This is a genomic window from Kitasatospora sp. NPDC048239, from assembly GCF_043202015.1.
Taxonomy (GTDB): domain Bacteria; phylum Actinomycetota; class Actinomycetes; order Streptomycetales; family Streptomycetaceae; genus Kitasatospora.
This window is the reverse complement of record NZ_JBICZP010000023.1, coordinates 1-82,607: the sequence shown is the minus strand read 5'-3', so window position 1 is coordinate 82,607 and position 82,607 is coordinate 1. Positions and strand designations below refer to the sequence as shown.

Here is an 82,607-nt window from a genome sequence, read left to right as displayed (position 1 = left end):
CTCTCCCGCGGCCTCGCCGAGGCCATGGGCGGCAGCCTGGAGGTCGAGGACACCCCCGGCGGCGGCACCACCATGCTGCTCACCCTGCCCGCCGCACAGCCGGGCGGAACACCCGCATGAGCCGGCCGGCCACCGCCACGAACCAGGGCCTCCGGGGCTGCCGCCGCCCGCGGCTCAGCCGCCGCCGGAGCTCCCCGACTGCCGCGGCAGCGCCAGCGCCACCGTGTCGGCGAACTCCCGTACCGCACTGGTCCGGCTGACGATCCGTCCGCTGTGCACCACCAGCCGGCTGTGCCCGCCCGAGAGCGCCCCCGCCAGGCTGTCCCCGCGCACCGCCAGCAGCTCCGCCGGGAACCCGGCGTCCACCCGGACCGGCGGCAGACCCAGCACCGCCCGCGCCTGGTTCGCCACCGCGTCGTACGCCGCCTCCGGGTCCAGCACCCCGCCGGACGCCAGCAGGTACGCGGCCTCCAGCGGATCCGCCCGCCCGACCGGGTTGGCCCCGTCGCGCAGCGACCCGCTGCCCGCCGCCAGCGGCACCCGGGCCGTCGCCAGCTCGCGCAGCAGCCCCGGCCGCAGCCCCGCCGCGCGGCCCTCCAGGCCGGTGCAGCAGCCGTTCTGCGGCAGGCAGACCACCCGCACCCCGCTGCTGGCCAGCACGCCCGAGCCGCCCGGCGCCAGCGCCCCGCACGGGCCCAGGGCCACCCGGGGCCGCAGCGGCGCCAGCGCGCTCGCCAACCGGGCCAGCTGCGCCGAGTCGGCGGCCGTGGTGTGCAGGTCGACCGGGCAGTCCGCCTCCCGGGCGGCCTCCAGCAGCAGCTGGACGTACCCCGCCGGGTCGGGGTCCAGCTCCGGGCAGCCGCCGGCGGCGGTGGCCCCCAGCTTGAGCGCGTCGCGCAGCTGTGCCCGGCCGTCCGCGCCGGCCAGGCCGGTGAGCAGCCGGGGCATGGCGACCGCCTGCAGCTCGGCCAGCCCGCGCAGCGCCTGCCGGGCGGTCAGCACGGCCTCCAGTCGGCGCAGTCCGTGCACGTCGCCGATCCGTACGTGGGTGCGCTGGGCGGTGGCGCCGTAGCCGAGCGAGGTGAGCGCGGCCTCGGTGACCCGCCGGGTGAGGTCGGCGGCGGTCTCCGGGGGCGGGGCGGCCAGCGCGGCGGAGAAGGCGACGTCGTAGTGGGCGTGCGCCTCGGCGGGGGCCGGCAGCAGCAGGTAGCCGCCGAGGTCGATCCGGGCGCCGGTGGTGGTGGTGGGCGCGCCGGGCAGGGCGGGCATCGGGCCGAGGCTGCCGGCGGTGCCGACGGCCTGGATGCGGTCGCCGCTGATCCGGACGTCGACCACCCGGCCGTCGGCGAGCCGGGCGCCGGTGAGCAGCAGGACGGGGCCGTGGCCGAGCGGGTTGGCGGCCGGGCCCGGGCCGGGGTGCGGTCCGTCGGAGGGTGCGCTGTCCATCGCCCGGCTCCTTCTGCCCGTGGCCAGGTCGGCCGCTGGTCGGACCGGTCCCGGCCTGTCCGGATCCCGGTCCGGCCTGGTCCCGGCCTGTCACGATCGATGAGCGTCGAGCCTATGGCGCCCGGGCACGGGCTGCCGGGAGGCGGGCAAAAGTCGTATCGGGTCGGGCCGTGCCCGGTGCGGGCCGGTCGAACGCCGGGCCTTGGATCGCTCGTCCGTGCGGCCCGCCGACCTGCGGTCTTCCCGGCGGGATACGGATTTCACCTCTGGGCGCGGAACGTGTAATCTCTTCCTCGTTCGCCCCTATAGCTCAGTCGGTAGAGCGTCTCCATGGTAAGGAGAAGGTCTGCGGTTCGATTCCGCATGGGGGCTCTGGTGAGAAGGAGTCAGCTTCGGCTGTGCTCCGGATCACTGTGGCGGTGTAGCTCAGTTGGTAGAGCAAGCGGCTCATAATCGCTGTGTCACCGGTTCAAGTCCGGTCACCGCTACCCCGCGTAGTCGGTCGGGAGATCGCACTCCCGGTCGGCTACTCTTGTTGTGTTCTTATTCATTGTCCAAGGAAGGCACTCCCGTGGCTGCCACCGACGTCCGCCCGAAGATCACGCTGGCCTGCGTGGAGTGCAAGGAGCGGAACTACATCACCAAGAAGAACCGGCGTAATGACCCGGACCGTCTTGAGATGAAGAAGCACTGCCCCCGCTGCAACTCGCACACCGCGCACCGCGAGACCCGCTGACCCCTTTCAGGTGTCACCGGGCCTGTGTGAAAACAGGTCTCTGACTCCGGGCCGCATCCCTCTTGGGGTGCGGCCCGGAGTTTTTTGCTACCCATCGTTGGCACCACCGGACAGTTCGAGGAGTTGCCCGTGGCACTCGACCCCTCCTTCATCGGGCGGACGTACCCGCCCACCGAGCCGTACGAGGTCGGCCGGGAGAAGATCCGTGAGTTCGCCGTCGCCGTGGGCGACGCCAACCCGGCGTACAGCGACCCCGAGGCGGCCAAGGCGCTCGGCCACCCGGATGTGATCGCCCCGCCGACCTTCCCGTTCGTCCTCACCTACCGGGCCGCCGGCCAGGTCGTCGCCGACCCGCAGCTGGGCTTGGACTACACCCGGGTGGTGCACGGCGACCAGAAGTTCGTCTACACCCGCCCGGTGCGGGCCGGCGACCGGCTCTCGGTCGAGGTGACCATCGACAACATCAAGTCGCTCGCGGGCAACGACGTGCTCACCGTCCGTGGCGAGGTCACGGACGAGAGCGGCGAGCACGTGGTGACGTCGGTCATGACCCTGGTGGCCCGGGCCGCCGACGAGGCGGGGGAGTAACGCGATGGCGATCAGCTATGACGAGGTCGCGGTCGGCACCGAGCTGCCGGCGCAGTCCTTCCCGGTGACACGCGCCACGCTGGTGCAGTACGCGGGCGCCTCCGGTGACTTCAACCCGATCCACTGGAACGAGCGGTTCGCCCTGGAGGTGGGCCTGCCGGACGTCATCGCGCACGGCATGTTCACCATGGCCGAGGCGATCCGGGTCGTCACCGACTGGGTCGGCGACCCGGCCGCGGTGGTCGAGTACGGCGTGCGCTTCACCCGCCCGGTGCCGGTGCCCAACGACGGCGTCGGCTCCGTGATCGAGGTCACCGCCAAGGTCGCCAAGCTGCTGGACGACCGCCGGGTGCAGGTCGACCTGCTGGCGACCTACGGCGGCCAGAAGGTGCTGGGCATGTCCCGCGCCGTCGTCCGGCTGGCCTGAGCCCCCGGGGGAAGGGGTTTCCTCCGCGCAACCCTTTCCCCCGTACGCTGGGGGCGTGCTGGTAGAACTCGACGCCCCCCTCGCCCCGCTGACCACCCTCAGGCTCGGCGGCCCGGCCCGGCGGCTGGTGACCGCGACCACCGACGACGAGGTGGTCGCCGCCGTCCGCGAGGCCGATGCGGCCGGCGAGCCGCTGCTGGTCCTCGGCGGCGGTTCCAACCTGGTGATCGGCGACGCCGGCTACCCCGGCACGGTGCTGCGGATCGCCACCACCGGCTTCACGCTGGACGGCACCGCGCTGGAGCTGGCCGCCGGCGAGGTCTGGGCCGACGCGGTGACCAGGACGGTGCTGGAGCACGGCCTGGCCGGCATCGAGTTCCTGGCCGGCATCCCCGGCTCGGCCGGCGCCACGCCCGTCCAGAACGTCGGCGCGTACGGCCAGGAGGTGGCGCAGTCCATCACCGAGGTGGTCGCCTACGACCGCCGGGCCGGCGAGGTGGTCACCCTCTCCAACGCCGCGTGCGAGTTCTCCTACCGGCACAGCCGCTTCAAGGCCGACCCGGACCGCTACGTCGTCCTCCGGGTCCGCTTCGGCCTGCAGGACAACGGCGGGCTCTCCACCCCGGTCGCCTACGCCGAGACGGCCCGCCACCTGGGCGTCGAGCAGGGCGAGGCGGTCGACCTGCGCGAGGCCCACGCGGCGGTGCTGCGGCTGCGCTCGGGCAAGGGCATGGTGCTCGACCCGGCGGACCACGACACCTGGTCGGCGGGCTCCTTCTTCACCAACCCGGTGCTGACCGGCGAGCAGTACGCCGCCTTCCTGGCGCTGGCGGCCGAGCGCGAGCTCACCGCCCCGGCCTACCCCGCGCCGGACGGCCGCACCAAGACCTCGGCGGCCTGGCTGATCGACAAGGCCGGCTTCGGCAAGGGCTACGGCAGCGGCCCGGCCACCCTCTCCACCAAGCACACGCTGGCCCTGACCAACCGCGGCGCGGCCACCGCCGAGGATCTGCTGGCTCTCGCCCGGGAGATCCGCGACGGCGTCCGGGCGGCCTTCGGCGTCGAGCTGGTCAACGAACCGGTGATGGTCGGCGTCAAACTCTAGGCCGGACGGGCCCTCATGCCCTGGGGCCGTCCACCAGCCAGGCGTCGATGTCCGCCAGCAGCTCCTTGCGCACGCTGTCCGGGGCGCGCGAGCCGCGCACCGACTGGCGGGCCAGCTCGGCGAGCTCCGCGTCGTCGAAGCCGAGCACGTCCCGGGCCAGGTCGTACTGGTCGGCCAGCCGGGTGCCGAACAGCAGCGGGTCGTCGGCGCCCAGCGCCATCGGCACCCCGGCGTCGAACAGCCGGCGCAGCGGGACGTCCTCGGGGCGCTCGTAGACCCCCAGCGAGACGTTGGAGGACGGGCAGACCTCGCAGGTGACCTGGCGGTCCGCCAGCCTCTGCATCAGCCGGGGGTCCTCGGCGGCCCGGACGCCGTGGCCGATCCGGCCGGCCCCCAGGTCGTCCAGGCAGTCCCGGACGGACTCCGGCCCGGCCAGCTCGCCGCCGTGCGGGGCGGCCAGCAGTCCGCCGCTGCGGGCGATGTCGAAGGCCCGGTCGAAGTCCCGGGCGAGGCCGCGCCGCTCGTCGTTGGAGAGGCCGAAGCCGACCACGCCGTGGTCGGCGTACCGGACGGCCAGGCGGGCCAGCGTGCGGGCGTCCATCGGGGATTTCATCCGGTTGGCCGCGACCAGCACCCGGATTCCCACGCCGGTGGCCTCGGAGGCCTGCTCCACGGCGTCCAGGATCAGCTCCAGGGCGGGGATCAGACCGCCGAGCCGGGGCGCGTACGAGGTCGGGTCGACCTGGATCTCCAGCCAGCGCGAGCCGTCCCGCCGCTCGTCCTTGGCGGTCTCCAGCACCAGCCGGCGGATGTCCTGCTCGTCGCGCAGCACCGAGCGGGCGGTGTCGTACAGCCGTTGGAAGCGGAACCAGCCGCGCTCGTCGGTCGCCCGCAGGCTGGGCGGCTCGGCGGAGCTGAGCGCCTCCGGCAGCCGTACGCGGTGTTTGTCGGCCAGTTCCAGCAGGGTGGTCGGGCGCATCGACCCGGTGAAGTGCAGATGGAGGTGGGCCTTGGGGAGGTCCCTGACGTCTCGTGGCTGTGACAGGCGTTCCATTCGCCGATACTGCCGCATCCGGCCCCGGTACGGGAACCGCCCCCTCCACGTCCCTCGAAGGGGTGAAGGGGGCGGCTCTCGTCACAGGTTGACGAGGACGGGACCCGAGGTCAGTCGCGGGCCTCGCCGAGCAGCTTCTGCATCCGGCCGACGCCCTCGGCCAGGTCGGCGTCGCCCAGCGCGTAGGACAGCCGCAGGTAGCCCGGGGTGCCGAAGGCCTCGCCGGGGACGACCGCGACCTCGGCCTCGTCCAGGATCAGGGCGGCAAGCTCGCCGGAGGTCTGCGGGCGCCTGCCGCGGATCTCCTTGCCCAGCAGGGCCTTGACGGACGGGTAGACGTAGAACGCGCCCTCGGGCTCGGGGCACAGGACGCCCTCGATCTCGTTGAGCATCCGCACGATCGTCCTGCGGCGCCGGTCGAAGGCGGTGCGCATCTCGTGCACGGCGGACAGGTCGCCGCTGACCGCGGCGATCGCGGCGCGCTGGGCGACGTTGGAGACGTTCGAGGTGGCGTGCGACTGCAGGTTGGTCGCGGCCTTGATGACGTCCTTGGGGCCGATCACCCAGCCCACCCGCCAGCCGGTCATCGCGTAGGTCTTGGCGACGCCGTTGACCACGATGGTCTTGTCCGCGAGGCCGGGCAGCAGGGCCGGCAGCGAGGTGAAGGTCGCGTCGCCGTAGACCAGGTGCTCGTAGATCTCGTCGGTGAGCACCCAGAGGCCGTGCTCCAGCGCCCACTCGCCGATCGCCCGGGCCTCGGCCTCGGTGTAGACCGCGCCGGTCGGGTTGGACGGCGAGACGAACAGCACCACCTTGGTGTTCCCGGTGCGGGCGGCCTCCAGCTGCTCGACCGAGACCTTGTAGCCGGTGGTCTCGTCGGACACGACCTCCACCGGCACACCGCCGGCCAGCTGGACCGACTCCGGGTAGGTGGTCCAGTACGGCGCCGGGATGATGACCTCGTCGCCCGGGTCGAGGATCGCCGCGAACGCCTCGTAGATCGCCTGCTTGCCGCCGTTGGTCACCAGCACCTGCGAGGCGTCCACCTCGTAGCCGGAGTCGCGCAGCGTCTTGGCGACGATCGCGGCCTTCAGCTCGGGCAGGCCGCCGGCCGGGGTGTAGCGGTGGTTCTTCGGGTCGCGGCAGGCCTCGACGGCCGCCTCGACGATGTAGTCCGGCGTGGGGAAGTCCGGCTCGCCGGCGCCGAAGCCGATGACCGGTCGGCCGGCCGCCTTGAGGGCCTTGGCCTTGGCATCGACCGCGAGGGTCGCCGACTCGGCGATGGCGCCGATCCGGGCGGAGACGCGGCGGTCGGCGGGGCGGACGGAACTGTCGGGCTGCGGGGTGGAAGCGCTCATGCCTGCATCGTCGCAGAACCGGGACGGACCGGGCATGGCGGTTTCACCATATGTTCGCGCCGGTCCACATGGCGGCCCCGGAAGAAAGAGGTTCGACCAAACACCCCTGGACCACGTACACTCACTGCTCGAAGGCCACCGAGAAGCCAAAACTTCCACTGCCTGTACATACAGCGGTGGGGGATGCGGTAGGTTGGTGGTCGCTACTGGAGCCGCAAGGCACCGTAGGGCAATAGCTCAATTGGTAGAGCACCGGTCTCCAAAACCGGCGGTTGGGGGTTCAAGTCCCTCTTGCCCTGCTGCTTGATCCGTATTCAGCCCGTTCGCTCCACAGAGCGAGCGGGCTTGATGCGGAGAGGGCACCGATCAGCACCGCTTTCGCCGGCCGCTCGTACCCTCTCGGGTACGCAGGTGACGCTCGGCAGGACCCGGATTCAGGTGAGGACGAGTGACGGAGACCACGGGCTCCACCGCAACGCCTGAGAGCGGCAACCCCGAGGGGGCCGACGGCGCTGCCGAGACGACGCCCGCCGAGGGCGAGTCGCAGTCGCGTCGCGACCGCAAGCGGGCCAACCGGTCCGGCGACAAGAAGTCCGGCAAGCGGGCCAAGATGGGCGCTTTCGCCCGGCTCGCGCTGTTCTACCGCCAGATCATCGCCGAGCTGCGCAAGGTCGTCTGGCCCTCCCGCAACGAGCTGGTCAACTACACGACCGTCGTCGTCGTGTTCGTCGTGGTCGTGATGGCCTTCGTGGCCGGCCTCGACTACGGGTTCTCCAAGCTGAGCCTCTGGATCTTCGGCTGACCGAACCGCACCACCTGTGAAACAGCTTCCCGACCCGGGCCGATTCTTCGGCCCGGGTCGAGCTGTCGGCGCCGAACGTACGAGGCCGCTACCGTTGACTCGGTACTGTTGAAGTCTCCGAGTCGTTTCCTGACGCGCCCGCGAGAGCGGGGCTGTGCCGGAGCGGCCCGGAGCGCGCCACCTTCACCATCTCCAGGAAAGAAGCAGCCACCGTGTCTGAGTCCCCCCTGTACGACGCCGACGAGACCGTCCGCGAGGCGGATGTCGCCGCCGAGCTGGACGCGGCCGAGCTGGCTGACGAAGCCGAGTCGGCCGAGCAGATCGTGGACGCCGCGGACAGCGAAGAGGACGAGGTCGAGGCGTACGACGAGGCCGAGGCCGGCGAGCCGGCCGAGGAGGCCGCGCTGCACGTGGAGTCCGACGAGGAGCTCGCCGTCGAGGAGGCCGCCGCAGAGGAGGCCGCCGACGAGGAGACCGCTGAGGAGGCCGAGGCCGAGGAGGCCGTCGAGGTCGACCCGGTCGCCAAGTTCCGCGAGGACCTCCGGTTCATGCCGGGCGAGTGGTACGTGATCCACACCTACGCCGGCTACGAGAACCGGGTGAAGCAGAACCTGGAGCAGCGCGCCGTCTCGCTGAACGTCGAGGAGTACATCTTCCAGGCCGAGGTGCCGCAGGAGGAGGTCGTCCAGATCAAGAACGGCGACCGCAAGACCATCCGCCAGAACAAGCTCCCCGGCTACGTCCTGGTGCGCATGGACCTCACCCCGGAGTCCTGGGGCGTCGTGCGCAACACCCCCGGCGTCACCGGCTTCGTCGGCAACGCCTACGACCCGTACCCGCTGACCCTGGACGAGGTCGTCAAGATGCTGGCCCCCGACGTGGAGCGCCAGGCGGCCAAGGAGGCGGGCAAGCCCTCCCCGGTCAAGCCCAGCGAGATCCAGGTCCTCGACTTCGAGGTCGGCGACTCGGTCACCGTCACCGACGGCCCGTTCGCCACCCTGCAGGCGACCATCAACGAGATCAACCCGGACTCGAAGAAGGTCAAGGGCCTGGTCGAGATCTTCGGCCGGGAGACCCCGGTCGAGCTCTCCTTCGACCAGATCCAGAAGAACTAGTACAGAGCTTCGGATTCGGGGCGGGGCCACGGCCCCGCCCCGAATCCGTTTTGGTCCAGCGGCGCATCCGCGTTAGCCTGGTCCGATGTGTGTGCGGCGGCCGGGTGTCGCCCTGACCGCGCACGCACCAGCAATCACCTCTCGGAAGGACCCGGAGAGAAATGCCTCCCAAGAAGAAGAAGGTCACGGGGCTTATCAAGCTCCAGATCAACGCCGGTGCGGCCAACCCGGCGCCGCCGGTCGGCCCCGCGCTGGGTCAGCACGGCGTCAACATCATGGAGTTCTGCAAGGCCTACAACGCTGCGACCGAGTCGCAGCGCGGCATGATCGTGCCGGTGGAGATCACGGTCTACGACGACCGCTCCTTCACCTTCATTACGAAGACGCCGCCGGCCGCGCGCCTCATCCTGAAGGCTGCCGGTGTCGACAAGGGCTCCGCCGAGCCGCACAAGACCAAGGTCGCGAAGCTCACCAGCGCCCAGGTCCGTGACATCGCCACGGTGAAGATGCCCGACCTGAACGCCAACGACCTGGACGCGGCGGAGAAGATCATCGCCGGCACCGCCCGGTCGATGGGCATCACCGTCGAGGGCTGATCTACCCGTCGGTAGAACCCTTCTCGTCCCTGTGGTAGGGCCAGCGCGGCCCGTGCATACCACAACTCCATTCACCATTCAGGAGCAGCAGTGAAGCGCAGCAAGGCTCTGAAGGCCGCGGACGCTCAGGTCGACCGCGACCGCCTCTACGCCCCCCTCGAGGCCATCCGCCTCGCCAAGGCGACCAGCACCAGCAAGTTCGACGGCACCGTCGAGGTCGCCATGCGTCTGGGCGTCGACCCGCGCAAGGCCGACCAGATGGTCCGCAGCACCGTGATCCTCCCGCACGGCACCGGTAAGACCGCCCGGGTCCTGGTCTTCGCGACCGGCGACCGTGCCGAGGCCGCGCGTGCTGCGGGCGCCGACATCGTCGGCTCCGACGAGCTCATCGACGAGGTCGCCAAGGGCCGCCTCGACTTCGACGCCGTCGTCGCCACCCCGGACCTCATGGGCAAGGTCGGCCGCCTCGGCCGCGTGCTCGGTCCCCGTGGCCTGATGCCGAACCCGAAGACCGGCACCGTGACCCCGGACGTGGCCAAGGCCGTGAACGAGATCAAGGGCGGCAAGATCGAGTTCCGCGTCGACAAGCACTCGAACCTGCACTTCATCATCGGTAAGGTCTCCTTCACCGACGAGCAGCTGGTCGAGAACTACGCCGCCGCGCTGGACGAGGTGCTCCGCGCCAAGCCGTCCGCCGCCAAGGGCCGCTACATCAAGAAGACCGCGGTCTCCACCACCATCGGCCCCGGTGTCCTGGTGGACCCGAACCGCACCCGCAACCTCCTGGTCGAGGAGGACCCGGCCGCCGTCTGAGCCCTCCGCTCCGACCGGTAGCCGCGTCCTGGGCGCAGCAGCAGTCCGTACGACGGGCCCGTACCCCCTCCGGGGGGTGCGGGCCCGCCGCCGTTTCCGGATCGAGACCGGGCGGGGGAGGAACTGTTGTACGGCTCGTCGTACGCTCGCCCGGTCCGATCATCCGTTCGGAACATGCCCGCAGCCCGACCGCCGGAGTGTGCCGTGCCGTCCGCCTCTCGTCCCGCCGTCTCGGGGGCGGCCCTGCTCCTGCTCGCCGGCGCCCTCACCGCGTGCAGCCTGCTGGCCGTCTCGGGGGACCGCACCCCGGAGGGCGCCCCCGCGACCGTCCGGCCGCCCAGGCAGGTGCTGCTGTCGGCCTCCCAGAACCTCGACGACATCGGCGGCGCACGCGTCCAGGTGGTCGAGGAGGGCCCGGCCGGACGGCGCTCCGCCACCGGGAGCCTGGTCTGGGGAGCCCGGGACACGGCCGAGCTGACCATCAGCGACGAGCGGGGCACCGGCCGGCTGCGGGCCGCGGACGGCACGCTCGACCTCGCCTACGACGGCGCGCCGCCGAAGCGGGCGGAGCGGGCCGAGGCCGAGTCGCTGGACCCGCGCGGCGGCGGCGCCGGGTACGCCGGCGGGTGGCTGAGCGGACTGGTCTCCAACCCGGGCGGCCGGGTGCACGCGATGGCCCTGGCCGGGCGGCTCAACTCGCTCGGCGGCGAGGAGCTCGCGGGGACCACGGTGGCGCACTACCGGGCCAGTGCGCCGGTCGCCGAGTTCTTCGAGGCCGACCAGGGCTTCACCCCCGAGCGGCTCTCCGCCGTGCTGGCCTACTACCGGGAGCGCGGGGTCACGGCGATCGGCTACGACTTCTGGGTCGCGCCGGGGGACCGCCTGCTGCGACTGCGGGCCACGGCCCAGGGCACCGGCGGAACCGTGGTCACCACGACGGACGTCTCCGAGCCCGAGGCGGAGACGGAGACGCCGGCCGCGGCGGGGTGATCGGACCGGGGACGAACCGGTGCCGGTCCGCCGGGGCCATCCGTTAGAGTCCGCCGGGGATTGTCCGGGGTTCAGCTCACAACGGGGGGATTTCTCATGGGCGCTGTGCGTCTGGTCTCGGTGGCCGTCACGGCCGCCGTCCTGATGGCCGGTCTGTCGGCCTGCAGCAGTGGCGGCAAGGCCGAGCCGAAGGCCGCAGGGGACGCGGTCGGGGGGAAGGTGCTCGATCTGGACCCGAAGGCGGCCCTGGCCGCCTCGGCGCTGGTGATGCAGAAGGCCGGCAACGGCAGCGTCCGGATCGTCGCGCAGCAGGACACCGCGGCGGGGACGTCCGAGTGGCAGCACGCGAAGACCTCCTCCGACCTGACCGGCCAGGCCAAGGGCGGCACCAAGGCGCGGATCATCGGGGACGACGTCTTCCTCGGCGGCGGCCCGGAGGTGACGGCCGCGCTGGGCGGCAGGCACTGGGCCAGGGGCGAGGCCAAGGACCCGCTGGTGGGCCCGATGGCGGGGATGTTCCTGACCATGGCGCAGATGATCAACCCGGTCCTCCAGCTGACGGCGGCCGCCCAGGCAGGCAAGCCCGAGAAGGTCGGCTCGGAGACGGTCGCAGGGGTGCAGACCACGCACTACCGCGTCGTCGAGGAGACGGCCAAGCTGGCCGAGGGGCTGGCCGCGCTCGGGGCCGATCAGCGCGCGAGCGTCCAGAAGGCCCTGGAGGCCTACGGCAAGACGCTGACCGTCGACCTCTGGATCAACGCCAAGCAGGAGCTCGTCCAGCTCAAGGAGTACGGCGACAAGGCCGGCGAGCAGGCGGGCGTCACCGTCACCTACTCGGGCCTCGGTGCCGCACCGAAGATCGAGGCCCCCGCCGCGGGCGACATCGCCGGTGCGGCGGACTTCACCAAGATCATTCTCAACGGTAAGGGCTAGCCGCCGATCGGCCCGGCGCGGTGGAGCCCGGCGACACCGCAGGGCCGGCCGAGGGGGGTGCCACCGGCCGACCCCGGTCCGGGTGGCATGGTGGCTCGGAGCAGGGTCGCCGTCGGTGGCGGCCGGGAGAAGGGGAGCGGGACATGGCGGTGCGGCAGCGGCTGGCGGCCACGGTGGCCACCGTGCTGCTGGCGAGCGGCCTGACGGCCTGCGGCGGGGGCGGCTCCGAGCCGCCGGCGCCGTCCGGCACGCCGTCCCCGACCAGCGCCTCCCCGACCGGCCCGGCCAAGCCCACCGACCGGTCGCCGCACGGCGTCCTGCTCTCCTCCCAGATCGCCATGCAGACCGCCCGCCGGGCCAAGGTGAGCTACCGGCTGGGCGCGGACGCCGGCGGCGGGCCGCTGTTCTGGCTGCCCAAGACGGCCCTCCAGGTCCACCGCTCCACCCCGGCCGAGGCCGAGCAGCTGATCGTCGTGGACACCGTGGCCTACCAGGGCGGCGACGCCGCCACCGCAGCCCGGCAGGGCGGCCGGCACTGGGAGCGGTTCTCCGGCGCGCCCGGCCAGGACGGCCACCGGGAGATCCCGTACGCCGGCCTGATCGACCTGCTCAACCCGATGGCGGCGCTGGCCGCCGCCACCGCCGACGGGGTGGACGCGCAGTACGTCGGCGAGGAGAAGTTCGACGACTCGGCGGTCGAGCACTACCGGGTCACCACCACCGCCGAGCGGTACGCGGCCGCCCAGTCCCAGCTGAGCCAGGCCCGCCGGGACGGACTGCGCACCGCGCTCGCCCCCGGCGGCTCGGTGTCGCTCACCCTGGACCTCTGGCTGAACGACCGGGACCAGCTGGTCAAGCTGCAGCGCACCGGGACGGGGGACAGCGGCCGCCAGGACGACTCGGTGGTCTACTCCGAGTTCGCCGGGAGCCTCTCGGTGCAGGCGCCGGCCGAGGCCGACACCGTGGACGCGGGCACCCGCAGCACCTCCCCGCTGGCCCGCTGAGCGCCCTGCGGGCCGTCTGCCTCGGGCGATTTGCCCCGGACGGCCCGCTCCGGCTACTGTTACCGAAGCCAAAGACCGCTGGTTGTCGCCGTGCGCCCGCAAGGGTGTCGGGGACCGAAGGATCTGCGACTCGTCGCAGGCAGCCCGCGCAGGAGTGTTTGGAGCTTGGACTTCCGGGTCCGCGTTTGTTCGCGGGCCTGTCGAGGTCGTACTGAGCCCCGTGCGCCTGCGCACCGGGGCTCATCTGCTTTTCCGCAGGAGCTTTCCTTCCGTACGGCCGGCCGGTCCGAGGCGCAGATGGTCGACTTTTGCGGTCGGCCCGATTTCGACATCACGGAAGGAGGCGTACGCCTATGGCAAGGCCCGACAAGGCTGCCGCCGTCGCCGAGATCACGGACAAGTTCCGTGCCTCGAACGCGGCCGTGCTGACCGAGTACCGCGGTCTGACGGTGAAGCAGGTTAAGACCCTGCGCCGCTCGCTGGGTGACAACGCCCAGTACGCCGTGGTGAAGAACACGCTGACCAAGATTGCGGCCAACGAGGCCGGGATCACGGAGCTCGACGACCTGTTCGCGGGTCCGACGGCTGTCGCCTTCGTCACCGGTGACCCGGTGGAGTCGGCGAAGGCTCTGCGTGACTTCGCCAAGGAGAACCCCGCTCTGATCATCAAGGGCGGTGTCCTTGATGGCAAGGCGCTGTCCGCCGATGACATCAAGAAGCTCGCGGACCTCGAGTCCCGCGAGGTGCTGCTCGCCAAGCTGGCCGGCGCCATGAAGGGCAAGCAGTCCCAGGCTGCCGCGCTCTTCCAGGCCCTGCCCTCGAAGCTCGTCCGCACCGTGGACGCGCTTCGCGACAAGGTCGAGCAGGGCGGTGCCGGTACGCCGGCTCCCGCCGCCGAGGACGCTGCCGCCGAGTAATTCGGCCAGGCTCACGCCTCGCTGCGGGCCCGTGCCCGCCCAACCCGTACATACGGCACCACCTGCCGATTTAGTGGAAGGACGCCATCATGGCGAAGCTGTCCCAGGACGAGCTGCTCGCGCAGTTCGAGGAGCTCACCCTCATCGAGCTCGCTGCCTTCGTGAAGGCCTTCGAGGAGAAGTTCGACGTCACCGCGGCCGCCCCGGTCGCCGTGGCCGGCATCGCCGGCCCGGGCGCCGTTGCCGAGGCCGTTGAGGAGCAGGACGAGTTCGACGTCATCCTCGACGGTGCCGGCGACAAGAAGATCCAGGTCATCAAGGAGGTGCGCACCCTGACCTCCCTCGGCCTGAAGGAGGCCAAGGACCTCGTTGACACCGCTGGTGCCAAGGTCCTGGAGAAGGTTGCCAAGGACGTTGCCGAGAAGGCCAAGGCCGCCCTCGAGGGTGCCGGCGCCAAGGTCACCGTCAAGTGACTTTCCCCCGGCCCTAGTGGCCGGGAGGCATTTCCCGACCCCCTCTGAGGGGGTCTGAGGCCGGGCCGATCACCCTTGCGGGTGGTCGGCCCGGTCTTTTTGCGTACCTGGCCCCAGAGGGGCGCGCAGACCCGCCACCACCGGTGTGGCCGAGAGGGCACTCGGCACTGTCGGTGCGGGCGGGTATGGTGATCGCTGTCATCGAGAGTGGCCCCCACCACGGCTTCTGTAACGCCCGGGGCCTCTCGGCCGATAGACAGGTCGAGGCCCGCGCCGGAGGCGGGCCCTTGACGAACCAGGCGAGGCGCGCGATTCTCAAGGCGCGAGTCCGCCCGGTTGGTTTGCTTCTGGATGCATAACCAGTGGCTCCGGCGGGAAGTGACTCCACGTGAGTTGTGGGGGCCCGGCATCGTCCGGGCGAGTGCAGTACCCGGTGGGCGTACGCGTCCGCCGGCTACCGGGAGGAGTCTCCGATTCGGTTTCCGAATCAGAGCTGGACAGCAGTGTGCCGTTTGGCTACACTGTCCCTTTGCGCTGCCTGTTAGCTGCTCCGTGACTCGTCGCCCGGAGCGTGCACTGCCCTGACCTGGGAGTTCTCCCTCGGCAAGGCCCGGCCGGTACGCGCGTAGTGAGCTCCGAGCCCTCGGAAGGACCCCCCTCTTGGCCGCGCCGCGCAACGCCTCGAACAATTCCGCCGCATCCACCGCCCCGCTCCGCGTCTCGTTCGCGAAGATCAAGGAGCCCCTTGAGGTCCCGAACCTCCTGGCCCTGCAGACCGAGAGCTTTGACTGGCTGCTCGGCAACGCGGCCTGGAAGTCCCGGGTCGAGGCGGCCCTGGAGAGTGGTCAGGACGTCCCCACGAAGTCCGGTCTGGAGGAGATCTTCGAGGAGATCTCCCCGATCGAGGACTTCAGCGGGTCGATGTCGCTGACCTTCCGCGACCACCGTTTCGAGCCGCCGAAGAACTCCATTGACGAGTGCAAGGACCGCGACTTCACGTTCGCGGCCCCGCTCTTCGTCACGGCCGAGTTCACCAACAACGAGACCGGTGAGATCAAGTCTCAGACGGTCTTCATGGGCGACTTCCCGCTCATGACCCACAAGGGCACGTTCGTGATCAACGGCACCGAGCGTGTCGTCGTGTCGCAGCTCGTCCGCTCCCCGGGTGTGTACTTCGACTCCACCCTGGACAAGGTGTCCGACAAGGACATCTACTCCTGCAAGGTCATCCCCTCGCGTGGTGCCTGGCTGGAGATGGAGATCGACAAGCGCGACATGGTCGGCGTCCGCATCGACCGCAAGCGCAAGCAGTCCGTCACCGTGCTGCTCAAGGCTCTCGGCTGGACCAACGAGATGATTCTCGAGGAGTTCGGCGAGTACGAGTCGATGCGCGCGACCCTGGAGAAGGACCACACCCAGGGCCAGGACGACGCGCTGCTCGACATCTACCGCAAGCTGCGCCCCGGCGAGCCGCCGACCCGTGAGGCCGCGCAGACCCTGCTCGAGAACCTCTACTTCAACCCGAAGCGCTACGACCTCGCGAAGGTCGGCCGCTACAAGGTCAACCGCAAGCTGGGCAACGCCGAGTCGCTGGACTCCGGCGTGCTCACCGAGCCCGACATCATCGGTGCGATCAAGTACCTGGTGAAGCTGCACGCGGGTGAGACCGAGTGGCAGGACGGCGCCGGCCGCGACATCGTGGTCGAGGTCGACGACATCGACCACTTCGGCAACCGTCGCCTGCGCAACGTCGGCGAGCTCATCCAGAACCAGGTCCGTACGGGTCTCGCCCGTATGGAGCGCGTCGTGCGCGAGCGCATGACGACCCAGGACGTCGAGGCGATCACGCCGCAGACCCTGATCAACATCCGGCCGGTCGTCGCCTCCATCAAGGAGTTCTTCGGCACCAGCCAGCTGTCGCAGTTCATGGACCAGACGAACCCGCTGTCGGGCCTGACCCACAAGCGCCGTCTGTCCGCACTCGGTCCCGGTGGTCTCTCCCGTGAGCGCGCCGGCTTCGAGGTCCGTGACGTGCACCCCTCGCACTACGGCCGCATGTGTCCGATCGAGACCCCGGAAGGCCCGAACATCGGTCTGATCGGGTCGCTGGCCTCGTACGGCCGGGTCAACGCCTTCGGCTTCATCGAGACCCCGTACCGCAAGGTCGTCGACGGTGCCGTGACCGAGCAGGTCGACTACCTCACCGCCGACGAGGAGGACCGCTACGTCATCGCGCAGGCCAACGCCCCGCTGACGCCGGAGCTGACCTTCGCCGAGCCGCGTGTCCTGGTCCGCCGCCGTGGCGGCGAGATCGACTACATCCCGGGCACCGAGATCGACTACATGGACGTCTCGCCGCGCCAGATGGTGTCGGTCGCGACCGCCATGATCCCGTTCCTCGAGCACGACGACGCCAACCGCGCGCTCATGGGCTCGAACATGATGCGCCAGGCGGTGCCGCTGCTGAAGAGCGAGGCCCCGCTGGTCGGCACCGGCATGGAGTACCGCTGCGCGGTCGACGCCGCCGACGTGATCACCGCCGAGAAGTCGGGCGTGGTCCAGGAGGTCTCGGCCGACTACGTCACCGTGGCCAACGACGACGGCACCTACACCACGTACCGGGCCGCCAAGTTCACCCGCTCCAACCAGGGCACCGCCTTCAACCAGAAGGTGCTCGTGGACGAGGGCTCCCGGGTCGAGGTCAACCAGGTGCTGGCCGACGGCCCCTGCACCGACTCCGGCGAGATGGCCCTCGGCAAGAACCTGCTCGTGGCGTTCATGTCGTGGGAGGGTCACAACTACGAGGACGCGATCATCCTGTCGCAGCGCCTCGTGCAGGACGACGTCCTCTCCTCGATCCACATCGAGGAGCACGAGGTCGACGCCCGTGACACCAAGCTCGGCCCCGAGGAGATCACCCGGGACATCCCGAACGTCTCCGAGGAGGTCCTCGCCGACCTCGACGAGCGCGGCATCATCCGGATCGGCGCCGACGTCGTCACCGGCGACATCCTGGTCGGCAAGGTCACGCCCAAGGGCGAGACCGAGCTCACCCCGGAGGAGCGCCTGCTCCGCGCGATCTTCGGTGAGAAGGCCCGTGAGGTCCGCGACACCTCGCTGAAGGTGCCGCACGGTGAGTCCGGCAAGGTCATCGGCGTCCGCGTCTTCGACCGCGAAGAGGGCGACGAGCTGCCCCCGGGCGTGAACCAGCTGGTCCGCGTCTACGTGGCCCAGAAGCGCAAGATCACCAACGGTGACAAGCTCGCCGGCCGCCACGGCAACAAGGGCGTCATCTCGAAGATCCTGCCGGTCGAGGACATGCCGTTCCTGGAGGACGGCACCCCGGTCGACATCATCCTCAACCCGCTGGGTGTCCCGTCCCGAATGAACCCCGGGCAGGTCCTGGAGATTCACCTCGGGTGGCTCGCCAAGCAGGGCTGGGACGTCTCCGGCCTCGCCGACGAGTGGGCCCAGCGCCTGCAGGCGATCGGCGCCGACACCGTCCAGGGCGGCACCAACCTCGCCACCCCGGTCTTCGACGGCGCCCGCGAGGACGAGATCACCGGCCTGCTGGACAACACCACCCTCACCCGTGACGGTGAGCGCCTGGTGAACTCCACCGGCAAGGCCCGGCTGTTCGACGGCCGCTCCGGTGAGCCGTTCCCGATGCCGGTCTCGGTCGGCTACATGTACATCCTCAAGCTGCACCACCTGGTCGACGACAAGCTGCACGCCCGTTCGACCGGTCCGTACTCGATGATCACCCAGCAGCCGCTCGGTGGTAAGGCGCAGTTCGGTGGTCAGCGCTTCGGTGAGATGGAGGTGTGGGCCCTCGAGGCGTACGGCGCGGCCTACGCGCTGCAGGAGCTCCTCACCATCAAGTCCGACGACGTGCTCGGCCGCGTGAAGGTCTACGAGGCCATCGTCAAGGGCGAGAACATCCCCGAGCCCGGCATTCCCGAGTCCTTCAAGGTTCTCATCAAGGAAATGCAGTCGCTCTGCCTCAACGTGGAGGTGCTGTCCTCGGACGGCCAGTCCATCGAGATGCGGGACTCCGACGAGGACGTGTTCCGCGCCGCCGAGGAGCTCGGCATCGACCTGTCCCGGCGCGAGCCGAGCAGCGTCGAAGAGGTCTGACGGAGGTTGGGCCGGCTGCCCGCTGAGCAGCCGGCCCGCCCCCAGGCCCCCCTCAGACCACATGAACGACTCTCGACTTACGAAAGAGGGCTTGACGACCAGTGCTTGACGTCAACTTCTTCGACGAGCTCCGCATCGGCCTGGCCACCGCCGACGACATCCGCCAGTGGTCGCACGGCGAGGTCAAGAAGCCGGAGACCATCAACTACCGCACCCTGAAGCCGGAAAAGGACGGGCTCTTCTGCGAGAAGATCTTCGGCCCCACCCGGGACTGGGAGTGCTACTGCGGTAAGTACAAGCGCGTCCGCTTCAAGGGCATCATCTGTGAGCGCTGCGGCGTCGAGGTGACCCGCGCCAAGGTGCGCCGTGAGCGGATGGGCCACATCGAGCTGGCCGCCCCGGTCACCCACATCTGGTACTTCAAGGGTGTCCCGTCCCGCCTGGGCTACCTGCTCGACCTGGCGCCGAAGGACCTCGAGAAGGTCATCTACTTCGCCGCCTACATGATCACCTGGGTGGACGACGAGCGCCGCCAGCGCGACCTCCCGTCCCTGGAGGCGCACGTCTCGGTCGAGCGCCAGCAGATCGAGAACCGCCGCGACTCCGACCTCGAAGGCCGCGCCAAGAAGGCCGAGACCGACCTGGCCGAGCTGGAGGCCGAGGGCGCCAAGGCCGACGTGCGCCGCAAGGTGCGCGAGGGTGCCGAGCGCGAGATGAAGCAGCTGCGCGACCGCGCGCAGCGCGAGCTCGACCGCCTCGACGAGGTGTGGGCCCGCTTCAAGAACCTCAAGGTCCAGGACCTCGAGGGCGACGAGCTGCTCTACCGCGAGCTGCGCGACCGCTTCGGCACCTACTTCTCCGGCTCGATGGGCGCGGCGGCCCTCAAGGACCGCCTCGAGACCTTCGACCTGGCGGAGGAGTCCGAGCGCCTGCGCGAGATCATCCGCACCGGCAAGGGCCAGAAGAAGACCCGTGCGCTCAAGCGCCTCAAGGTCGTCTCCGCGTTCCTGCAGACCACCAACAAGCCCAACGGCATGGTGCTGGACTGCGTCCCGGTCATCCCGCCGGACCTGCGTCCGATGGTGCAGCTGGACGGTGGCCGCTTCGCGACCTCCGACCTGAACGACCTGTACCGCCGCGTGATCAACCGCAACAACCGCCTGAAGCGCCTTCTCGACCTCGGTGCCCCCGAGATCATCGTGAACAACGAGAAGCGCATGCTCCAGGAGGCCGTCGACGCGCTGTTCGACAACGGCCGTCGCGGCCGTCCGGTCACCGGCCCGGGTAACCGGCCCCTGAAGTCCCTCAGCGACATGCTGAAGGGCAAGCAGGGTCGTTTCCGTCAGAACCTCCTCGGCAAGCGAGTCGACTACTCGGCCCGTTCGGTCATCGTCGTCGGCCCGCAGCTCAAGCTGCACCAGTGCGGTCTGCCGAAGGCCATGGCGCTGGAGCTCTTCAAGCCGTTCGTGATGAAGCGCCTGGTGGACCTGAACCACGCGCAGAACATCAAGTCGGCCAAGCGCATGGTCGAGCGCGCCCGCCCGGTCGTGTGGGACGTCCTCGAAGAGGTCATCGCCGAGCACCCGGTTCTGCTGAACCGTGCGCCCACCCTGCACCGCCTCGGCATCCAGGCCTTCGAGCCGCAGCTGGTCGAGGGCAAGGCCATCCAGATCCACCCGCTCGTCTGCACCGCGTTCAACGCGGACTTCGACGGTGACCAGATGGCCGTCCACCTGCCGCTCTCCGCGGAGGCGCAGGCCGAGGCCCGCATCCTGATGCTGTCCTCGAACAACATCCTGAAGCCGGCCGACGGTCGCCCCGTCACCATGCCGACCCAGGACATGGTGCTGGGTCTGTTCTTCCTGACCTCGGACCGTGAGAACGTCAAGGGCGCCGGCCGCTCCTTCTCCTCGACCGCCGAGGCCGTCATGGCCTTCGACGCCAAGGAGCTGGACGTCCAGGCCGTCATCGACGTCCGCCTGCCGATCGGCACCGTCCCGCCCCGTGGCTGGACCCCGCCGGTCGACGAGGACGGCCAGTCGGCATGGTTCGAGGGCGAGTCCTTCCGCCTGCGCACCACCCTGGGCCGCGCGCTCTTCAACGAGCTGCTGCCCGAGGACTACCCGTTCGTCGACTACGAGGTGGGCAAGAAGCAGCTCTCCGCGATCGTCAACGACCTGGCGGAGCGCTACCCCAAGGTCGTCGTCGCGGCGACCCTGGACAACCTGAAGGCGGCCGGTTTCCACTGGGCCACCCGCTCGGGTGTCACCGTCTCGATCTCGGACGTCGTCGTCCCGCCGCAGAAGGCCCAGATCCTCGAGGGCTACGAAGCGCAGGCCGAGAAGATCCAGAAGCAGTACGAGCGCGGTCTGATCACCAACGACGAGCGCAAGCAGGAGCTCATCGGCATCTGGACCCGGGCGACCAACGAGGTCGCCGAGGCGATGAACGCCAACTTCGAGAAGACGAACCCCATCTTCATGATGGTGGACTCGGGCGCTCGAGGAAACATGATGCAGATGCGTCAGATCGCCGGTATGCGTGGTCTGGTGTCGAACGCGAAGAACGAGACGATCGCCCGTCCCATCAAGGCGTCGTTCCGTGAGGGCCTCACCGTTCTCGAGTACTTCATCTCGACCCACGGTGCCCGTAAGGGTCTGGCCGACACCGCGCTGCGTACCGCCGACTCCGGCTACCTCACCCGTCGTCTGGTCGACGTCTCGCAGGACGTCATCATTCGCGAGGAGGACTGCGGCACCGAGCGCGGCCTGAAGCTCGCCATCGGCACCGTGGGTGCGGACGGCGTGCTGCGCAAGACGGACGACGTCGAGACCAGCGTCTACGCCCGCATGCTCGCCGAGGACATCACGGTGGACGGCAAGCTCCTTGCCACCGCCAACACCGACCTCGGTGACGTGCTGATCGACGAGCTGATCCGCCACGGCATCAGCGAGGTCAAGACCCGCTCGATCCTGACCTGTGAGTCGGCTGTCGGCACCTGTGCCTTCTGCTACGGCCGTTCGCTGGCCACCGGCAAGCTGGTCGACATCGGTGAGGCGGTCGGCATCATCGCCGCCCAGTCCATCGGTGAGCCCGGTACCCAGCTGACCATGCGTACCTTCCACACCGGTGGTGTGGCCGGTGACGACATCACCCAGGGTCTGCCGCGTGTCGTCGAGCTCTTCGAGGCCCGTACCCCCAAGGGTGTGGCCCCGATCTCGGAGGCGCAGGGCCGGGTCCGCATCGAGGACACCGAGAAGACCCGCAAGCTGGTCGTCACGCCGGACGACGGCACCGACGAGATCGCCTACCCGGTCTCGAAGCGTGTGAAGCTGCTCGTCAGCGAGGGCGAGGCGGTCGAGGTCGGCCAGAAGCTGACCATGGGTGCCACCAACCCGCACGACGTGCTGCGGATCATGGGCCAGCGTGCCGTCCAGATCCACCTGGTCGCCGAGGTCCAGAAGGTCTACAACTCGCAGGGTGTGTCGATCCACGACAAGCACATCGAGATCATCATCCGGCAGATGCTCCGCCGCGTGACGATCATCGAGTCGGGCGACGCCGAGCTGCTCCCGGGCGAGCTCGTCGAGCGCGGCCGCTTCGAGACCGAGAACCGTCGTGTGGTCTCCGAGGGCGGTCACCCCGCCTCCGGCCGTCCGCAGCTGATGGGTATCACCAAGGCCTCGCTGGCCACCGAGTCCTGGCTGTCGGCCGCCTCCTTCCAGGAGACGACCCGGGTCCTCACCGACGCGGCGATCCACGCCAAGTCGGACCCGCTGCTGGGCCTCAAGGAGAACGTCATCCTCGGTAAGCTCATCCCGGCCGGTACGGGTCTGCCCCGCTACCGCAACATCCGGGTGGAGCCGACCGAGGAGGCCAAGGCCGCGATGTACTCGGCCGTCGGCTACGACGACTACGACCTGTCGCCCTTCGGCGCCGGCTCCGGCCAGGCGGTCCCGCTGGACGACTACGACTACGGCCCGTACACCGGCTGAGATCAAGGTCACTGATCGCAGGGCGGTCACCCCTCAGGGGGTGGCCGCCCTGCGGCGTTCCCGGCCGGTCTGCTTTTCTGCCTGCGCGCGGGTGTTTTGCCTGGATTTGTGGGGGTCTTTTGGGGTGGAGGGGAATCGATTAGGTTCCCTGGCCATCTTCGCGTAGAGTCGTGTTTACCGACGCGGGGTGGAGCAGCTCGGTAGCTCGCTGGGCTCATAACCCAGAGGTCGCAGGTTCAAATCCTGTCCCCGCTACAAAGAGAAGGGCCCGGAGGCATCAAGCCTCCGGGCCCTTCGCTGTTGTCCGGACGCCTCCGCCGACTGCCTCCGCGGGGCGCCTCCGCCGCGTACCTCCGCCGCGCGGGGGAGACGGGGAGACCGCCCGGGCGGGGGAGGCGGGGGCGGACCGCGGCGGGGGAGTCTCTTGGCGTCGAGGACGGATGACGTGAAGGGGAGCCGGAGATGAAGCGGGCGCTGGGGGCGATGGCGATCACCGTGGCGGTACTGGGGGGCATGTCGGGATGCCTGTTGGACGACGAGGAGCGCCGGGACGTCGGGTACGGGGTGGCCGAGCCGGTGCGGGTGCTGGTGGTCGAGGGGCACACGGGCGGGATCACCGTCCGCGGCGGCGGGGACGCGGTGCGGGTCACCGAGCACCAGAACTACCGGGGCGCCGCGCCGCGGAGCAGCCACGTGGTGCAGGACGGCACGCTGACGCTGACCTACGACTGCGAGGACTGCGGGGTCGGCTACGAGGTGGACGTGCCGGCCGGGACGCGGGTGCGGGTCGGTTCGGAGACCGGCGGGGTGCGGCTGAGCGGGCTGGCCGGCGAGGTGGAGGCGAAGGTCGGCACCGGCGGGGTGGAGGCGAACGGGCTGACCTCGCGGGTGGTGCGGCTGACCACCGGGACGGGCGGGATCGAGGCCTCGTTCGCGGCCGGCCCGGACACCGTGGAGGCGCGGGCGGAGACCGGCGGGGTCACGGTGCGGGTGCCCGCGGGGCAGGCGTACGCGGTGGACGCCAGTGCGGGTACGGGCGGGGTGTCGGTGGAGGTGCCCCGCGAGCCCGGCGCGGCGCGCAGCATCACGGCGCGTACGGGGACCGGGGGAGTGACGGTCCGCGGTGCCTGAGCGGGCCGTACCGGTGGCACTGCCGGTAGGGCATGATCTTCTCCGCGGGGGCGGTCTCCCCGGGTTCGGGGGGATGGTGGACGAGGACCGGTTCACGCGGGGGAGGGCCTGGCGGGCCCGGTTCGCCGGGGTGAGTCCGTACGTCCTGGACGGCCTGTTGGCGCTGGGCTCCGCGGCGGTCTCGCTCTGGTCGGTGTACCACGACGACGGCCACTGGGGCTGGTGGGTGTACCTGCTGGCGCTCGGGACGGCGGCGCCGCTGCCCTGGCGGCGACGGGCCCCGGTGACGGTGCTGGCGCTCAGCGGCGGGGTGTCGGCGGCGCTGTCGGTGGTGGCGCACCCGGCGATGCCGCAGCTGCCGCTGTACGCGGTGATCACCGTCTACACGGTGGCCGACCGGGCGCGGGACACCCAGCGCTGGGCCGTGCTGGCGGTGGTGGTGGCCGCCAACGTGGTGGGCACCCGCTCGCCGAACGGCATGCTGTTCTCCCTGCTGACCTCGGTCGGCGCGTTCGTCTTCGGCTCGCTGGTGCGCGAGCTGAGGCGACTGGCGCAGGTGGAGACCGAGCGGGCCCGGGAGGCCGGGCAGCGGGCCGCCAGCGACGCGGCGCGCGCGGTGTCGCAGGAGCGGGCCCGGATCGCCCGGGAGATGCACGACATCCTGGCGCACGCCGTCTCGCTGATGGTGATCCAGGCGGAGGCCGGGCCGCTGGTGGTGCACCGCGACCCGGAGCGGGCGATCAAGGCCTTCGACACCATCGCCGACTCGGGCCGCGACGCCATGGTGCAGCTGCGGCGGGTGCTCGGGGTGCTGAAGGAGGAGGGCGCGGCGCCGGAGCTGGCGCCGCAGCCGCGGCTGGCGGAGCTCGCGGGCCTGGTCGGGCGGGTGCGCGAGGCGGGTCTGCGGGTGGAGCTCGAACTGGCCGGGGAGGGCGCCGGGTGGCCGGCCGACGTGGAGGCGGCGGCCTTCCGGATCGTCCAGGAGGCGCTGACCAACACCGTCAAGCACTCCGGCGCGGACCGGGCGGCGGTGCGGGTGGTCCGGGCGGGGGAGGTGCTGGAGGTCATGGTGTCCGACAACGGGCACGGGGTGCGCCGACGGGCGGACCGCGCGGTGAGCGACTGGTCCGGCGGGCGGGGGCTGGTCGGCATCCGGGAGCGGGCCGCCGCGTGCGGGGGCCGGGCCGAGGCCGGGCCCGGGCCGGAGGGCAGGGGTTTCCTGGTGAGTGCCCGGCTGCCGTTGGGCGCGGCCGGGCTGGCGGAGGAGGTGGGCGGATGACGCCGATACGGGTGGTCGTGGCGGACGACCAGGAGCTGGTGCGGGCCGGGTTCGGGATGATCCTGGACGCGCAGCCGGACATCGAGGTGGTCGCGGAGGCCTGCGACGGGGTCGAGGCGATCGAGGCGGTCCGGGTGCACGGCCCGGACGTGCTGCTGCTGGACGTCCGGATGCCCGTGATGGACGGGTTGGAGGCGGCCCGCCGGGTGTGCGCGGAGTACCCGGCCACGAAGGTGATCATGCTGACCACCTTCGACATCGACGACTACGTCTTCGACGCGCTGTACGCGGGGGCCAGCGGGTTCCTGCTGAAGGACGTCCGGCGCGACGACCTGGCGCACGGCGTGCGGATGGTGGCGTCCGGGGAGGCGCTGCTGGCGCCCTCGGTGACGCGCCGGCTGATCGGCGAGTTCGCCGCGCGGCGGCCGGGCGGGGCGGGGCAGGGCGCGCAGTCGGTGCGGGCGCCGTCCCGGTTGCTGGAGCAGCTGACGGCGCGGGAGCAGGAGACGCTGCGGCTGCTGGCGCGCGGGCTGTCCAACGCGGAGATCGCCGCCGAGCTGGTGGTCAGCGAGCACACGGTGAAGACGCACGTCAGCAATGTGCTGGCCAAGCTCGGGCTGCGGGACCGGGTGCATGCGGTGGTGTTCGCGTACGAGGCGGGCGCGGTGGTGGCGGGGGAGGGCTGAGAGGGGCGGCGGCGGGCCGGGGCTTGCGGTCCGGGGCCTGCGGGCCGGGGCTCCCCCGCGCGGGGGAGGGCGGTACTTCGCCGGTGCGGGCGATCCCCGATGAGGGGCGCGGTGGACAGGATCTGTGGTGTCGCAACGACCCCACAGAGCAGGAGAGAGCACATGAGCGCCTCGCAGACCAGCCGCCTCACCACGTACGCCGTCGCCGGCGCCCCCGCCCTGATGGCGCTGTACGGCGGCATCCGACTGCTGGACGGCTCCCGGGAGCCCGGCGCCGGGTGGATGGTCGGCCACAGTCTGATGCTGGTGGGGCTGCTGCTGTTCGTCCCGATCGTCGCCGCGCTGCGGGGGCTGCTCGCACCGGGCGGCGCGGCCGGCCGGATCGCGGCCACGGCGGCCACGGGGGCGGCCTTCGCGGGGCTGGCGGCCTCGGTGGTGCAGATCGGGATCGACCTGTACGTCGGGGCGGTGGCCGTCGACAAGGCCGACCAGCACCGGCTGTTCGACGTCGTCCAGAGCAAGCCGGGCGTGCTGCCGGCCTTCTACTCGGTGGGCCCGCTGCTGTTCTACGTCGGCCTGCTGGCGCTGCTGGTGGCCGCCTCGGTCGGTGCGGCGCGCTCGCTGCGCTGGTGGAGCCCGGCGCTGGTGCTGCTCGGCACCGCCCTCACGGCGGCCGACCTGGCCCTGATCGCGCCGGCCGCCGTGCTCTACCTGGTGGCGCTGGCCCCGCTGGCCGGGGTCCGCGGCGCCGGGCGGCTCGCGGCGGCCTGAGCCGCGCGGGGCGCCACGGACCGACCCGCCCGCCGGGGCGGCTCGGCCCGTGGCGCCCCGGATTTCGGTGGCGGTCCGGGCCGCCGGGGCCGTACCGTCCGGGGCATGAACGCCAAGCGCCCGCTGATCGCCGTGCTCACCGGCGCCGGGACCTCCACCGACTCCGGCATCCCCGACTACCGTGGCCCGAAGGGCCTTTGGCAGCGGGATCCGCAGGCCCAGCAGCTGGTCACGATCGGCCCGTACCTGGCCGACCCGGACGTCCGCCGGCGGGCCTGGCTGCTGCGCCGGGACGCGGGCGCGCTGGCCGCGGAGCCGAACGCGGGCCACCTGGCGCTGGTGGAGCTGGAGCGCTCCGGCCTGCCGGTACGGGTGCTCACCCAGAACGTGGACGGACTGCACCAGCGGGCCGGTCTGCCCGACCGCAAGGTGCTCGAACTGCACGGCACCGCACGGGAGGTGCAGTGTGTCGGCTGCCGCGCGCGCAGCGGGATGGCGCAGGCGCTGGAGCGGGTGGCGGACGGCGAGCCGGACCCGGCCTGCCGGGAGTGCGGGGGCGTGCTGAAGCCCTGCACGGTGATGTTCGGCGAGGCCCTCGATCCGGTGGTGCTGGAGCGGGCCGACGCCATCGCGAAGGCCTGCGACCTGTTCATCGCGGTCGGCACCAGCCTGCAGGTCTACCCGGTGGCCGCGCTGCCGCAGATCGCGCGGGAGTCCGGGGCCCGGCTGGTCGTGGTGAACGGCGAGCCGACGCCGTTCGACGAGGTGGCGGACGAGGTGATCCGGGAGCCGATCTCCACGGCGCTGCCGGCCCTGGTGCGCAGGCTGCTCGCCGAGCGGGGCTGAACCGGGCGGGGGCGGTCGGGGCCGGAGCGGTAGGAGCGGGGCGGGAAGGGGTTAAACCGGACACGCCGCGTGCGTACGATGATCACTCCGGCTCCCCCTCACGGCCTGGAGTGATCGATCAATGACGACGACGGCGAAGTTCGACCCCTGGTCGACGGAGTTCGTGGCTCACCCGTACGACGCCTACGCCGAGCTGCGCGAGCACGCGCCCGTGACGTACTACGAGCCGACCGGCCAGTGGCTGGTCTCCCGCCACGAGGACGTCAGCGCGCTGCTGCGGGACCGCCGGCTCGGCCGGACCTACACCCACCGCTTCAGCCACGAGGAGTTCGGCCGGCCCGCGCCCGACCCGGCGCACGAGCCCTTCCACACCCTCAACGACAACGGGCTGCTCGACCTGGAGGCGCCCGACCACACCCGGATCCGCCGGCTGGTCTCCAAGGCCTTCACCCCGCGCATGGTCGAAGGGCTGCGGCCGACCGTCCGGCGGCTGGCCGGAGAGCTCGTCGACGGACTGCTCGCGGCCGGCGGCGGCGACCTGATCGGTGCCGTCGCCGAGCCGCTGCCGGTCGCGGTGATCGCCGAGATGCTCGGCATCCCGGAGGCCGACCGCCACCTGCTGCGCCCGTGGTCCGCCGACATCACCGGCATGTTCGAGCTCAACCCCGGCGAGGAGACCGCGCGCCGGGCCGTCACCGCCAGCATCGAGTTCTCCGAGTACCTGCGCGTCCTGATCCGCGAGCGCCGGGCCGAGCCGGGCGACGACCTGATCAGCGCGCTGATCCGGGCCCAGGAGGGCTCGGACGCGCTCAGCGAGCAGGAGATGATCTCCACCTGCGTCCTGCTGCTCAACGCCGGCCACGAGGCGACCGTCAACACCACCGGCAACGGCTGGTGGGCCCTGTTCCGCAACCCGGACGAACTCGCCCGGCTGCGCGGCTCGGTGGACGCGCTGCTGCCCACCGCCGTCGAGGAGCTGATGCGCTGGGACACCCCGCTGCAGATGTTCGAGCGCTGGGTGCTGGAGGACGTCGAGGTGCGCGGCGTCACCATCCCGCGCGGCTCCGAGATCGCCCTGCTGTTCGGCTCCGCCAACCGCGACCCGGCCCGCTTCGCCGACCCCGACCGGCTCGACCTCGGCCGCGCCGACAACCCGCACATCACCTTCGGTGCCGGAATCCACTTCTGTCTGGGCGCCCCGCTCGCCAGACTGGAGCTCACCGAGTCCTACGGCGCACTGCTGCGCCGGGCGCCGGGCCTGCGGCTGGTCCGCGAACCCGAGTGGCGCCCGGGGTACGTGATCCGGGGGCTGGAGGAACTGCTGGTCGAGGTGTAGGGGGAGTTGTGGGTAGGGCGACGGGCACACTGCTGGGTCTGGCGATCGGGGACGCGCTGGGCCGGATGACCGAGTTCCGGACCATCGAGATGATCGCCGCCTACGAGGGCCCGGACTGGCGCGCACTGCCGCTCCCGGACAGGGCGCTCGTCACCGACGACACCCAGATGACGCTCGCCCTCGGGCGCGGCCTGCGCACCGCCCTGGAGCGCGGGCCGCTCGTCCCGCCGAGCCTGGAGCGGCCGGTGCGGGAGGAGTTCGTCGACTGGTGGGGCTCGCCCGAGAACAACCGGGCCCCCGGCGGCACCTGCATGCGCTCCTGCCGGCGGCTCAGCGACGGCCGCCGCTGGCAGCAGGCGAGCGACGTCGGCTCCAAGGGCTGTGGCGCCAACATGCGGGTCGCCCCGATCGGCCTGGTCAAGGAGCTGACGGTGCGGCAGCTCTCCGGCGCCGCCCAGCTGCAGTCCGCCCTCACCCACGGCCACCCGACCGCGCTCGCGGCCAGTGACCTCACCGCGTACGCCGTCCGCAGGCTCACCGAGGGCCTGGCGCCGTCCGTGCTGACCGCCGAGCTGCGGGCGCACGCGCTGGCCAACCGCACCCGGTACGACGGGTTCTGGCTCGGCGACCTCGCGGCGCACGCCCAGGACCCCTCGCCCGAGCACTTCATCGCCCGCGGCTGGGACGAGTGCCTGGGCGTGCTCGACCGGCTGGACGCGGCGCTCGCCGCGCCCGACGCTGAGGCGGACCCGTGCCTGGCCACCGGCGAGGGCTGGATCGCCGAGGAGGCCCTCGCCACCGGTCTGCTCTGCTTCCTGCTGTTCCCGGACGACCCGGTCGCGGCCGTCCGCCGGGCCGCCTACTCCTCCGGCGACTCCGACTCGATCGCCTGCCTGGCCGGCGCCTTCGCCGGCGCCCGGCACGGCGAGGCGGCCTGGCCCGAGTCCTGGGTGGAGCGGATCGAGTACCGGGACGAGCTGCTCGCGCTCGGCGCGCTCTGGGACTGAGACCCAGGGCCCGGGGCGTCGGGCGGTCCGACGCCCCGGGCCCGGCGGAACCTCCCGGGGGGCTGTCGCGTCGAACCGCCATGAACAGCCGAATCCGCCGAATCCGCCGGGCCAGCCGCGGCCGCCGTCCCTCGGTCCCGTTCCTCGCCGCCGCGCTCGCCGCACTGCTGCTCACCGCCACCGCCACCGCCTGCGGCGGCGGAGCCGACCGGCCGGCCGTGGTCCTGCGGGCCTCCGCGCCCGCCACCGCGGCCCCCGTCGACCCCGCCCAGGCCGCCGCGACCGCCGACGCCACCAACGCCTTCGGCCTGGACCTGCTGCACACCCTCACCGCGGCGCCCGACCAGGCCGGCCGCAACCTCGTCCTCTCCCCGTCCGGCCTGGCCACCGTGCTCGCGATGGTCCTCCCCGGGGCCCGCGGCGCCACCGCCGCGGAACTCGCCAAGGCCCTGCACACCGACCTCACCCCGCAGCAGTACGCCCTCGCCACCGGCGCCCTCGACCGCCGCACCCCGCCCACCGGCGGCCCGACCCTGCGCCGGTCCGACGACCTCTGGGTCCAGCAGGGGTTCCCGCTCGACCAGCAGTACCTGGGGACCCTCGCCGCCGCCTTCGACACCGGCGTGCACACCACCGACTTCCGCAAGGACGCCGAGGGCTCCCGGCGGACCGTCAACGCCACGGTGGAGAAGGAGACCGAGGGCCGGATCAAGGACCTCTTCGGCGAGAAGGCGATCGACTCCACCACCCGCCTGGTCCTCACCGACGCGCTCTACCTGAAGGCCGACTGGGCCTCCCCGTTCCACCACGGGAGCACCACCGACCAGCCCTTCCACCGCCTCGACGGCTCCGCCCCGGCGGTCCCCACGATGAGCCGGACCGGCGTGCTCCGCTACGCCGAGGGCTCCGGCGGGATCCTCGGCGAGCCCTGGCAGGCCGTCGAACTGCCCTACGCGGGCGGCACCCTGGCGATGGACCTGGTGGTGCCCGCGCAGGGCGGCTTCGAGGCCTTCCGCAAGGGCCTGGACCAGGCGCAGCTCGCCCTGGTCCTCGGCTCGCTGGCCGACCGCGCGGTCGACCTGGCGCTACCGCGCTTCCACTTCGACACCGCCGAGGACCTGGTACCCGCCCTGCGCGCACTCGGTGTCGCGGCCGCCTTCGACGCGGCCGACTTCGGCGGCATCCCCGGACCGGGGGCGCAGGAGCCGCTGGCGATCGGCGCGGTGGCGCAGAAGGCCACCGTCCAGGTGGACGAGCAGGGCACGGTGGCCGCGGCGGGCAGCGGCGTCGGCATGACGGCGGCGGGCGCGCCCGCCCCGCAGCAGATGGTCCAACTGCACATCGACCGGCCGTTCCTGTTCCTGATCCGGGACACCGCCACCGGGTGCCCGCTCTTCCTCGGCCAGGTCACCGACCCCCAGACGCGCTGAGCAGACGCGTTGAGCAGGCGCGCTGAGCAGGCGCGCCGCGGCCCGGCGCGCCGAGCGGCGGCTACCAGGCCGGGTAGCGCCCGCCGAGCGCCGGATGGGCGGGCTCGCGGCTGCCGAACAGCACCAGCAGGTCGTCCGCGACCCGCAGCAGCGTCTCCCCGCCCTCCACCGCCTCGGTCCAGTCCGCCGGCAGGGCCGAGGCGCCGTACGCGGCGCCGACCAGGTTGCCGCAGACCGCACCCGTGGAGTCGCTGTCCCCGGAGTGGTTCACCGACAGCAGCAGCGCCTCCCGGGCCGGATCCGGCCCGGAGGCGGCCAGCAGGCAGTACACCGCGATGGCCAGGCACTCCTCGGCGATCCAGCCGAGCCCGACCCGCTCCACCGCCTCCGCCGACGGCTCGCTCGCCTCGGCCACCCGCACCGCCCGGTGCAGCGCCTGGACGGTCTCCTTGCCGCCCGGCCACTCGCCGACCTGGTCCACGGTCTGCCCGACCGCCGTCCACGCCTCCATGCCGTCCGCCAGCCGCTCCACCAGCGAGGCGAACGCACCCGCCGCCAGATAGCCGGTCGGGTGCCCGTGGGTCAGCTGCGCGCACTGCGCGGCCAGCCCGAAGGACTGCTCGACGCCCAGCCGGCCCAGCCCGAACGGCGCCGAGCGCATCACCGTGCCGCACCCCTTGGAGTGCGCGTTGATCGGACCGGGCTGCCCGAACGCGGCCGGCGCCTCGAACTCCTTGTGGTACGACACCCCGCTCAGACAGGCGTTTCCCGGTGCCCGCCGTGCGTACAGGAACGGGTGCCGCAGCAGCCAGCCGTCGTACGGGCGGGGGAGCGGCCGGCGGCTCGGCGCGCCCTGCTGCTGGGTGAGCAGCCAGCGCTGGTAGGCGCCGTGCACGGCCTCCGGCACCGAGCCGCCGTCGCCGGACCAGCCCCGGACGAAGCCGCGGATCAGCCCCTCGGCGGTGAACAGGGTCATCTGGGTGTCGTCGGTGACCTCGGCGACCCGGCCGCCGGTCGGCAGCCCGGTCACCCCCGCCGGGCCGTGCTGCTCCCGGATCTGGTGCAGCTGCTGGAACTCCACCGGCCAGCCCAGGGCGTCTCCGATCCCGCCGCCGAGCAGTGCCCCGCGTACCCGGTCCGCGTACCCAGGCTCCGTCACCGTTGCTCCCCCTTGTTCGTCGCTGTCCGTTCTATCAGGCCCGCCCCGCCGCGCCCGGGGCCCGGCGTCCACACCCCTAGGGCTAGGAACGGATCTCCCCGGCCCGGCCGTGCAGGGCGGCCCGGTCGGCGGCCGCGCGGCCGGCCGCCCAGCCCTCGCCGTCGCTCACCCGGACCCGCTGCGAGACCAGCTTCGGGAACATCCGCCCGACCTCCTGGTCCACCGCCTCGGCGCGCGCCAGCAGGACCGGCAGCAGCCGCTCGTCGGGCGTCAGCTGCTCCTCGGTGCCGTCCTCGCGCAGGTGCCGGCCGGCCGCCGCGTCGCTGGTGGCCTGCTCGGTGGCGGCGGTGAGCCGCTCGCGGATCCGCGCCGCGTACGCCACCAGGAAGGACTGCCGGAACGCCTTGGTGCGGGAGGCGCCGTCCAGGTGCTGGCGCGAGCCCGCCTTGTGCATCGCCGCCGTCGCCTGCACCAGCAGCGAGGTGTACAGCAGCTCGACGCCGTCCAGGTCCCCGTCGAAGCCGACGATGGTGCAGAAGCCGAACTCCTTGGCCCACACCACCCGGCAGCGGTTGGCCGCCGCCACCGCGTCCAGCAGCATCGTCTTCGGGCTCTCGTAGGGGTTGTCCACCCCGATCCGCAGCGCCGCCGGGGCGTTGCGGTCCGGCACGCCGACGGCCAGCAGGGCCTCGTCGATGCTGTGCTGGGCCATCAGCTGCTGGGCCTTGGCGGTCAGCGCCTCGGCCTCCTCCGGGTACTCGGTGGACTCGGCCTTCGCCAGCAGCGCCCGGATCCGCGACAGCATCCGCGGCTCGCCCGGCACCGGTCCGCTCTGCGGCCGGTTCACCCGGGCCCCGCCGCCGGAGGGCGTCCCCGCCCCCGGGGCCGGGCCGACCGGCGAGATCGGGGGCAGCCGGCCCCAGGTCCGCAGCAGCTCCAGCGCGGCGGTCGCCAGCGCGAAGCGGTCCAGCCGGTGCCGGTGGGCGAAGGCGGCGAGGTAGGCCTCGTCGCCCTGCCACCACACCTCGACCTCCAGCTCGCGCAGCTGCTCCAGCCAGCGGCGGTCCGGCGCGGCCGCCGGGTGGCGCCGGCCCTCGGCGGCGATCAGGTCCACTGCGAGCGCCAGGTGCACCGGCTTCAGCTCCCGCCGCACCACCCGGACCAGGTCCGCCGGGCGCCACCCGGCCGACCAGCACCGCCCCACCGCGGTGTCCGCGTGGCCGAGCAGTGCCCGGCTCACGGCCGGCCACTGCGCGACCGAGGCGGCCAGCAGCGAGGCCCCGGTGTCCAGGGCGAGGTCGAGCCGGTCCTCGGGCGCGACCAGGACCGCCGCCACCGCCTGCTCCAGTAGCGGCCCGGCGCCCCCGTCCGCCCGGTCGCCGCCCTGCTGCCTGCGCTTGCCCACGGTGTGTCCCGTTCCTCGTCGCGTCCGCCCGATGGATCGGAACGGTCTCCCGCCCATGATGCCGGAGCGCCCGGCCCCGCCGACGGGACGTGCCCTGTCGGCGGGGCCGGGCGCTCCGGCGGGGCCTCAGCGCTGGACGGCCTTGGCGAGGATCTCCGGCGTGCGCTCCAGCAGCCGGCCGGCGGCCAGCCGGATGCCCAGGGCGGCGATCAGCGCCCCGTACGGCGGGCCGGCCAGCAGGACGGGCCAGCCCGGCCCGTCCGTCGCCAGCGCCCACAGCAGGAGGCCGCCGACGGGCAGGCCGAGCAGCACGGCGCCGACCATCGAACCCATGCTGTTGAGGATCACCAGGCCGCTCTGGCCGGGCGCGGCGTTGCGCATCGGATTGCTGTCGGAGGGCATCGTGTACGGCGCCAGCACGCTGAGCACCGCGCCGACCGCGAGGCCGCAGCCGAGCAGCGCCAGCGCCAGGCCGATCGCGGGCGCCAGCCCCGCCCAGTCACCGGTGACCGCGGCCAGCACCACCGCCAGCACCACCGTCACCGGCACGGCGTACGACAGCACCGCGTACGCCCGCCCGCGCAGCTCGTCCCGCGCGTCGGCCGGGGTGAGCAGGGTGGCCGCGACCATCCAGAACGCCGAGCCGTCCATCCCGAACAGGTTGAGCATCTGCAGGCCGAGGAACATCCCGGTCACCGCCACCAGGTAGACGCTCGCCCAGCCCTGGACCACCGACAGCACGCAGACCACCAGGGTCATCCCGACACTGGTGAACACGGCGGCCTTGGCCCGCGGCTCGCGCCAGGCGTACCGCAGGTGGCGCTGCATCACCGCGCCCACCCGCCCCTCGGGCAGGAAGCCCCAGCCGCGCGAGGCCTGCACACCGCGCGCCACCTCCAGGGTGGAGGCGTCCGCGGTGACCATCAGCTGCTGGAGGCTGCCCAGCCACCAGCGCAGCAGCAGCGCCAGCAGCACGGCCGCCGAGGCCAGCTGGAGCACGGCGAGGCCGTAGTCCCCCTCGCCCGCGGTACGGGAGGCGTCCACGGCGCTGATCGGCGGTATCCAGCGCAGCACCGAGGCGATCGGCGCCAGCGGGCTGAGGTCCAGGCCGTCCTCGCCGGCCTTGCCGAAGACGCTCTGCGAGCCGATGTTGGCGATCTGGATCAGCAGGGCGAACAGCAGCCCGCCGAAGATCGCGAAGTCCTTGCCGCGCCGGCTGGACAGCAGCCGGGCGTTGCCCGCCGCGACCGAGCGCGACAGGGCCACCAGGGAGACCGCCGCGAGCGGCACGCCGACCACCGCGGCCACCGCCGAGCCGGCGCCGTCCGCACCCGCCAGCGCCGCACCGGTGGCCAGCACCAGCGTCACCAGCGGGCCCGGGCCGATCAGCGCGGCCAGCAGCGAGCCGCGCAGCAGCGGACCGGGCCGCAGCGGCAGCATGGTGAGCCGGGTCGGGTCGGAGCTCTCGTCACTGGAGAAGAGGAAGAGCGGCAGCGCCGCCCAGCCGATGGTCAGGACGCCGACCAGCATCACGCCCGCGTCGCCGGCGCCGTCGATCCGGCCCAGGAAGGCGAAGGCCACCGCGATCGCACCGGCGAACAGCAGGCCCAGCACGCTGCCGACGACGTAGACCGCCGTCCGCCCGGGGCTGCGCCGCAGCCCGTTGCGCAGCAGCCGGAGCTTGAGCGCGACCAGGGTGCGCACGACGACCCGGCCGTCGGGGACGGCCGGATGGAGCGGAGCGCTCACCGCTCGCCCCCGAGCCAGCCGAGGGCCTGGCCGTCGTCCTCGCGCACGCCGACCAGCTCCAGGAAGGCGGCGTGCAGGGTGCGCCCGCCGCGCACGGTGTCCAGCGGGCCCTGGGCGATCACCCGGCCGGCGTTGACCACCGCCACCCAGTCGCAGAGCTGCTCGACCAGCTCCATGACGTGGCTGGAGAAGACCACCGTGGAGCCGGCCGCCGCGTAGCGCTTGAGCACCCCGCGGATGGTCTGGGCGGAGACCGGGTCGACGCCCTCGAAGGGCTCGTCCAGGAACAGCACGTCGGGGTTGTGCAGCAGCGCCGCGGCCAGGCCGATCTTCTTGCGCATACCGGTCGAGTAGTCGGCGACCAGCTTGTCGGCGTCGCCCAGCAGGTCCAGGACGGCCAGCAGCTCCTCGGCGCGGCGGTCCACCTCGGCGCCCGGCAGGCCGCGCAGCCGTCCGTTGTACTGGAGCAGCTCCCGCCCGCTGAGCCGCTCGAACATCCGCAGGCCCTCCGGCAGGATGCCGATCCTGGCCTTGACCGCGACCGGGTCGGCCCAGACGTCGGCGCCGTGCACCAGCACGGTGCCCTGGTCGGGCCGGAGCAGCCCGGTGACCATGGACAGCGTGGTGGTCTTGCCCGCGCCGTTCGGGCCGACCAGCCCGATGAAGGCGCCGGCGGGCAGCTCCAGGCTCAGCCCGGCGACGGCGGCCTGGCTGCCGAAGTGCTTCCACAACCCCTGGATGCTGACGGCGGCCGGGGCGCTGGGCACGGGGACGGGGGACGGCGGCGGCGCTGACGCCTGCATTGGCGGCCTACTCTGCTCGGTGGTAGGAGGACGGACCAGCTCAGCCTGCCACTGCCCGACCGCACTGTCTCCTCCGGGGATGATCTTCGTCGGCCGGGCCGGCCGGACGGGCGCGGAACGTCGTCCACTCGCACCGCAAAAGTGGCAACTACTCAGGACCCCCGTTCGTCCTGCACTATGAAGGGCAGTGAGCGCGCACGGCGTGCCGGGGTGTCGGAGGTGGCGGATGGCCGTTCAACCGTGGGGCGAGCAGGGCCCCGGTTGGGGTGGCCGACCGCCACAGGTCCCGGCCAAGCCGTACGGTCAGCCGTGGCAGCCGGCGCACACCCCGCAGACCGCGATGCGGGCCGCCCACGCCGACCGCGAGCGCACCATCGACGTGCTGAAGGCCGCGTACGCCGAGGGCCGGCTCTCCGCCGACGAGTACGCCCAGCGCTTCGACGGGGCGAGCGCCGCGCAGACCTACGGCGAACTGGCCATGCTGGTCGCGGACCTGCCGTCCGGTCCGATGGTCGCCCCGATGGGTGCACCGATGGGTGCCCAGATGGGCAGCCCCGTGCCGCTCGTCCCGCCGACCTTCCTGCCCCCGCCGCCGCGCCGCACCAACGCCGCCGCGACGGCCTCCCTGGTCCTCGGCGTGCTGACCATCCCCACCATGGGGATGACCGGTGTACCCGCTGTGATCTGCGGACACATCGCCAAGAACCAGCTGGCCACCCGGAACGAGGAGGGCGACGGCATGGCCGTCACCGGCCTGGTCCTCGGCTGGCTCTCGGTCGCGAGCTGGCTCCTGCTGCTCGCGGCGCTCGTGTTCGCCTCCTGACCATCCGGCCCTGCCACGGGCGGACGGGCGGGATCTCGCGTGAACTCTTGTGCGGTCAGGCCTTAGGATTCCGGGAGCAGCTGCCCCGGACCCTCGCCGGGACCCCGCACGTCCTGTGGCGGGCCCGTGAACCGGTGGGCAGCCCGTCGGAGAACCCACCAGCTGAGGGACCAGTCCAGTGACAGTCAGTGCCGAGGACACCAGTACGCCCTCCTCGACGGGGGTCCGCTCCCGGGCGGTGGCGAGGACCCGGCGGCACGGCTCCGGCGGGTCCTTCTGGAGCTCCTCACCCGTCCTGCTGGCCGGCGAGGCGGTGGTCGCCTTCCTGGCGGCCCTGGTCCTGCCGCTGATGGCCCGCGGCTTCGACCTCAACCCGCTCAACCGGATCGCCCAGGTGAGCGGTCTCGCCGCAATCCAGCTGCGGTTCGCGCTGATCGGCCTGTTCCTGCTCGCCGTGGTCGTCGTCGCGATGCGGCTGCGGGCCGGCCGCCACTTCAACCTGGCCGCCCGCTTCGCCAGCGCCGGCCTGGCCGGCCTCGCCAGCGGCTTCGTCGCGGCGGGCGCGGTCGTCGCCCTGCTCGGCACCCCGTGGCCGATGTTCGGCCTCAACGGCGACAGCGGGCGGATAGTCGAATGGGCCCACGCGGTGGCCAACGGGCAGCCCTCCGGCTCCCCGGTCTACCCGCCGCTGCCGCTCTACACCCTGGGCTACTACGCCGAGTGGTTCCGCGGCGGCAACACCGCCTACGCCTTCAAGGACCTGCAGATCCTCGGCGCGGCGGCGTTCGGCCCGATGGTCTACCTGGCCTGGCGCACGCTGCTCAGCCCGGTGCGCGCGCTGGCCTTCGGCGTGCTGCCGGCCTTCGCGCTGATCGACGCCTACAAGCCGTACAGCCAGACCGTGCTGGTCCTGCTGGTGCCGGTGCTGGTCGCGATGGTGGTCGAGCTGCGCCGCAGCGGGACGGCCGGCTGGCCCCCGGTGCTGCTCAAGGCGACCGCCTTCGGGGCGGCGCTCGGCGTGCTCTTCCTGACCTACTCCGGCTGGTTCCTGTGGAGCGCGGCGGGCGTCCTGGTCGCGGTGCTGCTCTACTTCCCCTGGCGGACCGGCCGGCTCAAGGGGCTGGCCTACCTCGGGGTGACCGGCGCGGCCTTCCTGGTCGTCGCGGGGAGCTACCTCGTCACCATGCTGACGGAGGGGCAGGACACCAAGGACTACAACTTCCGGTTCGACAACTTCGTCGACCCGGCGTACTTCCTGATGTGGCGCACCGACATGCCCGGCAAGGTGGGCGAGTGGCCGCTGCCGGGCGAGTTCGGCGGCATGGGCCTGTTCGCCGTGGTGATGTTCGTCTGCCTGGGCGCCGCACTCTGGCTGGGCCTGCGCAAGCCGCTGGTGGTCACCATATGCTGCATGTTCGCCAGCGCCTGGGTGATGCGGATGTACATCGCCTCGCACATGTACGAGACCCAGACCGTCCAGCTCTACACCCGCACCAACAACCAGCTGCTCTACTGCGGCCTGATCCTGTGCGCCCTGGTCGCCCACCTGGTCTCGCTGCGGCTGGCGGAGCGCCGGGCCGGTACCGGCGAGCTCACCGCGGCCGGGTCGGCCACGGCGTCCGGTGAGGCCTTCCCGAACCTGCGGGCCGCGGTGGTCGGCACGCTGTTCGCGCTGCTGTTCCTGTTCGGCACGGTCTCCTCCTCGATGTCGGACCGCTACATGCCGGCCAAGGAGAACACCTACCGGATCCTGCCCTGGGTCTCGCACACGGTGCAGAAGCTGGACGGCAGCTGCCCGACCTACGCCCCCGAGGGCAAGTGCTCCAAGGACGGCGACCAGACGTGGCTCACCCTGATCCAGTGACGGCCCGTCGGCGGCTCCGCCGGCGCGCATCCCGACCGACCTGAATCCCATCGAGGCCCAGCATCCGATGATGAACGTCATGAAGCGACTCGCCGACCGGCTCGCGACGACTCCCAGACGCCTCTGGGCGGTGTCCTTCGCACTGTTCCTGGCCCTGGGGGCGTCCTGGTCGGTGGCCACCCCGATCGGGGCGTCGCCGGACGAGCACGCGCACCTGATCCGCGCCGCAGCCGTCGCCCGCGGCCAGATCGAGGGCCGCGAGGTGATGGTCCCGCACATGGTCGCCGGGATCGAGGGCCACTTCGCCGAGAGCGGGGTGACGCTGCCCAAGCTCTACCAGGACCTCAAGGACGTCAACGCCTGCTACGTCTTCCAGTCCGAGAAGTCGGCCGACTGCGCGCCCACGCTCAAGGACAGCGAGACCGAGGTACTGGTCACCACCGCGGCCGGCCGCTACAACCCGGCCTACTACCTGGCCGTCGGCTGGCCCAGCCTGCTGGTGTCCGGCGAGGGCGGGCTCTACCTGATGCGCCTGATGTCGGCCGTGATCTGCGCCGCACTGCTGGCGAGCGCGGTGGTCTCGGCCGCCGAGTGGCGCCGCCGCTCGCTGCCGATGCTCGGCGTGCTGGCCTCGGCCACCCCGATGGCGCTGTTCATGGCCGGCATGGTCAACCCCAGCGGCCCGGAGATCGCGGCCGGCGTCCTGGCCTGGAGCGCCGGGCTGCCGATACTCATGTCGCCGGAGCCGAAGCTGCTCACCCGCCGGCTGGCCCGACTGGGCATCGGCGCGATCGTGCTGATCAGCATCCGTCCGCTGGGCCTGATCTGGTTCGCCGGCGCGGTGGTGTTCGCGCTGCTGCTGCAGGAGCGCGGAGCCCTGCGCGAGGTGCTGCGCCGCCGCTCCGCCTGGCTCTGGGCCACCGCCATCGTGGCCGCCTCGGTCGCCGCGCTGGTCTGGTCCTCGGCGCACCCGGACAACTCCGTCATCCGGACCCCGGACACCCTCACCGCGCTGACCGCGGCCCGTAAGACCTTCGACAACACCTTCACCTACATCCAGCAGATGGTCGGCGTATTCGGCTGGCTGGACACCGCGCCGCCGGCCGCGACGATCCTGTTCTGGGCCGGGATCGTGGTGATGCTGGGCCTGCTCGCGCTCTGCTTCGCCCGCCCCCGTGAGGTGCTGGCCATCGTCGGCGCGCTGATCGGCATCGTGATGATCCCGGTGGTGGCCCAGGCCATGCAGGCGAGCACGCTGGGCATGATCTGGCAGGGCCGCTACCTGCTGCCCTTCGCGGTGGGCCTGCCCATCATGGCCACGGTGATCTGCGCCCGGCAGTCGTGGCGGCCGGGGATGCCCTGGCGCCGGCTGCTGGTGCTGTCCTCGTTCACGCTCTCGGTCGCCAACGCGGCGGCCTTCGTCTGGGCGCTGCGCCGCAACACCGTCGGCACGACCGGTCCGTTCCTGATGCGCCCGGCGCTGTGGGCGCCGCCCGGCGGCTGGCCGCTCTGGGTGGTCGTCTACACGGTGGCGGCCCTGGTCCTGGCCCTGCTGGTGGTGGTGACCGACCGGGAGGACCCGGCCGCCGCGCCCACCGGCAAGCGCGCCCGCGAGGCGGGTGGCCGGCACCGCCCGCTCGCGGCCATACCGGCGGACGCGTAGGGTCGGGACAGCGGGCACCCGGGATGTGTGGTATGCGGAGCGGGCGCCGGGGAGATCCCCGGCCCGCTCCGGTCGCGCTTCCGTCACAACCGCCACGACCTGCGGCGTTACATTTGTTTTGACCGAGCCCGATGCGCTAGGTACGCTCTGACCTTGTGCCTGGGGTGTCCCCGGGTCCTTGTGCGTGCATGCACACCGGTCGCCGCGCCAAGCCGGAGCGCCTTTCGGCGCGCCGCGCGTGAGCGCCGTCGCTGTACAGCAGCCCATGGGATTCCGTACCGGAATAAGCCCAACACACCCGACCGCGTGGGTCGACCACGGGGCCGTGTGCGATGGGAACACCGCAGGTTAGTTTTACCAAGCCTTGGCACACAGAAAACGGAGAAACGGTGCCTACGATCCAGCAGCTGGTCCGAAAGGGCCGGCAGGACAAGGTCGAGAAGAACAAGACTCCCGCGCTGAAGGGTTCCCCGCAGCGCCGTGGGGTCTGCACGCGTGTGTACACGACCACCCCGAAGAAGCCGAACTCGGCGCTTCGTAAGGTCGCCCGTGTGCGCCTCACCAGCGGGATCGAGGTCACCGCTTACATCCCGGGCGAGGGCCACAACCTGCAGGAGCACTCCATCGTGCTGGTGCGCGGTGGTCGTGTGAAGGACCTTCCTGGTGTCCGCTACAAGATCATCCGCGGTTCGCTTGACACCCAGGGTGTCAAGAACCGCAAGCAGGCTCGCAGCCGCTACGGCGCCAAGAAGGAGAAGTAAGAATGCCTCGTAAGGGCCCCGCCCCGAAGCGCCCGGTCATCATCGACCCGGTTTACGGCTCCCCGGTCGTCACCCAGCTGGTCAACAAGATCCTGCTGCACGGCAAGCGCTCCACCGCCGAGCGGATCGTCTACGGCGCCCTCGAGGGCGTCCGTGAGAAGACCGGCTCCGACCCGGTCGTGGCGCTGAAGCGCGCGCTGGAGAACGTCAAGCCGGCCCTCGAGGTCAAGTCCCGCCGTGTCGGTGGCGCGACCTACCAGGTCCCGGTCGAGGTCCGTCCGGGCCGCGCCAGCACCCTGGCGCTGCGCTGGATGGTCGGTTACTCCCGCGCCCGTCGCGAGAAGACCATGACCGAGCGCCTGATGAACGAGATCCTCGACGCCAGCAACGGCCTGGGCGCTTCCGTGAAGCGTCGCGAGGACACTCACAAGATGGCCGAGTCGAACAAGGCCTTCGCGCACTACCGCTGGTAGTCCTAACCCCGTCACTAGACAGAGAGAGAACGAGCCACCATGGCTGCAACCTCCCTTGACCTTGCCAGGGTCCGCAACATCGGGATCATGGCGCACATCGACGCGGGCAAGACCACCACCACCGAGCGGATCCTGTTCTACACCGGTGTCTCGTACAAGATCGGTGAGGTCCACGATGGCGCTGCCACCATGGACTGGATGGAGCAGGAGCAGGAGCGCGGCATCACGATCACGTCGGCCGCGACGACCTGTCACTGGACGCTCGACGGCGTTGACAACACCATCAACATCATCGACACCCCGGGTCACGTCGACTTCACCGTCGAGGTGGAGCGTTCGCTGCGCGTCCTCGACGGTGCCGTCACGGTGTTCGACGGTGTCGCCGGTGTCGAGCCCCAGTCCGAGACCGTGTGGCGGCAGGCTGACCGCTACGGCGTCCCGCGCATCTGCTTCATCAACAAGCTGGACCGCACGGGCGCGAACTTCTTCTTCTGCGTCGACACCATCGTGGACCGCCTCGGCGCGACCCCGCTGGTGATGCAGCTCCCGATCGGTGCCGAGGCGGACTTCAAGGGCGTTGTCGACCTTGTCCGCATGAAGGCGCTGGTCTGGACGGCCGAGGCCGCCAAGGGCGAGATGTACGACATCGTCGACATCCCGGCCGAGCTGGCCGACCAGGCCGCGGAGTACCGCGAGAAGCTGCTGGACACCGTGTCGAACGTCAGCGACGAGGTGATGGAGCTCGCCATGGAGGGCGAGGACGTCCCCCAGGAGCTGCTGATCGCCGCGATCCGCAAGGGCACGCTGAACTCGGACTTCACGCCGATCTTCTGCGGTACCGCCTTCAAGAACAAGGGCGTTCAGCCCCTGCTCGACGCGGTCGTGAACTACCTCCCGTCGCCGCTGGACATCGAGTCCATCGAGGGCACCAAGCCCGGCGACGACACGGTCAAGATCTCCCGCAAGGCGTCGGACGAGGAGCCGCTCGCGGCTCTGGCGTTCAAGATCATGTCCGACCCGCACCTCGGCAAGCTCACCTTCGTCCGGATCTACTCCGGGCGCCTTGAGGCCGGCACCGCCGTCCTCAACGCGGTGAAGGGCCGCAAGGAGCGCATCGGCAAGATCTACCGCATGCACGCGAACAAGCGTGAGGAGATCGACTCGGTGGGCGCCGGCGACATCGTCGCCGTCATGGGTCTCAAGCAGACCACCACCGGCGAGACCCTGAGCGACGAGAAGCACCCGGTCATCCTGGAGTCCATGGACTTCCCGGCCCCGGTTATCCGCGTCGCGATCGAGCCGAAGTCGAAGGGTGACCAGGAGCGTCTGGGCACCGCGATCCAGCGGCTGGCCGAGGAGGACCCGTCCTTCCAGGTCAACACCGACGAAGAGACCGGCCAGACCATCATCGCGGGTATGGGCGAGCTGCACCTCGAGGTGCTGGTCGACCGTATGAAGCGTGAGTTCAAGGTCGAGGCCAACGTCGGCAAGCCGCAGGTCGCCTACCGCGAGACGATCCGCAAGGCCGTCGAGCGCATCGACTACACGCACAAGAAGCAGACCGGTGGCTCCGGCCAGTTCGCGAAGATCCAGATCGCGATCGAGCCGATCGAGTCCGGCGAGGGCTACGAGTTCGTGAACAAGGTCACCGGTGGCCGCGTTCCGAAGGAGTACATCCCCTCGGTCGACGCCGGTTGCCAGGAGGCCATGGAGTTCGGCGTGCTCGCCGGCTACGCCCTCCAGGGTGTCCGCGTGACGCTGCTCGACGGTGCCTCGCACGACGTCGACTCCTCCGAGCTGGCGTTCAAGATCGCCGGTTCGATGGCCTTCAAGGAGGGCGCTCGCAAGGCGTCCCCGGCTCTGCTCGAGCCGATGATGGCCGTCGAGGTCACCACGCCCGAGGACTACATGGGCGATGTGATCGGCGACATCAACGCTCGCCGTGGCCAGATCCGGTCCATGGACGAGCGTTACGGTGCCCGCGTCGTTTCGGCGCTGGTGCCGCTCTCCGAGATGTTCGGCTACGTCGGTGACCTGCGCAGCAAGACCTCTGGTCGCGCGAGCTACTCGATGCAGTTCGACTCGTACGCCGAGGTTCCGCGGAACGTGGCGGACGACATCATCGCCAAGGCCAAGGGCGAGTAGCTCCGGCTCCTGCCGGAGTCGTGTCAGCCCGACATTCGGGATGATTGCGAACCCTTAGGCTTGTAGGAGGCGTTCCGGGAGAATCCGGCCGGATTCTCCCGGGGCCCTCCGGCCCCCCCACCCGCGGGACGGCATGGGGTGCTTCGGCTCCCCGTACCCAACCCGATCAAAGACCAACTGACGTCAGCACGGCGTACAGAACTGTCCTCAGGAGGACTGCAGTGGCGAAGGCGAAGTTCGAGCGGACGAAGCCCCACGTCAACATCGGCACCATCGGTCACATCGACCACGGTAAGACCACTCTTACCGCGGCGATCACCAAGGTGCTGCACGACGCGTACCCGGACATCAACCCCTTCACGCCGTTCGACCAGATCGACAAGGCGCCGGAGGAGCGGCAGCGCGGTATCACCATCTCGATCGCGCACGTCGAGTACCAGACCGAGGCGCGTCACTACGCCCACGTCGACTGCCCGGGTCACGCGGACTACATCAAGAACATGATCACCGGTGCGGCCCAGATGGACGGTGCGATCCTCGTCGTCGCCGCCACCGACGGCCCGATGCCGCAGACCAAGGAGCACGTGCTCCTGGCCCGCCAGGTCGGCGTCCCCTACATCGTCGTCGCCCTGAACAAGGCCGACATGGTGGACGACGAGGAGATCCTGGAGCTCGTCGAGCTCGAGGTCCGCGAGCTGCTCTCCGAGTACGAGTTCCCGGGCGACGACCTGCCGGTCGTGCGCGTCTCGGCGCTCAAGGCGCTCGAGGGCGACAAGGAGTGGGGCGAGAAGCTTCTCGGCCTCATGCACGCTGTCGACGAGGCCATCCCCACCCCGGCCCGCGCCACCGAGCTCCCGTTCCTGATGCCGATCGAGGACGTCTTCACGATCACCGGTCGTGGCACCGTCGTCACCGGTCGTATCGAGCGTGGCATCCTCAAGGTCAACGAGACTGTCGACATCATCGGCATCAAGGAGACCAAGACCACCACCACGGTCACCGGCATCGAGATGTTCCGCAAGCTGCTCGACGAGGGCCAGGCCGGTGAGAACGTCGGTCTGCTCCTCCGTGGCATCAAGCGCGAGGACGTCGAGCGCGGCCAGGTCATCATCAAGCCCGGTTCGGTCACCCCGCACACCGAGTTCGAGGCCCAGTCGTACATCCTGTCGAAGGACGAGGGTGGCCGTCACACCCCGTTCTTCAACAACTACCGCCCGCAGTTCTACTTCCGTACCACGGACGTGACCGGCGTCGTGACCCTCCCCGAGGGCACCGAGATGGTCATGCCGGGCGACAACACCGCCATGACGGTCGTGCTGATCCAGCCGATCGCCATGGAGGAGGGCCTGAAGTTCGCCATCCGTGAGGGTGGCCGCACCGTCGGCGCCGGCCAGGTCACCAAGATCCTGAAGTAATTCAGGTCTAGACCTGCCTGTACCGCACAGGCGAACCGAAGGGCCCCGCACACTCCGGTGTGCGGGGCCCTTCGGCATCGGCCCCGGGAGAGTCCGACCAGGTCGGACGGCTTCCAAGGCGCCGTTCACGGGCTCTCACGGGGGCCTCAGGAGCGGCTGCTATCGTCGGGCCACGATCCAGCCCCAGCAGTGGAAAGCGGGACCAGCTCATGTCTACAGCGCCCCGGTTGTCGGTCGTCATGCCGATCTACAACGAGCAGGAGGCGCTGCCGCTGACCGCCACGAGGCTGCGTCCGATCCTGGACGGGCTCGGCATCGACTACGAGGTCGTGGGGGTCGACGACGGCAGTACGGACGCCACGCCCGTCATCATGCAGAAGCTGCGGCAGGACTGGCCGCAACTGCGCACCGTGCGGCTCGCCCGCAACTCCGGGCACCAGGCGGCGCTGACCGCCGGCATCCACCGGGCGCTCGGCGACTACGTGGTCTCCATCGACGCCGACCTGCAGGACCCGCCGGAGAAGATCCCCGAGATGCTCGCGCTCGCCCGCGAGGGGAACCTCGACATCGTCTACGGGGTCCGCGGGGACCGCGGCACCGACACCTTCTTCAAACGGCGCACCGCCGGCGCCTACTACTGGCTGATGCGCCGCCTGGTCGGCAAGAAGATGCCCAACCAGGCCGGGGACTTCCGCCTGCTCAGCCGGGCCGCCGTCGACGCGCTGAAGGCGATGCCCGAGCACCAGCCGGTGTACCGCCTGCTGGTCCCGTGGCTCGGCTTCCCCAGCGGCGAGGTCCTCTACGTCCGCGAGGAGCGGGTCGCGGGCAGCACCAAGTACCCGCTGTCCAAGATGGTCAACCTGGCCCTGGACAGCATCACCAACTTCTCGGCCAGCCCGCTGCGGCTCGCCACCTGGCTCGGCCTGCTGAGCTTCGTGGTCTGCCTCGGACTGGCGGTCTACTCCACGGCCGCGTTCGCGTTCGGCTCCACGGTGCCCGGCTGGTCGTCGCTGTTCATCGCGATGCTCTTCATCGGCGCCGTCCAGCTGATCTGCGTCGGCCTGCTCGGCGAGTACATCGGACGGATCTACTCGGCGGTCCAGGCGCGTCCGGCGTACTTCGTCGGTTACGACTCGGCCGAGGACGAATGGCAGGGAAAGTCCCGATGACGTTCACCGGCGAACCGACCAGGCCGCCGAGGCAGCGCCGGGCGCTCCTGCGCCAACTGCCCTCGTTCCTGGTCATCGGGGTCCTGAGCACCCTCTTCTACCTGGGGCTGTTCGTCCTCGCGCGCTGGTTCACCGGCGCGCAGGCCGCCAACCTGATCGCCCTGGCGGTCAGCGCCGTCGCCAACACGGCCGCCAACCGCCGCTTCACCTTCGGGATCACCGGCAGCGAGGGCGCGCTGCGGCACCAACTCCAGGGCGCGGTGGCCTTTCTGATCGGGCTGGGCCTCAGCAGCGGGGCGCTCGCCCTGCTCGACGCGTTCGTGCCGGACGCCTCCCGGCCGGTCGAGCTGGCCGGTCTGATCGTGGCCAACGGCCTTGCCACGGTGGCCCGCTTCCTGCTGCTCAAGACCTGGGTCTTCCGGGGGCGCTGACGGCCCGTCGACGGTCGCTGACGGCTCGTCGACCGGCGCAGGCGCACAGGGGCCCGGCCGCAGTCGATGCGGCCGGGCCCCTGTGGACCAGTTGGTGCCGGACGTCGCCAGGCGACCGAGGCGGCGGGTCGGTCAGACCCTGACGCGAGGCCGTTCCTGCTGGTGCGGGATGGCGACCGGCTCGCTACCGCGGGCAGCGGCGCCCTTCAGCCGGCGGACCGGCCACGGCGTCCAGTCCTTGAGCCGCATCAGCGGGGACTCCACCACGTACCAGGAGAGCGCCGCCAGGACGACCGTGCCGGCCAGGGCGAGGGCCAGGTAGACGGCGTGGCCGTGCTTGGCGTAGCCGAGCATCGTCAGGGCCTGCTCGACGGTGAAGCCGTACACGTAGATGCCGTAGGAGAAGTCGCGCTTGCTGCCGACCCGGTGGAAGGCCCGCGGGAGCCGGACGGCGAGCCACAGCAGCAGGTAGGCGATGGCGGGGTAGCCGAGGACGAAGAAACCGCCCCAGTGCAGACTGACCCCGGCCAGGGCGGCACACAGCACGGCGAGCGAGTCGCTGACCGGCAACCGGTCGCGGTAGAGCCGGAAGGTGGCGCCGAGCAGGAAGGCGAATCCGAGATAGACCAGGAAGCCCTGAAGCTGGTCGCCCAGCAGGGGCAGCCGCACCCACAGCTTGGTGTCGACCGGGCCGCCGCCGGTCCAGAGCGGGGCGGTGATCCAGTCGCGGAACATCAGGATCCACAGCGCGAGGGCCATCAGCGGGACCGTTCGGCGGGCGTTGCGCAGTGCGCCGCCTGCGGCGAGCAGGCCGATGACGATGTAGCACATGATCTCGTACGGCAGTGACCAGAGCACGCCGTTGAGCCCGGTGTGGTGCAGCAGGCCCGCGTTCACGGCGCCACTGGTGAGGCCGGCGACGTCGTAGCCGTTCGACATCGAGAGGTTCCAGGCGCCCTCGAGGTAGTGGCGGGGCCCGCCCCCGGCGGTCCAGAAGGCGTCGGCGCTTCCGTACTGCCAGCGGTACAGCAGTGGAGCGATCACCAGGGCCGAGACGGCGAGCGAGACCCAGAACCCGGGCAGGATGCGCAGCGCCCGGTGCCATGCGTAGCGGCCGATGGTGGTCCGCAGCCCACTTCCGGTGATCATGAAGCCGGATATCACGAAGAAGCCGACCACGGCTATCTTCCCGAGGTCGCTCTGGTTTCGGCTGAAGTGGGCCAGCGGCTCCAGGGTGCCCCACCCCAGCGGGTACATGTGGGAGACGACTACGGCGACGGCGAGGATGGTCCGCAGCAGGCCGAAGCTGTTGGCCCGGCCGGAGAAGACATCGGCGAGGGTGCCGCGATAGCCGGGCCAGCGTGAGATCTTCATGGGAGTCCCCCCAGGACGGAGCGGGTTCGAGCCCGCGAGGAGAGCTGCTCGGTGCACGACGGTGCGCAGCCGGACGGACGACCGCCCGGGGCCTCCCCCCAGTGAGGGCGGCTCCGGGCGGTCGTCGGTGACCTGAAGGTCAGATGGTGCGCAAGGACTCGGTGAAGGCCTTGACCGCCTGGTAGTCCGGCAGCAGGCCGCTCGCCAGGGCGTCGGCCAGCGACGGGGCCTCGGTGTCCTTGGCGGAGAGCTGCGGCACGTCGGCCGGCCACTCGATGCCGAGGTCCGGGTCGAGCGGGTGCACGCCGTGCTCGCCGGTCGGGTTGAAGGTCTCCGAGCAGAGGTAGGACAGCGTGGCGTCGTCGCTCAGCGCGCAGAAGCCGTGGCCCAGGCCCTCGGAGATGTAGACGGCCTTGCGCTCGGTCTCGTCGAGGCGCACGCCCTCCCAGCGGCCGAAGGTCGGCGAGCCGACCCGCAGGTCCACGATGACGTCCAGCACCGCGCCGCGCACGCAGGTCACGTACTTGGCCTGGCCGGGCGGGACGTCGGCGAAGTGGATGCCGCGCACGACGCCCTTGCTGGAGACCGACAGGTTCGCCTGGGCCAGCCGCAGCGGGTGGCCGACGACCTCCGCGAGCTTGTCGTAGCGGAACCATTCGGTGAACAGACCGCGCGGGTCGCCGTGCAGCTGCGGGGTGATCTCCCAGGCGCCCTCGATGGACAGCTCGTTGAACTTCACCGGGAGCCCTCCTCGTCCAGCAGTGCCACCAGGTACTGGCCGTAGCCGCTCTTGAGCAGCGGCTCGGCGAGCTCGCGCAGCTGTGCGTCGTCGATCAGGCCGGCCCGCCAGACCGCCTCCTCGATGCAGCCGATCTTGAAGCCCTGGCGCTCCTCGATGACCCGGACGAACTCGGAGGCCTGCACCATCGAGACGAACGTGCCGGTGTCCAGCCAGGCGGTGCCCCGGTCGAGGATCGTCACGTGCAGGTCGCCGGCCTGGAGGTAGGCCTCGTTGACCGCGGTGATCTCCAACTCGCCGCGGGCGCTGGGCTTCAGGCCGCGGGCGATCTCGACCACGCGGTTGTCGTAGAAGTACAGGCCGGGGACGGCGTAACGGGACTTGGGCTCGGTCGGCTTCTCCTCGATGGAGATGACCTGGCCGTCCTCGTCGAACTCGACCACGCCGTACGCGGTCGGGTCGGCGACCGGGTAGGCGAAGACCCGGCCGCCCTTGGCGCCGGTGTGCTCGGAGAGCCGGGTGCCGAGGCCGCTGCCGTGGAAGATGTTGTCGCCGAGGATGAGCGCGACCGGCTCGTCGCCGATGAAGTCGGCGCCCAGCACGAAGGCCTGGGCGATGCCCTCGGGGCGCTCCTGGACGGCGTACTCCAGGCGGAGGCCGAACTGGGAGCCGTCGCCCAGGAGGCGCTCGAACTGCTCCCTGTCGTTCGGGGTGGTGATGATCAGGATCTCGCTGATCCCCGCCATCACCAGGGTCGAAAGGGGGTAGTAGATCATCGGCTTGTCGAAGACCGGGAGGAGCTGCTTCGACACCGCCCGGGTCAGCGGCCAGAGCCGCGAGCCGGTGCCGCCGGCCAGAAGGATTCCACGCATGCGTGCACCTTATTCGAGTCGGGGCGGGCGGGTGAGGCCCGGGTCGGTGGGGGTACCGGCGCGACGGTAGACTACGGCGCACTATGCGCATCCTCGTGACCGGCGGTGCCGGCTTCATCGGTTCTGAATTCGTCCGCCAGCTGCTGGGCGCCGACACCACTGACCAGATCACGGTCTTCGACAAGCTCACCTACTCGGGCGTCGAGGCCAACCTGGCGCCGGTGGCGGGCCACAGCGGCTACACCTTCGTCCGTGGCGACATCTGCGACGCGGACGCCGTCGACCAGGTCATGCCCGGCCACGACGTGGTCGTCCACTTCGCGGCCGAGTCGCACGTCGACCGCTCGATCGCGGGCGCCGGCCCGTTCGTGCTGACCAACGTCGTCGGCACCCAGGTCCTGCTGGACGCCGCCCGCAAGCACGGCGTGGGCCGCTTCGTGCACATCTCCACCGACGAGGTGTACGGCTCGATCAACGAGGGCTCCTGGACGGAGGAGTGGCCGCTGGAGCCGAACTCCCCGTACTCGGCCTCCAAGGCCTCCTCGGACCTGCTGGCGCTGGCCTACCACCGCACGCACGGCATGGACGTCGTGGTGACCCGCTGCTCCAACAACTACGGGCACTACCAGTTCCCGGAGAAGGTCATCCCGCTGTTCACCACCAACCTGATCGACGGCCGCAAGGTGCCGCTGTACGGCGACGGCGGCAACATCCGTGACTGGCTGCACGTCTCCGACCACTGCCGCGGCATCGAGCTGGCCATGCGCAAGGGCCGGGCCGGCCACGTCTACAACATCGGCGGCGGCACCGAGGTCACCAACAAGGAGCTGACCGGTCTGCTGCTGGAGGCCGCCGGCCTCGGCTGGGACATGGTCGAGCACGTCGAGGACCGCAAGGGCCACGACCTGCGCTACTCGATCGACATCAGCAAGATCCGCGAGGAGCTCGGCTACGAGCCGCAGGTCCGCTTCGAGGACGGCCTCGCCGCGACCATCCAGTGGTACCGCGACAACCGCGCCTGGTGGGAGCCCCTGAAGACGAAGGCGGCCCTGGCCAAGTGAGCGCCAACGCCTCGGGGCAGGTCCGCTGGCTCGTCACCGGCGCGGCCGGCATGCTCGGCCGGGACCTGCTGACGGTGCTCGCCGCCGACACCACGGCCGAGGTCACCGCCCTCGGCCGGGCCGGCCTGGACATCACCGACGCGGCGGCCGTGCAGGCCGCCGTCGACGGCCACGACATCGTGGTCAACTGCGCGGCCTGGACGGACGTCGACGGCGCCGAGACGGCCGAGGAGGCCGCCACCGCCGTCAACGGCACCGGTGTCGCCCACCTGGCCGCCGCCTGCGCCAAGGCCGGAGCCCGGCTGCTGCACGTCTCCACCGACTACGTCCTGGCCGGCGACGCCGACCAGCCGTACCCGGAGGACGCGCCGACCTCCCCGGTCAACGCCTACGGCCGCAGCAAGCTGGTGGGGGAGCAGGCCGTCGCCGAGCTGCTCCCGGAGCACGGCTACACCGTGCGCACCGCCTGGCTGTACGGCGAGCACGGCCCGAACTTCGTCGCCACCATGCTCAAGCTCGCCGCCCAGCGGCCCAGCCTGGACGTGGTCGACGACCAGCAGGGCCAGCCGACCTGGTCGTACGCCCTGGCCCGGCAGCTCGTCGCGCTCGGTCACGCCGCGCTCGCCGGACAGGCGCCGGCCGGCGTCTACCACGGCACCGCGACCGGCCGGACCACCTGGTTCGGGCTGGCGCGCGAGACCTACCGGCTGAGCGGCCTCGACCCCGAGCGGATCCGCCCCACCACCTCGGCGGCCTTCGTCCGCCCGGCGGTGCGGCCCGCGTTCAGCGTGCTGGGCCACGACCGCTGGTCCGCCGCCGGCCTGACGCCGCCGGCCGACTGGTGCGAGCAGCTCGGTGAGGCGCTGGGCACGCCCGTGTTCACCGAACTGGCCGCTGCGGCCGGGACGACCGAGAGCGACAGACCTCAGTGAAGAATCCGCTGACGAAGGTGGCCGCCGCGCTACCGCCGGGAACCCTGGCGGTGGCGGGCGGCACCGTCGTGCTCGGCGCGGCGTCGTACATCCACCTCGGTGTGGCGGGTCACAGCCTGTCCGTCGACGACATGGCGAACGTCTCACTGCTCTGGACGATCGTGATGTCCGTCGGCATCGGCGTGTTCTTCCCGATCGAGCAGGAGCTCACCCGGATCGTCGCCGCCCGGGCCGCGCTCGGCCACGGCGCGGGGCCGGTCCTGCGCCGGGCCACCCTGCTGACCGGTGCCATCCTCGGTGCCGTGCTGCTGGCGATCGGCGTCGGCTCCGGGCCGATCGCCGACCTGATGTTCCACGGCGACCGCTCGCTGGTGTTCGCCCTGGGCGGCGCCTTCGCCGGCATGGCCGTCTGCTACCTCACCCGCGGCGTGCTGGCCGGCCTCGGCCGGTTCGGCGCCTACGGAACCCAGCTGGGCATCGACGGCGGCCTGCGGATCGGGCTGGCCTTCGGCTGCGGCCTGGCCGGCGTGCACTCCGCGCTGGCGTTCAGCCTGATCCTCGCCGCCGCACCGATCGCGGCGACCGTGGTGACGCTGCCCGCGCTGCTGCGGGTGGTCAAGCCGGGCCCGCGGATCCCCTGGTCCGAGCTCTGCTCCGGGCTGGGCCTGCTGATCTGCTCGACCCTGCTCTCCCAGGTCGTGGTGAACGCCGCGGTGGTGAGCACCAAGCTGCTCGCCCCGTCCGATTCGGCCCTGATCGCCGCACTGCTCAACGCGCTGGTGCTGGCCCGGGTGCCGCTCTTCGTGTTCGGCTCGCTCCAGGCCTCGCTGCTCAACGGTCTCTCCGCGGCGATCGCGGTCGGCGACCGGGCGGCGTTCAGCGGCATGCTCCGCCGGATCGGCGCCGCGGTCGGCCTGCTCGGCGTGCTCGGCGGGATCCCCGCCGTGGCCCTGGGGCCCTGGCTGATCCAGGTGCTGTTCGGCGCGAAGCCGGTGCTCGGCTGCCTCGACTTCTTCTGGATGTCCGCAGGAACCGTGGCGTACATGTTCGCGATGGTGCTCGGACAGGCGCTGATGGTATTCAAGCGGCACAACCTCCAGCTGCTCTGCTGGGCGGTGGGCACCGGCGTCCTCGCGGGCGTCACCTTCCTGCCGGGCGAGGTGGCCACCCGTGTGATCCTCGCCTACGCGGCGGGCTCCGTGGCCACCGTGCTCGGTATGCTGGCCGCCCTCAGGCACAGCTTCCCCGGTTCGCCCGCGAAGCAGGCCGCTCCCGCGCAGAGCGCATCGGAGCAGACCATGCCTACCCTGAGTGCCGGGGTGGTCGGCGAATGACCGCATCGGCCCCCGACATACGGATTGCCGCGCACGAGCGCGGGAGACACCCCGAACATGGAGCCCCCGTGTCCCAGTACGACGATGTCTGGCTGGTGATCCCGGCCTACAACGAAGGCCAGGTGATCGCTGACGTTGTGGAGGGAGCGCGCAAGACGTTCCCCAACATCGTCGTGGTCGATGACGGCAGCGCGGACGACTCCGCCAAGCACATCATGACCACCGGTGCCCACCTGGTGCGGCACCCGGTCAACCTCGGCCAGGGCGCTGCACTGCAGACCGGCCTGGCCTACGCGCTCGCCCAGCCGGGCGCCCAGTACTTCGCCACCTTCGACGCGGACGGGCAGCACCAGACCGCCGACGTCGAGAAGATGGTCGAGTTCCTGCGCGCCGGCGAGGCCGACGTCGTCCTGGGCTCGCGCTTCATCGAGCAGAACGGCCAGGTGCCCTGGATCAAGCGGGTCGTCCTGCGCACCGCCGCGACGGTCAGCCCGACCGCGCGCAAGCTCAAGCTCACCGACTCGCACAACGGCCTTCGCGTGCTCAACCGCGAGGCGGCCGGCCGACTGCGGATCACCATGAACGGCATGGCCCACGCGTCGGAGATCGTCAGCTTCCTGGCCGGTTCCGACCTGCGGGTCGCCGAGCTGCCGGTGGACATCCTGTACACCGACTACTCACGCGCCAAGGGTCAGTCCCTGATCAACGGCGTCAACATCATCTTCGACATCTCGCTGCGGGAGCGTGGCCGCCGATGAACTACTTCTGGATCCAGCTCGTCCTCATCCTGGGCTCGGTCATTCTGGCCTTCACGTTCATCCGGCGCTGGGACGCCGCGAACACCCGGGCCTGGAAGCGCATCGCCTTCTCGGTGTTCGTGGTGGTGAACATCTACGCCGTGCTCCGGCCGACCGATGTCACCTGGATCGCGCACAAGCTCGGTGTCGGCCGCGGCACCGACCTGGTGCTGTACGTGATGGTGCTGGCGATGGGCTTCCTGACCCTGAACACCTTCCTGCGCTTCCGCTCGCTGGAGAAGAAGCTCACCGACCTCGCCCGGACCGTGGCGATCAACGAGGGCGCCCGGCTGAACGAGGAGCGCTTCGACCTGGACCTGCCGGTGTCGGCCCCGGTCGACCGCAGCGGGGTCTGAGCACCATGGCCACCTTCGAGTTCATGCTGCCGTACTACGGCGACGTGGGTCTGATGCAGGCCGCGGTGCGCAGCATCCTGGGGCAGACCGACCCGGACCTGCGGCTGACCGTCGTCGACGACGGCAAGGAGCCGGACGTCCCGGGCTGGTTCGCCGAGCTCGGCGACGACCGGGTCCGCTACCTGCGCAACGAGCAGAACCTCGGGATCACCCGGAACTTCCAGAAGTGCGTGGAGCTCTCGACGGCGGACCACGTCGTCATCATGGGCTGCGACGACCTGCTGCACCCGCACTACCTGGAGACCGTCCGGGGGATCCTCAAGGCCAACCCGGACCTGGGCATGGTCCAGCCGGGCGTCGAGGTGATCGACGGCGAGGGCGTGGTGACCGCCGGCCTGGCCGACAACGTCAAGGGGCGGATCTACGCGCCGAGCGTCAACGGCCGCCGCCTGATGGGCGGCGAGGAGCTGGCGGCCAGCGTGCTGCGCGGCAACTGGATGTACTTCCCGTCGATCTGCTGGCGGGGCGAGGCCCTGCGCGCGGTCAACTTCCGCGACGAGTACTCGGTGATCCAGGACCTGGCCCTGGTGGTCGACCTGCTGGAGCGGGGCGAGCAGATGATGGTGGACAACACCACCACCGTCTTCCAGTACCGCCGGCACGCGGTCAGCGAGTCCTCGGTGCAGGCCTTCTCCGGCACCCGGTTCACCGAGGCCGAGCGCTACTTCAACGCGGTGGCCGAGCGGATGGAGGCGCGCGGGTGGCCGAAGGCGGCGCGCGCCGCCCGGGTCCGCAGCGCCTCGCGCTTCCACGCCATCACGATGATCCCCGGGGCCCTGCGCCGGGGCCAGGGCGCCGGTGTGCGCACCCTGGCCCGGCACGCCTTCACCTCCGGGCAGCGTCACGAGGGCTGAACCGCGGCCCCGAGCCGCCGCCCCGGCCTCCGGGGGAGGGCGGACGACGCAAGCCCGGCCCGGCTGCTCAGGCAGCGGGGCCGGGCTCGCCGCATCTCGCGCCGAGGGCTACCTGATATGACGGTGGACTATATATGCTCGTCTTCGGCAGGTGTGGCGTGCCCGCGCGGCACTCCTGCCCGGCCCGGCCCCGGTGCGCCCCGCCGCCGGCCGCCGAGGCCCCTGCCGCACCGGTCCTGGTGGCCGGACGCCGCAGTACCGCGGGGTAGTGTCCACGAGAAGCCGACCAGCCTGGCACCGTTCAGCAGCCGTCCGCAGTCCTACGGAAGTGAAGCGACATGACCGACCTGGCAACCGACCGGCCCAGCACATCGGACCTGTCCCCTGACAGAGACGGCGCCGCCCGCTCCGACGACGCGGCGCAGGGCGGCTGGAGCGAGCGCCGCTGGGTGCTGGTGACCGCGGAGATCGTGGTCAGCGTGGTGGCCGCACTCGGGTTCACCCTGCTCTGCCGGCACATCAGTGTGAACCCGCTGAACCGGATCGGGCAGGTCAGCGGCCTGGCCAAGATCCAGCAGTACGCGGCCCTGATCGGCCTGCCGATCCTGGCGGTGCTGGTCTACACGGCCTACCGCGGCGGACTGCGCCGTCACCGGCTGACCCAGCGGCTGGTCTGCGCGGCCCTGGCGGGCCTGGCGACCGGCGTGATCGCCGGCGGCGTCGTGGTCGCCCTGCGGGGCACCCCCTGGCCGCTCGGCGGGCAGGAGGGCGACCCGAGCCAGCTGGTCGACATGGCGACGTCGATGATGCACGACAAGGGCCTGCCCGGCGTCTACCCGCCGCTCTTCCCGGCGGCCGTGGCGCTCTGGTCCGAGCTGCACTACGGCGGGGTCGGCGGCGCAGGCTTCGCCCTGCACGACCTGCAGATCATCTGCAGCGCCCTGGTCGGGCCGATGAGCTACCTGGCCTGGCGCCTCGTGCTGCGGCCGTTCTGGGCGCTGGCCATCGCGGTGCCCTCCGCGCTGGTGTTCCTGGACCCGATCCGCCCGTACAGCCACGTCACGATGATCGTCCTGGTCCCGCTGCTGGCGGCCTGCCTGCGCGAGCTGCGGCGGGTGGGGGAGCTGTCGACCCGGTCGGCACTGCTGCGCGGCCTGGGCTTCGGCGTCATCTTCGGCGTGCTGTTCCTCTGGTACTCCGGCTGGTACCTGTGGTCGGCGCCGGGCGTGTTCCTGCTCACCCTCTTCGTCTTCCCGTGGCGGCGCGGCCGCGACGCCGTCCGCCGGGGCCTGCTCTTCCTCGCCGCGACCGTGGTCACCGCCGCGGCCATCGGCTCCCCGCTGCTGTACCAGATCCTCAAGCTCGGCGCCGACACCCCGGACCGGTACGCCTACATCGTCAACTACGTCGACCCGGCCTACGTGCTCGGCTGGATGTCGGACCGCAACGGCGACCTGACCTACCACAACTGGCCGCAGGCCGGCGAGCTGGCCGGCCAGACCGGCTTCGGGATCCTGCTGATCACCGCGGTGGGCATCGGCGTGGGCCTGGGCCTGCGCAACATCGTGGTCCGCACGGCGGCGGCGGTGCTGGCCGGGGCCTGGCTGCTGCGCTTCTGGTTCGCCTCGCACATGGCCCACTCGCAGATGGTCCAGCTCTACCCGCGGACCACCTGGATCATCATGTACTGCCTGCTGATCCTGGCCGTGGTCGGCCTGATGGCCGGCCTGGAGCGGGGGACCGGCTGGCTGGAGCGGACGCTGCGCTCGGCGGGCCGCACCGAGGAGGGCCCGGCCATCCCGCGCCGGGTCACCCGCCAGCTGGCCGCCGGGCTGGTCTGCGCCCTCGCGCTGTTCGCGACCATGGGCGCCTCCTGGTCGGTGGACCGCTACATGCCGCAGGCGGAGACCACCAACACGATGGGCCTGGACGCCTGGCGGGCGCACACCATCAAGAAGAAGGACGGCACCTGCCCGAAGTTCTCCCCGGTGCCCAAGTGCGCGGACATCATCACCAAGGACTGGAAGCCGACCCCGGACGACAAGAAGTTCATCTGGTGCGCCAACGTGCGCACCGAGGACTGGCCGGCGGTCTGCGGCCGTGAGGCGCCCTGGCTGAAGGAACAGAAGTAGCCGTCCCGCGGGTTTCGATCGGGGCCGGTGGGGGAGACCTCATCGGCCCCGATTGGCTTTTCGGCTGCTCCATGTGGCAGTATGTCCAAGTTGCTCGGTTGAGTGCCGATGCTGCGCGCCTCCCGCCGGGAGGACCGGAAGCGAGTCCCATGTACTCGTCGTTCCCGTGATGGCCGTTCATGTGGTCCGCCTTGACCCCCTGGGTGAGGGTGTGGACCGCAGTGGTGTGAAGTCGACACCGCGGCAGCTGCGGGGCGGACGTACGGGAATCTTCCGGGAAGCGTGGACGGGGCCTCGATCCGGCGCCTGGTGGGTGCAAGACCTCACCGAACCCGTGGGAAATCCGCAGGAGGGCGACCTCGTGTCGGATTTTTTGCAAGCGGCCGGGCGACACGCCCGACCGCGGGGGTCGGAGGTAACCACCCACAGGTGCCACCGGACACAGTCCACCTGGATGAATCCGGCCGTAGAAGCAACAGACGACACAAAGGACTACTGAGTAGCCATGGCGGGACAGAAGATCCGCATCCGGCTCAAGGCCTACGACCACGAGGTGATTGACTCCTCGGCGAAGAAGATCGTCGAGACCGTCATTCGCACTGGTGCGCAGGTCGCGGGCCCGGTGCCGCTGCCCACTGAGAAGAACGTGTACTGCGTCATCCGCTCGCCGCACAAGTACAAGGACTCGCGCGAGCACTTCGAGATGCGCACTCACAAGCGTCTGATCGACATCCTCGACCCCACGCCGAAGACGGTTGACTCGCTGATGCGTCTCGACCTGCCGGCTGGTGTCGACATCGAGATCAAGCTCTGAGAGGCACACCGAAGATGGCTAAGCAGATTAAGGGCATCCTGGGCGAGAAGCTCGGCATGACCCAGGTCTGGGACGAGAACAACCGGATCGTTCCGGTGACCGTCGTCAAGGCTGGGCCGAATGTCGTGACCCAGGTCCACACCGCCGACAGCCCGGCCGGCTACGACGCCGTCCAGATCGGCTTCGGCGAGATCGACCCCCGCAAGGTGAACAAGCCCCTCGCGGGCCACTTCGCCAAGGCCGGTGTCACCCCGCGCCGCCACCTGGTCGAGCTGCGTACGACGGACGCGTCCGAGTACACCCTGGGCCAGGAGATCACCGCCGAGCTGTTCGAGGCGGGTGTCAAGGTCGACGTGACCGGCACCTCCAAGGGCAAGGGCTTCGCCGGTGTCATGAAGCGTCACAACTTCAAGGGCCTCGGCGCCGGTCACGGCACCCAGCGCAAGCACCGTTCCCCCGGTTCCATCGGTGGCTGCGCCACCCCGGGCCGCGTGTTCAAGGGCCTGCGCATGGCTGGTCGGATGGGTCACGAGCGGGTGACCACCCAGAACCTGACCGTGCACGCGGTCGACGCGGAGAAGGGCCTGCTCCTGATCAAGGGCGCTGTCCCGGGTCCGAACGGCGGCCTCGTCCTCGTCCGCACCGCGGCGAAGGGGCTGTGAGCAAATGAGCACCATTGACATCCTGTCGCCGGCTGGCGACAAGACCGGCAGCCTCGAGCTGCCGGCCGAGATCTTCGACGCGAAGGTCAGCGTTCCGCTGATGCACCAGGTCGTCGTGGCGCAGCTTGCTGCGGCCCGTCAGGGCACCCACAAGACCAAGACTCGTGGCGAGGTCCGCGGTGGCGGCAAGAAGCCGTACCGTCAGAAGGGCACCGGCCGCGCCCGTCAGGGCTCGACCCGTGCGCCGCAGTTCGCCGGCGGTGGCGTTGTGCACGGTCCCGTGCCGCGCGACTACTCGCAGCGGACCCCGAAGAAGATGATCGCCGCCGCCCTGCGCGGTGCGCTCACCGACCGGGCCCGCCACAACCGCATCCACGTCGTCACCGACGTGATCGCGGCCGAGGCGCCGTCGACCAAGGCTGCCAAGAGCCTGTTCGGCAAGATCACCGAGCGCAAGAACGTCCTCCTGGTCGTCGAGCGCGCGGACGAGCTGGGCCTCAAGTCCGCTCGTAACCTGCCGAACGTGCACATCCTGGACGCCGGTCAGCTGAACACCTACGACGTGCTCGTCTCCGACGATGTGGTCTTCACCCAGGCTGCCTTCGAGCGTTTCGTGGCGGGTCCCGCCGCGTCCGCCAAGGCCGTGGCTGCTGAGGGCGAGCTCGAAGGGAGCGCCGCCTGATGGCTGCACAGATCACGAGCAAGACGTTCACGGACCCCCGTGACGTCCTGGTGAAGCCGGTCATCTCCGAGAAGAGCTACTCGCTCCTCGACGAGAACAAGTACACGTTCGTCGTGTCGCCGGGTGCCAACAAGACCCAGATCAAGCAGGCCGTCGAGGCGGTCTTCTCGGTCAAGGTCGAGTCCGTCAACACGCTCAACCGTCAGGGCAAGCGCAAGCGCTCCAAGACGGGCTTTGGCAAGCGCAAGGACACCAAGCGCGCCATCGTGACGCTGGCTGAGGGCAACCGCATCGACATCTTCGGTGGTCCGGTCTCCTAACGGGGATCGTGATCGTCGATAAGGACGAGGACGAGAGAGCCAAATGGGCATCCGCAAGTACAAGCCGACTACGCCGGGCCGTCGTGGCTCCAGCGTGGCCGACTTCGTAGAGATCACGCGGTCCACGCCGGAGAAGTCGCTGGTTCGCCCCCTGCACAGCAAGGGCGGCCGTAACAACGCCGGTCGTATCACCGCTCGCCACCAGGGTGGCGGCCACAAGCGCGCCTACCGCGTGATCGACTTCCGTCGTCACGACAAGGACGGCGTGCCGGCCAAGGTCGCTCACATCGAGTACGACCCGAACCGCACTGCGCGCATCGCGCTCCTGCACTACGTGGACGGCGAGAAGCGCTACATCATCGCCCCCCGCGGCATCGCGCAGGGTGACCGGATTGAGAACGGCCCTGGCGCCGACATCAAGCCCGGCAACAACCTGCCGCTGCGCAACATCCCGGTCGGTACCACCATCCACGCGGTGGAGCTGCGTCCCGGCGGCGGTGCCAAGATGGCCCGCTCCGCCGGTGCCGGCATCCAGCTGCTGGCTCGTGAGGGCAAGATGGCGCACCTGCGCATGCCCTCCGGTGAGATCCGCCTGGTGGACGCGCGCTGCCGCGCGACCGTCGGCGAGGTCGGCAACGCCGAGCAGTCGAACATCAACTGGGGCAAGGCCGGCCGTATGCGCTGGAAGGGCGTTCGCCCGACCGTGCGTGGTGTGGCCATGAACCCGATCGACCACCCGCACGGTGGTGGTGAGGGTAAGACCTCCGGTGGTCGCCACCCGGTCTCGCCGTGGGGCCAGAAGGAGGGTCGCACTCGTAGCCCGAAGAAGGCTTCGAACGCCCTCATCGTGCGCCGCCGCAAGACCAACAAGAAGCGCTAGGAGCAGGTCAGATGCCGCGCAGTCTCAAGAAGGGCCCCTTCATTGACGGCCACCTTCTCAAGAAGGTGGACGCGCAGAACGAGGCGGGTACCCAGAACGTCATCAAGACCTGGTCCCGTCGTTCCGTGATCTTCCCGGCCATGCTCGGCCACACGATCGCGGTTCACGATGGCCGCAAGCACGTCCCGGTGTTCGTCACCGAGTCGATGGTCGGCCACAAGCTCGGCGAGTTCGCTCCGACCCGCACCTTCCGCGGCCACGTCAAGGACGACCGCAAGTCGAAGCGTCGCTAGTCGCCTGAGCTTCAGCGCCAGAACGACGACTCAAGTGACTTACTCCATTAAGGGGACAACCATGGAAGCCAGGGCCCAGGCGCGGTACATCCGCGTCACGCCCATGAAGGCCCGCCGCGTGGTGGACCTCATCCGTGGCCTGAACGCCACGGAGGCCCAGGCGGTCCTGCGTTTCGCTCCGCAGGCCGCCACCGTGCCGGTCGGCAAGGTGCTCGACAGCGCCATTGCCAACGCCGTGCACAACTACAACCACAACAACGTGGACGACCTCGTCATCAGCGAGGCGTACGTTGACGAGGGCCCGACCCTGAAGCGGTTCCGCCCGCGTGCCCAGGGCCGTGCCTACCGGATCCGCAAGCGGACCAGCCACATCACCGTGGTCGTCAGCAGCAAGGAAGGGACCCGGTAATGGGCCAGAAGGTTAACCCGCACGGGTTCCGCCTCGGCATCAGCACGGACTTCAAGTCCCGCTGGTACGCCGACAAGCTGTACAAGGACTACGTCAAGGAAGACGTTGCCATTCGTCGCATGATGACGAAGGGCATGGAGCGCGCCGGCATCTCGAAGGTTGAGATCGAGCGCACCCGCGACCGCGTCCGCGTCGACATCCACACCGCTCGCCCCGGCATCGTCATCGGTCGCCGTGGCACCGAGGCCGACCGCATCCGCGGCGACCTCGAGAAGCTGACCGGCAAGCAGGTCCAGCTGAACATCCTCGAGGTCAAGAACCCCGAGCTGGACGCCCAGCTCGTGGCTCAGGGCGTCGCGGAGCAGCTGTCCTCGCGCGTCTCCTTCCGTCGTGCCATGCGCAAGAGCATGCAGGGCACCATGAAGTCCGGCGCCAAGGGCATCAAGGTCCAGTGCTCCGGTCGTCTCGGCGGCGCCGAGATGAGCCGTTCGGAGTTCTACCGCGAGGGTCGTGTGCCGCTGCACACCCTTCGCGCGAACGTCGACTACGGCTTCTTCGAGGCCAAGACGACCTTCGGCCGCATCGGCGTGAAGGTCTGGATCTACAAGGGCGACGTCAAGAACATCGCCGAGGTCCGCGCTGAGAACGCCGCCGCCCGCTCGGGCAACCGCCCGGCCCGCCCCGAGGGTGGTCGTCCCGCCCGCGGTGGCGAGCGCCGCGGTGGCGAGCGCGGTGGCCGTGGCCGTCGTCCCGCCTCCGAGGCCCCCGCGGCCGCGGCGAGCGAGGCTCCGGCCGCTGAGAACACCGGAACGGAGGCCTGACCGACATGCTGATCCCCCGTCGGGTCAAGCACCGCAAGCAGCACCACCCCAAGCGCCGTGGCGCTGCCAAGGGTGGCACCGAGCTCGCCTTCGGCGAGTACGGTATCCAGGCCGTCACCCCGGCCTACGTGACGAACCGCCAGATCGAGTCCGCTCGTATCGCGATCACCCGTCACATCCGTCGTGGCGGCAAGGTCTGGATCAACATCTACCCGGACCGTCCGCTCACCAAGAAGCCGGCCGAGACCCGCATGGGTTCCGGTAAGGGTTCGCCCGAGTGGTGGATCGCGAACGTGCACCCGGGTCGGGTCATGTTCGAGCTGTCGTACCCCAACGAGAAGGTGGCTCGTGAGGCGCTGACCCGCGCAGCTCACAAGCTCCCGATGAAGTGCCGGATTGTCCGGCGCGAGGCAGGTGAGAGCTGATGTCGGCCGGCACCAAGGCTGCTGAGCTTCGTGAGCTGGACAACGAGGGTCTCGTTGCCAAGCTCCGTGAGGCCAAGGAGGAGCTGTTCAACCTCCGCTTCCAGGCGGCGACCGGGCAGCTCGACAACCACGGACGGCTCAAGCTCGTCCGTAAGGACATCGCGCGGATCTACACCCTGATGCGCGAGCGCGAGCTGGGCATCGAGACGGTGGAGAACGCCTGATGACTGAGAACACCAACGAGACGCGCGGTTTCCGCAAGACCCGTGAGGGTCTCGTCGTCAGCGACAAGATGGACAAGACCGTCGTCGTCGCCGTCGAGGACCGCGTCAAGCACGCTCTGTACGGCAAGGTCATCCGCCGTACGAACAAGCTGAAGGCGCACGACGAGGCCAACGCCTGCGGCATCGGCGACCGGGTCCTCCTCGCGGAGACCCGCCCGCTGTCCGCGACGAAGCGCTGGCGCGTCGTCGAGATCCTCGAGAAGGCCAAGTAACGAAGCCGATGAGGTACGGCCGTATGTGCATCGGGTCCCTCCGGGGACGCCGGTGTGAGCAGCGGCCGGCCCGTCGACTCTCGTTGACGATCAGGAGAAAGCTGTGATCCAGCAGGAGTCGCGACTGCGTGTCGCCGACAACACTGGTGCCAAGGAAATCCTTTGCATCCGTGTTCTCGGTGGCTCCGGTCGCCGCTACGCCGGTATCGGGGACGTCATCGTCGCCACCGTCAAGGACGCGATCCCCGGTGGCTCGGTGAAGAAGGGTGACGTCGTCAAGTGCGTCGTCGTCCGCACCGTCAAGGAGCGTCGTCGTCCGGATGGCTCGTACATCCGTTTCGACGAGAACGCTGCGGTCGTTCTGAAGAACACCGACGGTGACCCCCGTGGCACCCGCATCTTCGGCCCGGTGGGCCGCGAGCTGCGCGACAAGAAGTTCATGAAGATCATCTCGCTGGCGCCGGAGGTGCTCTAACCCATGGCGAACAGCATGAAGATCAAGAAGGGTGACCTGGTTCAGGTCATCACCGGCAAGGACCGCGGCAAGCAGGGCAAGGTCATCCAGGCCATCCCCGCCGAGAACAAGGTCCTGGTCGAGGGTGTGAACCGGGTCAAGAAGCACACCAAGCCGGGCCCGGGCACTCAGGGTGGCATTGTCACCGTCGAGGCCCCGGTGCACGTCTCCAACGTCCAGCTGGTCGTGGAGAAGGACGGCAAGAAGGTCGTCACCCGCGTTGGCTACCGCTTCGACGACGAGGGCAACAAGATCCGCGTTGCCAAGCGAACCGGTGAGGACATCTGATGTCTGAGACGACTGTTGAGAAGGTGACCCCCCGTCTCAAGGAGCGTTACAACTCCGAGATCAAGGGTCAGCTGCAGGAGCAGTTCTCGTACGAGAACGTCATGCTGACTCCCGGCCTGGTCAAGGTCGTGGTCAACATGGGTGTCGGCGAGGCCGCCCGTGACAGCAAGCTGATCGAGGGCGCGATCCGCGACCTGACCGCCATCACTGGTCAGAAGCCGGCCGTGACCAAGGCTCGCAAGTCCATCGCGCAGTTCAAGCTGCGCGAGGGCCAGCCGATCGGCACCCACGTCACCCTTCGTGGTGACCGCATGTGGGAGTTCCTGGACCGTCTGGTGTCGCTGGCTCTGCCGCGTATCCGCGACTTCCGTGGCCTCTCCCCCAAGCAGTTCGACGGCCGTGGCAACTACACCTTCGGTCTGACCGAGCAGGTTATGTTCCACGAGATCGACCAGGACAAGGTCGACCGTCAGCGCGGTATGGACATCACCGTCGTGACCACCGCTCAGACCGACGACGAGGGCCGGGCGCTCCTGCGTGCTCTGGGCTTCCCGTTCAAGGAGGCGTGAGCCAATGGCGAAGAAGTCCCTCATCGCGAAGGCCGAGCGTAAGCCGAAGTTCGGCGTCCGGGCCTACACCCGGTGCCAGCGCTGCGGCCGTCCGCACTCGGTGTACCGCAAGTTCGGCCTGTGCCGTGTGTGCCTCCGTGAGATGGCGCACCGCGGCGAGCTGCCGGGCGTGACCAAGAGCTCCTGGTAGTCCTCTTCTCGTAAGAGCTCCAGAGCTTGAAGGCACACCAAGCGAAGCAGAGGTGCCCGACCCCACATCGCCCGCTTTTGGGCTCCCGTACGGAATCCCGTAAGGTAGTGGGGTCGGGCCCCCTGTCACGGTTGCTCCGTAGCGACCGCTGATCCTCTTCGGAGGGCTCGCACCCAGACTTACTACGTCGTAGGTCCCCTGCGCCTGTGCCCCGCACTCCTCGGAGTGCGGGGGACCTCGCGCGGAGAAACCACGGCGAGAGAGGCCTGAGGCCATCATGACCATGACCGACCCCATCGCAGACATGCTCACGCGTCTGCGTAACGCGAACTCGGCGTACCACGACTCCGTGGCGATGCCGGCCAGCAAGATCAAGGCGCACGTCGCCCAGATCCTGCAGCAGGAGGGGTACATCTCCTCCTACAAGGTTGAGGAGCCCGTTGAGGGCGAGGTCGGCAAGAAGCTGACCATCGAGCTCAAGTTCGGCCCCAACCGTGAGCGCTCGATCGCTGGCATCAAGCGGATCAGCAAGCCGGGCCTGCGGGTCTACGCAAAGTCCACCAACCTGCCGAAGGTGCTCGGCGGCCTGGGCGTGGCGATCATCTCCACGTCCTCGGGTCTCCTCACCGACAAGCAGGCTGCCAAGAAGGGCGTAGGCGGAGAAGTTCTCGCCTACGTCTGGTAATTCGGGAAACGGAGGTACAGCAATGTCGCGCATTGGACGGCTGCCCATCCCGGTTCCCGCCGGCGTGGACGTCACCATCGATGGCCAGGCGGTCTCGGTGAAGGGCCCGAAGGGGTCCCTCACCCACCATGTCGCCGCGCCGATCGAGATCGGCAAGGGCGAGGACGGCACGCTGCTCGTCACCCGCCCCAACGACGAGCGTCTGTCGAAGGCCCTGCACGGCCTTTCCCGCACGCTGGTGGCGAACATGATCACCGGCGTGACCGCGGGCTACCGCAAGTCGCTGGAGATCAGCGGTGTTGGCTATCGAGTCCTGGCGAAGGGCTCCGACATGGAGTTCCAGCTCGGCTACAGCCACCCGATCCTGGTCGAGGCCCCTGAGGGCATCACCTTCGTCGTCGAGTCGGCCACCAAGTTCCACGTGGACGGCATCGACAAGCAGAAGGTCGGCGAGGTCGCCGCAAAGATCCGCAAGCTGCGCAAGCCCGACCCGTACAAGGCCAAGGGCGTCAAGTACGCGGGCGAGGTCATCCGCCGCAAGGTCGGAAAGAGTGGTAAGTAAGCGATGAGCGTCTCTGTCAAGATCGGCAAGGGCAACGCCTACAAGAGCGCCGCTCGCAAGCGCCGCGCGATCCGCGTTCGCAAGCGCGTCGTCGGCACCGAGGTGCGTCCGCGCCTCGTTGTGACGCGCTCGAACCGTCACATGGTCGCCCAGGTCATCGACGACGCCAAGGGTCACACCCTGGCGTCGGCGTCCACCCTCGACGTGTCCATCAAGGGCGTCGAGGGCGACAAGACCGAGCTGGCCAAGAAGGTCGGGAGCCTGGTCGCCGAGCGCGCCAAGGCCGCCGGCATCGAGTCGGTCGTCTTCGACCGCGCGGGCAACCGGTACGCCGGCCGCATCGCCGCTCTGGCCGATGCTGCTCGTGAGGCCGGGCTCGACTTCTAAGCCGCTCGTCGGCTCAGTCGACGGACGTAATCGAGAGAGGTAATTCCAATGGCTGGACCCCAGCGCCGCGGTAGCGGCGCCGGCGGCGGCACCGGCGGTGGCGAGCGGCGCGACCGTAAGCGTGACGACCGGGGCAACGCCCCCGCCGTCGAGAAGACCGCTTACGTCGAGCGTGTCGTTGCGATCAACCGTGTCGCCAAGGTTGTCAAGGGTGGTCGTCGTTTCAGCTTCACCGCGCTGGTCGTGGTGGGCGACGGTGACGGCACCGTAGGTGTCGGCTACGGGAAGGCGAAGGAGGTTCCGGCCGCCATCGCCAAGGGTGTTGAGGAGGCCAAGAAGAACTTCTTCAAGGTCCCCCGTATCCAGGGCACCATCCCGCACCCGATCCAGGGCGAGAAGGCTGCCGGCGTCGTGCTCCTGAAGCCGGCCGCCCCCGGTACCGGTGTTATCGCCGGTGGCCCGGTGCGTGCCGTGCTGGAGTGCGCGGGCATCCACGACATCCTGTCGAAGTCGCTCGGCTCCGACAACGCGATCAACATCGTGCACGCCACCGTGGCTGCTCTGAAGGGCCTCGTGCGCCCCGAGGAGATCGCCGCACGTCGTGGCCTGCCGCTGGAGGACGTGGCTCCCGCCGCTCTGCTGCGGGCTCGTGCTGCAGGGGTGAGCGCCTGATGGCTCGCCTGAAGATCACGCAGACCAAGTCCTACATCGGCAGCAAGCAGAACCACCGCGAGACGCTGCGCTCGCTGGGTCTGAAGCGCATGCACGATGTGGTCGTCAAGGAGGACCGTCCCGAGATCCGCGGGATGGCCCAGACCGTGCGTCACCTCGTCACGGTCGAGGAGGTGGACTGACATGGCTGACTCGCCGATCAAGATCCACAACCTGCGTCCCGCCCCGGGTGCCAAGACCGACAAGATCCGTGTCGGTCGTGGTGAAGGCTCCAAGGGTAAGACCGCTGGTCGTGGCACCAAGGGCACCAAGGCCCGCTACCAGGTTCCGCAGCGCTTCGAGGGTGGCCAGATGCCCCTCCACATGCGCCTGCCGAAGCTGAAGGGCTTCAAGAACCCGTTCAAGATCACGTTCCAGGTTGTCAACCTCGACAAGCTGGCCGAGCTCTACCCGCAGGGTGGCGAGGTCACTGTCGAGGACCTGATCGCCAAGGGCGCGGTTCGCAAGAACTCCCTCGTCAAGGTGCTCGGCACCGGCGAGATCTCGGTTGCGCTGCAGGTGACGGTGGACGCCGTCTCCGGCTCCGCCGCCGAGAAGATCACCGCCGCCGGCGGTACCGTCACCGAGCTCGTCTGAGCCCGCTGACCTCCCACGAGCCCCGCACCTCCCCTTCGGGAGGTGCGGGGCTCGTGTGTTTTCGCCTTCGCGGCTCCCGAGCGGGTACGGGCCTCGTTCTTTTGTGTGGCAAACCCGGGCATCCCGTACCCCATGCGTGGGGGAGGGGCCGTACGCGCTTCTTTCGAGTGGCTGCGCACTGTTAGAGTCCGTGGAGTTCCCTTGTAGGCTGCGCTAAGGCTCGCCTGTGCCGTCTGTACGGGAGCCCGAACCGCAAACTCCCCATTCAGGACCGACCCTCCCGCCGACGACGTGCGGGAGGCGCAGGAGGCACCGTGCTCAGTGCGTTCGCGCGGGCGTTCCAGACGCCCGACCTGCGCAAGAAGCTGCTGTTCACGCTGGGCATCATGGTGCTGTTCCGCCTGGGCTCGCACATTCCCGTACCGGGGGTCAGCTTCGAGGCCGTCAATGCTTGTGTGAAGGACACCAAGAACAGCGGCCTCTTCGCGCTGGTAAATCTCTTCAGCGGTAACGCGCTCCTTCAGCTGACGATCTTCGCGCTCGGCATCATGCCGTACATCACGGCCAGCATCATCCTCCAGCTCCTCACCGTCGTGATCCCGCGACTCGAGGCGCTGAAGAAGGAGGGTCAGGCCGGTACGGCGAAGATCACCCAGTACACGCGCTACCTGACCATCGCCCTCGCAGTCCTGCAGGGCACCGGCATCGTGGCGACGGCCTCCAGTGGGGCGCTGTTCTCGGGCTGCGTCTACGCCAACCAGATCGTGCCGGACCAGTCGGTCTTCCGGATCGCCGTCATGGTGATCACGATGACCGCGGGTACCACGTGCATCATGTGGCTCGGTGAGCTGATCACGGACCGCGGCATCGGCAACGGCATGTCGATCCTGATCTTCACCTCGATCGCCTCGGGCTTCCCGGGCTCGATGTGGGCGATCAAGACCTCCGGCACCATCGGCGGCGGCTGGGTCGAGTTCCTCTCCGTGGTCGCGGTCGGAATCATCGTTGTGATGCTGGTCATCTTCGTGGAGCAGGCGCAGCGCCGGATTCCGGTGCAGTACGCGAAGCGGATGATCGGCCGCAAGGCGTTCGGCGGCACCTCGACCTACATCCCGCTCAAGGTGAACCAGGCCGGTGTCATCCCGGTCATCTTCGCCTCGTCGCTGCTGTACATTCCCGCCCTGGCGGTCCAGCTGACCAACAGCCAGGCGGGCTGGGCGACGTGGATCAGGACGAACTTCGTCAAGGGTGACCACCCGGTCTACATGGCCACCTACTTCCTGCTGATCGTCTTCTTCGCCTTCTTCTACGTGGCCATCTCCTTCAACCCCGAAGAAGTTGCCGACAATATGAAGAAGTATGGTGGGTTCATCCCGGGTATCCGGGCCGGCCGGCCGACGGCCGAGTACCTGAACTACGTGCTCACCCGCATCACGTGGCCGGGTTCGCTCTACCTGGGCCTGATCGCGTTGATCCCGATGATCGCCCTGGTCGCCTTCGGACAGCAGACAAACTTCCCGTTCGGCGGCACCAGCGTGCTCATCGTCGTCGGCGTCGGACTCGAAACTGTGAAGCAGATCGAGAGCCAGCTCCAGCAGCGCAATTACGAAGGGTTCCTCCGCTGATGCGTATCGTCCTCGTCGGGCCTCCCGGGGCCGGGAAGGGTACTCAGGCGCACCTGCTCGCCAAGACCCTGTCCATCCCCCACATCTCCACCGGCGACCTCTTCCGCGCCAACATCGGCCAGGGCACCCCTCTGGGGCTCGAGGCCAAGAGCTACATGGACGCGGGCCGGCTGGTGCCGGACGAGGTCACGATCGGGATGGCCAAGGACCGCATGCTCCAGCCGGACGCCGTCAACGGCTTCCTGCTGGACGGCTTCCCGCGCAACCTCGGCCAGGCCAAGGCGCTGGACGAGTTCCTCGCCGAGCACGGCATTGCGCTGGACGGCGTGCTGGACCTGGAGGTCCCCGAGGACGAGGTGGTCCGTCGGATCGCCGGTCGCCGGCTGTGCCGCAACGACGGCGGCCACGTCTTCCACGTGGACTACAACCCGCCGAAGTCCGAGGGCGTCTGCGACGAGTGCGGCGGCGAGCTGTACCAGCGCTCGGACGACACCGAGGAGAAGGTGCGCACGCGCCTCGAGGTCTACCACACCGAGACCGAGCCGATCATCGACTACTACCGCCAGCAGGGCCTGGTCGAGACGATCCCGGCCCTCGGCAAGGTGGGCGAGGTCACCCAGCGCGCGATCGAGGCGCTGAAGCAGAACAGCTGAGCATCATCACGTACGTACGGCCGCGCACGCCCTCCGGGGCAGCGCGGCCGTACGGCGTCGTACGGTGGAACGAGTGCACGGCCGCCCGGCAAGGACCGGGCGGGAACCCAAGGAAGGCGTGACCAGATGGTGGAGATCAAGACCCCCGATCAGATCGCGAAGATGCGAGTGGCCGGGCTGGTCGTCGCCGAGGCGCTGAAGGCCTGCCGGGAGGCGGTGGCTCCGGGGGTGACCACCCAGGAGCTCAACGACATCGCGGACAAGGTCATCACCGGCCACGGCGCCACCTCCAACTTCCGCGCGAACCACGGCGGCCTCTGGTTCCCGGGGGTGATCTGCGCCTCGGTGAACAACGAGGTCGTGCACGGCATCCCGGGGGAGCGGGTGCTCCAGGAGGGCGACCTGATCTCGATCGACTGCGGCGCCATCGTGGACGGCTGGCACGGCGACGCGGCGATCTCCGTCACGGTCGGCGAGGTCCGCCCCGAGGTGGAGATGCTCAGCCGGGTCACCGAGGGCTCGATGTGGGCCGGCATCGCCCAGATGAAGAAGAACAACCGGCTGGTCGACGTCTCCAAGGCGATCGAGGGCTTCATCCGCCGCCAGCCGCTGCCCCCCAAGGGCAAGTGGGGCATCACCGAGGGCTACGGCGGCCACGGCATCGGCACGGCCATGCACATGGAGCCGCACGTCCTGAACTACGTCGAGCGCGGCCGCGGCAAGGGCCCCAAGCTGGTCCCGGGCACCGTCCTGGCGATCGAGCCCATGGTCTCGCTGGGCACCCCCCACACGACGGTGCTGGAGGACGACTGGACGGTCGTCACCAACGACGGCACCTGGGCCTCGCACTGGGAGCACTCGGTGGCCGTCACCGAGCAGGGGCCGCTGGTCCTGACCTCCTTCGACGGCGGTCGGGCCGAACTGGCCAAGCTGGGTATCACCGCAGCTCCGGACCCCCTCGGCTAGCCGACGGCCGCGTCTGACAAGGGATCGGAGCCCTGGAGGTTTGGACCTCCAGGGCTTTTGTCCTATTTTTATCGGCTGGCAGTGGCTTCGAGCGACCAGGAGAGAGCAGTGTTCAAGGGATTCCGCGACTTCATGATGCGCGGCAACGTCGTCGACATGGCGGTCGGTGTCGTCATCGGCGCCGCCTTCACCGGTGTGGTCACCGGGTTCGTGTCGGCGTTCCTCACCCCGCTGGTGGGTGTGGTGGTCGGCGCGGCCGGCGACTTCAGCTCGTACAAGGCGACGGTGGCCGGGGTCACCTTCCCGTACGGGCAGTTCCTGAACGTGCTGATCGCGTTCATCATGACCGCCGCGGTGCTGTACTTCTGCGTCGTGCTGCCGGTGACCAAGGCCACCGCCCGCTACATGCCCAAGAAGCCCAAGGCCCCGAAGCGTCCGTGCCCCGAGTGCCTGACCGAGATCCCGGAGGCGGCCCGCCGCTGTTCGGCCTGCACCGCGCACGTCGAGCCGCTGGCGATCATGGCCAACCGCTGACCCTCCGGGCTCCGTTTTGGTGCATCCGACGTGCTGGCGTAGGATGGACCGTCGGCTCACTCGTAGCGTGCTTCAGCACGCCCTCTTCCCTCACGGGTCGGGGTGAACCCAGGTTCGCACGAGCGTGCCGCATACGGTAGCCGGTCCCGGAAGGTGGATCTCGCAGTTCATGGCTAAGAAGCAAGGCGCCATTGAGATCGAGGGCACCGTGATCGAGTCTCTTCCGAACGCGATGTTCAAGGTCGAGCTGCAGAACGGTCACAAGGTCCTCGCGCACATCAGCGGCAAGATGCGCATGCACTACATCCGCATCCTGCCGGACGACCGGGTCGTCGTGGAGCTCAGCCCCTACGACCTCACGCGCGGCCGGATCGTCTACCGCTACAAGTAACAACGTCAGATCTAGACCCGGAGAACCTGAGACATGAAGGTCAAGCCGAGCGTCAAGAAGATCTGCGACAAGTGCAAGGTGATCCGCCGTCACGGCCGGGTCATGGTGATCTGCGACAACCTGCGCCACAAGCAGCGCCAGGGCTGATTGCTCTCCCCCCAGCATTTCTCGTAGTACTTCGCGCGACGCGAAAACGTCATAAGCGGGCCACCCGATCCGTCCCACGAAGGACGGACTGCCGCCCCCGGTCAGAGGCCGGGGCTCCCTCACCGTGAGGTGTCGGAGTAGGTGGCACGCAAGACCTCTGAAGAACCACAGGAGCCATGAATGGCACGCCTCGCCGGCGTTGATCTCCCCCGTGAGAAGCGGATCGAGATCGCCCTTACGTACGTGTACGGCATCGGCCGTACCCGCGCTCAGCAGACCCTGTCCGAGACCGGTGTCAACCCGGATGTCCGCGTTCGCGACATCTCCGAGGAAGACCTCGTGAAGCTCGGCCAGTACATCGACGCCAACTACACGGTCGAGGGTGACCTCCGCCGTGAGGTGGCCGCCGACATCCGCCGCAAGGTCGAGATCGGTTGCTACGAGGGTCTGCGTCACCGCCGTGGCCTGCCGGTCCGCGGTCAGCGCACCCACACCAACGCGCGTACCCGCAAGGGCCCGCGTCGCGCGATTGCCGGCAAGAAGAAGCCGGGCAAGAAGTAGTCCGTCCCGTAACCGGACATCCCTCCGGCCCGCGGGTCAGCGGACCGACCACCTCAGTAGGAGAACAGACTTATGCCCCCCAAGGGTCGTCAGGCTGCCGGCGCGAAGAAGATCCGCCGCAAGGAAAAGAAGAACGTCGCTCACGGCCACGCGCACATCAAGAGCACGTTCAACAACACCATCGTTTCGATCACCGACCCCGCGGGCAACGTGATCTCCTGGGCCTCCGCCGGCCACGTCGGCTTCAAGGGCTCGCGCAAGTCCACCCCGTTCGCCGCGCAGATGGCCGCCGAGGCCGCTGCCCGTCGCGCGCAGGAGCACGGCATGCGCAAGGTTGACGTCTTCGTGAAGGGTCCGGGCTCCGGCCGCGAGACCGCGATCCGTTCGCTCCAGGCCACCGGCCTGGAGGTCGGCTCGATCCAGGACGTCACCCCCACCCCGCACAACGGCTGCCGTCCGCCGAAGCGCCGCCGCGTCTGACGCGGTCGGTCCCCTCCTCGCCTCCGGGCGCTCTTGATCCGAGACCGACGTTCCTCACTGCGGCGCTCCTGCGTCGCTTGTCGTTCGTCTCCTTCGGTCTCGGTGCGTCCTTCGGCTCGGGGGAGCGCCTTCGGGCATCGGTGTTGCTTTAAACCACGTACGGGGTCCTGCGCAGTGAACGTCGCTGCGTGCAGGACCCCGTACGCTGGTTCTGTTCGGCATCAAATAGTGGGTGCCGAAGACAACTGGAGGATCTGAACATGCTGATCGCTCAGCGCCCCTCGCTGACCGAAGAGGTCGTCGACGAATTCCGCTCGCGGTTCGTGATCGAGCCGCTGGAGCCGGGCTTCGGCTACACCCTCGGCAACTCCCTGCGCCGCACCCTCCTGTCGTCGATCCCGGGTGCCGCTGTCACCAGCATCCGCATCGACGGCGTCCTGCACGAGTTCACCACCGTGCCGGGCGTCAAGGAGGACGTCACCGACCTCATCCTCAACATCAAGCAGCTGGTCGTCTCCTCGGAGCACGACGAGCCGGTCGTGATGTACCTGCGCAAGCAGGGCCCGGGTGTGGTCACCGCCGCCGACATCGCGCCGCCGGCCGGTGTCGAGGTGCACAACCCCGAGCTGGTCCTCGCCACGCTGAACGGCAAGGGCAAGCTGGAGATGGAGCTGACCGTCGAGCGCGGTCGCGGCTACGTCTCCGCGGTCCAGAACAAGGCCTCCGGCCAGGAGATCGGCCGCATCCCGGTCGACTCGATCTACAGCCCCGTGCTGAAGGTCACCTACAAGGTCGAGGCCACCCGTGTCGAGCAGCGGACCGACTTCGACAAGCTGATCGTCGACGTCGAGACCAAGCCCGCCATGCGCCCGCGTGACGCCATGGCGTCGGCCGGCAAGACCCTGGTGGAGCTGTTCGGCCTCGCCCGCGAGCTGAACATCGACGCCGAGGGCATCGACATGGGCCCGTCCCCGACGGACGCCGCCCTGGCCGCCGACCTGGCGCTGCCGATCGAGGAGCTGGAGCTCACCGTTCGGTCGTACAACTGCCTCAAGCGCGAGGGCATCCACACCGTGGGTGAGCTCGTCGCCCGCTCCGAGGCCGACCTGCTCGACATCCGCAACTTCGGTGCGAAGTCGATCGACGAGGTCAAGGCGAAGCTGGCCGGCATGGGCCTGGCCCTCAAGGACAGCCCGCCCGGGTTCGACCCGACCGCCGCCGCCGACGCCTTCGGCGCCGACGACCTGGACGACGCGGGTTACGCGGAGACCGAGCAGTACTAAGAGTTTGGGGCGGGGGCGGCTCCCCGGAGCCGCCCCCGCCACCACGAAAGTCGTACGGGCAACAGTGCCGGTACGCCCGCTGCGGTACCTGATACGGCCGTAGTCGGAGATTCAAGGAGTAATCCATGCCGCGTCCCACCAAGGGTGCCCGCCTCGGCGGCGGCCCGCACCACGAGCCGCTGCTGCTCGCCGGTCTGTGCCGGGAGCTCTTCCAGTACGGCCGCATCACCACGACCGAGGCCAAGGCCCGTCGGATGCGCCCGCTGGCGGAGAAGCTGATCACCAAGGCGAAGAAGGGCGACATCCACAACCGTCGCCTGGTTCGCAAGACGATCACCGACATCTCGGTGCTGCACACCCTCTTCACCGAGATTGCGCCGCGCTACGAGAACCGCCCGGGTGGTTACACCCGTATCACCAAGATCGGTCCCCGTCGTGGCGACAACGCCCCGATGGCCGTGATCGAGCTGGTCGAGGCGCTGACCGTCGCGCAGACCGCCGTCGGCGAGGCCGAGGGCGCCACCAAGCGCGCCGTCAAGGAGGCCGAGGCGGCCAAGGTCGAGGAGACCAAGGCCGACGAGGCCGTCGAGGCCGAGCAGGCCTGACACCTTTAGGTGTTGCGGGCCCGTTCTCCCATTCGTGGGGGAGCGGGCCCGTTCCTTATCCCCTGGGAGTAGTAGCAGTGGCCAACGATTGCGTGGAGCAGCCCCCCGTGAAGGACGGCCCGGCCGACGGGCACGTCCGGATCCGGCTCGACCTCGCCTACCACGGCGCCGAGTTCTCCGGCTGGGCCCGCCAGCGCGGTGGCCGCCGGACCGTGCAGGAGGAGATCGAGAGCGCGCTGCAGATCGTCACCCGCAGCCCCGGGTCGTACCCGCTGACGGTCGCCGGGCGCACCGACGCCGGGGTGCACGCGCGCGGTCAGGTCGCCCACGTCGACCTCCCGGAGGAGCTCTGGGCCGAGCACGGCGGGAAGCTGCTGCGCAGGCTGGCCGGGCGGCTGCCCGGTGACATCCGGATCTACCGGGTGGGGGAGGCGCCGGCCGGCTTCGACGCCCGGTTCTCGGCGGTCTGGCGCCGGTACGCCTACCGGGTCGCGGACCACCCCGGCGGGGTCGACCCGCTGCTGCGCGGGCACGTGCTCTGGCACGACCGGCCGCTGGACGTCGACCGGATGAACGAGGCCGCCAAGCTGCTGCTCGGCGAACACGACTTCGCGGCGTACTGCAAGAAGCGCGAGGGCGCGACCACCATCCGCACCCTGCTGGAGCTGCACTGGGACCGCGTCCCGGTGGACGGCTACGCGGCGCAGGAGGGCTCGCTCGCGGTCGCCACCGTCCGGGCCGACGCCTTCTGCCACAACATGGTCCGGGCCCTGGTCGGCGCGATGCTGCTGGTCGGGGACGGGCACCGGCCGGTGGACTTCCCCGGGGAGGTGCTGGCCGGGGGGGTGCGCAACTCCGCGGTCAACGTGATCCGGCCGTACGGGCTGACGCTGGAGGAGGTCGGCTACCCGCCGGACGACCAGCTCGCCGAGCGCAACCGGGCCGCCCGGCGGATGCGCACGCTGCCCGGTGCCGACCGGGCGACGGTCTGATCGGACGACGGGTCAGCCCGGGCTGTTCGAGCCGGACGGCTGCCTAGGTCTGCAACGAAGGGGTCCGCCCGGTCTGGTCGACCGGGCGGACCCCTTCAGCCGTTCCGCGGACGGGGCCCGGCGGTGGTCGCCGGGCCCCGTCCGCGGTGTCGGGTCAGCCGAGGGTCTCCGCGCCGTCCGACCCCGGCCGCTCCGCCATGGCGTTCCAGGCCTCCCGCAGCCGGTCGGGCTCGACCAGCTCCGCGTGGGTGCAGGCGATCGGGTGCTCCCGGACCCCGCCGGAGGCGTAGGGCTCCCAGATCCCGGCCGGGCGGGCGCTCGCCGGCTTGTCACCGGTGGCGACGACGAGCAGCAGCTCCCCGTCGAAGGTGCGCGGCGTGTGCTCCCGCATCAGCCTGGCGTTGTTCCGGATCACCCGGGCGGCCGTCTCGACCTCCTCGTCCGTGAGCTCGATGACCGAGTCGCCGCCCCGGATGATGTCCGCGAGGTCGGCCATCTCGGCGGCCTCGGCGGCCTGGGCGTGGTCGGTCGTCCCGGCGCCCGGTGCCTGATCGGCCGCGTCGCCGGAGCCGCTCGGCGGGACGGTCACCATGGTCTCCAGCAGGTTCAACGGGTAGGAGTCCAGCAGGGTCAGCCCCGCCACCTGCTCGCCGGCGGCCCTGAGCTGTACCGCCATCTCGTGCGCGACCACGCCGCCGAAGGACCAGCCCATGAGGTGGTACGGGCCGGACGCCTGGACGGTGCGGATCCGCTCGACGTACTCCGCTGCCATCTCCTCGATGGAGACCGGCAGTTCGGGCGAACCGTCGAGCCCCCGGGCCTGCAGCCCGTAGAGCGGGTGCTCCGTCGGCACGATGCGGGCCAGCGGCGAGTAGCACCAGCTCAGCCCGCCGCCGGGGTGGATGGAGAACAGGGGTGCGCGCTCCCCGTGCGGCCGGATCGGCAGCAGCATGCCGAGGGCGTCCTGCGAGGTGCCGAGGCCCAGCCGCGCGCCGAGGCCGGCGATGGTGGGCGTCTCGAACAGCGCCCGGATGCCGACCTCGATGCCCAGCACGGCACGGATCCGGCTGACCAGCGTGGTCGCCAGGAGAGAGTGGCCGCCGAGCTCGAAGAAGTTGTCGTCGATGCCGACGCCCGGCAGGCCGAGGACCTCGGCGAAGACCGTGCAGAGGACCTCTTCCTGGGCGGTGCGGGGCGCCCGCCCGGAGGCGCCGACCGCGTAGTCCGGTGCGGGCAGCGCCCGGTGGTCGAGCTTGCCGTTGGCGGTCAGGGGCAGGGACTCCAGCTGCACGATGGCGCTGGGGACCATGTAGTCGGGGAGCTCCGAGGCGATGTGCTTGCGCAGCAGCACGGTGTCCACCGCCTCCGGCACGGCGGCGACGACGTAGGCGACGAGGCGCTTGTCCCCGGGGTTGTCCTCGCGGGCGACGGCGGTGGCCTGGGCGACGGAGGGGTGTGCGGCCAGGACCGACTCGACCTCGCCGAGCTCGATCCGGAAGCCGCGGATCTTCACCTGGTCGTCGGCGCGGCTCACGTACTCCAGGTTGCCGTCGGCGCGCCGGCGCACCAGGTCGCCGGTGCGGTACATCCGCTCGCCGGGCTCGCCGAACGGGTTGGCGGTGAAGCGCTCGGCGGACAGGCCCGGGCGGCCCAGGTAGCCGCGGGCCAGCTGGGCGCCGGCGACGTAGAGCTCGCCGACGGTGCCGGGCGGGACGGGCTGGAGGTGGGAGTCCAGGACGTAGAGGCGGGTGTTCCAGATCGGGTGCCCGATGGGGACGGCCCGGTCCGGTACCGCGTCCGAGGGAAGGACCCGGTACTCCATGCACCCGACCGTCGCCTCGGTCGGACCGTACTCGTTCACCACGGTGGCCCCAGGGCGGACCTTCCGCCAGGCGTCGAGGACCTCGCCGAGCAGCTGCTCGCCGCCGACGACCAGCTCGCCGCTCGGTGAGAAGCCCTCCGGAAGCACCGAGAGCAGGGGGATGTGACTGGGCGTCCCCTTGAGGAACGTCAGCCGGTCGCCGCCCTGGACGCGTGCGCCGTCCTCCAGGGGGGCGATCTCGATGCGGCCGCCGCTGATCAGCGGCGCGTACAGCGTCGTCACGGCGAGGTCGAAGGCGACCGAGGAGTGCAGCAAGGTCCCGCCCCGGACGGAGGGGTAGGCCTCGACGCTCCACCGCAGGTAGTGGGCCAGGGCGCTGTGCTCGATCACGACGCCCTTGGGACGGCCGGTGGAGCCTGAGGTGTAGATGACGTAGACGGGGTGGCTGGGCAGGAGGGCGCTGACGGGGTTGGTGGTGCCGAGCCCGGCGAGGCGGGTGAGGGTGTCCGGGTCGTCGAGGACGATCCGTGCGACGGCCTCGGCCTCGGGGAGGGTCCGCCGGGTGTGCTCGCTGGTGATGACCAGGGCCGGCCGGGCGTCCGCCAGCATGTAGCCGATGCGCTCGGCGGGGTAGTCGGGGTCGATCGGCAGGTAGGCGCCGCCGGCCTTGAGGACCGCGAGGAGGGCGGTGATGAGGTCGGTGGAGCGTTCCAGGTGGATGCCGACCAGGGTCTCCGGGCCGACGCCGTGCTCGACCAGCAGGTGGGCGAGGCGGTTGGCGCGCTCGTTCAGCTCGGCGTAGGTCGACTCCGCGCCCTGGTGGACGAGGGCGGTGGCGTCGGGCGTCCGGGCCGCCTGGGCCTCGAACAGCTCGGGCAGGGTGGTGGCGGGCAGCTCCCGGGCGGTGTCGTTCCAGCCGGTGAGGATCAGGGCGCGCTCGTCGGCGTCGAGGATCTCGATCCGGCTGACGGGCTGCTCGGGGTCGGCGACGGCGGCCGTCAGGACCCGGGTGAAGCGCTGGGCCATGGTGGCGACGGTCGCGTGGTCGAACAGGTCGACGGCGAAGGTGACGGCTCCCTGGAGGCCGGCGGGCCGGCCCTGTCCGTCGAAGAGCTCGCCGAACTGGAAGTCCAGGTCGAACTTCGCGGGGAGCTCGCCGCTGGGCAGGGCGGTGGCGGTGAGGCCGGGGAGGTGGAGCCTGGTGCTGCTGTTGTTCTGGAGGGTGAGCATGACCTGGAACAGCGGGTGCCGGGCCATCGAGCGGGTGGGGGCGAGCTCCTCGACGAGGCGCTCGAAGGGGATGTCCTGGTGGGCGAAGGCGCCGAGACCGGAGTCCTGGACGCGGCCGAGGAGCTCGCCGAAGCTGGGGTCGCCGTCCAGGTCGGTGCGCATGACCAGGGTGTTGATGAAGAAACCGACCAGGTCGTCGAGCGCCTCGTCGGTGCGTCCGGCGATGGGGGTGCCGACGGGGATGTCGGTGCCCGCGCCGAGGCGGGAGAGCAGGGTCGCCAGGGCTGCCTGGAGGACCATGAACATGGTGACGCCGCGGGAGCGGGCCAGGTCGCTGAGCTGCTGGTGCAGCTCGGCGGGGACCTGGACGGGCAGGGTGGCGCCCCGGTGGGTGGCGACGGGCGGGCGGGGGCGGTCGGTGGGCAGCTGGAGCTCTTCCGGCAGACCGGCCAGGGCCTTGCGCCAGTGGGCGAGCTGCTGGGACAGGACGCTCTCGGGGTCGGTGTCCTCGCCGAGGAGCTGCTGCTGCCACAGGGTGTAGTCGGCGTACTGCACCGGCAGCGGCTCCCAGGTGGGGGCGCTTCCTTCGAGTCGCGCCGCGTACGCGGTGGAGATGTCGCGGGCGAGCGGGCCCATGGACCAGCCGTCGCCCGCGATGTGGTGGACGATCAGCAGCAGGACCTGCTCCTGCGGCCCGGTGGTGAACAGCTCCGCACGCAGCGGTACTTCGGTGGACAGGTCGAAGACGTACCCGGCCGCGTCGGCGAGGGCCTGCTCCAGACCGGCCTCGGTGACCTCGGTGACGGGCAGGCCGAAGGCGACCGCCGCCGGGTCGAGGACGTGCTGGTGGGGCTGGCCGTCGGTGCTGCGGAAGACGGTGCGCAGGACTTCGTGGCGGGTCACCACGTCGTGCAGCGCGTCTCGGAGGGCCTCGTGGTCGAGCACGCCGCTGAGCCGCAGTGCGGTGGGGATGTTGTAGGTGGCGCTGGGGCCTTCGAGCTCGCCGAGGAACCAGAGCCGGCGCTGGGCGGCGGACAGCGGTACCGCGTCCGGGCGCTCGCCGGCGGTCAGCGCGAGCCGGGTCGTACCGGCTCCGCCGAGGCGCTCGGCCAGGCCGGCGACGGTCGGGGCCTCGAACAGGGCACGGATGCCGACCTCGACGCCCAGTGCGGTGCGGATCCGGCTGACCAGGCGGGTGGCGAGCAGGGAGTGGCCGCCGAGCTCGAAGAAGCTGTCGTCGATGGTCACCGATGCCACGCCGAGGACCTCGGCGAAGACGGTGCAGAGGGCCTCCTCCTGCTCGGTCCGCGGTGCCCGGCCGGAGCCGGCCACCGTGAACTCCGGGGCGGGCAGGGCCTTGCGGTCGAGCTTGCCGTTGGCCGTCAGCGGCAGGGCCTCCAGCAGCACGATCGCGCTGGGGACCATGTAGTCGGGGAGCTCCGAGGCGAGGTGCCTGCGCAGCGCCTCGGTGTCCACGGCCTGCGGTGAGACCGGGACGACGTAGCCGATCAGGCGCTTGTCCCCGGGGTTGTCCTCGCGGACGATCACGGTGGCCTGGGCGACCGAGGGGTGTGCGGCCAGTGCGGCCTCGACCTCGCCGAGCTCGATGCGGAAGCCGCGGATCTTCACCTGGTCGTCGGCCCGGCCGGCGAACTCCAGGGTGCCGTCCGCACGCCAGCGCACCAGGTCACCGGTGCGGTACATCCGGGCGCCGGCCGCGCCGAACGGGTCGGCGACGAAGCGCTCGGCCGACAGGCCCGGACGGTTCAGGTAGCCGCGGGCCAGCCCCGCACCCGCCACGTACAGCTCACCCACGGCGCCGGCCGGGACCAGCTGCAGCCCACCGTCCAGGACGTAGACGGCGGTGTTGTCCAGCGGACGGCCGATCGGCAGGGTGCTCCCGACGTTCGCGGCGGCGTCCACGGAGTGCTGGGTCGCGCAGAGCGTCACCTCGGTCGGCCCGTACAGGTGCCGTACGACGATCCCGGCATTCGCGTCCAGCACGCGCCGGACCGCTCCGGAGGGCACGACATCCCCTCCGGTGAGGACCTCGCGCACGCCGGCGAAGGATCCGGGGTCCTCCTCGGCCATGACCCGGAACAGGCCGGCCGTGACGTGGATGTGGGTGATCCCGTGCCGCACGATCAGCGAGCGCACGGCGGCGGCGTCCAAGTCCCCGGTCGGGGCGACCACGACCTCGCCGCCCGCGAGCAGCGGGACCCAGAGCTCGTAGGTCGAGGCGTCGAAGGCGTGCGGGGCGTGCAGGAGGACCCGGTCCGTGTGGCCCAGGTGCCAGCAGCCGTCCGAGGCCAGCTCCACGACGTCACGGTGCGTGGTCGCGATGCCCTTCGGCGTCCCGGTGGAGCCGGAGGTGTACATCACGTACGCGAGGTGCTCCGGCCGGGTGGCGGGGGCCGGGTCGGTGGCGTCCGCGATGCTGCTCCCGGTCTCCGGCCCGACGGTCAGGACGGTCACGCCCTGCTCGGCCGCCGTCGCCGCGAACCCGTGGCCGCTCATGGCCGGGTCGACCAGCAGGATCCGCGCGGCGGTGTCCTGGAGGATCAGGTTCATCCGGTCGGCGGGCGCCCGGGTGTCGATGGGGAGGTAGGCGCCGCCGGCCTTGAGGATCGCCAGCAGTGAGACGACCAGCTCGGTGGAACGCTCCATGAGCACGCCGACGAGGCTGTCGGGGCCGACGCCGTGCTCGGCCAGCAGCCGGGCGAGGCGGTTGGCCCGGGCGTTCAGCTCCGCGTAGGTGAGCCGGTCGTCCCGGTGGCTGAGCGCGACGGCGTCGGGGGTGCGGTCCACCTGGGCTTCGAACAGCTGGTGCAGCGTCCCGGCGGGGGTGTGCGCCGCGGTGTCGTTCCACTCGGCGAGCAGCCGGTGGCGCTCGGCGTCGTCGAGGACGCCGATGCTGTGCAGCGGGGTGTGCGGTGCCGTCGCGAGCGCCGCGGTCAGGTTGTCGGTTGCGGTGTGCAGCAGCGTGGCGACGAGGGCCGGGTCGATGGGCGCGGCGGCCTGGACGGTGAGGAGGAAGCCGGTGCCGGTGTCGTCGACCGAGACCGCGAGCGGGTAGGTGGCGCCCTCCTGGCTGTGGAGGAGCTCGACGCCTTCGAGTGCGGACTCCGGTCCGTGCTCGGCGCCGCCGCTGTGGCGGTAGTTGAGGAAGGAGCTGAACAGCGGGGTCTGCGCCGGGAGGTCGCTGGCCTGCTGGGCGAGGACGAGGGGGGCGTGCTCGTGGACGAGGAGGTCCGCGAGCTGCGTCTGGGTGGTGCGCAGGGCCTCGATGGCGGTCGTGTCGCCGGTGCGGACACGGACGGGGAGGGTGTTGATGAACAGTCCGGGGACGCGGTCGGCGCCCGAGCCGGCCTGCATGCGGCCGAACAGGACGGTGCCGAACACGACGTCGTCACGGGTGGAGGTGGCCGCGACCACCCGTGCCCATGCGAGGTGCAGGACGGTGGCCGGGCTGACGCCGAGCCGGCGGGCCTGATCCCTCAGCCGCTGGGCGAGCGCGGCGTCCATCGGCACGGTGGCCTCGGCGTCGGTCTCGTCCGCCCTGGTGGTCAACTGACCGAAGGGTGCGGTGGGTTCGGTGATGTCGCCGAGGAGGTTGGTGAAGAACTTCTGGTGTTCTTCGCGGGGGATGCGGAGGCGGGCTTGGGCG

The 82,607-nt window shown here is 70.5% G+C and carries 82 protein-coding genes and 4 tRNA genes; 75 read left to right on the top strand and 11 right to left on the bottom strand.

Annotated elements, in window-relative coordinates; all coding sequences use genetic code 11:
* Positions 1-174: 174 nt before the first annotated feature.
* Positions 175-1,446, bottom strand: coding sequence for a hydrolase (locus ACGFZP_RS36810; RefSeq protein WP_392941207.1), 1,272 nt, complete (start codon positions 1,444-1,446; stop codon positions 175-177).
* Between the two features lie 299 nt (positions 1,447-1,745).
* On the opposite strand from ACGFZP_RS36810, the gene ACGFZP_RS36805 reads away from it, so the two are divergent.
* From ACGFZP_RS36805 to ACGFZP_RS36780, 6 genes are all read left to right on the top strand, one after another.
* Positions 1,746-1,818, top strand: a tRNA-Thr gene (locus ACGFZP_RS36805).
* A 43-nt stretch (positions 1,819-1,861) separates the two neighbouring features.
* Positions 1,862-1,934: transfer RNA gene (locus ACGFZP_RS36800), tRNA-Met, on the top strand.
* 83 nt (positions 1,935-2,017) lie between these two features.
* Positions 2,018-2,182, top strand: a complete 165-nt coding sequence (rpmG, locus tag ACGFZP_RS36795) for a 50S ribosomal protein L33 (RefSeq protein WP_006604855.1) — start codon at positions 2,018-2,020, stop codon at positions 2,180-2,182.
* A gap of 129 nt (positions 2,183-2,311) precedes the next feature.
* A complete protein-coding gene (locus ACGFZP_RS36790) occupies positions 2,312-2,770 on the top strand; it encodes a MaoC family dehydratase N-terminal domain-containing protein (RefSeq protein ID WP_392941205.1) in 459 nt (152 codons plus the stop codon).
* 4 nt (positions 2,771-2,774) lie between these two features.
* On the top strand, positions 2,775-3,197 hold the full coding sequence (locus ACGFZP_RS36785; RefSeq protein WP_392941203.1) for a MaoC family dehydratase: 423 nt from the start codon (positions 2,775-2,777) through the stop codon (positions 3,195-3,197).
* Positions 3,198-3,255: 58 nt separating this feature from the next.
* On the top strand, positions 3,256-4,302 hold the full coding sequence (locus ACGFZP_RS36780; RefSeq protein ID WP_392941210.1) for a UDP-N-acetylmuramate dehydrogenase: 1,047 nt from the start codon (positions 3,256-3,258) through the stop codon (positions 4,300-4,302).
* 13 nt (positions 4,303-4,315) lie between these two features.
* Here the strand turns inward: ACGFZP_RS36780 and ACGFZP_RS36775 are convergent, their stop codons facing one another.
* Entirely contained in the window at positions 4,316-5,347 is a 1,032-nt protein-coding gene (locus ACGFZP_RS36775; RefSeq protein ID WP_392941209.1) for an adenosine deaminase, read from the bottom strand.
* Between the two features lie 119 nt (positions 5,348-5,466).
* Positions 5,467-6,714, bottom strand: a complete 1,248-nt coding sequence (locus tag ACGFZP_RS36770) for a pyridoxal phosphate-dependent aminotransferase (RefSeq protein ID WP_392941201.1) — start codon at positions 6,712-6,714, stop codon at positions 5,467-5,469.
* 226 nt (positions 6,715-6,940) lie between these two features.
* On the opposite strand from ACGFZP_RS36770, the gene ACGFZP_RS36765 reads away from it, so the two are divergent.
* The 21 genes from ACGFZP_RS36765 (at position 6,941) to ACGFZP_RS36665 (ending at position 30,975) form a co-directional block, all read left to right on the top strand.
* A tRNA-Trp gene (locus ACGFZP_RS36765) sits at positions 6,941-7,013 on the top strand.
* A 149-nt stretch (positions 7,014-7,162) separates the two neighbouring features.
* Positions 7,163-7,516: a preprotein translocase subunit SecE gene (secE, locus tag ACGFZP_RS36760; RefSeq protein ID WP_387949063.1), complete on the top strand. Its 354-nt coding sequence runs from the start codon at positions 7,163-7,165 to the stop codon at positions 7,514-7,516.
* A 212-nt stretch (positions 7,517-7,728) separates the two neighbouring features.
* On the top strand, positions 7,729-8,631 hold the full coding sequence (gene nusG, locus ACGFZP_RS36755) for a transcription termination/antitermination protein NusG (RefSeq protein ID WP_392941199.1): 903 nt from the start codon (positions 7,729-7,731) through the stop codon (positions 8,629-8,631).
* A gap of 161 nt (positions 8,632-8,792) precedes the next feature.
* A complete protein-coding gene (gene rplK, locus ACGFZP_RS36750) occupies positions 8,793-9,227 on the top strand; it encodes a 50S ribosomal protein L11 (RefSeq protein WP_392941198.1) in 435 nt (144 codons plus the stop codon).
* A gap of 90 nt (positions 9,228-9,317) precedes the next feature.
* Positions 9,318-10,040 (top strand): 50S ribosomal protein L1, encoded by a 723-nt coding sequence (gene rplA, locus ACGFZP_RS36745; RefSeq protein ID WP_392941197.1) that lies wholly within the window; start codon positions 9,318-9,320, stop codon positions 10,038-10,040.
* A gap of 204 nt (positions 10,041-10,244) precedes the next feature.
* Entirely contained in the window at positions 10,245-11,030 is a 786-nt protein-coding gene (locus ACGFZP_RS36740; protein WP_392941195.1) for a hypothetical protein, read from the top strand.
* Between the two features lie 96 nt (positions 11,031-11,126).
* Positions 11,127-11,963: a hypothetical protein gene (locus tag ACGFZP_RS36735; protein WP_392941194.1), complete on the top strand. Its 837-nt coding sequence runs from the start codon at positions 11,127-11,129 to the stop codon at positions 11,961-11,963.
* A gap of 143 nt (positions 11,964-12,106) precedes the next feature.
* A complete protein-coding gene (locus tag ACGFZP_RS36730; RefSeq protein WP_392941192.1) occupies positions 12,107-12,967 on the top strand; it encodes a hypothetical protein in 861 nt (286 codons plus the stop codon).
* A 353-nt stretch (positions 12,968-13,320) separates the two neighbouring features.
* The gene (gene rplJ, locus ACGFZP_RS36725) at positions 13,321-13,884 is read left to right on the top strand and encodes a 50S ribosomal protein L10 (RefSeq protein ID WP_387949070.1); all 564 of its coding nucleotides are present in this window, start codon (positions 13,321-13,323) and stop codon (positions 13,882-13,884) included.
* A gap of 89 nt (positions 13,885-13,973) precedes the next feature.
* Positions 13,974-14,357, top strand: coding sequence for a 50S ribosomal protein L7/L12 (rplL, locus tag ACGFZP_RS36720; RefSeq protein ID WP_387949071.1), 384 nt, complete (start codon positions 13,974-13,976; stop codon positions 14,355-14,357).
* Between the two features lie 660 nt (positions 14,358-15,017).
* Positions 15,018-18,494 carry a DNA-directed RNA polymerase subunit beta gene (gene rpoB / locus ACGFZP_RS36715; protein WP_387949072.1) on the top strand — a complete coding sequence of 1,159 codons (3,477 nt, stop codon included), beginning with the start codon at positions 15,018-15,020 and terminating at the stop codon, positions 18,492-18,494.
* Between the two features lie 101 nt (positions 18,495-18,595).
* Positions 18,596-22,489 (top strand): DNA-directed RNA polymerase subunit beta', encoded by a 3,894-nt coding sequence (locus ACGFZP_RS36710; protein WP_392941189.1) that lies wholly within the window; start codon positions 18,596-18,598, stop codon positions 22,487-22,489.
* Between the two features lie 181 nt (positions 22,490-22,670).
* A tRNA-Met gene (locus ACGFZP_RS36705) sits at positions 22,671-22,744 on the top strand.
* A gap of 207 nt (positions 22,745-22,951) precedes the next feature.
* Positions 22,952-23,620 (top strand): DUF4097 family beta strand repeat-containing protein, encoded by a 669-nt coding sequence (locus tag ACGFZP_RS36700; RefSeq protein ID WP_392941187.1) that lies wholly within the window; start codon positions 22,952-22,954, stop codon positions 23,618-23,620.
* Between the two features lie 130 nt (positions 23,621-23,750).
* A complete protein-coding gene (locus ACGFZP_RS36695; protein WP_392941185.1) occupies positions 23,751-24,899 on the top strand; it encodes a sensor histidine kinase in 1,149 nt (382 codons plus the stop codon).
* The gene (locus ACGFZP_RS36690; RefSeq protein ID WP_387949076.1) at positions 24,896-25,585 is read left to right on the top strand and encodes a response regulator; all 690 of its coding nucleotides are present in this window, start codon (positions 24,896-24,898) and stop codon (positions 25,583-25,585) included. Before ACGFZP_RS36695 ends, ACGFZP_RS36690 begins: the two co-directional genes overlap by 4 nt.
* 162 nt (positions 25,586-25,747) lie before the next feature.
* Entirely contained in the window at positions 25,748-26,356 is a 609-nt protein-coding gene (locus ACGFZP_RS36685) for a hypothetical protein (RefSeq protein WP_392941183.1), read from the top strand.
* 105 nt (positions 26,357-26,461) lie between these two features.
* A complete protein-coding gene (locus ACGFZP_RS36680; protein WP_392941181.1) occupies positions 26,462-27,202 on the top strand; it encodes an NAD-dependent deacetylase in 741 nt (246 codons plus the stop codon).
* Positions 27,203-27,323: 121 nt separating this feature from the next.
* A complete protein-coding gene (locus ACGFZP_RS36675) occupies positions 27,324-28,538 on the top strand; it encodes a cytochrome P450 (protein ID WP_392941179.1) in 1,215 nt (404 codons plus the stop codon).
* 8 nt (positions 28,539-28,546) lie between these two features.
* A complete protein-coding gene (locus tag ACGFZP_RS36670; RefSeq protein WP_392941178.1) occupies positions 28,547-29,545 on the top strand; it encodes an ADP-ribosylglycohydrolase family protein in 999 nt (332 codons plus the stop codon).
* Between the two features lie 80 nt (positions 29,546-29,625).
* A complete protein-coding gene (locus ACGFZP_RS36665; protein ID WP_392941176.1) occupies positions 29,626-30,975 on the top strand; it encodes a serpin family protein in 1,350 nt (449 codons plus the stop codon).
* Positions 30,976-31,036: 61 nt separating this feature from the next.
* On the opposite strand, the gene ACGFZP_RS36660 is transcribed toward ACGFZP_RS36665, so the two are convergent.
* The 4 genes from ACGFZP_RS36660 to ACGFZP_RS36645 form a co-directional block, all read right to left on the bottom strand.
* On the bottom strand, positions 31,037-32,134 hold the full coding sequence (locus ACGFZP_RS36660) for an ADP-ribosylglycohydrolase family protein (protein ID WP_392941174.1): 1,098 nt from the start codon (positions 32,132-32,134) through the stop codon (positions 31,037-31,039).
* Positions 32,135-32,216: 82 nt separating this feature from the next.
* The gene (locus tag ACGFZP_RS36655) at positions 32,217-33,539 is read right to left on the bottom strand and encodes a DUF2786 domain-containing protein (protein ID WP_392941173.1); all 1,323 of its coding nucleotides are present in this window, start codon (positions 33,537-33,539) and stop codon (positions 32,217-32,219) included.
* Positions 33,540-33,665: 126 nt separating this feature from the next.
* Complete coding sequence (locus ACGFZP_RS36650; RefSeq protein ID WP_392941172.1) at positions 33,666-35,288, bottom strand: transporter; 1,623 nt, start codon at positions 35,286-35,288, stop codon at positions 33,666-33,668.
* Positions 35,285-36,091, bottom strand: coding sequence for an ABC transporter ATP-binding protein (locus ACGFZP_RS36645; RefSeq protein WP_392941170.1), 807 nt, complete (start codon positions 36,089-36,091; stop codon positions 35,285-35,287). Before ACGFZP_RS36645 ends, ACGFZP_RS36650 begins: the two co-directional genes overlap by 4 nt.
* A gap of 226 nt (positions 36,092-36,317) precedes the next feature.
* On the opposite strand from ACGFZP_RS36645, the gene ACGFZP_RS36640 reads away from it, so the two are divergent.
* The 9 genes from ACGFZP_RS36640 (at position 36,318) to ACGFZP_RS36600 (ending at position 46,835) form a co-directional block, all read left to right on the top strand.
* Positions 36,318-36,914 carry a DUF1707 and DUF4190 domain-containing protein gene (locus ACGFZP_RS36640; protein WP_392941168.1) on the top strand — a complete coding sequence of 199 codons (597 nt, stop codon included), beginning with the start codon at positions 36,318-36,320 and terminating at the stop codon, positions 36,912-36,914.
* A gap of 178 nt (positions 36,915-37,092) precedes the next feature.
* Positions 37,093-38,778 (top strand): hypothetical protein, encoded by a 1,686-nt coding sequence (locus tag ACGFZP_RS36635; protein ID WP_392941166.1) that lies wholly within the window; start codon positions 37,093-37,095, stop codon positions 38,776-38,778.
* Positions 38,779-38,857: 79 nt separating this feature from the next.
* The gene (locus tag ACGFZP_RS36630; RefSeq protein ID WP_392941164.1) at positions 38,858-40,441 is read left to right on the top strand and encodes a DUF2142 domain-containing protein; all 1,584 of its coding nucleotides are present in this window, start codon (positions 38,858-38,860) and stop codon (positions 40,439-40,441) included.
* Positions 40,442-40,830: 389 nt separating this feature from the next.
* Positions 40,831-41,202, top strand: coding sequence for a 30S ribosomal protein S12 (gene rpsL, locus ACGFZP_RS36625; protein ID WP_014144289.1), 372 nt, complete (start codon positions 40,831-40,833; stop codon positions 41,200-41,202).
* Positions 41,203-41,204: 2 nt separating this feature from the next.
* Entirely contained in the window at positions 41,205-41,675 is a 471-nt protein-coding gene (gene rpsG, locus ACGFZP_RS36620) for a 30S ribosomal protein S7 (RefSeq protein ID WP_148644378.1), read from the top strand.
* 39 nt (positions 41,676-41,714) lie between these two features.
* Positions 41,715-43,820 (top strand): elongation factor G, encoded by a 2,106-nt coding sequence (gene fusA / locus ACGFZP_RS36615; protein WP_392941162.1) that lies wholly within the window; start codon positions 41,715-41,717, stop codon positions 43,818-43,820.
* Between the two features lie 221 nt (positions 43,821-44,041).
* Positions 44,042-45,235 carry an elongation factor Tu gene (gene tuf / locus ACGFZP_RS36610; RefSeq protein ID WP_190210874.1) on the top strand — a complete coding sequence of 398 codons (1,194 nt, stop codon included), beginning with the start codon at positions 44,042-44,044 and terminating at the stop codon, positions 45,233-45,235.
* Between the two features lie 209 nt (positions 45,236-45,444).
* Positions 45,445-46,404, top strand: coding sequence for a glycosyltransferase family 2 protein (locus ACGFZP_RS36605; protein ID WP_392941161.1), 960 nt, complete (start codon positions 45,445-45,447; stop codon positions 46,402-46,404).
* The gene (locus tag ACGFZP_RS36600; RefSeq protein WP_392941159.1) at positions 46,401-46,835 is read left to right on the top strand and encodes a GtrA family protein; all 435 of its coding nucleotides are present in this window, start codon (positions 46,401-46,403) and stop codon (positions 46,833-46,835) included. The genes ACGFZP_RS36605 and ACGFZP_RS36600 overlap by 4 nt, the downstream gene beginning before the upstream one ends.
* Positions 46,836-46,967: 132 nt before the next feature.
* Here the strand turns inward: ACGFZP_RS36600 and ACGFZP_RS36595 are convergent, their stop codons facing one another.
* The 3 genes from ACGFZP_RS36595 to rfbA all read right to left on the bottom strand — a co-directional run bounded on the left by ACGFZP_RS36595 (position 46,968) and on the right by rfbA (position 49,820).
* Complete coding sequence (locus tag ACGFZP_RS36595) at positions 46,968-48,209, bottom strand: acyltransferase family protein (protein ID WP_392941158.1); 1,242 nt, start codon at positions 48,207-48,209, stop codon at positions 46,968-46,970.
* A 139-nt stretch (positions 48,210-48,348) separates the two neighbouring features.
* Positions 48,349-48,948: a dTDP-4-dehydrorhamnose 3,5-epimerase gene (rfbC, locus tag ACGFZP_RS36590; RefSeq protein WP_392941157.1), complete on the bottom strand. Its 600-nt coding sequence runs from the start codon at positions 48,946-48,948 to the stop codon at positions 48,349-48,351.
* Complete coding sequence (rfbA, locus tag ACGFZP_RS36585) at positions 48,945-49,820, bottom strand: glucose-1-phosphate thymidylyltransferase RfbA (protein ID WP_387949094.1); 876 nt, start codon at positions 49,818-49,820, stop codon at positions 48,945-48,947. Before rfbA ends, rfbC begins: the two co-directional genes overlap by 4 nt.
* 83 nt (positions 49,821-49,903) lie before the next feature.
* Between rfbA and rfbB the strand changes: the two genes are divergently transcribed.
* From rfbB to truA, 39 genes are all read left to right on the top strand, one after another.
* On the top strand, positions 49,904-50,881 hold the full coding sequence (rfbB, locus tag ACGFZP_RS36580; protein ID WP_392941155.1) for a dTDP-glucose 4,6-dehydratase: 978 nt from the start codon (positions 49,904-49,906) through the stop codon (positions 50,879-50,881).
* Positions 50,878-51,813, top strand: coding sequence for a dTDP-4-dehydrorhamnose reductase (gene rfbD, locus ACGFZP_RS36575; RefSeq protein ID WP_392941153.1), 936 nt, complete (start codon positions 50,878-50,880; stop codon positions 51,811-51,813). Before rfbB ends, rfbD begins: the two co-directional genes overlap by 4 nt.
* Positions 51,810-53,147, top strand: a complete 1,338-nt coding sequence (locus ACGFZP_RS36570) for a lipopolysaccharide biosynthesis protein (protein WP_392941152.1) — start codon at positions 51,810-51,812, stop codon at positions 53,145-53,147. Before rfbD ends, ACGFZP_RS36570 begins: the two co-directional genes overlap by 4 nt.
* 68 nt (positions 53,148-53,215) lie before the next feature.
* Positions 53,216-53,905: a glycosyltransferase family 2 protein gene (locus tag ACGFZP_RS36565; RefSeq protein ID WP_392941150.1), complete on the top strand. Its 690-nt coding sequence runs from the start codon at positions 53,216-53,218 to the stop codon at positions 53,903-53,905.
* Entirely contained in the window at positions 53,902-54,300 is a 399-nt protein-coding gene (locus ACGFZP_RS36560; RefSeq protein WP_387949099.1) for a DUF2304 domain-containing protein, read from the top strand. Before ACGFZP_RS36565 ends, ACGFZP_RS36560 begins: the two co-directional genes overlap by 4 nt.
* A 5-nt stretch (positions 54,301-54,305) precedes the next feature.
* Positions 54,306-55,214 (top strand): glycosyltransferase family 2 protein, encoded by a 909-nt coding sequence (locus ACGFZP_RS36555; protein ID WP_392941148.1) that lies wholly within the window; start codon positions 54,306-54,308, stop codon positions 55,212-55,214.
* A gap of 338 nt (positions 55,215-55,552) precedes the next feature.
* On the top strand, positions 55,553-57,346 hold the full coding sequence (locus tag ACGFZP_RS36550) for a hypothetical protein (protein WP_392941147.1): 1,794 nt from the start codon (positions 55,553-55,555) through the stop codon (positions 57,344-57,346).
* 505 nt (positions 57,347-57,851) lie between these two features.
* Positions 57,852-58,160 (top strand): 30S ribosomal protein S10, encoded by a 309-nt coding sequence (gene rpsJ, locus ACGFZP_RS36545; protein WP_012785157.1) that lies wholly within the window; start codon positions 57,852-57,854, stop codon positions 58,158-58,160.
* A 14-nt stretch (positions 58,161-58,174) separates the two neighbouring features.
* Positions 58,175-58,822: a 50S ribosomal protein L3 gene (gene rplC / locus ACGFZP_RS36540; protein ID WP_392941146.1), complete on the top strand. Its 648-nt coding sequence runs from the start codon at positions 58,175-58,177 to the stop codon at positions 58,820-58,822.
* A 4-nt stretch (positions 58,823-58,826) separates the two neighbouring features.
* Positions 58,827-59,504, top strand: a complete 678-nt coding sequence (gene rplD / locus ACGFZP_RS36535; RefSeq protein WP_392941144.1) for a 50S ribosomal protein L4 — start codon at positions 58,827-58,829, stop codon at positions 59,502-59,504.
* On the top strand, positions 59,504-59,824 hold the full coding sequence (rplW, locus tag ACGFZP_RS36530) for a 50S ribosomal protein L23 (protein WP_387949104.1): 321 nt from the start codon (positions 59,504-59,506) through the stop codon (positions 59,822-59,824). The genes rplD and rplW overlap by 1 nt, the downstream gene beginning before the upstream one ends.
* Before the next feature lie 43 nt (positions 59,825-59,867).
* The gene (gene rplB / locus ACGFZP_RS36525) at positions 59,868-60,704 is read left to right on the top strand and encodes a 50S ribosomal protein L2 (RefSeq protein ID WP_387949105.1); all 837 of its coding nucleotides are present in this window, start codon (positions 59,868-59,870) and stop codon (positions 60,702-60,704) included.
* Positions 60,705-60,715: 11 nt separating this feature from the next.
* The gene (rpsS, locus tag ACGFZP_RS36520) at positions 60,716-60,997 is read left to right on the top strand and encodes a 30S ribosomal protein S19 (RefSeq protein ID WP_030055821.1); all 282 of its coding nucleotides are present in this window, start codon (positions 60,716-60,718) and stop codon (positions 60,995-60,997) included.
* A 61-nt stretch (positions 60,998-61,058) separates the two neighbouring features.
* Entirely contained in the window at positions 61,059-61,406 is a 348-nt protein-coding gene (gene rplV / locus ACGFZP_RS36515; RefSeq protein ID WP_033824229.1) for a 50S ribosomal protein L22, read from the top strand.
* Positions 61,406-62,227 (top strand): 30S ribosomal protein S3, encoded by an 822-nt coding sequence (rpsC, locus tag ACGFZP_RS36510; RefSeq protein ID WP_387949106.1) that lies wholly within the window; start codon positions 61,406-61,408, stop codon positions 62,225-62,227. Before rplV ends, rpsC begins: the two co-directional genes overlap by 1 nt.
* Before the next feature lie 5 nt (positions 62,228-62,232).
* The gene (rplP, locus tag ACGFZP_RS36505) at positions 62,233-62,652 is read left to right on the top strand and encodes a 50S ribosomal protein L16 (RefSeq protein ID WP_033824227.1); all 420 of its coding nucleotides are present in this window, start codon (positions 62,233-62,235) and stop codon (positions 62,650-62,652) included.
* On the top strand, positions 62,652-62,876 hold the full coding sequence (gene rpmC, locus ACGFZP_RS36500) for a 50S ribosomal protein L29 (protein WP_030055825.1): 225 nt from the start codon (positions 62,652-62,654) through the stop codon (positions 62,874-62,876). The genes rplP and rpmC overlap by 1 nt, the downstream gene beginning before the upstream one ends.
* Entirely contained in the window at positions 62,876-63,148 is a 273-nt protein-coding gene (rpsQ, locus tag ACGFZP_RS36495) for a 30S ribosomal protein S17 (RefSeq protein WP_030055826.1), read from the top strand. Before rpmC ends, rpsQ begins: the two co-directional genes overlap by 1 nt.
* A gap of 103 nt (positions 63,149-63,251) precedes the next feature.
* Entirely contained in the window at positions 63,252-63,623 is a 372-nt protein-coding gene (gene rplN, locus ACGFZP_RS36490) for a 50S ribosomal protein L14 (RefSeq protein WP_030300391.1), read from the top strand.
* A gap of 15 nt (positions 63,624-63,638) precedes the next feature.
* Positions 63,639-63,950: a 50S ribosomal protein L24 gene (rplX, locus tag ACGFZP_RS36485; protein WP_371503333.1), complete on the top strand. Its 312-nt coding sequence runs from the start codon at positions 63,639-63,641 to the stop codon at positions 63,948-63,950.
* Complete coding sequence (gene rplE, locus ACGFZP_RS36480; protein WP_030393302.1) at positions 63,950-64,519, top strand: 50S ribosomal protein L5; 570 nt, start codon at positions 63,950-63,952, stop codon at positions 64,517-64,519. The genes rplX and rplE overlap by 1 nt, the downstream gene beginning before the upstream one ends.
* Before the next feature lie 4 nt (positions 64,520-64,523).
* A complete protein-coding gene (locus tag ACGFZP_RS36475; protein WP_030393303.1) occupies positions 64,524-64,709 on the top strand; it encodes a type Z 30S ribosomal protein S14 in 186 nt (61 codons plus the stop codon).
* Positions 64,710-64,986: 277 nt separating this feature from the next.
* Positions 64,987-65,394, top strand: coding sequence for a 30S ribosomal protein S8 (rpsH, locus tag ACGFZP_RS36470; RefSeq protein ID WP_031063036.1), 408 nt, complete (start codon positions 64,987-64,989; stop codon positions 65,392-65,394).
* Positions 65,395-65,416: 22 nt separating this feature from the next.
* Entirely contained in the window at positions 65,417-65,956 is a 540-nt protein-coding gene (rplF, locus tag ACGFZP_RS36465) for a 50S ribosomal protein L6 (RefSeq protein ID WP_387949107.1), read from the top strand.
* 3 nt (positions 65,957-65,959) lie between these two features.
* Positions 65,960-66,343, top strand: coding sequence for a 50S ribosomal protein L18 (rplR, locus tag ACGFZP_RS36460; protein WP_209414075.1), 384 nt, complete (start codon positions 65,960-65,962; stop codon positions 66,341-66,343).
* A gap of 48 nt (positions 66,344-66,391) precedes the next feature.
* The gene (gene rpsE, locus ACGFZP_RS36455; protein ID WP_030055834.1) at positions 66,392-67,015 is read left to right on the top strand and encodes a 30S ribosomal protein S5; all 624 of its coding nucleotides are present in this window, start codon (positions 66,392-66,394) and stop codon (positions 67,013-67,015) included.
* The gene (rpmD, locus tag ACGFZP_RS36450) at positions 67,015-67,197 is read left to right on the top strand and encodes a 50S ribosomal protein L30 (RefSeq protein WP_030300409.1); all 183 of its coding nucleotides are present in this window, start codon (positions 67,015-67,017) and stop codon (positions 67,195-67,197) included. The genes rpsE and rpmD overlap by 1 nt, the downstream gene beginning before the upstream one ends.
* A gap of 1 nt (position 67,198) precedes the next feature.
* Positions 67,199-67,651: a 50S ribosomal protein L15 gene (gene rplO, locus ACGFZP_RS36445; protein WP_392941139.1), complete on the top strand. Its 453-nt coding sequence runs from the start codon at positions 67,199-67,201 to the stop codon at positions 67,649-67,651.
* 314 nt (positions 67,652-67,965) lie between these two features.
* A complete protein-coding gene (secY, locus tag ACGFZP_RS36440; protein ID WP_392941137.1) occupies positions 67,966-69,276 on the top strand; it encodes a preprotein translocase subunit SecY in 1,311 nt (436 codons plus the stop codon).
* Positions 69,276-69,929 carry an adenylate kinase gene (locus ACGFZP_RS36435; protein WP_392941135.1) on the top strand — a complete coding sequence of 218 codons (654 nt, stop codon included), beginning with the start codon at positions 69,276-69,278 and terminating at the stop codon, positions 69,927-69,929. Before secY ends, ACGFZP_RS36435 begins: the two co-directional genes overlap by 1 nt.
* Before the next feature lie 126 nt (positions 69,930-70,055).
* A complete protein-coding gene (gene map / locus ACGFZP_RS36430; RefSeq protein ID WP_392941133.1) occupies positions 70,056-70,895 on the top strand; it encodes a type I methionyl aminopeptidase in 840 nt (279 codons plus the stop codon).
* Positions 70,896-71,003: 108 nt separating this feature from the next.
* Entirely contained in the window at positions 71,004-71,429 is a 426-nt protein-coding gene (gene mscL, locus ACGFZP_RS36425) for a large conductance mechanosensitive channel protein MscL (protein WP_392941132.1), read from the top strand.
* A gap of 169 nt (positions 71,430-71,598) precedes the next feature.
* Positions 71,599-71,820: a translation initiation factor IF-1 gene (infA, locus tag ACGFZP_RS36420; RefSeq protein WP_003956442.1), complete on the top strand. Its 222-nt coding sequence runs from the start codon at positions 71,599-71,601 to the stop codon at positions 71,818-71,820.
* A gap of 33 nt (positions 71,821-71,853) precedes the next feature.
* Positions 71,854-71,967, top strand: a complete 114-nt coding sequence (rpmJ, locus tag ACGFZP_RS36415; protein ID WP_003956441.1) for a 50S ribosomal protein L36 — start codon at positions 71,854-71,856, stop codon at positions 71,965-71,967.
* A 180-nt stretch (positions 71,968-72,147) separates the two neighbouring features.
* Entirely contained in the window at positions 72,148-72,528 is a 381-nt protein-coding gene (gene rpsM / locus ACGFZP_RS36410) for a 30S ribosomal protein S13 (RefSeq protein WP_392941131.1), read from the top strand.
* 72 nt (positions 72,529-72,600) lie between these two features.
* Positions 72,601-73,008: a 30S ribosomal protein S11 gene (gene rpsK, locus ACGFZP_RS36405; RefSeq protein ID WP_030232513.1), complete on the top strand. Its 408-nt coding sequence runs from the start codon at positions 72,601-72,603 to the stop codon at positions 73,006-73,008.
* 260 nt (positions 73,009-73,268) lie between these two features.
* Entirely contained in the window at positions 73,269-74,291 is a 1,023-nt protein-coding gene (locus ACGFZP_RS36400; RefSeq protein ID WP_030055844.1) for a DNA-directed RNA polymerase subunit alpha, read from the top strand.
* 125 nt (positions 74,292-74,416) lie between these two features.
* Positions 74,417-74,896 carry a 50S ribosomal protein L17 gene (gene rplQ, locus ACGFZP_RS36395; protein ID WP_387949114.1) on the top strand — a complete coding sequence of 160 codons (480 nt, stop codon included), beginning with the start codon at positions 74,417-74,419 and terminating at the stop codon, positions 74,894-74,896.
* Positions 74,897-74,988: 92 nt separating this feature from the next.
* The gene (truA, locus tag ACGFZP_RS36390) at positions 74,989-75,888 is read left to right on the top strand and encodes a tRNA pseudouridine(38-40) synthase TruA (protein WP_392941128.1); all 900 of its coding nucleotides are present in this window, start codon (positions 74,989-74,991) and stop codon (positions 75,886-75,888) included.
* A gap of 154 nt (positions 75,889-76,042) precedes the next feature.
* Here truA and ACGFZP_RS36385 read toward each other — a convergent pair whose 3' ends face one another.
* Positions 76,043-82,510, bottom strand: a complete 6,468-nt coding sequence (locus tag ACGFZP_RS36385; RefSeq protein WP_392941126.1) for an amino acid adenylation domain-containing protein — start codon at positions 82,508-82,510, stop codon at positions 76,043-76,045.
* Positions 82,511-82,607 lie beyond the last annotated feature (97 nt).

What these genes read in the sequence shown, in the direction of transcription:
- rplD (WP_392941144.1), top strand. Translation starts at nt 58,827, where the DNA reads ATGAGCACCATTGACATCCTGTCGCCGGCTGGCGACAAGACCGGCAGC.
- ACGFZP_RS36600 (WP_392941159.1), top strand. Translation starts at nt 46,401, where the DNA reads ATGACGTTCACCGGCGAACCGACCAGGCCGCCGAGGCAGCGCCGGGCG.
- ACGFZP_RS36675 (WP_392941179.1), top strand. Translation starts at nt 27,324, where the DNA reads ATGACGACGACGGCGAAGTTCGACCCCTGGTCGACGGAGTTCGTGGCT.
- ACGFZP_RS36730 (WP_392941192.1), top strand. Translation starts at nt 12,107, where the DNA reads ATGGCGGTGCGGCAGCGGCTGGCGGCCACGGTGGCCACCGTGCTGCTG.
- rplB (WP_387949105.1), top strand. Translation starts at nt 59,868, where the DNA reads ATGGGCATCCGCAAGTACAAGCCGACTACGCCGGGCCGTCGTGGCTCC.
- ACGFZP_RS36555 (WP_392941148.1), top strand. Translation starts at nt 54,306, where the DNA reads ATGGCCACCTTCGAGTTCATGCTGCCGTACTACGGCGACGTGGGTCTG.
- rpsQ (WP_030055826.1), top strand. Translation starts at nt 62,876, where the DNA reads ATGACTGAGAACACCAACGAGACGCGCGGTTTCCGCAAGACCCGTGAG.
- ACGFZP_RS36810 (WP_392941207.1), bottom strand. Translation starts at nt 1,446, where the DNA reads ATGGACAGCGCACCCTCCGACGGACCGCACCCCGGCCCGGGCCCGGCC.
- map (WP_392941133.1), top strand. Translation starts at nt 70,056, where the DNA reads ATGGTGGAGATCAAGACCCCCGATCAGATCGCGAAGATGCGAGTGGCC.
- ACGFZP_RS36785 (WP_392941203.1), top strand. Translation starts at nt 2,775, where the DNA reads ATGGCGATCAGCTATGACGAGGTCGCGGTCGGCACCGAGCTGCCGGCG.
- rplL (WP_387949071.1), top strand. Translation starts at nt 13,974, where the DNA reads ATGGCGAAGCTGTCCCAGGACGAGCTGCTCGCGCAGTTCGAGGAGCTC.
- rplO (WP_392941139.1), top strand. Translation starts at nt 67,199, where the DNA reads ATGGCTGACTCGCCGATCAAGATCCACAACCTGCGTCCCGCCCCGGGT.
- rpsE (WP_030055834.1), top strand. Translation starts at nt 66,392, where the DNA reads ATGGCTGGACCCCAGCGCCGCGGTAGCGGCGCCGGCGGCGGCACCGGC.
- ACGFZP_RS36630 (WP_392941164.1), top strand. Translation starts at nt 38,858, where the DNA reads ATGAAGCGACTCGCCGACCGGCTCGCGACGACTCCCAGACGCCTCTGG.
- rpsH (WP_031063036.1), top strand. Translation starts at nt 64,987, where the DNA reads ATGACCATGACCGACCCCATCGCAGACATGCTCACGCGTCTGCGTAAC.
- rplX (WP_371503333.1), top strand. Translation starts at nt 63,639, where the DNA reads ATGAAGATCAAGAAGGGTGACCTGGTTCAGGTCATCACCGGCAAGGAC.
- ACGFZP_RS36690 (WP_387949076.1), top strand. Translation starts at nt 24,896, where the DNA reads ATGACGCCGATACGGGTGGTCGTGGCGGACGACCAGGAGCTGGTGCGG.
- rpsJ (WP_012785157.1), top strand. Translation starts at nt 57,852, where the DNA reads ATGGCGGGACAGAAGATCCGCATCCGGCTCAAGGCCTACGACCACGAG.
- ACGFZP_RS36735 (WP_392941194.1), top strand. Translation starts at nt 11,127, where the DNA reads ATGGGCGCTGTGCGTCTGGTCTCGGTGGCCGTCACGGCCGCCGTCCTG.
- rplF (WP_387949107.1), top strand. Translation starts at nt 65,417, where the DNA reads ATGTCGCGCATTGGACGGCTGCCCATCCCGGTTCCCGCCGGCGTGGAC.
- ACGFZP_RS36550 (WP_392941147.1), top strand. Translation starts at nt 55,553, where the DNA reads ATGACCGACCTGGCAACCGACCGGCCCAGCACATCGGACCTGTCCCCT.
- rpsM (WP_392941131.1), top strand. Translation starts at nt 72,148, where the DNA reads ATGGCACGCCTCGCCGGCGTTGATCTCCCCCGTGAGAAGCGGATCGAG.
- ACGFZP_RS36595 (WP_392941158.1), bottom strand. Translation starts at nt 48,209, where the DNA reads ATGAAGATCTCACGCTGGCCCGGCTATCGCGGCACCCTCGCCGATGTC.
- ACGFZP_RS36400 (WP_030055844.1), top strand. Translation starts at nt 73,269, where the DNA reads ATGCTGATCGCTCAGCGCCCCTCGCTGACCGAAGAGGTCGTCGACGAA.
- ACGFZP_RS36665 (WP_392941176.1), top strand. Translation starts at nt 29,626, where the DNA reads ATGAACAGCCGAATCCGCCGAATCCGCCGGGCCAGCCGCGGCCGCCGT.
- rpmJ (WP_003956441.1), top strand. Translation starts at nt 71,854, where the DNA reads ATGAAGGTCAAGCCGAGCGTCAAGAAGATCTGCGACAAGTGCAAGGTG.
- ACGFZP_RS36560 (WP_387949099.1), top strand. Translation starts at nt 53,902, where the DNA reads ATGAACTACTTCTGGATCCAGCTCGTCCTCATCCTGGGCTCGGTCATT.
- rpsK (WP_030232513.1), top strand. Translation starts at nt 72,601, where the DNA reads ATGCCCCCCAAGGGTCGTCAGGCTGCCGGCGCGAAGAAGATCCGCCGC.
- ACGFZP_RS36605 (WP_392941161.1), top strand. Translation starts at nt 45,445, where the DNA reads ATGTCTACAGCGCCCCGGTTGTCGGTCGTCATGCCGATCTACAACGAG.
- fusA (WP_392941162.1), top strand. Translation starts at nt 41,715, where the DNA reads ATGGCTGCAACCTCCCTTGACCTTGCCAGGGTCCGCAACATCGGGATC.
- ACGFZP_RS36475 (WP_030393303.1), top strand. Translation starts at nt 64,524, where the DNA reads ATGGCGAAGAAGTCCCTCATCGCGAAGGCCGAGCGTAAGCCGAAGTTC.
- rpsS (WP_030055821.1), top strand. Translation starts at nt 60,716, where the DNA reads ATGCCGCGCAGTCTCAAGAAGGGCCCCTTCATTGACGGCCACCTTCTC.
- rpmD (WP_030300409.1), top strand. Translation starts at nt 67,015, where the DNA reads ATGGCTCGCCTGAAGATCACGCAGACCAAGTCCTACATCGGCAGCAAG.
- rplK (WP_392941198.1), top strand. Translation starts at nt 8,793, where the DNA reads ATGCCTCCCAAGAAGAAGAAGGTCACGGGGCTTATCAAGCTCCAGATC.
- rfbB (WP_392941155.1), top strand. Translation starts at nt 49,904, where the DNA reads ATGCGCATCCTCGTGACCGGCGGTGCCGGCTTCATCGGTTCTGAATTC.
- ACGFZP_RS36435 (WP_392941135.1), top strand. Translation starts at nt 69,276, where the DNA reads ATGCGTATCGTCCTCGTCGGGCCTCCCGGGGCCGGGAAGGGTACTCAG.
- infA (WP_003956442.1), top strand. Translation starts at nt 71,599, where the DNA reads ATGGCTAAGAAGCAAGGCGCCATTGAGATCGAGGGCACCGTGATCGAG.
- ACGFZP_RS36680 (WP_392941181.1), top strand. Translation starts at nt 26,462, where the DNA reads ATGAACGCCAAGCGCCCGCTGATCGCCGTGCTCACCGGCGCCGGGACC.
- ACGFZP_RS36770 (WP_392941201.1), bottom strand. Translation starts at nt 6,714, where the DNA reads ATGAGCGCTTCCACCCCGCAGCCCGACAGTTCCGTCCGCCCCGCCGAC.
- rplP (WP_033824227.1), top strand. Translation starts at nt 62,233, where the DNA reads ATGCTGATCCCCCGTCGGGTCAAGCACCGCAAGCAGCACCACCCCAAG.
- rplJ (WP_387949070.1), top strand. Translation starts at nt 13,321, where the DNA reads ATGGCAAGGCCCGACAAGGCTGCCGCCGTCGCCGAGATCACGGACAAG.
- rplE (WP_030393302.1), top strand. Translation starts at nt 63,950, where the DNA reads ATGTCTGAGACGACTGTTGAGAAGGTGACCCCCCGTCTCAAGGAGCGT.
- rplC (WP_392941146.1), top strand. Translation starts at nt 58,175, where the DNA reads ATGGCTAAGCAGATTAAGGGCATCCTGGGCGAGAAGCTCGGCATGACC.
- rpsG (WP_148644378.1), top strand. Translation starts at nt 41,205, where the DNA reads ATGCCTCGTAAGGGCCCCGCCCCGAAGCGCCCGGTCATCATCGACCCG.
- rfbA (WP_387949094.1), bottom strand. Translation starts at nt 49,820, where the DNA reads ATGCGTGGAATCCTTCTGGCCGGCGGCACCGGCTCGCGGCTCTGGCCG.
- ACGFZP_RS36700 (WP_392941187.1), top strand. Translation starts at nt 22,952, where the DNA reads ATGAAGCGGGCGCTGGGGGCGATGGCGATCACCGTGGCGGTACTGGGG.
- rpmC (WP_030055825.1), top strand. Translation starts at nt 62,652, where the DNA reads ATGTCGGCCGGCACCAAGGCTGCTGAGCTTCGTGAGCTGGACAACGAG.
- ACGFZP_RS36645 (WP_392941170.1), bottom strand. Translation starts at nt 36,091, where the DNA reads ATGCAGGCGTCAGCGCCGCCGCCGTCCCCCGTCCCCGTGCCCAGCGCC.
- ACGFZP_RS36640 (WP_392941168.1), top strand. Translation starts at nt 36,318, where the DNA reads ATGGCCGTTCAACCGTGGGGCGAGCAGGGCCCCGGTTGGGGTGGCCGA.
- rplQ (WP_387949114.1), top strand. Translation starts at nt 74,417, where the DNA reads ATGCCGCGTCCCACCAAGGGTGCCCGCCTCGGCGGCGGCCCGCACCAC.
- rpsC (WP_387949106.1), top strand. Translation starts at nt 61,406, where the DNA reads ATGGGCCAGAAGGTTAACCCGCACGGGTTCCGCCTCGGCATCAGCACG.
- ACGFZP_RS36685 (WP_392941183.1), top strand. Translation starts at nt 25,748, where the DNA reads ATGAGCGCCTCGCAGACCAGCCGCCTCACCACGTACGCCGTCGCCGGC.
- rplR (WP_209414075.1), top strand. Translation starts at nt 65,960, where the DNA reads ATGAGCGTCTCTGTCAAGATCGGCAAGGGCAACGCCTACAAGAGCGCC.
- rplW (WP_387949104.1), top strand. Translation starts at nt 59,504, where the DNA reads ATGGCTGCACAGATCACGAGCAAGACGTTCACGGACCCCCGTGACGTC.
- rplV (WP_033824229.1), top strand. Translation starts at nt 61,059, where the DNA reads ATGGAAGCCAGGGCCCAGGCGCGGTACATCCGCGTCACGCCCATGAAG.